General features: G+C 50.2%; 90 protein-coding genes and 27 tRNA genes (1 of these 117 running past the window's edge). 50 read left to right on the forward strand and 67 right to left on the reverse strand.

From position 1 onward, the window contains the following. The 24 genes from EIZ48_RS15170 to lolB form a co-directional block, all read right to left on the reverse strand. Nucleotides 1–85: transfer RNA gene (locus tag EIZ48_RS15170), tRNA-Leu, on the reverse strand. 80 nt (nucleotides 86–165) lie between these two features. Next, nucleotides 166–250: transfer RNA gene (locus EIZ48_RS15175), tRNA-Leu, on the reverse strand. A 34-nt stretch (nucleotides 251–284) separates the two neighbouring features. Then, nucleotides 285–361 (reverse strand) — tRNA-Met (locus EIZ48_RS15180). 45 nt (nucleotides 362–406) lie between these two features. Beyond that, a tRNA-Gln gene (locus tag EIZ48_RS15185) sits at nucleotides 407–481 on the reverse strand. Between the two features lie 49 nt (nucleotides 482–530). Next, nucleotides 531–615 (reverse strand) — tRNA-Leu (locus EIZ48_RS15190). 44 nt (nucleotides 616–659) lie between these two features. Continuing rightward, nucleotides 660–734: transfer RNA gene (locus EIZ48_RS15195), tRNA-Gln, on the reverse strand. Between the two features lie 45 nt (nucleotides 735–779). Next, nucleotides 780–864: transfer RNA gene (locus EIZ48_RS15200), tRNA-Leu, on the reverse strand. A 69-nt stretch (nucleotides 865–933) separates the two neighbouring features. Beyond that, nucleotides 934–1,018 (reverse strand) — tRNA-Leu (locus EIZ48_RS15205). A 45-nt stretch (nucleotides 1,019–1,063) separates the two neighbouring features. Beyond that, nucleotides 1,064–1,150 (reverse strand) — tRNA-Leu (locus EIZ48_RS15210). Nucleotides 1,151–1,179: 29 nt separating this feature from the next. Further along, nucleotides 1,180–1,256, reverse strand: a tRNA-Met gene (locus tag EIZ48_RS15215). Nucleotides 1,257–1,306: 50 nt separating this feature from the next. Next, a tRNA-Gln gene (locus EIZ48_RS15220) sits at nucleotides 1,307–1,381 on the reverse strand. A 68-nt stretch (nucleotides 1,382–1,449) separates the two neighbouring features. Then, nucleotides 1,450–1,534 (reverse strand) — tRNA-Leu (locus EIZ48_RS15225). 36 nt (nucleotides 1,535–1,570) lie between these two features. Then, nucleotides 1,571–1,647: transfer RNA gene (locus EIZ48_RS15230), tRNA-Met, on the reverse strand. 45 nt (nucleotides 1,648–1,692) lie between these two features. After that, nucleotides 1,693–1,767: transfer RNA gene (locus tag EIZ48_RS15235), tRNA-Gln, on the reverse strand. A gap of 49 nt (nucleotides 1,768–1,816) precedes the next feature. Then, nucleotides 1,817–1,901 (reverse strand) — tRNA-Leu (locus EIZ48_RS15240). 35 nt (nucleotides 1,902–1,936) lie between these two features. Beyond that, nucleotides 1,937–2,013 (reverse strand) — tRNA-Met (locus tag EIZ48_RS15245). 46 nt (nucleotides 2,014–2,059) lie between these two features. Next, nucleotides 2,060–2,134 (reverse strand) — tRNA-Gln (locus tag EIZ48_RS15250). 51 nt (nucleotides 2,135–2,185) lie between these two features. Further along, nucleotides 2,186–2,270, reverse strand: a tRNA-Leu gene (locus EIZ48_RS15255). 35 nt (nucleotides 2,271–2,305) lie between these two features. Next, nucleotides 2,306–2,382 (reverse strand) — tRNA-Met (locus EIZ48_RS15260). A 302-nt stretch (nucleotides 2,383–2,684) separates the two neighbouring features. Then, a complete protein-coding gene (gene ychF, locus EIZ48_RS15265) occupies nucleotides 2,685–3,776 on the reverse strand; it encodes a redox-regulated ATPase YchF (protein WP_075763234.1) in 1,092 nt (363 codons plus the stop codon). A gap of 102 nt (nucleotides 3,777–3,878) precedes the next feature. Further along, nucleotides 3,879–4,469, reverse strand: a complete 591-nt coding sequence (gene pth / locus EIZ48_RS15270; RefSeq protein WP_075763233.1) for an aminoacyl-tRNA hydrolase — start codon at nucleotides 4,467–4,469, stop codon at nucleotides 3,879–3,881. Nucleotides 4,470–4,616: 147 nt separating this feature from the next. Beyond that, nucleotides 4,617–5,564: a ribose-phosphate diphosphokinase gene (locus EIZ48_RS15275; RefSeq protein WP_160653071.1), complete on the reverse strand. Its 948-nt coding sequence runs from the start codon at nucleotides 5,562–5,564 to the stop codon at nucleotides 4,617–4,619. Nucleotides 5,565–5,596: 32 nt separating this feature from the next. Next, nucleotides 5,597–6,460: a 4-(cytidine 5'-diphospho)-2-C-methyl-D-erythritol kinase gene (gene ispE, locus EIZ48_RS15280; RefSeq protein ID WP_160653074.1), complete on the reverse strand. Its 864-nt coding sequence runs from the start codon at nucleotides 6,458–6,460 to the stop codon at nucleotides 5,597–5,599. Between the two features lie 14 nt (nucleotides 6,461–6,474). Continuing rightward, nucleotides 6,475–7,068, reverse strand: a complete 594-nt coding sequence (lolB, locus tag EIZ48_RS15285; RefSeq protein ID WP_240152984.1) for a lipoprotein insertase outer membrane protein LolB — start codon at nucleotides 7,066–7,068, stop codon at nucleotides 6,475–6,477. A 276-nt stretch (nucleotides 7,069–7,344) separates the two neighbouring features. Here lolB and hemA point away from each other — a divergent pair, with 276 nt between their 5' ends. The 7 genes from hemA to EIZ48_RS15320 all read left to right on the forward strand — a co-directional run bounded on the left by hemA (nucleotide 7,345) and on the right by EIZ48_RS15320 (nucleotide 14,299). Then, a complete protein-coding gene (gene hemA, locus EIZ48_RS15290) occupies nucleotides 7,345–8,607 on the forward strand; it encodes a glutamyl-tRNA reductase (protein WP_160653079.1) in 1,263 nt (420 codons plus the stop codon). Nucleotides 8,608–8,663: 56 nt separating this feature from the next. Next, nucleotides 8,664–9,752 carry a peptide chain release factor 1 gene (prfA, locus tag EIZ48_RS15295; protein WP_075763229.1) on the forward strand — a complete coding sequence of 363 codons (1,089 nt, stop codon included), beginning with the start codon at nucleotides 8,664–8,666 and terminating at the stop codon, nucleotides 9,750–9,752. Next, the gene (prmC, locus tag EIZ48_RS15300) at nucleotides 9,752–10,600 is read left to right on the forward strand and encodes a peptide chain release factor N(5)-glutamine methyltransferase (protein WP_160653081.1); all 849 of its coding nucleotides are present in this window, start codon (nucleotides 9,752–9,754) and stop codon (nucleotides 10,598–10,600) included. The genes prfA and prmC overlap by 1 nt, the downstream gene beginning before the upstream one ends. A gap of 15 nt (nucleotides 10,601–10,615) precedes the next feature. After that, entirely contained in the window at nucleotides 10,616–10,996 is a 381-nt protein-coding gene (locus tag EIZ48_RS15305) for a SirB2 family protein (protein WP_075763227.1), read from the forward strand. A 2-nt stretch (nucleotides 10,997–10,998) separates the two neighbouring features. Continuing rightward, complete coding sequence (locus EIZ48_RS15310; protein ID WP_160653084.1) at nucleotides 10,999–11,808, forward strand: SirB1 family protein; 810 nt, start codon at nucleotides 10,999–11,001, stop codon at nucleotides 11,806–11,808. An 89-nt stretch (nucleotides 11,809–11,897) separates the two neighbouring features. Continuing rightward, complete coding sequence (gene kdsA / locus EIZ48_RS15315; protein WP_175577505.1) at nucleotides 11,898–12,752, forward strand: 3-deoxy-8-phosphooctulonate synthase; 855 nt, start codon at nucleotides 11,898–11,900, stop codon at nucleotides 12,750–12,752. 290 nt (nucleotides 12,753–13,042) lie between these two features. Further along, entirely contained in the window at nucleotides 13,043–14,299 is a 1,257-nt protein-coding gene (locus EIZ48_RS15320; protein WP_160653087.1) for an aromatic amino acid transport family protein, read from the forward strand. Nucleotides 14,300–14,373: 74 nt separating this feature from the next. Here the strand turns inward: EIZ48_RS15320 and EIZ48_RS15325 are convergent, their stop codons facing one another. Together EIZ48_RS15325 and EIZ48_RS15330 are read right to left on the reverse strand one after the other, a co-directional pair. Next, the gene (locus EIZ48_RS15325; RefSeq protein ID WP_160653090.1) at nucleotides 14,374–16,257 is read right to left on the reverse strand and encodes a methyl-accepting chemotaxis protein; all 1,884 of its coding nucleotides are present in this window, start codon (nucleotides 16,255–16,257) and stop codon (nucleotides 14,374–14,376) included. Between the two features lie 241 nt (nucleotides 16,258–16,498). Next, nucleotides 16,499–18,382, reverse strand: coding sequence for a methyl-accepting chemotaxis protein (locus tag EIZ48_RS15330; protein ID WP_160653093.1), 1,884 nt, complete (start codon nucleotides 18,380–18,382; stop codon nucleotides 16,499–16,501). A 225-nt stretch (nucleotides 18,383–18,607) separates the two neighbouring features. On the opposite strand from EIZ48_RS15330, the gene EIZ48_RS15335 reads away from it, so the two are divergent. From EIZ48_RS15335 to EIZ48_RS15355, 5 genes are all read left to right on the forward strand, one after another. Continuing rightward, the gene (locus EIZ48_RS15335) at nucleotides 18,608–19,969 is read left to right on the forward strand and encodes a Na+/H+ antiporter NhaC family protein (RefSeq protein WP_160653096.1); all 1,362 of its coding nucleotides are present in this window, start codon (nucleotides 18,608–18,610) and stop codon (nucleotides 19,967–19,969) included. Between the two features lie 347 nt (nucleotides 19,970–20,316). Beyond that, nucleotides 20,317–21,990, forward strand: a complete 1,674-nt coding sequence (gene ushA / locus EIZ48_RS15340; RefSeq protein ID WP_160653099.1) for a bifunctional UDP-sugar hydrolase/5'-nucleotidase UshA — start codon at nucleotides 20,317–20,319, stop codon at nucleotides 21,988–21,990. Between the two features lie 125 nt (nucleotides 21,991–22,115). Continuing rightward, complete coding sequence (gene ybaK / locus EIZ48_RS15345) at nucleotides 22,116–22,601, forward strand: Cys-tRNA(Pro) deacylase (RefSeq protein ID WP_160653102.1); 486 nt, start codon at nucleotides 22,116–22,118, stop codon at nucleotides 22,599–22,601. A gap of 22 nt (nucleotides 22,602–22,623) precedes the next feature. Beyond that, nucleotides 22,624–23,544 carry a LysR family transcriptional regulator gene (locus EIZ48_RS15350; protein ID WP_160653105.1) on the forward strand — a complete coding sequence of 307 codons (921 nt, stop codon included), beginning with the start codon at nucleotides 22,624–22,626 and terminating at the stop codon, nucleotides 23,542–23,544. 81 nt (nucleotides 23,545–23,625) lie between these two features. After that, nucleotides 23,626–24,240 carry a LysE family translocator gene (locus tag EIZ48_RS15355; protein ID WP_160653108.1) on the forward strand — a complete coding sequence of 205 codons (615 nt, stop codon included), beginning with the start codon at nucleotides 23,626–23,628 and terminating at the stop codon, nucleotides 24,238–24,240. A 76-nt stretch (nucleotides 24,241–24,316) separates the two neighbouring features. Here the strand turns inward: EIZ48_RS15355 and smrA are convergent, their stop codons facing one another. Beyond that, nucleotides 24,317–24,898, reverse strand: a complete 582-nt coding sequence (smrA, locus tag EIZ48_RS15360; RefSeq protein WP_075763238.1) for a DNA endonuclease SmrA — start codon at nucleotides 24,896–24,898, stop codon at nucleotides 24,317–24,319. A 123-nt stretch (nucleotides 24,899–25,021) separates the two neighbouring features. Continuing rightward, a complete protein-coding gene (locus tag EIZ48_RS15365) occupies nucleotides 25,022–25,162 on the reverse strand; it encodes a DUF3149 domain-containing protein (RefSeq protein WP_039460702.1) in 141 nt (46 codons plus the stop codon). Nucleotides 25,163–25,427: 265 nt separating this feature from the next. Here EIZ48_RS15365 and EIZ48_RS15370 point away from each other — a divergent pair. The 4 genes from EIZ48_RS15370 to EIZ48_RS15385 all read left to right on the forward strand — a co-directional run bounded on the left by EIZ48_RS15370 (nucleotide 25,428) and on the right by EIZ48_RS15385 (nucleotide 26,196). Further along, nucleotides 25,428–25,504 (forward strand) — tRNA-Pro (locus EIZ48_RS15370). Between the two features lie 154 nt (nucleotides 25,505–25,658). Continuing rightward, nucleotides 25,659–25,735 (forward strand) — tRNA-Pro (locus EIZ48_RS15375). A gap of 154 nt (nucleotides 25,736–25,889) precedes the next feature. Then, nucleotides 25,890–25,966, forward strand: a tRNA-Pro gene (locus EIZ48_RS15380). Nucleotides 25,967–26,119: 153 nt separating this feature from the next. After that, nucleotides 26,120–26,196: transfer RNA gene (locus EIZ48_RS15385), tRNA-Pro, on the forward strand. Nucleotides 26,197–26,613: 417 nt separating this feature from the next. Here EIZ48_RS15385 and EIZ48_RS15390 read toward each other — a convergent pair. Next, nucleotides 26,614–27,486, reverse strand: a complete 873-nt coding sequence (locus tag EIZ48_RS15390; RefSeq protein WP_160653111.1) for a TraB/GumN family protein — start codon at nucleotides 27,484–27,486, stop codon at nucleotides 26,614–26,616. Nucleotides 27,487–27,676: 190 nt separating this feature from the next. Beyond that, entirely contained in the window at nucleotides 27,677–30,784 is a 3,108-nt protein-coding gene (locus tag EIZ48_RS15395) for a cation transporter (RefSeq protein WP_160653114.1), read from the reverse strand. Nucleotides 30,785–31,004: 220 nt separating this feature from the next. On the opposite strand from EIZ48_RS15395, the gene cueR reads away from it, so the two are divergent. Further along, nucleotides 31,005–31,400, forward strand: a complete 396-nt coding sequence (gene cueR, locus EIZ48_RS15400) for a Cu(I)-responsive transcriptional regulator (protein WP_160653117.1) — start codon at nucleotides 31,005–31,007, stop codon at nucleotides 31,398–31,400. Between the two features lie 76 nt (nucleotides 31,401–31,476). Here the strand turns inward: cueR and EIZ48_RS15405 are convergent, their stop codons facing one another. From EIZ48_RS15405 to tesA, 4 genes are all read right to left on the reverse strand, one after another. After that, nucleotides 31,477–32,331, reverse strand: a complete 855-nt coding sequence (locus tag EIZ48_RS15405) for a co-chaperone YbbN (RefSeq protein WP_160653119.1) — start codon at nucleotides 32,329–32,331, stop codon at nucleotides 31,477–31,479. A gap of 499 nt (nucleotides 32,332–32,830) precedes the next feature. Further along, nucleotides 32,831–33,658: an SDR family oxidoreductase gene (locus tag EIZ48_RS15410; protein WP_160653122.1), complete on the reverse strand. Its 828-nt coding sequence runs from the start codon at nucleotides 33,656–33,658 to the stop codon at nucleotides 32,831–32,833. A 151-nt stretch (nucleotides 33,659–33,809) separates the two neighbouring features. Beyond that, nucleotides 33,810–34,088, reverse strand: coding sequence for a DUF4189 domain-containing protein (locus EIZ48_RS15415; RefSeq protein WP_160653126.1), 279 nt, complete (start codon nucleotides 34,086–34,088; stop codon nucleotides 33,810–33,812). 80 nt (nucleotides 34,089–34,168) lie between these two features. Beyond that, the gene (tesA, locus tag EIZ48_RS15420; protein ID WP_075763211.1) at nucleotides 34,169–34,771 is read right to left on the reverse strand and encodes a multifunctional acyl-CoA thioesterase I/protease I/lysophospholipase L1; all 603 of its coding nucleotides are present in this window, start codon (nucleotides 34,769–34,771) and stop codon (nucleotides 34,169–34,171) included. Between tesA and EIZ48_RS15425 the strand changes: the two genes are divergently transcribed. Both EIZ48_RS15425 and EIZ48_RS15430 read left to right on the forward strand, forming a co-directional pair. Next, nucleotides 34,770–35,444 carry an ABC transporter ATP-binding protein gene (locus tag EIZ48_RS15425; protein ID WP_160653129.1) on the forward strand — a complete coding sequence of 225 codons (675 nt, stop codon included), beginning with the start codon at nucleotides 34,770–34,772 and terminating at the stop codon, nucleotides 35,442–35,444. The genes tesA and EIZ48_RS15425 overlap by 2 nt on opposite strands. After that, nucleotides 35,441–37,891, forward strand: a complete 2,451-nt coding sequence (locus EIZ48_RS15430; RefSeq protein ID WP_160653131.1) for an ABC transporter permease — start codon at nucleotides 35,441–35,443, stop codon at nucleotides 37,889–37,891. Before EIZ48_RS15425 ends, EIZ48_RS15430 begins: the two co-directional genes overlap by 4 nt. A 68-nt stretch (nucleotides 37,892–37,959) precedes the next feature. On the opposite strand, the gene EIZ48_RS15435 is transcribed toward EIZ48_RS15430, so the two are convergent. Beyond that, nucleotides 37,960–38,853, reverse strand: a complete 894-nt coding sequence (locus EIZ48_RS15435; RefSeq protein WP_075763208.1) for a TIGR01777 family oxidoreductase — start codon at nucleotides 38,851–38,853, stop codon at nucleotides 37,960–37,962. A gap of 307 nt (nucleotides 38,854–39,160) precedes the next feature. Here EIZ48_RS15435 and EIZ48_RS15440 point away from each other — a divergent pair, with 307 nt between their 5' ends. The 6 genes from EIZ48_RS15440 to EIZ48_RS15465 all read left to right on the forward strand — a co-directional run bounded on the left by EIZ48_RS15440 (nucleotide 39,161) and on the right by EIZ48_RS15465 (nucleotide 43,021). Beyond that, entirely contained in the window at nucleotides 39,161–39,895 is a 735-nt protein-coding gene (locus EIZ48_RS15440) for a DUF1538 domain-containing protein (RefSeq protein WP_160653133.1), read from the forward strand. An 11-nt stretch (nucleotides 39,896–39,906) separates the two neighbouring features. Beyond that, nucleotides 39,907–40,692 carry a DUF1538 domain-containing protein gene (locus EIZ48_RS15445; RefSeq protein WP_160653136.1) on the forward strand — a complete coding sequence of 262 codons (786 nt, stop codon included), beginning with the start codon at nucleotides 39,907–39,909 and terminating at the stop codon, nucleotides 40,690–40,692. Next, on the forward strand, nucleotides 40,692–41,042 hold the full coding sequence (locus tag EIZ48_RS15450; RefSeq protein ID WP_160653139.1) for a P-II family nitrogen regulator: 351 nt from the start codon (nucleotides 40,692–40,694) through the stop codon (nucleotides 41,040–41,042). Before EIZ48_RS15445 ends, EIZ48_RS15450 begins: the two co-directional genes overlap by 1 nt. Beyond that, nucleotides 41,039–41,443: a CBS domain-containing protein gene (locus tag EIZ48_RS15455; RefSeq protein ID WP_160653140.1), complete on the forward strand. Its 405-nt coding sequence runs from the start codon at nucleotides 41,039–41,041 to the stop codon at nucleotides 41,441–41,443. Before EIZ48_RS15450 ends, EIZ48_RS15455 begins: the two co-directional genes overlap by 4 nt. 110 nt (nucleotides 41,444–41,553) lie before the next feature. Next, nucleotides 41,554–42,102: a phosphodiesterase gene (gene yfcE / locus EIZ48_RS15460; protein ID WP_160653143.1), complete on the forward strand. Its 549-nt coding sequence runs from the start codon at nucleotides 41,554–41,556 to the stop codon at nucleotides 42,100–42,102. A 196-nt stretch (nucleotides 42,103–42,298) separates the two neighbouring features. Continuing rightward, nucleotides 42,299–43,021, forward strand: a complete 723-nt coding sequence (locus EIZ48_RS15465) for an SIMPL domain-containing protein (protein WP_160653146.1) — start codon at nucleotides 42,299–42,301, stop codon at nucleotides 43,019–43,021. A 13-nt stretch (nucleotides 43,022–43,034) separates the two neighbouring features. Here the strand turns inward: EIZ48_RS15465 and EIZ48_RS15470 are convergent, their stop codons facing one another. Then, nucleotides 43,035–43,796, reverse strand: a complete 762-nt coding sequence (locus tag EIZ48_RS15470) for a sulfite exporter TauE/SafE family protein (RefSeq protein WP_160653149.1) — start codon at nucleotides 43,794–43,796, stop codon at nucleotides 43,035–43,037. A gap of 301 nt (nucleotides 43,797–44,097) precedes the next feature. On the opposite strand from EIZ48_RS15470, the gene focA (EIZ48_RS15475) reads away from it, so the two are divergent. After that, a complete protein-coding gene (gene focA / locus EIZ48_RS15475) occupies nucleotides 44,098–44,943 on the forward strand; it encodes a formate transporter FocA (RefSeq protein WP_160653152.1) in 846 nt (281 codons plus the stop codon). A 113-nt stretch (nucleotides 44,944–45,056) separates the two neighbouring features. On the opposite strand, the gene EIZ48_RS15480 is transcribed toward focA (EIZ48_RS15475), so the two are convergent. After that, complete coding sequence (locus EIZ48_RS15480; protein WP_160653155.1) at nucleotides 45,057–45,920, reverse strand: helix-turn-helix transcriptional regulator; 864 nt, start codon at nucleotides 45,918–45,920, stop codon at nucleotides 45,057–45,059. Nucleotides 45,921–46,096: 176 nt separating this feature from the next. Here EIZ48_RS15480 and EIZ48_RS15485 point away from each other — a divergent pair, with 176 nt between their 5' ends. Then, nucleotides 46,097–46,291 carry a hypothetical protein gene (locus EIZ48_RS15485; protein WP_160653158.1) on the forward strand — a complete coding sequence of 65 codons (195 nt, stop codon included), beginning with the start codon at nucleotides 46,097–46,099 and terminating at the stop codon, nucleotides 46,289–46,291. 792 nt (nucleotides 46,292–47,083) lie between these two features. Beyond that, complete coding sequence (locus tag EIZ48_RS15490) at nucleotides 47,084–47,788, forward strand: hypothetical protein (protein ID WP_160653161.1); 705 nt, start codon at nucleotides 47,084–47,086, stop codon at nucleotides 47,786–47,788. Nucleotides 47,789–47,905: 117 nt separating this feature from the next. Here the strand turns inward: EIZ48_RS15490 and pta are convergent, their stop codons facing one another. Further along, nucleotides 47,906–50,044 carry a phosphate acetyltransferase gene (pta, locus tag EIZ48_RS15495; RefSeq protein WP_160653300.1) on the reverse strand — a complete coding sequence of 713 codons (2,139 nt, stop codon included), beginning with the start codon at nucleotides 50,042–50,044 and terminating at the stop codon, nucleotides 47,906–47,908. 32 nt (nucleotides 50,045–50,076) lie between these two features. Between pta and EIZ48_RS15500 the strand changes: the two genes are divergently transcribed. Next, a complete protein-coding gene (locus EIZ48_RS15500) occupies nucleotides 50,077–50,244 on the forward strand; it encodes a hypothetical protein (protein ID WP_160653164.1) in 168 nt (55 codons plus the stop codon). Here the strand turns inward: EIZ48_RS15500 and EIZ48_RS15505 are convergent. Beyond that, entirely contained in the window at nucleotides 50,241–51,437 is a 1,197-nt protein-coding gene (locus tag EIZ48_RS15505; protein WP_160653167.1) for an acetate kinase, read from the reverse strand. The genes EIZ48_RS15500 and EIZ48_RS15505 overlap by 4 nt on opposite strands. Nucleotides 51,438–51,772: 335 nt before the next feature. Here EIZ48_RS15505 and yfbV point away from each other — a divergent pair, with 335 nt between their 5' ends. Then, nucleotides 51,773–52,225, forward strand: coding sequence for a terminus macrodomain insulation protein YfbV (yfbV, locus tag EIZ48_RS15510; RefSeq protein WP_075763196.1), 453 nt, complete (start codon nucleotides 51,773–51,775; stop codon nucleotides 52,223–52,225). Nucleotides 52,226–52,431: 206 nt separating this feature from the next. Here yfbV and EIZ48_RS15515 read toward each other — a convergent pair whose 3' ends face one another. The 9 genes from EIZ48_RS15515 to EIZ48_RS15555 form a co-directional block, all read right to left on the reverse strand. Continuing rightward, on the reverse strand, nucleotides 52,432–53,226 hold the full coding sequence (locus EIZ48_RS15515) for an ABC transporter ATP-binding protein (RefSeq protein ID WP_075763195.1): 795 nt from the start codon (nucleotides 53,224–53,226) through the stop codon (nucleotides 52,432–52,434). Between the two features lie 22 nt (nucleotides 53,227–53,248). Continuing rightward, a complete protein-coding gene (locus EIZ48_RS15520; RefSeq protein WP_160653170.1) occupies nucleotides 53,249–54,175 on the reverse strand; it encodes an ABC transporter permease in 927 nt (308 codons plus the stop codon). Between the two features lie 100 nt (nucleotides 54,176–54,275). Next, nucleotides 54,276–55,259, reverse strand: a complete 984-nt coding sequence (locus tag EIZ48_RS15525) for an ABC transporter substrate-binding protein (protein WP_192928589.1) — start codon at nucleotides 55,257–55,259, stop codon at nucleotides 54,276–54,278. A gap of 419 nt (nucleotides 55,260–55,678) precedes the next feature. Further along, a complete protein-coding gene (locus EIZ48_RS15530; RefSeq protein ID WP_160653172.1) occupies nucleotides 55,679–56,641 on the reverse strand; it encodes a ChaN family lipoprotein in 963 nt (320 codons plus the stop codon). A gap of 278 nt (nucleotides 56,642–56,919) precedes the next feature. Beyond that, a complete protein-coding gene (rlmA, locus tag EIZ48_RS15535; RefSeq protein WP_160653175.1) occupies nucleotides 56,920–57,735 on the reverse strand; it encodes a 23S rRNA (guanine(745)-N(1))-methyltransferase in 816 nt (271 codons plus the stop codon). 235 nt (nucleotides 57,736–57,970) lie between these two features. After that, nucleotides 57,971–59,248, reverse strand: a complete 1,278-nt coding sequence (locus EIZ48_RS15540) for a sigma-54-dependent transcriptional regulator (protein WP_160653177.1) — start codon at nucleotides 59,246–59,248, stop codon at nucleotides 57,971–57,973. Further along, the gene (locus EIZ48_RS15545) at nucleotides 59,235–61,598 is read right to left on the reverse strand and encodes an ATP-binding protein (protein ID WP_160653180.1); all 2,364 of its coding nucleotides are present in this window, start codon (nucleotides 61,596–61,598) and stop codon (nucleotides 59,235–59,237) included. The genes EIZ48_RS15540 and EIZ48_RS15545 overlap by 14 nt, the downstream gene beginning before the upstream one ends. Further along, the gene (locus tag EIZ48_RS15550) at nucleotides 61,598–62,860 is read right to left on the reverse strand and encodes an ABC transporter substrate-binding protein (protein ID WP_160653183.1); all 1,263 of its coding nucleotides are present in this window, start codon (nucleotides 62,858–62,860) and stop codon (nucleotides 61,598–61,600) included. The genes EIZ48_RS15545 and EIZ48_RS15550 overlap by 1 nt, the downstream gene beginning before the upstream one ends. 359 nt (nucleotides 62,861–63,219) lie before the next feature. Beyond that, nucleotides 63,220–63,720 carry a YfbU family protein gene (locus tag EIZ48_RS15555; RefSeq protein ID WP_075763188.1) on the reverse strand — a complete coding sequence of 167 codons (501 nt, stop codon included), beginning with the start codon at nucleotides 63,718–63,720 and terminating at the stop codon, nucleotides 63,220–63,222. A gap of 243 nt (nucleotides 63,721–63,963) precedes the next feature. On the opposite strand from EIZ48_RS15555, the gene EIZ48_RS15560 reads away from it, so the two are divergent. Beyond that, a complete protein-coding gene (locus EIZ48_RS15560; protein WP_160653186.1) occupies nucleotides 63,964–64,623 on the forward strand; it encodes an energy-coupling factor ABC transporter permease in 660 nt (219 codons plus the stop codon). A gap of 82 nt (nucleotides 64,624–64,705) precedes the next feature. Here the strand turns inward: EIZ48_RS15560 and EIZ48_RS15565 are convergent, their stop codons facing one another. Both EIZ48_RS15565 and focA (EIZ48_RS15570) read right to left on the reverse strand, forming a co-directional pair. Further along, nucleotides 64,706–66,460, reverse strand: a complete 1,755-nt coding sequence (locus tag EIZ48_RS15565) for a formate--tetrahydrofolate ligase (protein ID WP_160653189.1) — start codon at nucleotides 66,458–66,460, stop codon at nucleotides 64,706–64,708. A gap of 215 nt (nucleotides 66,461–66,675) precedes the next feature. Beyond that, entirely contained in the window at nucleotides 66,676–68,148 is a 1,473-nt protein-coding gene (gene focA / locus EIZ48_RS15570; protein ID WP_160653192.1) for a formate transporter FocA, read from the reverse strand. 219 nt (nucleotides 68,149–68,367) lie between these two features. Between focA (EIZ48_RS15570) and EIZ48_RS15575 the strand changes: the two genes are divergently transcribed. Further along, the gene (locus EIZ48_RS15575) at nucleotides 68,368–69,273 is read left to right on the forward strand and encodes a LysR family transcriptional regulator (protein WP_160653195.1); all 906 of its coding nucleotides are present in this window, start codon (nucleotides 68,368–68,370) and stop codon (nucleotides 69,271–69,273) included. A 681-nt stretch (nucleotides 69,274–69,954) separates the two neighbouring features. Continuing rightward, on the forward strand, nucleotides 69,955–70,944 hold the full coding sequence (locus EIZ48_RS15580) for a hypothetical protein (protein WP_160653197.1): 990 nt from the start codon (nucleotides 69,955–69,957) through the stop codon (nucleotides 70,942–70,944). A gap of 114 nt (nucleotides 70,945–71,058) precedes the next feature. On the opposite strand, the gene pflA is transcribed toward EIZ48_RS15580, so the two are convergent. Continuing rightward, the gene (gene pflA, locus EIZ48_RS15585; RefSeq protein WP_160653200.1) at nucleotides 71,059–71,799 is read right to left on the reverse strand and encodes a pyruvate formate lyase 1-activating protein; all 741 of its coding nucleotides are present in this window, start codon (nucleotides 71,797–71,799) and stop codon (nucleotides 71,059–71,061) included. A gap of 436 nt (nucleotides 71,800–72,235) precedes the next feature. Here pflA and EIZ48_RS15590 point away from each other — a divergent pair, with 436 nt between their 5' ends. Further along, nucleotides 72,236–73,855, forward strand: a complete 1,620-nt coding sequence (locus tag EIZ48_RS15590; RefSeq protein ID WP_160653203.1) for a methyl-accepting chemotaxis protein — start codon at nucleotides 72,236–72,238, stop codon at nucleotides 73,853–73,855. Between the two features lie 110 nt (nucleotides 73,856–73,965). On the opposite strand, the gene pflB is transcribed toward EIZ48_RS15590, so the two are convergent. From pflB to EIZ48_RS15605, 3 genes are all read right to left on the reverse strand, one after another. Further along, a complete protein-coding gene (gene pflB, locus EIZ48_RS15595; RefSeq protein WP_160653206.1) occupies nucleotides 73,966–76,242 on the reverse strand; it encodes a formate C-acetyltransferase in 2,277 nt (758 codons plus the stop codon). Nucleotides 76,243–76,456: 214 nt separating this feature from the next. Then, a complete protein-coding gene (locus EIZ48_RS15600) occupies nucleotides 76,457–77,971 on the reverse strand; it encodes a DUF3360 family protein (RefSeq protein ID WP_160653209.1) in 1,515 nt (504 codons plus the stop codon). Between the two features lie 550 nt (nucleotides 77,972–78,521). After that, a complete protein-coding gene (locus EIZ48_RS15605) occupies nucleotides 78,522–80,273 on the reverse strand; it encodes a methyl-accepting chemotaxis protein (RefSeq protein WP_240152985.1) in 1,752 nt (583 codons plus the stop codon). 871 nt (nucleotides 80,274–81,144) lie between these two features. Here EIZ48_RS15605 and EIZ48_RS15610 point away from each other — a divergent pair. The 3 genes from EIZ48_RS15610 (at nucleotide 81,145) to EIZ48_RS15620 (ending at nucleotide 84,474) form a co-directional block, all read left to right on the forward strand. Then, on the forward strand, nucleotides 81,145–82,500 hold the full coding sequence (locus EIZ48_RS15610) for a M20 family metallopeptidase (protein ID WP_160653215.1): 1,356 nt from the start codon (nucleotides 81,145–81,147) through the stop codon (nucleotides 82,498–82,500). Continuing rightward, a complete protein-coding gene (locus tag EIZ48_RS15615) occupies nucleotides 82,497–83,978 on the forward strand; it encodes a YfcC family protein (RefSeq protein WP_160653218.1) in 1,482 nt (493 codons plus the stop codon). The genes EIZ48_RS15610 and EIZ48_RS15615 overlap by 4 nt, the downstream gene beginning before the upstream one ends. A gap of 187 nt (nucleotides 83,979–84,165) precedes the next feature. Beyond that, nucleotides 84,166–84,474 carry an ArsR/SmtB family transcription factor gene (locus EIZ48_RS15620; RefSeq protein ID WP_160653221.1) on the forward strand — a complete coding sequence of 103 codons (309 nt, stop codon included), beginning with the start codon at nucleotides 84,166–84,168 and terminating at the stop codon, nucleotides 84,472–84,474. Between the two features lie 13 nt (nucleotides 84,475–84,487). Here the strand turns inward: EIZ48_RS15620 and EIZ48_RS15625 are convergent, their stop codons facing one another. Next, nucleotides 84,488–86,095: an ABC transporter substrate-binding protein gene (locus EIZ48_RS15625; RefSeq protein WP_240152986.1), complete on the reverse strand. Its 1,608-nt coding sequence runs from the start codon at nucleotides 86,093–86,095 to the stop codon at nucleotides 84,488–84,490. A gap of 404 nt (nucleotides 86,096–86,499) precedes the next feature. Here EIZ48_RS15625 and EIZ48_RS15630 point away from each other — a divergent pair, with 404 nt between their 5' ends. The 4 genes from EIZ48_RS15630 (at nucleotide 86,500) to EIZ48_RS15645 (ending at nucleotide 89,650) form a co-directional block, all read left to right on the forward strand. Then, on the forward strand, nucleotides 86,500–87,270 hold the full coding sequence (locus tag EIZ48_RS15630; RefSeq protein WP_075763174.1) for an ABC transporter ATP-binding protein: 771 nt from the start codon (nucleotides 86,500–86,502) through the stop codon (nucleotides 87,268–87,270). Nucleotides 87,271–87,352: 82 nt separating this feature from the next. Beyond that, a complete protein-coding gene (locus EIZ48_RS15635; RefSeq protein WP_160653227.1) occupies nucleotides 87,353–88,129 on the forward strand; it encodes an ABC transporter substrate-binding protein in 777 nt (258 codons plus the stop codon). A 99-nt stretch (nucleotides 88,130–88,228) separates the two neighbouring features. Beyond that, nucleotides 88,229–88,969, forward strand: a complete 741-nt coding sequence (locus EIZ48_RS15640) for an ABC transporter permease (RefSeq protein WP_075763172.1) — start codon at nucleotides 88,229–88,231, stop codon at nucleotides 88,967–88,969. A 3-nt stretch (nucleotides 88,970–88,972) separates the two neighbouring features. Next, the gene (locus EIZ48_RS15645) at nucleotides 88,973–89,650 is read left to right on the forward strand and encodes an ABC transporter permease (protein ID WP_160653229.1); all 678 of its coding nucleotides are present in this window, start codon (nucleotides 88,973–88,975) and stop codon (nucleotides 89,648–89,650) included. Between the two features lie 93 nt (nucleotides 89,651–89,743). Here EIZ48_RS15645 and xthA read toward each other — a convergent pair whose 3' ends face one another. After that, nucleotides 89,744–90,550, reverse strand: a complete 807-nt coding sequence (xthA, locus tag EIZ48_RS15650) for an exodeoxyribonuclease III (RefSeq protein WP_160653232.1) — start codon at nucleotides 90,548–90,550, stop codon at nucleotides 89,744–89,746. 212 nt (nucleotides 90,551–90,762) lie between these two features. On the opposite strand from xthA, the gene EIZ48_RS15655 reads away from it, so the two are divergent. The 3 genes from EIZ48_RS15655 (at nucleotide 90,763) to EIZ48_RS15665 (ending at nucleotide 94,070) form a co-directional block, all read left to right on the forward strand. Next, on the forward strand, nucleotides 90,763–91,677 hold the full coding sequence (locus EIZ48_RS15655) for a LysR family transcriptional regulator (protein ID WP_160653234.1): 915 nt from the start codon (nucleotides 90,763–90,765) through the stop codon (nucleotides 91,675–91,677). A gap of 227 nt (nucleotides 91,678–91,904) precedes the next feature. Next, the gene (locus EIZ48_RS15660; protein ID WP_160653237.1) at nucleotides 91,905–92,996 is read left to right on the forward strand and encodes a type III PLP-dependent enzyme domain-containing protein; all 1,092 of its coding nucleotides are present in this window, start codon (nucleotides 91,905–91,907) and stop codon (nucleotides 92,994–92,996) included. A 111-nt stretch (nucleotides 92,997–93,107) separates the two neighbouring features. Then, on the forward strand, nucleotides 93,108–94,070 hold the full coding sequence (locus tag EIZ48_RS15665; RefSeq protein ID WP_160653242.1) for a glutathione S-transferase family protein: 963 nt from the start codon (nucleotides 93,108–93,110) through the stop codon (nucleotides 94,068–94,070). 23 nt (nucleotides 94,071–94,093) lie between these two features. Here EIZ48_RS15665 and EIZ48_RS15670 read toward each other — a convergent pair whose 3' ends face one another. The 5 genes from EIZ48_RS15670 to EIZ48_RS15690 all read right to left on the reverse strand — a co-directional run bounded on the left by EIZ48_RS15670 (nucleotide 94,094) and on the right by EIZ48_RS15690 (nucleotide 96,590). Then, nucleotides 94,094–95,824, reverse strand: coding sequence for a response regulator (locus EIZ48_RS15670; RefSeq protein ID WP_160653245.1), 1,731 nt, complete (start codon nucleotides 95,822–95,824; stop codon nucleotides 94,094–94,096). A 176-nt stretch (nucleotides 95,825–96,000) separates the two neighbouring features. Beyond that, nucleotides 96,001–96,085, reverse strand: a tRNA-Tyr gene (locus EIZ48_RS15675). Nucleotides 96,086–96,165: 80 nt separating this feature from the next. After that, nucleotides 96,166–96,250: transfer RNA gene (locus tag EIZ48_RS15680), tRNA-Tyr, on the reverse strand. A 79-nt stretch (nucleotides 96,251–96,329) separates the two neighbouring features. Next, a tRNA-Tyr gene (locus EIZ48_RS15685) sits at nucleotides 96,330–96,414 on the reverse strand. A gap of 91 nt (nucleotides 96,415–96,505) precedes the next feature. Continuing rightward, nucleotides 96,506–96,590 (reverse strand) — tRNA-Tyr (locus EIZ48_RS15690). A gap of 236 nt (nucleotides 96,591–96,826) precedes the next feature. On the opposite strand from EIZ48_RS15690, the gene EIZ48_RS15695 reads away from it, so the two are divergent. The 4 genes from EIZ48_RS15695 to aroC all read left to right on the forward strand — a co-directional run bounded on the left by EIZ48_RS15695 (nucleotide 96,827) and on the right by aroC (nucleotide 103,644). Then, nucleotides 96,827–97,912, forward strand: a complete 1,086-nt coding sequence (locus EIZ48_RS15695; RefSeq protein WP_160653247.1) for an efflux RND transporter periplasmic adaptor subunit — start codon at nucleotides 96,827–96,829, stop codon at nucleotides 97,910–97,912. After that, nucleotides 97,912–101,049 (forward strand): multidrug efflux RND transporter permease subunit, encoded by a 3,138-nt coding sequence (locus EIZ48_RS15700; RefSeq protein ID WP_160653250.1) that lies wholly within the window; start codon nucleotides 97,912–97,914, stop codon nucleotides 101,047–101,049. The genes EIZ48_RS15695 and EIZ48_RS15700 overlap by 1 nt, the downstream gene beginning before the upstream one ends. A gap of 170 nt (nucleotides 101,050–101,219) precedes the next feature. Beyond that, nucleotides 101,220–102,335 (forward strand): 23S rRNA pseudouridine(2604) synthase RluF, encoded by a 1,116-nt coding sequence (gene rluF, locus EIZ48_RS15705; RefSeq protein WP_160653253.1) that lies wholly within the window; start codon nucleotides 101,220–101,222, stop codon nucleotides 102,333–102,335. A 223-nt stretch (nucleotides 102,336–102,558) separates the two neighbouring features. Further along, nucleotides 102,559–103,644, forward strand: coding sequence for a chorismate synthase (gene aroC / locus EIZ48_RS15710; RefSeq protein ID WP_160653256.1), 1,086 nt, complete (start codon nucleotides 102,559–102,561; stop codon nucleotides 103,642–103,644). A gap of 92 nt (nucleotides 103,645–103,736) precedes the next feature. Here the strand turns inward: aroC and EIZ48_RS15715 are convergent, their stop codons facing one another. From EIZ48_RS15715 to EIZ48_RS15735, 5 genes are all read right to left on the reverse strand, one after another. After that, nucleotides 103,737–104,384, reverse strand: a complete 648-nt coding sequence (locus tag EIZ48_RS15715) for a trimeric intracellular cation channel family protein (RefSeq protein ID WP_160653259.1) — start codon at nucleotides 104,382–104,384, stop codon at nucleotides 103,737–103,739. 213 nt (nucleotides 104,385–104,597) lie between these two features. Continuing rightward, on the reverse strand, nucleotides 104,598–105,926 hold the full coding sequence (locus EIZ48_RS15720; RefSeq protein ID WP_160653262.1) for an outer membrane protein transport protein: 1,329 nt from the start codon (nucleotides 105,924–105,926) through the stop codon (nucleotides 104,598–104,600). Between the two features lie 345 nt (nucleotides 105,927–106,271). Further along, entirely contained in the window at nucleotides 106,272–107,552 is a 1,281-nt protein-coding gene (locus EIZ48_RS15725; protein ID WP_160653265.1) for an outer membrane protein transport protein, read from the reverse strand. Between the two features lie 291 nt (nucleotides 107,553–107,843). Beyond that, on the reverse strand, nucleotides 107,844–108,557 hold the full coding sequence (locus EIZ48_RS15730; RefSeq protein WP_160653268.1) for a DUF3379 domain-containing protein: 714 nt from the start codon (nucleotides 108,555–108,557) through the stop codon (nucleotides 107,844–107,846). After that, nucleotides 108,544–109,116 (reverse strand): sigma-70 family RNA polymerase sigma factor, encoded by a 573-nt coding sequence (locus tag EIZ48_RS15735; protein ID WP_075761854.1) that lies wholly within the window; start codon nucleotides 109,114–109,116, stop codon nucleotides 108,544–108,546. Before EIZ48_RS15735 ends, EIZ48_RS15730 begins: the two co-directional genes overlap by 14 nt. Before the next feature lie 567 nt (nucleotides 109,117–109,683). Between EIZ48_RS15735 and fadI the strand changes: the two genes are divergently transcribed. Both fadI and fadJ read left to right on the forward strand, forming a co-directional pair. Further along, entirely contained in the window at nucleotides 109,684–110,994 is a 1,311-nt protein-coding gene (gene fadI, locus EIZ48_RS15740; protein ID WP_075761829.1) for an acetyl-CoA C-acyltransferase FadI, read from the forward strand. Further along, nucleotides 110,994–113,108 carry a fatty acid oxidation complex subunit alpha FadJ gene (fadJ, locus tag EIZ48_RS15745; RefSeq protein ID WP_160653270.1) on the forward strand — a complete coding sequence of 705 codons (2,115 nt, stop codon included), beginning with the start codon at nucleotides 110,994–110,996 and terminating at the stop codon, nucleotides 113,106–113,108. The genes fadI and fadJ overlap by 1 nt, the downstream gene beginning before the upstream one ends. A 72-nt stretch (nucleotides 113,109–113,180) precedes the next feature. On the opposite strand, the gene EIZ48_RS15750 is transcribed toward fadJ, so the two are convergent. After that, nucleotides 113,181–115,343: the 3' portion of an insulinase family protein gene (locus EIZ48_RS15750; RefSeq protein WP_160653272.1), read on the reverse strand. The gene runs 603 nt beyond the window's last position; only the last 2,163 of its 2,766 coding nucleotides appear in the window; its start codon lies beyond the right edge, outside the window; its stop codon occupies nucleotides 113,181–113,183.

Genomic DNA, 115,343 nt, shown 5'->3' on the forward strand with positions numbered 1-115,343 from the left:
TGGTGCGGAAGGAGAGACTTGAACTCTCACACCTTGCGGCGCCAGAACCTAAATCTGGTGCGTCTACCAATTCCGCCACTTCCGCATTTATTCAGCCATGACGAGCTGATGTAACTCTGATTGTATTTTTCAGTTCGGGAATTGGTGTTCCGAACTAAAGAATAATGGTGCGGAAGGAGAGACTTGAACTCTCACACCTTGCGGCGCCAGAACCTAAATCTGGTGCGTCTACCAATTCCGCCACTTCCGCATCTTGTGTTTTACATCATTCCGCGAGGGAAGGATGGTGGCTACGACGGGATTCGAACCTGTGACCCCATCATTATGAGTGATGTGCTCTAACCAACTGAGCTACGTAGCCGCTTTTAAAGTTACTGATAGAATTATTAATCAGTATCTTTGAAAATGGCAGGGCTACCTGGATTCGAACCAGGGAATGACGGGATCAAAACCCGTTGCCTTACCGCTTGGCGATAGCCCTACAGGTGCTTTTCTTCAAAGCTGCTCTTGCTTCGCAGTGAAGAAGAGAATGGTGCGGAAGGAGAGACTTGAACTCTCACACCTTGCGGCGCCAGAACCTAAATCTGGTGCGTCTACCAATTCCGCCACTTCCGCAGTACTTACCGTTGAATCAAACGATTCTAACGTTAAGTGATAGATGGCAGGTCTACCTGGATTCGAACCAGGGAATGACGGGATCAAAACCCGTTGCCTTACCGCTTGGCGATAGACCTGCAGGATGCTCGCTAGAGCACTCTCGAAGAGAGTTAATCAGAGAATGGTGCGGAAGGAGAGACTTGAACTCTCACACCTTGCGGCGCCAGAACCTAAATCTGGTGCGTCTACCAATTCCGCCACTTCCGCATTTATTCAGCCATGACGAGCTGATGTAACTCTGATTGCCGGGAATTGGTGTTCCGAACTGAAGAATAATGGTGCGGAAGGAGAGACTTGAACTCTCACACCTTGCGGCGCCAGAACCTAAATCTGGTGCGTCTACCAATTCCGCCACTTCCGCATTTTTTCTTTTTAATCAACGCCCGTAAGCATTGAGTTTGTAACTTGGTGCGGAGGGAGGGACTTGAACCCTCACGTCCTTGCGGACACTAGCACCTGAAGCTAGCGCGTCTACCAATTCCGCCACCACCGCACATGGTGTCATTTTCTCGTAAAAGAAAATGGTGGCTACGACGGGATTCGAACCTGTGACCCCATCATTATGAGTGATGTGCTCTAACCAACTGAGCTACGTAGCCATTTTTTTACAGGCTGCTGACTATACAGGATAATCAACACCTTGAAAAGGTGGCAGGGCTACCTGGATTCGAACCAGGGGATGACGGGATCAAAACCCGTTGCCTTACCGCTTGGCGATAGCCCTACAATTTGTTGTTCTCACAACAGGCTTTTTCCAAAGCCGCTCTCACTGCCTCAAAGAGGGGGAGAGAATGGTGCGGAAGGAGAGACTTGAACTCTCACACCTTGCGGCGCCAGAACCTAAATCTGGTGCGTCTACCAATTCCGCCACTTCCGCATTCTACTGTTTTACATCATTCCGGTAAAGGAAGGATGGTGGCTACGACGGGATTCGAACCTGTGACCCCATCATTATGAGTGATGTGCTCTAACCAACTGAGCTACGTAGCCTCACAAGGTTGCTGACTATACATGATAATCAACAGCATTGAAAGATGGCAGGTCTACCTGGATTCGAACCAGGGAATGACGGGATCAAAACCCGTTGCCTTACCGCTTGGCGATAGACCTGCAGGTGTTCACTTAAGAACTGCTCTCGTACCTCAAAGAGGGGAGAGAATGGTGCGGAAGGAGAGACTTGAACTCTCACACCTTGCGGCGCCAGAACCTAAATCTGGTGCGTCTACCAATTCCGCCACTTCCGCATCATGTGTTTTACATCATCCCGGTAGAGGGAGGATGGTGGCTACGACGGGATTCGAACCTGTGACCCCATCATTATGAGTGATGTGCTCTAACCAACTGAGCTACGTAGCCAATTTTAAGTTGCTGACCAAACACGTTGCTCAACAGCTTTAAATAGTGGCAGGTCTACCTGGATTCGAACCAGGGAATGACGGGATCAAAACCCGTTGCCTTACCGCTTGGCGATAGACCTGCAGGATGTTCACTTAAGAACTGTCTCTCGCGTCTCTAAGAGAGGAGAGAATGGTGCGGAAGGAGAGACTTGAACTCTCACACCTTGCGGCGCCAGAACCTAAATCTGGTGCGTCTACCAATTCCGCCACTTCCGCAACATGTGTTTTACATCATCCCGGTAGAGGGAGGATGGTGGCTACGACGGGATTCGAACCTGTGACCCCATCATTATGAGTGATGTGCTCTAACCAACTGAGCTACGTAGCCATTTTGTATCCTTTAACAGCCCTCAATTACTGGGCGCTGTCTCGGGAACGGGGCGCATTATGCTCATACCAGGTAAAAGCGTCAACAGTTTTTTTTAATATCTTCCGAAAACCCGTGTGTTCGATGGTTATTTGGACGAAATGGGCGAATGCCACACTGGAATGACGATTTTTAGCCCCTTGCCGCTAGGCTGAAAGGCTTGTCAGAATTTTCCAAAATTGTCAGGGAGATAAAAAATAAGCCAGCAATCGTGCTGGCTTATTTGATCTTGCTGTCATTGCTGCGCGTTATTCGCGCCGGTATTAGACGTTGAAGCGGAAGTGAACCACGTCACCATCTTTTACGATGTAATCTTTACCTTCCAGGCGCCACTTACCTGCTTCTTTTGCTCCGCTTTCGCCGTTGAACTCGATGAAGTGGTCGTAGCCGACAACTTCGGCACGGATAAAGCCTTTTTCGAAGTCGGTGTGGATCTTACCTGCAGCCTGTGGCGCGGTTGCACCCACAGGGATCGTCCAGGCACGGACCTCTTTTACACCGGCGGTGAAGTAGGTTTGCAGTGTCAGTAGCTCGTAGCCAGAGCGGATCACGCGGTTCAGGCCTGGTTCTTCGATACCCATGTCCGCCAGGAACTCTTCGCGATCAGCATCGTCAAGCTCGGCAATTTCAGACTCGATAGCTGCACAAACCGGTACCACAACGGCGTTTTCTTTGCTTGCGTGCTCACGCACCATGTCCAGGAACTCGTTGTCCTCGAAACCGTCTTCGCTCACATTGGCAATATACATCGTCGGTTTCAGGGTCAGGAAGTTCAGGTAGCTAATCGCTGCAGTTTCTTCTTTGGCCAGCTCGACAGAGCGAACCATGCCACCTTCTGTAAGGGTCGGCAGCAGTTTTTCCAGTACTGCGATTTCAAATTTAGCGTCTTTGTCGCCGCCTTTGGCGCGCTTAGCCTGGCGCTGGATAGCACGCTCACAGGTATCCAAATCGGACAGTGCCAGTTCAAGGTTGATCACCTCGATGTCGTCCAGCGGGTTGATTTGGCCGGCAACGTGAACAATGTTGTCGTTTTCGAAGCAGCGTACGACGTGGCCGATCGCATCGGTCTCGCGGATGTTCGCCAGGAACTTGTTACCCAGGCCTTCACCTTTGGACGCACCGGCAACCAGGCCTGCAATATCGACGAATTCCATTGTGGTAGGCAGTACGCGCTCAGGATTAACAATGTTCGCCAGAGCATCCAGACGAAGATCTGGCACAGGTACAACGCCGGTGTTTGGTTCGATAGTACAGAACGGGAAGTTTGCCGCTTCGATACCCGCTTTCGTTAAGGCGTTGAATAGTGTTGACTTACCTACGTTTGGCAGGCCGACGATTCCACATTTAAAACCCATGGTTGGAAACCCTTTTGGTGATTATTCGGTGAAACAGCCCTGCGTATTGCAGTGTCTCGACAACACAATGCGCAAAGCAGGAACAAGTTAGAGCAACTACAGTTATTCGGCTTTGAATGAATGTAGTCGGTTTTGCGCCTTATTCAGGCCGTCTTTCAGCAAGACATCCATGCAGCGGACGGCTTCGTCTACGGCTGCATCAATGTTGCCTTGCTCTTTGGCCGGCGCTTTGCCCAGTACAAAACCGGACACTTTATTTTTGTCGCCAGGGTGGCCGATACCGACACGCAGGCGATAGAAATCTTTGTTATTGCCCATTTTGCTGATGATGTCGCGCAGGCCGTTATGTCCGCCGTGGCCGCCGCCTTTTTTGAACTTGGCCACCCCCGGTGGCAGGTCCAGCTCATCATGAGCAACTAAGATCTCTTCCGGCTTGATCTGATAGAAATTAGCCAGAGCCGCCACGGACTTCCCGGAGAGGTTCATGAACGTGGAAGGGATCAACAAGCGTAGATCATGGCCGTTGGCCTGGATCCGGCCGGTCTGGCCAAAGTATTTCGACTCTTCTCGTAGGCTAATGTTATGGACTCGGGCCAGTTCTTCTACGACCCATGCACCCGCGTTGTGGCGGGTTTTAGCATACTCGGCACCAGGGTTAGCCAGGCCGACTAATAGACGAATATTGTTACTCACGCTAGTCTCTCAAGTCTTAGGGGCTTAAAACGCGCGCTATGTTATACCAAACCGAGCAAGATTGATATGTCCGGACGAAAAACGCCCCGCATGGCGCGGGGCGTTTGGATTTTATCGCTATGCCGAACTGTTCGGTATAGGGAGCGATTAGTGCTCGAACATCGCAGAGATTGACTCTTCGTTGCTGATGCGGCGAATCGCTTCAGCCAGCATGCCAGATAGCGTCAGTACCGATACGCGGCCTGTATCAACCATTGCCTGAGACAGTGGGATAGAGTCAGTAACGATAACTTCGTCGATCACTGATTCACGGATGTTCTGAGGCGCATTGCCAGAGAATACCGGGTGAGTTGCGTAGGCAAAAACGCGCTTGGCACCACGATCTTTCAGCGCTTCGGCAGCTTTACACAGCGTACCGCCAGTATCGATCATGTCATCAACGATGACGCAGTCACGGCCTTCAACTTCGCCGATAAGGTGCATAACCTGAGAAACGTTGGCACGTGGACGACGCTTGTCGATGATCGCAATGTCAGTGTCATCAAGCAGCTTGGCAATCGCACGGGCACGTACAACACCACCGATGTCCGGAGAAACAACCACTGGATCTTCCAGTTTCTTCGCCAGGATGTCTTCTAGCAGAACTGGGCTGCCGAATACGTTATCAACTGGAACATCAAAGAAGCCCTGAATTTGCTCAGCGTGAAGATCAACAGTCAGAACGCGGTCAACGCCGACGTTAGAAAGGAAATCAGCAACCACTTTGGCAGTAATTGGCACACGGGAAGAACGAACGCGGCGGTCTTGGCGAGCATAACCGAAGTAAGGGATTACAGCTGTAATACGACCTGCAGAAGCGCGGCGTAGGGCATCGATCATAACAACCAGTTCCATCAGGTTGTCATTGGTTGGCGCACAAGTAGATTGAATGATAAAAACGTCGCTACCACGAACGTTCTCATTAATCTGAACACAGACTTCACCGTCGGAAAAACGGTTAACTGTTGCGTCTCCTAAAGAGATGTAAAGACGGTCAGCAATGCGTTGGGCTAGTTCTGGTGTAGCGTTACCAGCAAACAGCTTCATATCAGGCACGGTGGAAACCTCAGGTTGCGTCCAAGTTGTAGTTACTGACAATCCGTAGAATGTGCGTTCAAGGCTGTCAAAAGGGGAGATGTGTTGACACCTTTTGCGACGAATCCTTGGAGCCAGTCAGGTAATTTATTCAGTGTTGCAATGGCCTCTTGTTGAGTGCTAAATTCTGCAAACACACAAGCGCCAGTGCCGGTCAGTCTTGACGGCGCGTATTCTAACAGCCACGAAAGCGCCTTATCAACCTCGGGGTGCCGTCTTCTGACGATTTTTTCGCAATCGTTTTCGTAAATCCCCGCCAACAGGGCATCCAACGTCATTTTTTTGCTATCACGAGTAAGTTCCGGATGGGTGAAAATATCAACAGTTGCAATGCTGACATCCGGTTTGGCAACCAAATACCACTTTTCCTGCGGCTCTGCCGGTTGAAGTTTTTCCCCTACGCCCTCGGCAAACGCACTCATTCCGCGGACAAAAACTGGCACGTCCGCACCGAGCTTCAGGCCGAGATCGGCCAGTTCATCCTCGCTGAGCCCGGCTTGCCACAGGTAGTTCAGGGCAACCAAGGTGGTGGCCGCATCGGACGACCCGCCACCCAGGCCTCCGCCCATCGGCAGGATTTTATCGATATGGATCTCGGCCCCGGCCCGGATGCCAGCCGCCTGTCGCAGGGCATCGGCAGCGCGATAGATCAGGTTGTCTTCGGTTGCAACGCCCTCTATGGCCGGCGAAAGGGTGATATCACCAGAGTCGTTCGCGGTAATCGTCAGGGTGTCACTGTGATCCAGAAACTGAAACAGGGTTTGCAGCTCATGGTAACCATCAGGACGGCGACCGGTGATGTAGAGGAACAGGTTTAGCTTGGCTGGCGCGGGCCAGCGAGTGGTACGGGTAATCATAGTGTGGCTCGTGTTCATGGCTGTTGGCTTTCGGTGATTTCCCACTCATTGATAATGAGGGTAATACGGACATCCCCTTGCGACAGAATCATTCGACTCGGCAGGGCCGGGGTCACCGAGTTGTCATATTCGTTGTAGTCGAGCTGCCAAAGTTGCTGGTCTATTTGTTTCGCCAGGTAGGCCACCCGGTTCTCGCTGTTGAGCTGGTAGGTATCGGCAGCCGTTGGCAGGCCTATCAGCCAGTCACGCATTTGCTCGACGGGAAGATTTATATCGGTCAGCTCCTGGATCAGGCGCGAGGCATTGGTTCCCTGATAGGTCTGGCCATCGTGGGAAATCAAGGTGGCACTGACTGGCGTGGCATCGAGCTTGAGCAGGGTTTTGCCGAGGAAGTTGGTCAGCAGCAGGTGATCGGCCTGCGGGACGGTACGCCACAGCAGGTTGGCACCAAAACGTTGCTTGCCTTTATAGCCCAACCGGCCTTTGGCCTCATAATGGTTAAGTTGCTGGAGCGACGCCTGGTGGGTTTCCCAGTCCACTAGAGGGGAAACTGGTGCCTGGCTGGCACAGCCGGATAGCAGGGAAAGAGGCAAAAGGGCGGCGAGCAAGTACCGTTTCGAGTGTAAATACAATCGAACAAATGAAATCGATGGCATAGTTTGTAATTAACTTATGGGTTTAGGCAAACAATAGCGAGAATTGGACCATAATACCAATTGCAACAAGGAATTGCTTAAGGCATCTGGGCCATAAATGGTATTTAAATTTCAACAATTGCTCAGGAATGCCAGATTGATTGCGTTAGTTTTCTTTAATTACGTTGGGGCATCAAGTAAAATCCCGCCCTGGATCTTTTTCACCGGCGAAGTTGGTACACCGTCTCCATGACATTGCTTGCATTAGGAATAAATCATAAAACGGCATCTGTGGACTTACGCGAGCGTGTTGCGTTTTCCCCGGACAAGCTGACCAAGGCATTGCAGCAGTTAGAAGCACACCCGGAGGTAACAAGTGGCGTTATCGTCTCGACTTGTAACCGCACCGAGCTCTATTGTGACGTGACCCAGGCCGGGCCGGGAATCCTGATTGATTGGTTGACCAAGTTTCACCAGCTCACGGCCGAAGAATTGATGCCGAGCCTGTATTTTCACGAAGAGCAGGCTGCTGTGAGGCACCTTATGCGGGTCGCCTGCGGTCTGGACTCATTGGTGCTCGGCGAGCCTCAAATTCTGGGACAGGTCAAGCAGTCATATTCTGACGCCCGCGATTATGAAGCCGTACATGGTATGCTGGAGAAGTTATTCCACAAGTCCTTTACGGTTGCAAAGCGGGTGCGTACCGAAACCGATATTGGTGGTAATGCCGTATCGGTGGCCTTTGCGGCCTGTACCCTGGCCAAGCAAATTTTTGAGTCGCTGTCTGAGGCCACGGTATTATTGATTGGCGCAGGCGAGACAATTGAACTGGTATCGCGCCACCTTGTCGAGCAGGGCTGCAACAAGCTGATTGTGGCTAACCGAACCAAAGAAAGGGCTGATAACCTGGCCAGGGAGTTCGGTGCCGAGGTGATTAGCCTGCCGGACATTCCCGAATATTTGCCGCGCGCCGATATCGTGATCAGCTCGACGGCCAGCCCGCTGCCGATTGTCGGTAAGGGCATGGTCGAGAAAGCCATTAAGGCGCGTCGTCATCAGCCGATGCTGCTGGTGGATATTGCCGTGCCGCGTGATATCGAGCAGGAAGTCGGTGAGTTGAACGACGCCTACCTGTATACGGTCGATGATTTGCACAGTATCGTCGAGAAGAACCGCGAGCAGCGCAAGGTTGCCGCGATCCAGGCCGAAGCTATCGTCAGCGAGGAAAGTGCCGCCTTTATGAGCTGGCTGCGTTCGCTGGAGGCGGTTGACAGTATCCGACAGTATCGTTGTCACGCCGAGGATATCAAGGCCGAGCTGCTGAGCCGAAGCCTGCAGGCTATAGCCAATGGCAGTGAGCCAGAAAAAGTACTGGCAGAACTAAGCAACAAACTGACCAACAAACTGATCCACGCACCAACCCGGGCAATGCAGCAGGCTGCGCATAACGGCGAGCCGGAAAAATTAGCGGTGATCCGCGAGACGCTGGGGTTGGAGTCGTTCAAAAATTAATATGAGGCAGGGCCACCGTGCTCTGCCATGACCGGAACACAATAGTTAAGTCGATTATGAAATCTTCAATTTTAGTGAAATTAGAAACGCTGGTTGAGCGTTACGAAGAAGTCCAGCACCTGCTTGGCGATCCTGACGTGATCGGCGATCAGGATAAATTCCGTGCGCTTTCCCGTGAATATTCTCAGCTGGAAGAAGTGACCAAGTGTTTCCAGGCTTATCAGCAGGCGAAAGAGGATCTTGAAACTGCTGAAGAAATGACGAAAGAAGATGATCCGGAAATGCGCGAAATGGCGCAGGAAGAAGTAAAAGAAGCGAAAGCCGAAATTACTCGTCTTGAAGATGAGCTTCAGGTGCTGCTGATCCCGAAAGATCCGAATGATGAGCGCAACTGCTTTATCGAAATTCGTGCCGGTGCCGGTGGTGACGAGGCCGGTATCTTTGCCGGTGACCTGTTCCGTATGTACAGCAAGTATGCAGAAAGCCGCGGTTGGCGTATCGAAGTGATGAGCGCCAATGATGCCGAGCACGGCGGTTACAAAGAAATGATCGCCAAAGTGAACGGCGAGGGTGTGTATGGTGTGCTGAAGTTTGAATCCGGCGGTCACCGCGTTCAGCGTGTTCCGGCAACGGAATCTCAAGGCCGTGTTCATACTTCGGCGTGTACGGTTGCGGTGCTTCCTGAAATCCCGGAAGCTGAGATCCCTGAAATCAATGCTGGCGATTTGAAAATCGACACCTTCCGTGCCTCGGGCGCTGGTGGTCAGCACGTTAACACCACTGACTCAGCTATCCGTATTACCCACCTGCCAACCGGTATCGTGGTGGAGTGTCAGGATGAGCGTTCACAGCATAAGAATAAGGCCAAGGCAATGTCAGTGCTGGCGGCGCGTATTATTAAAGCTGAAGAAGAGCGACGCCATGAAGCAGAGGCAAGCACCCGACGTAACCTGTTGGGCTCGGGCGATCGCTCGGACCGTATCCGCACCTATAACTACCCGCAGGGCCGAGTGTCTGATCACCGTATCAACCTGACTATCTACCGCCTGAACGAGGTGATGGAAGGGGATATGGATACCCTGATCCAGCCGGTACTGCAGGAACACCAGGCAGATCAGCTGGCTGCCATGGCTGATCAAAGCTAATGCCACTGAGCATCGAAGCGCTGCTGAAGCAGACAGTGCAGCAGCTTGTTGACGCGGGCTCAGACAGCCCGCAGTTGGATGCTGCCGTAATGCTTTGCTTTGTGCTGGACAAGCCGCGCAGCTACTTGCTGACCTGGCCGGAAAAAACGCTAGACAGTGAGCAGTCTGCTGCGTTCGACACTGTGTTGCGCCGCCGTCTGGCGGGCGAGCCAGTCGCCTATATTGTCGGCGAGCGTGAATTTTGGTCGCTGCCGCTGAAAGTGGCACCCCATACCCTGATCCCGCGTCCTGATACGGAGCGACTGGTTGAACTGGCATTGGAGAAAGTGCCGGCGGAGCCTTGCTCGGTGCTGGATCTGGGAACAGGAACCGGCGCGATAGCCCTGGCCATCGCCTCGGAACGGCCTGAGCTGAGTGTCACCGGTATCGACCTGCGCCCGGAAGCGGCCCAGCTGGCGCTGGAAAACAGCCAAAACTTGAAGATCACCAATACCCGCTTCTTGTCCGGAAGCTGGTACAGCCCGCTGACATCTGACGAGCGCTTTGCCGTCGTGGTCAGTAACCCTCCCTACATAGATAAAACTGATCCTCACCTCGAACAGGGCGACGTGCGCTTTGAGCCAAAGAGCGCTTTGGTAGCAGAAGAAAACGGCCTTGCTGATATTCGCATTATCAGCGAGCAGGGCCGCCAATACCTGCAAACCGGCGGCTGGCTGCTGATGGAGCACGGCTTTGAGCAGGGTGAGGCGGTTAGGGCAATTTTATTGGAACTGGGATATAACCAGGTATCAACAGCACAGGATTATGCCGGCCTTGATCGGGTAACCATGGGCTGTTGGCAAGGATAGAAGAGAGAAAACTATATGTACGCTGCGTTTAAACACCTCCACATGCTGGCAATTGCCTTGAGCGTTTTGCTATTTGTCGTTCGTTATTGCCTGCTGATGGCAAACTCCTCGCTGCTCGAGAAAAAGTTCCTCAAGATCACGCCGCATGTCGTTGATACCTTCCTGCTGCTTACCGGTGTCGTGCTGATTTTCATTACCGGCTTTATTCCGTTTACCGAAGCGGGTAACTGGATGACCCAGAAGCTGAGCTGTGTTCTGGCTTACATCGCACTGGGCTTCTTCACTCTGAAATACGGCAAGAACAAAGTCTTTAAGACCTTTGCGTTTCTGGGAGCGCTGGGTTGGGTGGTGGCGGCTGCAAACATTGCAACGACTAAGACATCATTCCTGGGGTAATCATGTTACGTTTTACTGATGAAGAATTAGAGCAGATGGCGCTGGTTGAAGGCGCCCTGGAAATGACAGCGGCAATTGATCCTGCATTTCCTACCGGCTGGGTTCGACTGCAGATTAATAAGCTGGCTCAGGAAGCGGAGCATGCCCTGATGGACGAGCCAAACCCGCACTTGCGACTGGAAGGGTTAATTCGGCTGTTTTACCGCGAGTGGGGGTTCTGTGGTGATCAGCAGCAGTACTTTTCTTCGGAAAATGTTTTTCTCGATAAGGTACTGGAACGCAAGAAAGGCATCCCGGTCAGCCTGGGGGCTATTTTCCTCTACCTTGCCCAACATCTTGACTTACCGGTTAGCAGTGTGGGCTTTCCCACTCAGTTTATCCTCAAGGTTGACTGGTATGACGGTGAGCAGCAGTACATCAACCCGTTTGACGGTGAGTACCTGAGCAAGCGGACAATGGGGGCCTGGTTGAAAGGTCACCGCGGTCCGTTTACCGAGCTGCGCCAGGAGCACCTGGACGAGGCTGACAATGCCGACATCCTGACCCGCTGGCTGACTGTCATGAAAAGTGCGCTGCTTCGGGAAGAGCACTTCGCTGATGCCCTTCGCTGCAGTGACATGGCACTGGAGTTCAGCCCGGGCGATCCGCATGAAATTCGCGATCGCGGCTATATTTACCAGCAGCTGGAGTGCAGCCATGTGGCGGCAATGGACTATGAGTATTTCATCGAGCAATGTCCGGAAGACCCGGCCGCTGAGCTGTTGAAGCTTCAGGTGCAGGCACTCAATGAAGAGCCTCTTACGCTGCATTAAGGTTGGCAGGGTAGAGCGGCAATAATTCGGAGGTAAGCGTCGGGGTACAGTGTGGCGTTTACTTCAACATTCTGAATGAAAGAGAGAATATGATGGAACAGAAAGTTGTTCGAGTTGGTGATATCGATGTTGCCAATGACAAGCCGTTTGTCTTGTTTGGTGGCATGAACGTACTTGAATCTCGCGATATGGCTATGCAGATCTGTGAGAAATACGTGGAAGTGACCGACAAACTCGGTATTCCTTATGTATTTAAGGCGTCTTTTGACAAAGCAAACCGCTCTTCCGTTCACTCTTACCGTGGTCCGGGCATGGAAGAAGGCCTGAAGATCTTCCAGGAGCTGAAAGACACCTTCGGCGTGAAGATCATTACCGATATCCACGAGCAGTATCAGGCTCAGCCTGTAGCTGATGTTGTCGATGTGATCCAGTTACCTGCTTTCCTTGCCCGCCAGACTGATCTGGTTGAGGCGATGGCAAAAACCGGTGCTGTGATCAATGTGAAAAAACCCCAGTTCATGAGCCCGGGCCAGGTGGGGAATATTGTCGAGAAATTTGCCGAGTGCGGCAACGAGAACATTATTCTTTGCGAGCGCGGCGTACTGCATGGTTACGATAACCTGGTGGTTGATATGCTGGGCTTCGATGTGATGAAAAAGGCGTCAAAAGGCAGCCCGATCATCTTTGATGTGACCCATGCCCTGCAGTGCCGTGATCCGCAGGGTGCTGCCTCCGGCGGTCGTCGTGAGCAGACGGTTGATCTGGCGCGTTCTGGTATCGCGACAGGGATCGGTGGTCTGTTTATGGAAGCTCACCCGACCCCGGATCAGGCGCGTTGCGATGGCCCGTCAGCGTTCCCGCTGGACAAGCTAGAGCCGTTCCTGGCACAAATCAAGCAGCTTGATGATCTGATCAAGGGCTTTGAACCGATCGAGATCAAATAACCAAAACTGACTCGAATAATATACGGCCCGGCAGGTTTTCCTGCTGGGCCGTTGTTTTTTTGTACGATTATTGCGTAGATAAAAAAAATATAACCTGTGAAAATTTAGTGAATCCGTCTGGTATATCTCTATCTTGTGGTGATATCAATTATTCATCTTGATAGTGATAGCGAATATCCCTGCCCTTAAGCGGCTATCAGAGCGGGAAGTTTGCCGTTTGCTTTGTGAGACTTTTATTCTGCATCTGTATACTCACTGCCGAGTAAAATTTCGTGGAAGTAGGGTGTTACGTGTCATTATCTCAAGATATACCTCTGAGTCATTCTGAGGAGTCGGTTTCTCACTGGAGCAAACACGATACCAGCTGGATGCTGAGCCTGTTTGGAACTGCTGTGGGGGCCGGTATTTTGTTCTTGCCGATCAATATCGGCGTGGGTGGCTTTTGGTCACTGGTAATTATGGCCCTGATGGCGGGGCCGATGACGTTCCTTGCCCATCGTGGTCTGGCCCGTTTCGTTTTGTCGTCGTCCAAGCCTGATGCTGACTTTACCGATGTGGTGGAAGAGCACTTCGGAGCCAGTGCCGGGCGCCTTATTTCTCTGCTGTATTTTCTTTCTATTTTTCCGATCCTGCTGATTTATGGCGTGGGTCTGACCAATACGGTTGATAGCTTTATCGTTAACCAGCTGGGCATGGAGGCACCGTCACGGGTGCTCCTGTCGGGTGTATTGGTATTCGGCATGATCGCTATTATGATGGCGGGCGAAAAAGTGATGCTGAGAGCGTTTGAGGTGATTGTCTATCCGCTGGCAGCTATCCTGGCGGGCTTGTCATTCTACCTGATCCCGAACTGGCAGATGCCGGATCTCTCCACTTTGCCCGAGTGGGGAAGCTTTTCTGTGACGCTGTGGCTTGCGGTACCGGTGACGGTTTTTGCCTTTAGCCATGCGGCGGCTATTTCCAGTTTTGCCAATGCCCAGCGTCGCCACTATGGTCGCGAGGCGGGTCAAAAGTCCGAACAGATCCTCAAGCGCACCTCGGTGATGCTGATCTCGTTCGTTTTGTTCTTTGTCTTTTCTTGTGTATTGAGCCTGAGCCCGGCGCAGCTGCTGGAAGCCAAGGCGCAAAATGTCTCGGTACTGTCATATCTGGCCAATGTTCACAATAGTCCGTTCATTGTTGCCTTGGGACCGCTGATCGCTTTTATTGCCATCTCTTCGTCGTTTCTTGGTCATTTCATGGGGGCACGTGAAAGCCTGAATGGCATGCTGCAGAAACAGTTCAGCCTGGCACCGGCAAAACTGGATAAGCTAGGGATCGTATTTATGTTCCTGGCAATCTGGTTTGCTGCGGTGATGAACCCGAGCATTCTTGGCATGATGGAAGCCTTGTCCGGCCCGGTGATTGCGATGATCCTGTTTATCATGCCGATGCTGGCTGTGTACAAGGTGGAGAGCCTGAAGTGTTATCGCGGTAGGTTCAGTACCTACTTTATTCTGCTGGTGGGGCTGCTGGCCGTCTCGGCAATTGTGTTTAGCCTGTTCTAGCCAGTACAAAGAATAACAAACAAAAAGGCTTGCCGTTGTGGCAAGCCTTTTTTGTTTCATCACCGTTCTTGCTGTTACAGCTTGAAGCGGTTGATTTCCTGCTGCAGTTCGTGCGACAGGTGAGAAAGCTCAGCAGCCTGCTTGGCAGCTTCGTCGGCTTCTACTGCCAGCTCGTTGGATACGTCGCGGATCCCTTCGGTATTGCGGGTGATTTCGGACGTTACTGACGATTGTTCTTCAGCCGCAGAAGCAATCTGGGTTGCCATGTCACTGATGTTGGTGACGGCGCTGTTGATCTGAGACAGGCTGGCAGAGGCGGCATTGGCGTCATCAACACTGGTCTCGGCCAGACGGCGGCTGTCTTCCATGATACCGACAGCGCGACCTGTCGTCTGCTGCAGGGTTTCGATCATTTGCTGGATTTCCTGCGTCGAGGCGTGAGTACGCTGGCTCAGTACGCGTACCTCGTCGGCAACCACGGCAAATCCGCGGCCCTGTTCACCGGCACGTGCGGCCTCGATGGCTGCATTCAGTGCCAGCAGGTTCGTCTGCTCGGCAATACCCTGAATCGTTGACAAGATGGTGTTGATGCTCTGGGCATGGGTGTTGAGTTCGCCAATCACACCGGTTGCGGTGTCAACTTCACCGGCAAGGCCGGTGATCGACTGTTGGCTCTGGCTGACCTGTACCGAACCGTGCTCCGAGACTTCGACTGTTTCGCTCGAGGTGCGAGCAGTATTATCTGCATTACCGGCAATTTCCTGGGTAGCGGCAGCCATCTCGTTAATAGCCGTTGCCACCATGTTGATTTCGTCTTGCTGGTGCTGAATACGGGTGCTGCGCTCTTCGGCCTGCGAAGCGGTAATGTGGGCTTGCTGGGTCAGCGAGCTGGATACTTCCTGCAGACGCGAGACCATACCGTGCATGTTGCCGACAAAGCGGTTGAAGTTGTGTGCCAGCTGGCCTACTTCATCGTCGCTGCGTGGGTCAAGGCGCTGGGTCAGGTCGCCTTCGCCGGTTGCAATCTCGGCCAGGGCCTGGGAAACACGGCCTAAATCGCGGAACAGGAAGCCGACTAGCCAGGCAACAGCACTGACGACAATCAGGGTAATAATGATTGAGGTGACAATGAGCTGGCGCAGCAGGCTGGTATGGCTGGCTTCTTCTGTCGTACGGTCCATTTCAAGGCCGAGGATCCAGCTGGTGCCGGGTACATTGGCAAAATGCAGCAGCTTTTCCTCGCCGTTGATCGTGACGACTTCAATACGGTTTGACTGAATTGCCGACTCGATGCGGCCCATGTTCAGCTCGTCGCTGTAGCGGTTGATTGGCTGAAGCAGTAGCGATTCATCAGGGTGGGCCAGGAAAGTATTGTCTTGCTTGTTAAGCAGCATCGCGTAGGCGTTCTGGCCGACATCCAGGTTGATCACATCCTTGATAAGCTGGTCGATTAATACGTCGGCACCAACGACCCCCATCATAGTGCCGTTTTTCATCACCGGCTCAGCAATGGTCACCAGCAGCGCGTTGGTAATGGCATCCTGGTAGGCCGTCGTAATGATCTGGGTGCCGGCATTTTGGGCATCACGATACCAAGGACGAGTCCGTGGGTCGTAGTCGGCCCGGTTACGCTCCGGGTGTGAGCGATACATGCCACCTGCTGGCGTACCCAGGAAAATATCATCAAAGCCGCCGGCTTTTCGGGCCTGCTGCAAAAATGGAACAACATTGCTCTCGGTGCTGTAGTCATTGAACGCTTTGGCAATGTCACTACGGATAGAGATCCAGTCTGAAATGCCTTCGGTTGCGGTTTTAGAAAGGCTTTCGGCCCGCGAGTAGATGCCACTGCGGGTTTGCTCAAAAAGCCGATCGGCAGCTAGCCAGGTCAGGGCGGTTGCCATAACAACCACTGCAGACAAGCTGGCTCCTATTAGTTTCTGTTTCAATGATAATTTCATTTTTATTCAGTTTTAAAGGCAAATAGTAGGGGGGATTGGTAGGCCCGAATTTTATAGACATTTCAATCAATATGCACGGAAAAGTGATGTGCGTCATACTATGTGTAACTTGTTGAGTAGTAATGTTTTTTTATTGACGTTAATATGGTATGCGCGTCAAAAAAATGCCGTCATTGCTTGGGGTAATGACGGCATTTTTTCTATCATATAGTCGTGAGTTGTGCGGTTATATGATTATGGGCTAGAGCTTAAAGCGAGTGATTTCCTTGCGTAAACTTGCCGATAGCTCCGAAAGCTGAAGAGCTTGCTCGCTCGCTTCGTTGGCTTCCAGGGCGAGCTGATCGGAGACTTCTCTGACAGCTTCGGTATTGCGGGTGATTTCTGATGTTACCAGCGATTGCTCTTCGGCTGCCGAGGCGATTTGGGTCGCCATATCACTGATCTGGTTGACCGACTGGGTAATATGGCCGAGGCTGGTACTGGCTGAGGCTGCATCGGTGACACTGGTTTCGGCCAGTAGTTTACTGTCACTCATGATGGAGACCGCCTCACTTGTGGTCTGCTGCAGCGTCTCGATAGTTTGCTGGATTTCCTGAGTCGAGGAATGGGTGCGCTGGCTGAGGATCCGTACCTCGTCGGCGACAACGGCAAAGCCTCGGCCCTGCTCTCCGGCACGGGCTGCCTCTATGGCTGCATTCAGTGCCAGCAAGTTGGTTTGCTCGGCAATATCCTGAATAGTGGAAAGAATGCTATTTATATTCTGGGCATGATGATCAAGCGCCTTGATCACCTCGGTAGCACTATCAACTTCATGAGCCAGGTTACTGATTGAATGCTGGCTCTTGTCCACTTCTCCTGCACCAAGCTGGGCGTGGGAGACCGTTTTTTCTGATGTCTGGGCGGTGTTTTCGGCGTTGTTGGCAATTTCCTGGGTGGCTGTGGCCATTTCGGTAATGGCTGTCGCGACCATATTGATTTCATCCTGCTGTTGCTGGATTCGCTGGCTGCGCTGCTGGGCATGGTTGGCCGTATCATGGGCTTGTTCGGCCAGTGAACCTGACATATGGCTCAGGCGGCTGATCATGCCGTGCATGTTATCCAGGAAGCGGTTGAAGTTATTGGCCAGCTGACCTATCTCATCGTTGCTGTGGGGCTGCAGGCGTTGGGTTAAATCGCCTTCCCCGTTGGCGATGTCGGCCAAGGCGACGGAAACCTTGCCTAAATCACGGAACAGGTAATTGACGAGCATGGATACGGCCAACAGGGCAATCAATGTGCCGATAATGCCTGTGGCAATCAGGCTTTTTAGCAACTGGTTATGGCTGGCTTCTTCTGTGGCTCGATCCATTTCAACAGCAAAAATCCAGTCACTGTTATCAACCCCGCCGAAGTAGATCAGTTTTTGCTGATTGTTCTGTTCAAAAATCTGGATGCTTTTCTCGGCCATGGCGGCGTGTATTTGGCTGACCGTCAGTTCGGGAGCAAGCTCGGCGAGTGGCTGAAGTGCGAGCTGACTTTTGTAGTAAGCCAGAATATCGCCCTGGCGAGTGAGCAACATGGCATTGGAGCTCTTTCCGACATCATAGCCGGTGATCGTTTTTTGTAAGTAATCCAGGGTAATATCGGCACCAATCACACCGACTGTTTGGCCATTGAGCCTGACCGGGGCGGAAAAGGTCAGCATCGGCTTACCATTCGCTGTGCCTTTATAGGGCGCGGACGTGCTGACCGATGACGAGTTTATCGCCTGCTGGTACCAGTTGCGGGTGCGAGCATCGAAGTTTTCTAACGCAGTAGTATGGTTGCCCGCGATGAACAGGTTACCTTCCAGATCAGCAAAGAAGACATCGTTGAACTGACCATTCTTTTTGGCTTGATCCATGACAGTGGGAAGTTGCTCCAGGCCGGAGAGTTGGGCGGCTGAAGCGATGATAATTTTGTGCTCCTCCAGCCAGTAGCCGACCGCGTCGGTGGCGATATTGGTCAGGCTGGTGGCGCGGGCATAGATACCGCTCCGGCTTTGGGAGAAGAGTTCATTGGAGGCAAGCCATATCAAGCCCCCGGCAATAAGTATGATGGCTGAGAAAACACATCCGAGTAATTTATGTTTTAGTGTTAGATTCATTGAGGCTGTCTATTTATAGTACGGTAGACTGTATATGATATATTTATGGGGTGAAAACGCCATCCCAATTATTGTGATTGCATACAAATTTTTTGCATATATAAAGGACGAGTAATAGTAATGAGATTATGATTATATCTGGATGTTTAGACGTCTAGATGTTGACACATCCAGAATGACACTCTAGTCTAGGGCAAATTCTAAAATAGATGTCCTGTAGTCATCATGTCGAACACAACACAATCACATAATTCTATAAATACGCCATCGGCACTGGCGTTGTTGCCGCTAGGGGTATTTCTTGCACTGTTTATTGGGGTCGGAAGCTACCTGACCATGCAGGGGGTGGATTTTGCCTTTTACCAGTTGCCTGCACCGGTTGCGGCCCTGCCTGCGGTTATCGTGGCCTTGCTGCTGAGCAAAGAGAAGCTCAACAAGGCGATTGAGCAATTTCTGCGTGGTGTCGGTCATAGCGATATTATCGCGATGTGTATGATCTATTTGCTGGCCGGTGCGTTTGCCTCGGTCGCCAAAGCGACCGGTGGCGTTGACGCGACGGTTAACCTGGGTTTGTCGATGCTGCCTGCCAGCATGATCCTGCCCGGGATCTTTGTTATATCAGCATTCATCGCGACTGCGATGGGTACCTCTATGGGGACCATTGCGGCTGTTGCGCCAGTTGCTCTGGGCATTGCCCAGGCCGCCGGTATGGATGTGGCGTTAACGGCCGGTGTGGTACTGAGCGGTGCGATGTTCGGTGATAACCTGTCGATTATTTCGGATACCACGATTGCTTCAACCCGCTCGCAGGGCTGTCAGATGAAAGACAAGTTCCGTGAGAATATCCGTATTGCACTTCCAGCTGCCATTATTGCCGTTGTGCTATTTATGTTCAGCAGTACGGCAACAGAAGTACCGGCAGCAACCGAGGTTGAGTGGCTGAAGGTACTACCTTATATCACTATCCTGGTACTGGCCGTTTCGGGGATGAATGTCTTTGTGGTCTTGAGTATTGGTATTCTGCTGGCGGGTGGTGTCGGGCTGTTTGCTACGCCAGAGTATAGCCTGTCATCTTATGGCCAGGATATTTATGCCGGCTTTGGCAATATGCAGGAAATTTTCCTGCTTTCGATGCTCATTGGCGGCATTAGTGAACTAATGCGCCAACAGGGGGGCCTGGCCTATCTGACCCAGCTTATCAGCCGTATTATCCGCGTATTTAGCAAAGCGCACACACAGGGGCAGAACCTGCGGGCCAGTGAGTTGGGTATTGCCGGCTTGGTCAGCCTGACGAACTGCTGCACGGCCAACAACACCGTTGCCATTATTGTGTCTGGCGGTGTGGCCAAAGAGCTGGCTGTTGAAAATGGCGTGACACCGCGCCGCTCGGCTAGCTTGCTGGATATCTTCTCTTGCGTGATTCAGGGCGTGCTGCCATATGGCGCACAGGCGCTATTGCTCGGCTCGGTGTTCGGTCTGTCGCCGTTAGAGGTGGTCAGCCATTCGTACTACTGTTTCTTCCTGGCGATTGCCGCTATCGTCGCTGTATTTGTCAAACATCCTGCCCGCCAGCTGGCCAGTGCCTGATTGGCGACTTATCTAATTGACTGAATTATAAAAAGCCCAAAAGTGTATCAAATGCCTCGCAACTGCGAGGCATTTTTTTGCGCGTAATCAGGTGTTAGTGAAAATTTGTTACCTGTATGGTGATCTAGTCAACAGATTTATGAAAACAACAGAAAACTGATCATTGTTTAATTTAAACTTGCGCTTATTGGAACAATATAAACAGCTACTTATACCTTCCCAAGGATGAGTGGTAGCGAGTGGTAATGCCAAGCGAAAGAGTCAATAGGGCCTTTTGAAATTGTCGCAAAAGGACAGCTCCCGCATCGCTTGGCATCATAATAATATTATTGGTTAAGGGGATCCCCATGAAGCAACGCTTATTTGCCAAAACAGCATTAACAGCTGCGGTACTGGCTACATTGTCTGGTTGCGCAAGCCAGGCCGACAGTACGGCTCCGTCTTGGCAGGCTGACGAAACGTATAAACTGACAATTCTTCACACCAATGACCACCACGGTCGCTTCTGGCAGAACAAATACGGCGAATACGGCATGGCTGCTCGTAAGACACTGCTTGACCAGATCCGTACCGAAGTGGCGGCTCAGGGTGGTACAACGTTGCTTCTATCTGGTGGTGATATCAATACCGGTGTTCCTGAGTCTGATCTGCAGGACGCAGAGCCGGATTTCAAAGGTATGAACATGCTGGGTTACGATGCAATGGCATTGGGTAACCATGAGTTTGATAACCCGCTGGAAGTACTGCGCAAGCAGGAAGAGTGGGCAGAGTTCCCGATGCTGTCGGCGAATATCTACGATAAAGAAACGGGCGAGCGCCTGTTCCAGCCGTATCAGATCTTCGAACAGCAAGGCATCAAGATTGCCGTGATCGGCCTGACAACGGAAGATACCGCCAAGATTGGTAACCCAGAGTACATTGGCGACGTTGATTTCCGTGACCCTAAAGCTGAAGCGAAAAAGCTGATTGCTGAGCTGGAAGAGACTGAAAACCCTGATGTTATCATCGCAGCGACACACATGGGTCACTACGAAAACGGTAACCGCGGTGTGAACGCGCCGGGTGATGTTGCGCTGGCTCGTTACCTTGAGGAAGGTGATCTGGACATGATTGTAGGCGGCCACTCGCAAGAGCCTGTCTGCATGGAAGGTCCGAACATGTACAACAAGAACTTCAATCCGGGTGATGAGTGTCAGCCGGATCAGCAGAACGGTACCTGGATTGTTCAGGCACACGAGTGGGGCAAATATGTTGGCCGCGCTGATTTCGAATTCAAGAACGGCGAGCTACAGATGGTCAGCTATGATCTGATCCCTGTGAACCTGAAGAAGAAAGTGAAGCTGGCAGACGGTAGCAAGAAGCGCGTGTTCATTGAAGACGAGATTGCCCAGAACGAAGAAGTGAAAACATTCCTTCAGCCTTACCAGGAGCGCGGTCAGGCTCAGCTGAACATTAAGATTTCTGAGTCAAACGGCAAGCTGGAAGGTGATCGTAACGTTGTTCGCTTCAAGCAGACTAACCTGGGCCGCCTGATTGCTGCTTCTCACATGCAGCGCGCGAAAGCTGACTTTGCGGTAATGAACTCTGGTGGTGTACGTGATTCAATCGCAGCTGGCGATATCACTTATAAAGACGTTCTGACTGTACAGCCGTTTGGCAACATCGTGACCTATACCGACATGAGCGGTAAAGAAATCATGGACTACCTGAATGTCGTTGCGACTAAGCCTGTTGACTCAGGTGCCTACGCACAGTTTTACGGTATCTCTATGACTGTTCAGAACGGTGCTGTGAGCAACGTTAAGATTGGCGGCAAACCTCTGAGCCTGACTGAGACTTACCGTTTCACTATTCCAAGCTTCAATGCTGCTGGTGGTGACGGTTATCCGAAGGTAACTGGCCACCCAGGCCACGTAAACACTGGTTTTGTTGATGCGGAAGTACTGAAAGAGTACCTGCAGGCTAACAGCCCGATTGATGTGAACAAGTACGCGCCTAAAGGTGAGATGGTTTACAAGTAATCCCTCTTGCTAACATGTCTTAGAGATATGTTATGACGCTAAGCCCCGGTCGTGTACCGGGGCTTTTTTATTGTAGATAGGTTGGATATATTGGTCCCCTATGTGTTAACCGTCCAGAGAAAACGATGACGCCAGCAATCAACCTCGCGAAAAAACAAAAAATCAATTACACCGTTCACCAGTATGACCATGATCCGGCCAACACGAACTTTGGCCTGGAGGCGGCAGAGGTGCTCGGTCAGGATCCTAATCGGGTGTTCAAGACGCTGTTATTTTCGCTAAATGGTGATCCGAAGAAGCTGGCGGTCGCGATTGTACCGGTTGCCGGTATGCTGGATTTGAAAGCGGCAGCCAAGGCTGCAGGTGGCAAAAAGGCAGATATGGCCGATCCTCAGATAGCCGAGAAGACGACTGGTTATATTGTCGGAGGCATTAGTCCGCTGGGGCAAAAAAAGCGTCTGCCGACTTTTCTTGATCAATCGGCCGAGCAGTTCGACACTATCTGTGTGAGTGCCGGGCGACGTGGCTTGGAGATTGAGCTGGCACCGGCTGATCTGCTGTCTCTGACCCGGGGAAGCTTTGCACCGATAGCCAAAACCACCAACGGCTAGTCTACTGTAGTCAGGCTTTGTTATGGATAAGCACACGAACCTCAACTTGCTTCGTACTCTTCAGGTCTTGCTCGATGAGTGCCATGTCAGCCGCACAGCTGAACGGCTCTATATTACTCAGTCGGCAGTGAGTCGTCAGCTCAACCAACTGCGGGAGTTATTTAATGACCCCTTGCTGGTGAGAGACGGAAATCGCTTGCTGCCGACCCCCAAGGCCGAGCAGCTTAAGCAAAAGCTGGATGGGGTACTGACCGAGTGCCAGTCGCTGTTTGCCAGCGATGACTTTGATCCGGCACAGTGGCAGGGAAAAGTCGTACTGTCGTCATCAGATTATGTGGCCCAATATATTTTGCCTGATATTGTGGAGCAACTTGAGCTACGGGCACCAAAGCTTTGCCTTGCCTATCAGCTATGGTCGCCGGAGCAGTTCGCCCGGCTGGCTGAGCTGGATATTCAGTTGGTCTCTACGATGTTGTCCGAGATCCCGTCAGGACTGTGCGGCCGATCTATCGGCGCGGACTATCCGGTATGTGTCATGCGCAGTGATCACCCGCTGGCAGCAAAAGCCTCACTGACTGTCGATGAGTTTGTACAATATAACCACCTAAGGGTATCTGGCGGGGGAGACAAGGACAGCTTTGTCGATCACAATCTTGCCGAGCAGGGGCTTACCCGGAATATTCAGTTTTCTGTTCCGTTTTTTGGTTCTGCTTTTCATACGATTTGCCGCACTGACATGCTGATGGTGATCCCCGAGCATATTGCCATTAACATGAAGCGCCTGTTCCCGATCACCTATGTGTCGCTGCCGATTCCTGCTCCCGAGCACAGATACTGGCTGCTGTGGCACCCGAGATTTGATAGCGATCCTGCTCACAGCTGGTTAAGAGAGCAGGTGTTAGGTGTGATGCGCAGTTCGATGTATTCCATTAGTATGACTTAAAATCATAACGGTGATGATTTCTTTTGATTTCAGATAATAGTTCTTGGCTGTTACCTTGAATGTCAGCTTAAGGAGTAAAAGATGACATTCAGTATTTGGCTTTCGTTATTAATGATTTGTATGCTCGGGGCGATGTCGCCGGGGCCGAGTTTGGCCGTGGTCGCTAAGCATAGCCTGGCCGGAGGACGGTTGCATGGCGTGGTAACGTCCTGGTCGCATGCCCTGGGAGTGGGTGTCTATGCATTGCTGACCCTGCTGGGCCTGGCTGTGGTACTCAAGCAGTCACCCACGCTATTTTCGGTGATCACATACGCTGGTGCTGCATACCTTGCGTATTTGGGGGTGAACGCCCTGCGCTCCAAAGGCGGGGTTGCCGCAAAGCTGGCGGCAGGCAAACAGGCTGATCTTAAAACGGCAGCCCGTGACGGATTGATGATTTCGCTGCTCAACCCTAAACTTGCCTTGTTCTTTCTGGCTCTGTTTAGCCAGTTTGTAGCCGTCGGCACCGAGGTAATCAGCCGGGCGGTGATTGTTGCCACACCACTGTTGGTAGATGGACTCTGGTATACCCTGATAGCGTTTGTACTCTCCAATCCCAAGGTGCTGGACAAGCTGCGTTCGAAGGCTCAGTTGATTGACCGGTTGTCAGGCGTAGTGTTGATTTTGCTCGCTGTGCGGGTCGTTGTAATGGCGTAACTCGTTTATGTAATAGCAACTAGCCGAAGAGGAGCCGTTGGCTCCTCTTTTCCGTTGATGCAAGATGTTCTGTCGGCTAGTTCTGCCGCTTTTGGTGTCGTTCACGGTTTTCTAGCTTGCGTTCCGGGCTTTTCTTGAGCATGACGTACAAGGCTCCGTTCCCGCCATGTTGTCGCAGGGCAGAGTGAAAGCACATAACATCGGAAATTTGCTCCAGCCAGGTAGCGACATAGCTTTTCATAAGAGCTGGGGGATTTGAGCGTTCACCTTTACCATGGACGATGATCACCGTGCGGATATCCATGCGCTGGCACTGCTTGAGAAAGTGCAGGATTTCATCACGGGCTTGCTTGAGTGTCTTGCGATGTAAATCCAACCGGGCCTGGAGATCGTACTTACCCAGTCGGAGCTTGCGAAAGACCCCTTCCTGAACGCCATCACGTTTAAATTCAACCATATCATCTGGTTTGAGCATTTTGGCGTAATCGAGCGACAGATATTCGGGATCGCTGTCCGACAGGGTTTGAGCGGCAAGTCGGCGAGCGATATGCGCATCAGTAACCTGATGTTTATGAACAGTTTCTACTTGGTCTTGTTTGATTGGCGAGACATCGGCCATCATCTCACGAAAGAGATCGAGTTCATCGGAATCTGACATGGTGGTACGGAGTTTGACTATGGTTAAACTGATTATAACCATTTCACTCCGGCACAAAAAGAAATCCAGGGTCAAGACCGACACTTTGACCCTGGTGCAAGCAAATTAGTTTGCTAATTGGCTCTAGTGAGGAGAAGGTGCCGATAGTGCTTTGTAGACAAAGTAACCACCGAAAAATAACATTAATCCCAAGGCTCCGAAGATCACGATCATTGAAGACAGTCCGACGGCATTGCCAAATAGGAGATCTAGCCAAAAATCCATGTTAAGTCCTTTAAGTCGTGGGATAGTGGCTACACGATACCTAATGCAACAAAAATGTTATGATGATCTGGATCAATGGTAGGCGCATTGTTTAATAACTGTTCTAAAGATGAGTCTGAGATCACTTAACTGTTAGTTTTTCCTTGGTTTTGATGCTTAGATGAGCAAACGAATTGAGAACGGAAAAAAATCCGGCGTAATACTTGCGTAAATTTAACTTGCGAGTATTATAAGCGGCCTCAGCAATGATACTGCTGATGATTGTCGGTGAATAGCGCAGTTTGGTAGCGCATCTGGTTTGGGACCAGAGGGTCGGGGGTTCGAATCCCTCTTCACCGACCACTCTTCAATCTGTCGGGTATTACCGGGCAGATATCATCGGATACGATGTTAAATATATTGTCGGTGAATAGCGCACCTTGGAAGAGCATCCTGATTTTAGGAATAGCGGACCAGAGGGCGACCCTTGGCGGGGTACACCAAAAGCCAACTTAGTCGGTGAATAGCGCAGTTTGGTAGCGCATCTGGTTTGGGACCAGAGGGTCGGGGGTTCGAATCCCTCTTCACCGACCACTCTTCAATCTGTCGGGTATTACCGGGCAGACATCATCGGATACGATGTTAGATATATTGTCGGTGAATAGCGCACCTTGGAAGAGCATCCTGATTTTAGGAATAGCGGACCAGAGGGCGACCCTCGGCGGGGTACACCAAAAGCCAACTTAGTCGGTGAATAGCGCAGTTTGGTAGCGCATCTGGTTTGGGACCAGAGGGTCGGGGGTTCGAATCCCTCTTCACCGACCACTCTTCAATCTGCTGGGTATTACCGGGCAGAATCATCGGATACGATGTTAAATATATTGTCGGTGAATAGCGCACCTTGGAAGAGCATCCTGATTTTAGGAATAGCGGACCAGAGGGCGACCCTCGGCGGGGTACACCAAAAGCCAATTTAGTCGGTGAATAGCGCAGCTTGGTAGCGCATCTGGTTTGGGACCAGAGGGTCGGGGGTTCGAATCCCTCTTCACCGACCACTCTTCTAAAGCCTCGTCATTTGACGGGGCTTTTTTGCATCTGTTTATTGATGGTGAATAGCGCAGTTTGGCAGCGCATCCCAAGCTCTGTGGAATAGCGGACCAGAGGGTCGGGGGTTCGCTGAGACCTTGAATTGGCTCTTCACCGACCACTCTTCTAAAGCCTCGTCATTTGACCGGGGCGCGTAGCCGGGCTTTTTTGCATCTGTTTATTGATGGAGAATAGCGCAGTTTGGCAGCGCATCCCAAGCTCTTTGGAATAGCGGACCAGAGGGTCGGGGGTTCGCTGAGACCTTGAATTGGCTCTTCACCGACCCTCTTCTAAAGCCTCGTCATTTGACCGGGGCGCGTAGCCGGGCTTTTTTGCATCTGTTTATTGATGGTGAATAGCGCAGTTTGGCAGCGCATCCCAAGCGCTTAACCTCCTAATTCACATTGGGACTCTTCACCCTCTGTCAGCCGCTTGAGGGTAAAGCCCTGCTTTTCCAGTAGCGTTGGTAAGCCTTGTTCACCGAGCATGTGCATCGCCCCGACAACGACAAGGTAGGTCCCCTTTTGGTAGCTTGCCTTGTTGGTCAGCTGGTTGGCCCAGTCACGGTTGCGTTCGAAAATCAGTTTCTCTTCTGTTGCGTCTGAATACTGGCTCTCTTCCAGCAGTGAAAGAAGGTGTTGGAGATCGCCTGCCTTCCATGCTGATACAAGGCAATTGAGCTCCGATTGCATTGCACTCCATTCATGGATTGTGCTGAGCAGGATGTCTTCACCATAGTCAGGTAAATTTTCCATGAGGGCCAGTTGCTGACTGACGCTTTCGAATTCCAGAATGGGGAGCTGCTGCTCCTGTGCCCTTTGAAGAAGAACGACATCAATACCGTGAATCGGATTCAGGCCTGCCTGAGTCGCCATGGCCATTTGCAAGTTCATGGCAGCCAGCCACGGCGGGCTATGAATGAGTGACTGATAAGGTAGCTTTGCCTGTTTGGCGATATCAATCAGCACTTCTTTGTCATTTGTGTCGAGCAGGGTATCTGAGGTCGGAATGTCCCGGTTGATAGTGACATCACTGGCTTTGAGGATGTTTGCCTCGACAACCAGACCATCAGCTTCGGGCCAGTAGGTGAGAAATGCCTGGGGGAGCGGGTAGAAATCTTGTTCCCCGGCATGAATTGAGCCTAGCAGGACAAACTGACGCTGCGAATCCTTGGCCAGCCAGACCAAGGGTTCAGCGACGACACTGGTCGTTACGAAAGGCAGTAAAAGCAGTGCTTTGGATAAGATAGATTTAAGCATGATCACCGTAGCAAAATAAGACAGATAACTGATTGGGTTATATCAGTTATCTGTAATTATGGCTAACAGCAGAGATGGCGGTTGCGGGATAGGCCGATAAAATCCGGTATGCTAGCCCTTGGTGGCAGGGTGCAACCAGAACCACCAGACAATAAACGCGATGGCCGCCAAGCCGATAAGTGCAATCATATTAGCTCTCCTGATGGTCGGGTTTGAACAGCCGTAGCCGGTTAGCATTGCTGACAACAGTGATGGAGGATAATGCCATCGCAGCTCCGGCAATAACCGGACTGAGCAAGGTGCCTGTCAACGGAAACAGTATGCCTGCGGCAACTGGGATCCCCAGGGTGTTGTAGACGAATGCGCCGAACAGGTTCTGCTTCATGTTTTTTAAGGTTGCAGCTGATAGCTGCAGTGCATCGGCGACTCCGTGCAGGGAGTGGCGGATCAGTGTCAACTGGGCACTTTCAATGGCCACGTCGCTACCACTGCCCATCGCAATACCGACTTCGGCTTGCGCCAACGCTGGGGCATCATTGATCCCGTCACCGACCATAGCAACGCGTTTGCCTTGTTGCTGAAGATCGGCAATTTTCGCCGCCTTGCCGTCAGGCAATACGCCGGCGATCACCGTATCTATACCTGCTTGGCGAGCAATTGCCCTGGCGGTGGTTTCCGTATCACCAGTCAACATAACCACATCAAGCTTCATTTTTCTCAGTCGGTTGATGGCAGCGACGGAATCTGCCCTCAGCGGATCGCTGACGCCCAAAATTCCTGCCAGCTGATTGTCGATGGCTACATAGATAGGGGTTGCCCCCTGGCTGGCAATAGCTTCGGCATCAACAGCTGCCAGATCAATTCCTACGTTGTTTTTCGTCATCAACTTTTGGTTACCGAGTGCTAGCTGGTGTCCGTCGACAGTCCCTATAACGCCAAAGCCGGGCATTGCCTTGAATTCGGACTGGGTTGACAGAGGCAGCTTACGAGTTGTGGCAGCATTGACGATCGCCTTGGCAAGCGGGTGCTCGGAGCTCTGCTCCAAACTGGCTGAGAGGGCAAGCAGGCGATCTTCGCTGGTGCCGTAGCTGCGACAGTCGATGACCTGAGGTTTGCCTTCTGTCAATGTACCGGTTTTATCGAGTACCACCGTATCGATACCGGCTGCAACCTGCATCGCTTCGGCATCGCGGATCAGCACACCGTATTCTGCGGCTCTGCCAACCCCGACGGTGACCGACATTGGTGTCGCTAGCCCTAACGCACACGGGCAGGCAATGATCAGCACCGTAGTTGCTGTGACCAGCATATAAATAGAGGATGGAGTCGGACCAAAGTAATACCAAATCATGGCCGTTAAGATGGCGATGATCATCACTGCGGGGACAAAAATCGCCGAGATGGTATCTGCCAGGCGGGCAAGAGCGGGTTTACTGCTCTGGGCCTGACGGACCAGGCTGATAATTCGCGCCAGCATGGTGTCGTTGCCGATTTGCTCGGCACGAAACAGCAGGCTGCCGTCCTGGTTAATGGTACCGGCGTGAAGTTTGTCGCCTTGTTGTTTGTTGGCCGGGAGCGGTTCGCCGGTCAGCATGGATTCGTCGAGATAGCTCTGGCCGCTTTCGATGGTGCCATCGACTGGCACCTTGGCACCGGGGTACAGGCGTAGCAACATGTCGGTTTGTACTTCTGCAAGAGGCACTTCCTGCTCACCTTCTTGGCTCACGACAATGGCTGTCTGAGGCTGCAGATCAATCAGTTGTTCGAGGGCTTTCGAGGTGCGGCTCCGGGCTCTGGCTTCGAGGGCGTGGCCTAGGGTGATGAGGCCGAGGATCATTGCGGATGCCTCGAAATACACATGCCGGGCCTGCATCGGGAAGATATCCGGCATGATGACGACTAGCATCGAATAGAGCCAGGCAGAACCCGTGCCGAGGGCGACGAGGGTGTCCATGGTGGCGCGGTGGTGCTTGAAGGCCTTCCAGCTGTTGATATAGAAATGTCGTCCGATGGTAAACAACAGGAAGAATGTCAGCAGGCCGACGAGTCCCCAGCTGATCTGGCTGGTGGCTGAAGTGATCATCATGCTGCCGCCAAATACTCCCCAGGCCATCATCGGGATACCGGCACCGAGGGCAATAAAGGCATTGCGCAGGTGTCGTCGGAAGGTTTGTTCGTTTTGCTGTTGTTGCCGCAGACGGCGGCTTTGTTCATCCTCGCTCTGCTCTGCACCATAACCGGCATCATTGATCGCTATAATCACGGCTGAAATGACGTTCTCAAACGGTGCCTGCCCCGAAACAAGCGCCGTTCTTTCAGCGAGGTTTACATTGGCCTTGTCGACACCGGGAACGGCGAGAATCGCCTTTTCAACAGAGGCTACGCAACTGGCACAGGTCATGCCTGAAAGCAGCAACTGAGCGGTGTTGCCATCATTGGCCGGAGCATGTGTGTTGTTGGCAACAGGTGCTGTTGTATCTGCTGGCGTCTCTGGTTTTTCACCAGGCTCTGTTCTCAATTTATCGTCAGCCTGGACCAGTGTTGCCGAGAATCCAAGTTCTTGAATAACATCAATGAGTGTCTGTGTATCGGTATAGGTGGTGATCTCAGCCTGTGTTTTGCTTACCTCATACGCAGTGATCTGCGGGTGTGCGTCCAGTGCCTTGTTTACTTTAGCCACACATTTTCCGCAGCTAAGTCCAGACAAGGTGAGTTCGACGACTTGCGCGTCAGGTACGCGGTAACCCGTTTGCTCGATGATAGCAATGGCCGCTTCTCTTGAGAGAGAGCCTGTGAGTTCGGCCTGTGTTTTAGTGACTGAGTAGCTGTCTATCAGGGGATTGTCAGAGAAAGCGGCTTCAAGTTTGGCTACACATTTTCCGCATGAAAGGCCGCTCAGCGGCAGGGTGTGATGCTGGCGCTCAACAACCTGATAGCCGAGTTTTTCGATTACTGCCGTTAGGGCCTGTTCGGTAATGGCTCCGGTAACCCGGGCCTGAGTTTTGCTGACAGAAAAGTCTGCAATGTCAGGATTGGCGGCAAACTCAGATTCGACTTTTTTTACGCATTTGCCACATGACAAGCCGGCTAAAGGCAGCGAGTGCGTGTAACCGGCTTCGTAACCCAGTGCTGTGATCGCACTGATAAGAGGGAGAAGCTCGGTGTCACCGCGAACAATTGCTCGCCGGGTATCAACATCGGCAGATTCAATGCCGGGCAGGGCGATTAAGGATGCCTTGATTTTTCCCGCACAGTTCATGCAACGAACCTTGCCTAGCGGGAGGGTAAATTCAGTCATGTGTTTTTCCTTAGCGGTGAGCAGACGGTAACCACAGACGGTCTATTTCGTCATTTCATTTAATGATGCCCTGAGAATAAACCTTCCATCAAGTAGAATGTCAAAGGCTATTTGACTTTGATGTGGCCCCTTGATTGAGCGACTGTACCAGAGCTTGATTTTGCCTGAGAAATGGCTGAATAATAGAACTATAACCTTCCAGAAACTGTAAGGATGAAATGTGAATATTAGTGATGTTGCCAAACAGACCGGGCTGACCGCCAAAACGATTCGATTCTACGAAGACAAAGGGATCATTACGGCGCCGTCACGGGCAAGTAACGGTTATCGCAGTTATAGCCAGAATAATATCAATGAATTGCAGCTGATCCGCCGCTCCAGACTGGTCGGGTTTACCTTGGACGAGTGTCGTGAGTTACTGGAGTTTTCGCGGGATCCCCAACGGCGAAGTGCAGATGTGAAGGCTAAGGCCGAGCAAAAGCTTACTGAGATTGACGATAAAATCGCCGAGCTGATAGAGATGAAAACCACCCTTGAGGCGTTGACTAAGCAATGCCCTGGCAATGACAGCGCCCGCTGCCCGATCATCGAGGGATTGTGCCAGCACACTAAATAAACGGTAGCTTGGGTAGATATGACAAAGCCGCGATGATTATCGCGGCTTTGTGGTGTGAAGCGTTGTTTCTTTGCGATCAGTACAGTAGCGAATAAAGCTGGCGGCGGTACTGGCTGGCAATGGCATTACCCTGCCCCAGCGCCGACAGGATATCCATCATGCTCTTTTTCGCATTGCCGTCGGCAAAGTTCATGTCCTTACGCAGAATGTTAATCAGCAGCTCCAGAGCATCTTGCGAGCGGTCTACCTGGCTGTACTGGACAGCCAGCTCGTAGGCTATCTGGGTATTTTCCGGAGCGGCAGCAAGCTGCTCTTCAAGATGGCGGATTTCTGGTGAGTCACTGGCTTGTCTGTGTAACTCGAGTTTGGCGATCAGGCTTTTATACTTGGCATCCTGATCCTGCATCGGAATGGTATCCAACAGCGTTTCTGCCTCGTCGTATTGCGAGGTTTCAACCAGGCACTCGGCAATAGCCAGAGAAATAATGCTGTTTTGACCGAAATGGGCTGACAGTTCACGCAGAACAGGCAGGGCCTGGTCGTATTGCTGGCTGTCGACCTGCACCAGTGCTTGTTTTAGCTGAAGCTCCTCCTGGCTTGGCAGGTGTTTGCTCAGCATGGTACGCAGGCTTTCTTCAGTCTGTGGGCCGGCGGCACCGTCTGCCGGCTGACCATTTTTGAACAATGCAACGGTTGGCAAACCGCGAACACCAAATTGAGCTGCAACCATCTGCTGGCTTTCGCAGTCTAACGTCGCAAGGACAAGCTGCCCCTGATATTGCGCTGCGATTTTTTCTAAGATGTTGTTAACTTCTGCGGTTTCAGGCATCGATGGCGCCCAGAAACTGATCACAACCGGCGTCTGCATAGATTGCTCGATAACCTGCTGCAGATTCTGCTCGTTAAGTTCGATCGCTAGTTTTTCATACATGTTGCTGCTCTTTATTTTAGTGGCCTCTGTAGTTATTTATGGGGTTAATGGCTGAAAAATCAAGAGGTATTATCTTTATCGTGGTAGGCAGGCAATAAAAAAGGAGAGCCGCGCTCTCCTTTTTAGGGTTGTAATGTCAACAATAGGGCAAGTGTCACGCAGACACAGAGAATATTAATTTGACGCAAAGTCATGACGTAACCTGGTTATCTATTCTGGTATTTCAAGGCGATGAGTAGGCTCTGCTAGGGCCTCTTTCAACTTACCTGACTAAGATAACGACTCAATATGACACAAATATTACGTTAGTTGTCTTTTCTGGCCAATTTCTTCAATTTAGGGTGCTAAGCAATGTTTTTGCTATTTGAGGTGGCTGAATCGTGGCTTTTTTGATCAGAGATAGATGTGTTTTATTTCATATTCCAAAGCAGGAAAGGATCAAATACCGACATATCGAAGCCGTTTTATCGACGTTGCCGGTATATAGGCTGGTTTTTCTTTAATTACTTTTGCTTAGCAGCTGATCCAGCCAGGAGACAGGCAGGACCCGGCGCAGAAAGCCAAAAATATGGGTTGGCTGGGTGACATAGTAACGAGGCTTGGGGCGTTCGCTGTCTATGATTGCCTGCAGGGGACTCAGAACTGCGTCTGGTGCCAAGGTGAACTTGCTTGATGGCGACGATTTGCCCAGCCTGTCGAGGGTTTGCTGGTAACTGACATGGTGGCGGGAGGCTGCCATATCAATGTGTTGTTCGAACTTGAGTTTGGCATTTTCCCTGAAATGACTTTCGATCGGACCTGGCTCGATCAGGCTGACATGAAGTGGCGTATCCTGTAATTCGAGGCGCAGGGTGTCGGTATAACCCTCGAGGGCAAACTTGCTGGCATTGTAGGCTCCGCGGTACTTCATTGCCACCAATCCGAGCACCGAGCTGTTCTGAACAATCTTCCCGTTGCCTTGTTCGAGCATGAGCGGAATCACTGCCTGGGTAAGCTCGTGCCAGCCGAATAAGTTGGTTTCGAACTGTTGTCGCAGGGCTTGTGTCGGTAGGTCTTCGAGGGCGCCGGGCTGGCCATAGGCGGCATTGTTGAATAACACATCGATGCGCCCTCCCGTTATTGCCAGGCAAGCCTTGATACCTTGATGAATGGATTCGGTATTGTCGAGGTCAAGTTGGATACAGTTCAATCCCTGCTGCCGAAGGGCTGCAACATCATCCGGGTTCCTGCAACTGGCAACAACGGTATAGCCGGCCTTGTGGAGCTGTTCAGCACAGAATCGGCCTATGCCGCTGCTGCAACCGGTGATCAGGATGGTTTCTTTCATTCTTGTTCCTTTAGCGCGTGTCCCGGAAGGTATATTGAGAATAAAGAGTTATAGCCAAAAAAAGAACAGCCAGGGGCTGCTACCTGGCTGTTCTTTTTGGATTTGAGCGCGTGATCATTGTCCACCCCTTAGTTGCCGGGTGCTGAGTGCCTTAGTTCGTGACTGATGAGCCGTTGATATCAACGATATTGCAGTTCTTTCCGCCCAGCTTGACACAGGTCTCGATGGCAAGCTTCTGCGCTTCCTGAATATCTCGGGCTCCCCAGGCCGCACCGGCGATTTTATTGGTGCCAATGGCGTAGGCTTTGTTGTCTGATTGCAAACGGTAGTCTTTATATAGTCCGTAGGTACCCGGATCGGCACTTTGACAACCACTGATGCCAAAAGCAACCGTGATGGCTGCAAAAATTAAGCTATTTCCCTTCAACATATCCACTCACTTACTTTCTTGTTTGTAAACAGTAAGAAGCTTAGTCAATAAAAATGTACAGCAATAAAATTTCAAACTTTTTAATGAAGATACGGAGTAAGCTCAGATGCCACAAACTGGGCTATCCATGGCTGGGCATCCGGCTTGGGATGCAGGCCGTCTTCCATCATCCAATCTTGCTTGAGAATGATTTTTTCGAGGAAAAAAGGCAGTAGCGGCGCATTGTATTGTTTGCTCAACTGGGGGTATATCTTGCTGAAGATCTCGCTGTAGCGCTTGCCGTAGTTGGGCGGCACATGGATTTGCATCAGCAGGGCGGTTGCACCCTCGTCATGGATCCGGGTGATCATTTGGCCGAGGTTATTGCGTATAGTAGAGGGAGAGAAACCGCGCAGGCCATCATTCGCGCCCAGCTCGATAATGACGTAATCTGGATTATGTTGTTGTAATAAATTGGGTAACCGCGCCAGGCCGTTGCCCGTGGTATCACCAGAAATGCTGGCATTTACAACGTTTATCGAGTGTCCCTGCTGCGCCAGAACCGGCTCCATCAGAACCGGCCAGCTCTGTTCAGCACGCATTTGGTACCCGGCACTCAGACTATCGCCGACAACCAGCAAAGTGTTGCTGTAGGCGTTTAGCGAGAAAACAACGAACAATAAAACTGAAAGGAATCGCATCATGTCAACTTCCGTGATTAAGGCTGTATCTGTATCCAAACAGGTGACGACAGCATCATCGTCGCTCACCATATTGCAGGATGTTTCCCTTGAGGTCGAGCAAGGAGAGGCAATTGCTTTAGTTGGCGTCTCCGGTGCAGGTAAATCCACGTTGATGACGCTGCTGGCGGGACTGGATGTACCAACCGATGGTGAGATCGAACTTCTCGGCAGGCCCTTGTCCCGGCTTGACGATGAGGCCAGGGCGGCATTGCGTAGTGATTCGATAGGCTTTGTTTTTCAGAGTTTTTTGCTTATTCCGTCGCTCAGCGCACTGGAAAACGTGATGCTGCCGGCAATCATCAAAGGACAGGACGGTGATGAGCTTCGCGCGGCGGAGCTACTGTCCCAGGTTGGGCTTGAAGGGCGGGAGAGCCACCTGCCGTCACAGCTCTCGGGCGGTGAGCAGCAGCGGGTGGCACTGGCGAGGGCATTTATGACCCGTCCTCAGGTCTTGTTCGCCGATGAGCCGACCGGCAATCTCGATCAGCATACTGCCGCCACGGTGATTGACCTGCTGTTTGCCCTCAACCGTGATCATGGCACCACCCTGGTACTGGTGACCCATGATCCGCAACTGGCGCAACGCTGTGATCGTACCTTACGGATCCAGGGCGGAAGTGTGGAGGCTGCATGAGTGAACTGAGTGAGGCGAATCAGGTGGCGAGGCCACGCAAACAACCTCTGTTGCTGAAATGGAGTTGGCGTGAGCTGTGGCATGGACAACTATGGCCGGTTGCGGTGGCACTAACCCTGATTATTGCCTGTGTCTTTGCGCTGTCGGCGCTGGTGGTGCGGGTTGAGAAAATTATGGTAGATCAGGGGCGAACCATGATTGCTGCCGATCTGGTCTTTCGCTCGGCTAATCCGCTGGAGGCATCACTGCTGGATCAGGCGCGAGAGCTGGGACTGACAGTGTCGCAACAAACTCGCTTTGGCACCATGGCCTTTAGTGAGCAGGAAATGCAGCTGGTTAGCGTGAAATCCGTTGGCAGTGACTTTCCGCTCCGCGGCGAGCTGGTGCTGGAAGGTGCGGATGTTCGTCACCGGGTGCAGCCCGGGGAGCTGTGGCTGGCAGAGCGTTTGTTCTCTTTGCTGGCAGTACAGCGCGGTGATTCGATCACCATCGGGGATGCTGAGCTGACGGTGGCCGGGAAGATCACCCAGGAGCCGGAGCTTTCATTCAATCCGTTCAGCCAGATGCCGGCGGTATTAATTCATAACAGTGATCTGGCCAAAACCGGGGCTGTACAGCCGGGAAGTCGGGTACAGTTTCGAGCTTATTTCAACGGCCCGGACGATAAGCTCAAGTTGTTGCAGCAGAACATTGAGCTCCAGCCCGGTCAGCGCTGGATCAGCGAGACCACGCAGGGACGAACCGGAGATATGATTGAGCGAGCCAGGCAGTATCTGTCTCTGACACTGATCCTGGTGATTTTGATGGCTACAGCGACCCTGGTGCTGACTTGCTGGCATTACACCTCAACCCGCATTGAGGCGGTTGCGATGATGAAAAGCCTCGGGGCGAGCAAGCGATGGTTGTGGCAGTGGTTGGCACGGCAGTTAAGCCTGCTGTTCGCAATTGCCGCCGTTGCCGGGCTTTCCATCGGTTGGCTGCTCGAGTTTTTGCTGCGGCTTCCTCTGTCGGATGTGCTGCCCGATCCGCTGCCGGAGATTGGTTTTACGCCGGTGTTTGTCAGCCTGGCCGTTGCGTTGCTGGTTGCGATCCCCGGTCTGGGGATCTCCCTATTGCGGCTGGTAGACGCGCCGGCTATTTCGGTGATCCAGCAGCAGGTCGACTGGCCGGTTAAACGTCAGGGCTATGCCCTGGTGCTGTTGCCTGTGGTTGCGGCCCTGATATGGTTCGGCAGCAACAAGTTTATGTGGCTGACACTGGGCGGATTAGTCGCCTTGCTGGGGATCCTGGCGCTGTCGGGATTACTGGTGGTTGCTCTGCTTCGCCGGGGAAAATGGGGGGCGGCGATCAAACTGGCGCTGAGCCGGATCAGCCGGAGCCCGTTGGCTACCGGGGCGCAATTGGCCGCCTTGACCAGCTCGCTGATGTTGCTGGCGGTGATTTGGCTGCTGAGAACCGACTTGCTGGCTGACTGGCAACAAACCCTGCCGGCTGATGCCCCCAACGTCTTCGCGTTGAATATTAGCCCCGAGCAGCAACAGGCATACCTGGATGAACTCGACCGCAATCAGGTCGTGCGCTCTGAGGGCTATCCGGTGATCCGCGGTCGTCTGATTGAGATTAACCAACAAGACTTGCTGGCGGGGACGAGTCAGGGCGAAGAGCGGGATGAATCGCTCCGACGAGAGCTTAACTTTACCTGGCGTGACAGCTTACCGGTACATAATACGTTGCTTGAAGGGGAATGGACCGATAGCCGTGGAGTGTCCGTGGAATCGGGGATTGCAGAGCGACTCGGGATCCGTTTGGGCGATGAGCTGACCTTCAATGTCAGCAGCCAGCCGTTTAGCGCCGTGGTGACCAGTATTCGCCAGGTTGAGTGGCGTAATATGCGGCCGAACTTCTATTTTATCTTTACCCCGGATGTCATGGCGGATCTGCCGGCTACCTGGTTGGTCAGCTACAGGATCGACGCTGATCAGAATACGTTGATCAACCAGCTGGGACGAGACTATCCGACAGTGACCCTGCTTGATCTGAGAGCCATGGCTACCCGAATCCAGGCTATCTTGCAGCAGGTCTCTTTGTCGCTTTCAGTATTGGCTGTACTCGGGGTCAGTAGCGGTTTGTTGTTGGTGCTGACCTTGCTAAGGCTCAGCCTGTCGCAGCGCGAGCAGGAAATTAAGCTTTATCGTACCCTGGGGGCAAGCCGGAAACGGATCTCGGCGACAGTGTGGGGCGAGTATGGTCTCATGGCGCTGATTGCCGGGGTGATGGCCGCTGCCGGGGCAGAATCTGTGGTTGCGGCTTTGCTGAAGTGGGGCTTTGAGCTGCCGGTTATTGGACACCCGTGGTTATGGGTGATGCTGCCTCTGTTATCGTTAGGGCTGGTGGTGATCATTATCCGAACGATGATTAAGCGCCTGCTAATGCCGCTGAAAGGCTAGGTCAACACGCCCTAAAACAAGAGCCTGGGTTGATAACCTAGGCTCTATCACTTTCATCGATTGATGTATTAACTCAGTGTCTCTTCTAATGCGTGCTCAAGCTTGGGAAAGCTAAAATGGAACCCTTGCTCTTGCAGGCGGCCCGGTAACGCCCGCTGACTGTCGAGTAGCAGCGTCGAGGACTCGCCCAGTCCCATTTTAAGCAACCATGCCGGCGTTTTGAGAATGTGGGGGCGATGTAATACACGCGCCAGAGTCTGGCTAAACTCTTTATTGGTGACCGGGTTAGGGGCGGTAAAATTGTAGGCCCCGCTGGCTTCGGGATGCTTGAGCAGAAACAAGATCCCCTTGACCATATCTTGCATATGGATCCAGGGAAAATACTGCTCGCCGGAGCCGATAGGTCCGCCTAAGCCTAGCTGATAGGCGGGCAGCATACGCGCCAGTGCACCTCCTTGCTTGGCCAGGACGATTCCTGTTCGGAGCAGACAGACACGGGTCTTTTCCGACTGGGCGGCAAGTGCCTCTTCTTCCCACTTCCTGCAAACCAGGTGGGCAAAATCGGCGTTGTTTACCTCCAGGCTTTCATCAAAACTTGCTGATTTTTGATCGCCGTAGATCCCGACAGCCGATCCGCTGATAAATGTGTGGGGCGGGTTAGTGCTGGCCTTGATTTTTTCGACCAGCTTGCGGGTGATATCCCAGCGGCTCTGGCAGATCACCTCTTTTTGCCTGTCACTCCAGCGTTTGTTGACAATTGGCTCGCCCGCCAAGTTGATGACAACATCAATATCATTAAAGTCTGGCAACTCGTCCAGACAGGTAATGACCTTGATATGGTGTCCGAGTTGCTGGTAGGCACGGTTGGGATTTCGACTGAGTACCACTAAATGTTCATGGTTAAAGTGCGGAAGGAGTGCTTTTCCGATAAATCCAGTACCACCAGTAACTAATATCTTCATTCCATCCATTGTCCTATAACCGAAAAATCAGAGCAAAACACGACCTAGCTGAAAGAATTCAACTCACTACAAGTATAAACGATTTAGGGAATAGTACTTCAATCAATGGCTTGAAAGCGGCTGGCAGAATGGGGAAAAGAGAAATGTCCCATTGTCCGGAGCTTGCTGCGCCCATGATAAATGCAAGGTTTTTTATGATGAATATTCAATACTGTGCCTAGCTTCTCGACTTACGAAATAAAGTTTGTTTCCAAATGTAAATGACCAGTAATGTATTAGTAACAGGGTAAGTGGTACAGGAGGCAGCATGGCATCGATTCTGGCAATGTTTAAGGCACTGCTGTCCAGCCTGCGTGATTTGCTGCCGATCATTGTGGTGATTGGCTTTTTTCAGTTGGTGGTACTTCAGCAGCCTTTACCGGACTGGGGGGCGATTTTGCTTGGCCTGATGCTGGTAGTCGTGGGGCTGACTTTGTTCATCTTCGGGTTGGAAATGGGATTGTTTCCAATCGGGGAGTCGATGGCCCGGTCGTTTGCCAGTAAAGGCAGTGTAGTCTGGTTGCTGATTTTTGCATTCTGTCTTGGCTTTGGCACAACTGTTGCCGAGCCGGCGCTGACAGCGGTTGCCGCCGAGGCCGCTGAAGTGGCTGCCGAAGGGGGACTGATAGCGCAAGATGAAGAAATGATGGATGACTATGCTAACGGCCTGCGGCTTACGGTGGCACTGTCTGTCGGGATTGCCATTATGCTGGGGGTGATCCGTATTCTCAAAGGCTGGCCTATCCATTGGATGATAATCAGTGGCTATGTGCTGGTAATGGTGATGACCTGGTTTGCCCCTCAGAGTATTGTCGGGATTGCCTATGACTCCGGCGGGGTGACAACATCGACCATTACTGTCCCCCTGGTCACGGCTCTGGGGGTTGGACTCGCTTCGTCGATCAAAGGTCGAAACCCGATGGTTGACGGTTTTGGGCTGATTGCCTTTGCCTCCCTGACCCCGATGATTTTTGTTATGGGTTACGGCATGCTGGTGCATTAAGTGAAGGTTGCATGATCGAGCTATCGTCCGTTTTATTTCATTTTTTCGATACACTAAGCTCAACAGTGCGTGATGTGCTGCCGATTGTGATCATCATTTTTGGTTTTCAGCTGGCGGTACTCAGACGCCCGGTCGCCAACTGGAGCCGGGTCGTATTGGGCTTTGTCTATGTGGTGCTCGGGCTGTCATTTTTTCTAATGGGGTTGGAACTGGCGCTATTTCCACTCGGGGAGTCGATGGCTGCCCAGCTGACAGCCCTGGATTTTCTGTTTGATAGCGGTGAAGCCATACCGGAGCAGGTTCCCTGGGAGGAATACTACTGGGTGTACTTATTTTCTGCCGCTATCGGATTCAGTACCACTGTGGCCGAACCGTCTCTGATTGCGGTGGCGATTAAGGCTAATCAGGTATCGGGTGGTACGATTAAGGTTAACGGGCTGCGGATTTCAGTTGCGCTGGGGGTAGCGTTCGGTATTGCTCTGGGTAGCTACCGAATTGTTGTCGGTGATCCACTGCATTACTACATTTTGGTAGGTTATGTCGTGGTGGTTGTACAAACCTATTTTGCCCCCAAAATGATAGTACCGCTTGCTTATGATTCGGGCGGGGTAACCACGTCAACGGTGACTGTGCCGATAGTGGCGGCGCTGGGGCTCGGATTGGCATCTACAGTCCCCGGGCGTAACCCGATGCTCGATGGGTTTGGATTGATAGCATTTGCCAGTTTATTTCCGATGATCACGGTAATGGGCTATGCCCAGCTGTCGGTGTGGAAAGGCCGTAAGGAGTTAGACTAATGCGATTTAAGTTATTAGTGGCTTTTGTTGAAGATACAAAAACGGATGCCGTTCTGGATGCGGCTCGCGAGGCCGGTGCAACCGGCGCTACCGTTATTAACAATGCTCGCGGAGAAGGGCTTCATAAGAAGAAAACCTTTTTGGGGTTGAGCCTGGAAGTTCAGCGTGATGTGCTGTTGCTGGTTGTGGAGGAGCATTTGGCTCGCTCGATCCTTGAGACTATAGAGCAAGTCGGTGAGTTTGATTCCGGTCCCGGGCTGGGGATCGCCGTGCAACTTGATATTGAGGACGCAATAGGCGTGGCTCACCAGGTAGAGACGTTGACCAAGGTTGTGGAGGATAAGCTATGAGCGCTGAAAAGGTGGTCAAAGTGAGAGATGTGATGATGAATACCTATGCGATTGTCGAGGGACTGATCACGGTGGCTGAGGCGGTGCATATTGCCAAGCAGCGTCAGGTAAAGGCATTGATTGTCAACAAGCGGCATGACGATGACGAGTACGGCATTGTGCTGATGAATGACATCGCCAAGAAAGTGCTGGCCATCAACCGCTCGCCGCAGCGAACCAATGTCTACGAGATCATGACCAAGCCAGCACTGTCAGTGAGTGCGACCATGGATGTTCGTTATTGTGCCCGACTGTTTGAGCGCTTCGGTATCAGCCGGGCACCGGTGATTGAGAACGGGCAGGTACTCGGCATGGTGAGCTATAACAATATTGTGCTTAACGGGATGTTACGGGATGACTAGCCGCTCCCGGAAGGAGAGCGGCCTGTGGCCCACTGCTATTAGAAATGTTGAATCGTTCGGTGTAGTATCTCGGCATTCTGTTCTAGTAAGTTTTGGTAAGTGATTTTCTTATGAAACTGTTTTTTGCCTCTGATATCCATGGCTGCGCCGAGAGCACCAAAACCATGCTGGCTGCGTTTGAGCAAAGCGGTGCCGACCATTTGATCCTGCTGGGAGACGTGCTTAATCACGGCCCGAGAAATGCCCTGCCTGCAGGTTATGCGCCGATTGAGGTTGCCGAACTGCTGAACCCGTATGCCGAGCGCATTACTGCTGTCCGGGGTAACTGTGACAGCGAGGTTGATCAGATGCTGCTCGAGTTTCCGATGATGGCTGACTACAACCTGGTATTGCTTGCCGATGGCCGCCGCCTGTTCCTGACTCATGGCCACCTGTATAACGGCGACAAGCATCCACGTCTGCGTGTCGGGGATGTGATTGTCTCCGGTCATACCCATCTGCCGGTTGCCGAGCAGAAAGAAGAACTGTATTTGTTTAATCCGGGATCTGTCACTATTCCGCGTGGCGAGCACCAGGCTAGCTACGGTTTGCTGGAAGACAATACGCTGAAAGTGGTGAGCTTTGATGGGGCGACGATCTGTTCGGTTGGGCTGAGCTAGTTCCTGATTGTCGATGCATAGATACTTGCCAGAGCGCACAACTTGTGCGCTCTTTTATTCCTACTGGTATTTCTTGCAACAACCGCTAACCTTTTGTTGTTCTGACAAAATACTGACACTTTCCCTCTAGTACTCCAGTTTCCCGCCTGCCACACTAAATACAGATAAATATCGGAATGAAAATAAGGTGTTAAGGATGAATAAACAGGTATTGGGCATTGTGCTCGGCGGGGTACTGGTTGCCCTTGGATTAGGAAGCTGTGGCTATTTTATCGGTCAGACAATGTATAACGCCAAAGTGGCGATGAACATTGCCGAGGTGAAGGGCCTGGCGGAGCAGCGGGTTGAATCTGATATCGCCAATTGGCAGCTGCGCTTTTCTATTAGTTCCAAGAATAAGCAAGATATCCCGGCGCTCTACCAGCAGGCTGAAGCCCAACAGCAGGAAATCATTGCGATTCTCAAGGCCAATGGTTTTACCGATGGTGAAATTGAAATCGGGTTGATTGAATACAAGTATTATGAATACCGCAACGATAGCCAGACAGTCGTCGATCAAGATCATGAACTTGAAGGAATGATAAGCCTGGAGACGACGAAAGTCCGTGATGTGGCTACCGTACGCGGTGAAGTGAACAAGCTGGTTGCCAAGGGCTACAACATTACCAACTATGCACCGACCTACCGTTTTACCCAGCTCAATGACATCAAGCCAGAGATGCTCAAAGCCGCCACGACCAATGCGCGTATTGCCGCCAATGAGTTTGCTGCCAACGCGGGTGTCGTGGTGGGGGGGATCCGCTCGGCCCGGCAGGGGAACTTCTCGATCACGGATGCTGGCGAGGAGTATGGTGATCGGCACAAGATAGAAAAAGATATACGTGTCGTGACCCGTATCGAGTTCTATCTGACCGAGTAATGCCGGATCGTCGCTAAAAGCCGACAAGCAGTTTGAAGCCGATGAGAAAGGTTAATATCTCGAAGCTGCGTTTGATCAGGCTATTGCTTTTCTTGGAGGCAAGGTGGGCACCAAGGTAGCCGCCAAGAAACGAACCGAGTAGCAATACCGGGATCCAAGGCCAATAGATATCGGCACCGGCTACATACATGGTGGCAGCGCCTATACCGTTCCAAAACAGGCCGACACTGACCAGGGTGAGGGCAACAGCCTGCTTGTAGTCGAAACCGAACCAGCGGATCAAAAACAAGGTCACGAATAATCCTGTCCCGGCAGTGAGCGAGCCGTTTAATATTCCTATCAGGGCTAGCCCGAGACCGCCGATCACCATCCCCTGCCAGTGGCGGTTGCGAGGCTGGTCGAACTGACCGAGTTCTTTTTTGGTGAGCGAGTATATGCCTAGTCCCAAAATCAATAGTCCCAGCATCGCTTCGGCGGTTCTGCCCGGCACGAACAAGATCACATTGGCGCCCAATATCACGCCCAGCATACCGGCCACAATCACATAGACGGTCAGTGGCCAGTTGAGGCTGCCGGCTCTTATATGCTTGATAGCAGCCCCCAGTCCGAGGGCGACACTGGCGACTTTATGGGTGGCCAGCGCAACGGCAAAGGGAAGGCCAAGAAAGATAAGTAACGGAAACTGGATCAGGCCAGCGCCGCCTCCGGACAAAGAGGCCAGGGTGTTGGACAGCAGTGAGCCGAGAAACAGGCCGAGAGTGTTTAATAGATCCATGATGTGTAGATAATTCCCTTTATCTGCAAGTGACTTGCATCTTATCAACTTCGCAGGCCAGCTGCATCCGGCATCTAAGGGCATTTTTTCACTCGGGTTGTGAGGGCGATTTTGATCGAAATGAGCAATTGGATTACTGAAATGTTGAGTGATGTTTACCAAATATGTTGATTCGGAATATTCGAGTCATGATATCGTTTTTATCGAGTTTTTGTTGGTGTCGAGTCTTGTATTTCACCTGATTTAGGTTCACTATCCGGCATCCATTTTTATGTGTTTCAGTAGGTACAGGTACAAGATTATGAGTCAGGGGCAGTTTGATTCTCTTTTACCGCCGCAGATGGCCGAGAAGGCCGCTGAGGTCGGGGTAGGCAAAGCCACAAAAGATCCGGTGAAATCGCTTTTGCTGGCCATTACTGCTGGGATGCATATCGGCATTGCATTTGTTTTTTATACTACGGTGACTACTGGTTCGGGTGACATGGCGTGGGGAATGGCCCGTTTTGTCGGCGGGCTGGCATTTAGCCTGGGATTGATCCTGGTGGTGATTACCGGTGGTGAGCTGTTTACCAGTTCGGTGCTTACCTTGGTCGCCCGTGCCAGCGGTAAAATCAGCTGGAAAAGCCTGTGCCTGAACTGGGGCGTTGTCTATATCGGCAACCTGATCGGCGCCTTGTTGCTGGTGGGGATTATGCTGGTTAGTAAACAGTACCTGTCAGCTGACGGTGCTTTGGGGATCAACACCATGCAAATTGCCCAGCACAAGCTGCACCATGGATTTTTCCAGGCCGTTGCCCTGGGGATCATGTGTAATGTATTGGTGTGTGTCGCGGTATGGATGACGTTTAGCGGTCGTACCCTGACGGATAAAATCATCGTGATGGTATTGCCTGTTGCAATGTTTGTCTCGGCGGGTTTCGAGCACTGTATTGCCAATATGTTCCAGGTCCCGATGGCCATCGGTATCAAAAACCTGGCTTCCCCGGAGTTCTGGCAGATGAGCGGCATGAACCCGGCCGACTTTGCCGACCTGACCATGGGCAACTTCATCCTTCATAACCTGATTCCGGTGACGATGGGGAATATTATCGGTGGTGGTGTCTTTGTCGGGATGGGATACTGGATTATTTACCTGCGCGGCAAGTAATGATCAGGTGACGTCGAGTATCATTGGCGTAGAGAATTCTTCCTGATTAAAACTGAAAGTAATAATGGTCATAGCAAAAGCTGTGGCCATTTTTTATGGCCGCTGTATACCGGCTAGCTTTGATGCTTCTCTCGATATTCCCTGGGGGTTAGCTGCTTATAGCCTTTAAACTTACGATTGAAATTGGCCTGGTTACGGTATCCTACGGTTTCGGCAATACAGCCTACCCGCAGGTTGGTTGTCTCGAGCAGGCGGGCAGCATGGCTGAGCCGTACCTTTGTTAAGTGCTGGCTAAAACTTTCGCCAAAATGTCGCTGGAAAAGCCGGTGGAGGCTACTTTCACTGATGTAGAGGTGCCGGGATACCTGACTGAGGGTGATATTTTCTGCGTAATTCTTCTCTAGGTAGGCACATAGTCTGTCAATCTTATTTTTATTCTCATCTTGCTGTTTCGCGAGTGTATCTGATGAGATCGGCGCCAGAGTAATTGCCGTTTTATCCTGGCAAAGAATGGCAATAATGTCGATTAAGACGGCAAGCTGTTGAATTGATGAAGATGAATAGTCTAGTTGAGAAAGTCTTTGATGTACCCACCTGGCGGTCTGTGATGAAAACAAAATACCCTTATCTGACTTTTTGAGTAGGTAGTCCATCTTTCTCAGTTCAACACAGCTAAAAATCATATTGGTTATCCACTCTTTCTTGAACCAGATGGAGTGCAATTCAGCTTGTCGGGAAGGTGCCGGGTTCTGGTGATAAACCGCGTGCGGCATGTGTGGTGGAATAAGTATGAGATGATGTTCCTGCAGTTCTCCCTGATACTGCCCCAACTGAATTTGTCCTTGGCAGCGAAGATGTAAGTTAAGTTCAAATTCCTGATGGTAATGGGGCTCTATGATGCCTGCGGGTGCTAGTTGATGCTTATGGCGCCAAGACATTCCCGGCCGTTGAGGCACCTTTTCTAATTTATACCTCATTGAACAGTTATTTCCTTTTGCTGAGATAGTACTTATTTTTAGCTAAATAACACTACTTTCCTAGTCAAATTAAATAGAGTGACAGAAAAGTACCAAATAATTGAAGCTTAGTATTAGTTTTGTGAATATTTCGACCTAAAGTACCTCACATAGAGAAATACGAGAGGGATGATTTCATGGAAAACCTATGTCAATATTTTATGATGTTGAGTGAAAATACACGTCGTGAGTGGATACATACCTTATTCAATACCTATGGCTACAATAATACCCGCTACTGGAAGTTGCTTGGTTATACATCGCAAAAGGAATTCAAGCAAGAGTTGGCTCGGATGAACAGGGAAAGCAAGCAAGGTAAACGGTTTATTTAAATTCTGGGCATTGCCAGTAAAGTATGATTATGGAATATAGCAATATAATGGATGATAAATTATTAAAATGGGCTAAGAGTTTGCGTCAACCTCTAACCTCATTGATTATAGCCGCAACGTTTTCCGGGACAGTTAGTTATATTGCTTTCAGGTATTATCTCTATTTTTTTGTTAGTTATTTTACAGTATATTACTGGGTGAGTAATATACTGAAATTGCTGACATTTCAGTAATTATACCCAAGCTACTTTAAGATACTTGTTTCAGCGAGAGTTACTTGGCAACTAGGCCTAGTATCGATTTGAAGATTTAGTGGCTCTAATTTAATAATCGGTAACAACGCATAGAAGCCCTTATCTACTTAAAGAACTGGAACTTGCCCTATGGGAGTGAGCCACCGCGTTCATTTCTGTATCAAGTAACGTGGACAGGGGCTATCATTTCTGCCGTTACTTTCCTTGAACTGAACATTATTAATTTTTTTAAATTCCTATAGGGTGGTACTTTGTTTTAATTGATGTTGTGTGGGTATATTTCGGTTATAAAAGTTACTTGTTTGATTATTAACTTCCGTAAAAGTGCTAGTTTTATTAGCAAGAAGTATGAAGGATGTTTTTAAGCTGAATGGATGCCTGCGGAATATCGCTTTGACTGGTTTTTTAGTATCGAATAGACTCGAATGTTGCCATTTGGCAGTCAGGTGGGTTTATCTTATTTTATCTAGAGTATCACACCGTCAGATGGTTATTTCTTCAGCGTCAAAAAATAATCAATAAGGGAATAAAGACTACAATGAATATTATTGCAAGGGCCATGTTGGTCGGGTTGATCAGTCTTCTCGGTGTGGGCTGTACAACAATTAAAACCAATGAATTAACACTCGATGAGTCACAAAAACTAAAAAATAGATCCGTCGTGCTTAATAAGTATGACGCGCTTCCTGATTTTCCGGCTCAAACTGCACTTAATGTGCAGTTTGGACTCATTGGTTTTGCCACTGCAGTAAGTAATGGCAATGATATGATCATCAATAACCAGGTTAAAGATCCGGCAAGAGACATAGCGAAAGAACTTGGTAGTGGATTGAGCGAGAATTACAACGTTAAAGTGGTTGAAGCGGAAGAAACGGTTTCAGCTGAAAGTGATGTAGCGGACTTAGTTAAGTCACATGCAGGTTATGACTATATTCTTGATGTCAAAACATTAGGCTGGGGTAGCATCTATTTCTTAGATGATTTCGATAACTATAAAGTGATGTATACCGCTCATGCTCGCCTAATTGATACAGCAACAGAGGTTACGATTGTTGAAGAGCTATGTAGTTATGTACCGGACTATGTTGAAACTAATGATGCACCATCTTATGAGCAACTTGAAGATGGTACCGGGTTGAAACGAGAGTTGAGCAAGTCAGTTGATTATTGTGTCGATCGTATTCGTACCATGGCGAAACTTCATGCCCAAACCAATCAAAAGCCTCAGGTTGCTGTGAATTAAGGCGACTTACTGACAGGCTTTTATCATCGGAAGCGATTAATTTAATTCACTTTTATCCTATAAAAACGCCCCCGCATGGCGGAGGCGTTTAAACTATTTCTTAGTCGTTAATAACGATTAAGCGCTAGCTTCTTCGGCTTGTTTGGCCTGAATCGCAGTCAGTGCCACTGTGTATACGATATCGTCTACCAGTGCGCCACGAGAAAGGTCGTTAACCGGCTTGCGCATGCCCTGAAGCATTGGACCGATAGAAACCAGATCAGCTGAACGCTGTACCGCTTTGTATGTCGTGTTACCAGTGTTTAGGTCTGGGAATACGAATACAGTCGCTTTACCCGCTACTGGCGAGTTAGGCGCTTTAGAAGCAGCAACGTTTTCCATGATCGCAGCATCGTACTGAAGAGGACCGTCGATCACTAGATCTGGGCGCTTCTCTTGAGCAATGCGAGTTGCTTCACGTACTTTATCTACATCTGCACCCTTACCAGACGTACCGGTAGAGTAAGAGATCATTGCAACGCGTGGTTCAATACCGAATGCTTTTGCTGAGTCTGCAGACTGGATAGCGATTTCCGCTAGCTGCTCGGCATTTGGATCTGGGTTGATTGCACAGTCACCGTATACCAGTACCTGATCAGGCAGTAGCATGAAGAATACAGATGATACGATTGACGCATCAGGTGCAGTCTTGATGATCTGGAACGGAGGAACGATAGTGTTCGCCGTTGTGTGAACAGCACCAGAAACCAGGCCGTCTACCTCGTTGTTTTCAAGCATCATTGTGCCTAGGAAAACAGAGTCTTGTAGCTTCTCACGAGCAACAACGTCAGTCATACCTTTCGCGCCACGAAGCTCAACCAGGCGAGCAACGTAGTTCTCACGAACTTCTTCAGAGTTGATGATAGTGACGCCAGAACCTAGGTTAACGCCTTGCTGTTCTGCAACACGCTTGATTTCTTCTGGGTTACCAAGAAGCACACACTCCGCGATGCCGCGCTCAGCACAGATAGCTGCCGCTTTAACGGTACGTGGCTCATCACCTTCAGGAAGTACGATACGCTTAGCTGCCTTACGGGCAAGTTCTGTTAGCTCGTAACGGAATGCCGGTGGGCTCAGGCGACGCTCTTTGCTTGAACCTTCAGTCAGTGATTCAATCCACTGGCCGTCAACATGGCTGGCCATGTATTCGTTAACTAGCTCAACACGCTCTTTATCGTCTGCTGGCACTTCCAGGCTGAAGCTCTGAAGGTTCAGAGACGTCTGCCAAGTGTTGCCTTGTGCAGTCATTACAGGCAGGCCTGTTTCAAATGCGCGCTCACACAGATCCATGACTGGCTTAGGTAGCTCGTAGCCGCCTGTTAGCAGCAGGGCACCGATTTCAACGCCGTTCATTGCTGCCAGACATGCTGCAACAATAACGTCAGGACGGTCGGCAGAAGTTACAAGCAGAGAGCCCGGACGGAAGTGCTCAACCATGTGCGGGATAGAACGTGCACAGAAAGTGATGCTCTTGATACGGCGAGTATCGATATCACCTTCGTTGATGATTTCAGCGTTCAGGTGCTTGGCAATATCGCGTGAACGAGTCGCGATCAGCTCTGAGCTCCAAGGTGCACAGCCAAGTACACGGATTGGGCTTGAGTTGAATACCTGCATTACTTCAACGTGAGAAGGAACGGTTGCTTCTGCATCGTCAAAGATTTCAGATAGGTCCGGACGAGTACGACCTTCAGCATCAACTGGTGCGTTTAGTTTGTTAACGACAACGCCAGAGATTTGCTCGTTCTTGATACCGCCGAAGTTAGAACATGCGACTTCGATACGTTCTTTAAGCTGAGCTGGGTTGTCTGTACCCGGTGCAACAACGAATACGATTTCCGCATCCAGTGTTTTTGCGATCTCATAGTTGATTTGGTTTGCAAACGGGTGCTTGCGAGTTGGTACTAGACCTTCGATTAGCGCCACTTCAGCATCAGCTGTCGCTTCTTTGAAACGGGCAACGATATCTTCAAGCAGTACATCGCTCTTATCATTACGGATAAGCTCTTCGGCACAAGCCATTGAGAAAGGTTCTGCAACTTTCATGTCACTGTTGGCAGTGATGATGTTGGTTGTCAGATCAGGCTGGCCGCCGCCGTGACGTGGCTGGGCGATAGGCTTGAAGAAAGAAACGCGAACACCTTTGCGTTCCATTGCGCGTAGCACACCAAGGCTAACGCTAGTAAGACCAACTCCGGCACCAACCGGAATAAGCATAATAGTACGGGACACTATGGATTCCTCAACTATTGAACAATACAGTGCTGTTCAATAATGATTTGTTAACCGTTATTGAGCAGCACCACAAAAAAAAGGTCACAACTTTCGTCTTCGACGATAAAGCCATGAAAAAATGGCCGGCCAAAGCCAGCCATTATTTGCCGCGCCTGGTGCACAGCAAAGTATCGCCAGATTAGATCTCAGCCAGACGCGCTGTATCTTCTGCGATTACTAGTTCTTCGTTAGTTGAAACAACCATTGCAGGTACACGGCTGTTTTCAGTCGTGATCACACCTTCGCCGCCGAAGCGTGCTTTAAGGTTAGCTTCACCGTCAATTTCAACACCCAGGATAGCAAGACGGTTAAGAACCATCTCACGGATTGGTGCAGAGTTTTCACCGATACCACCAGTAAATACGATAGCATCCAGGCGGCCTTCTAGTGTTGCAGTGTAGCCGGCAACGTACTTAGCCAGGCGGTGGCAGAACACGTCCATTGCACGTGTTGCTTCTTCTTTCTCACCGTAGTTGTCTTCAACGAAACGGCAGTCAGAAGTTACGCCAGTCAGACCTAGTAGGCCAGACTCTTTAGTGAACATAGTGTTGATTTCATCAACGCTCATGCCTAGCTTGTCATGTAGGTGGAACATAACAGCTGGGTCAAGATCACCACAACGAGTACCCATTACCAGGCCTTCAAGAGGAGTCAGACCCATAGAAGTATCTACAGACTGGCCGTTCTTGATAGCACAAACAGAAGCACCGTTACCTAGGTGGCAGTTGATGATGTTTAGTTCGTTTTCAGGCTTACCTAGACGCTCAGCTGTCTCACGAGTGATGAACAGGTGAGAAGTACCGTGTGCGCCGTAGCGACGGATACCGTGATCTTTGTATAGGTTGTATGGTAGAGCGTATAGGTACGCTTCTTCTGGCATTGTTGTGTGGAAAGCAGTATCGAACACAGCAACGTTTTTCAGAGCTGGGAAAGATTTCTGAGCAGCTTTGATACCGATGATATGAGCTGGGTTATGAAGCGGTGCGAAAGTTGCAGCGTCTTCGATACCTTTAAGAACAGCTTCGTCGATTAGTGCAGACTTAGTGAACTGCTCGCCGCCGTGAACAACACGGTGACCGATAGCCGCTAGGTTTTCAGCTAGTTCCGGCTTAGAAGCAAGAATAGTGTCAACCATGAACGCAAGCGCTTCTTCGTGAGCAGCGCCGTTACCTAGTTGTGCTTCGTGCTTACCGTCAAGTTTCCACTTGATACGTGCTTCTGGAAGGTGCAGACATTCTGCAAGACCTGTCAGGTGCTCTTCACCTGATACCGCGTCAACAACAGCGAACTTAAGAGAAGAACTACCGCAGTTAAGAACTAAAACCAGCTTAGACATGAGAGTGACTACCTATAATCTGTCTGAAAGTTGATATTCAACTGATGAAAAATTACCCATAGGATAGACGACTTTTGATTATGCCGATCCAATCTGGGTCAAATTCGTGTTATGTCCGTATAATAGAGAATTGAGAAACCCACAATCCTGGGCCATCCCTGGAGGCTGCCTTAGGTTGCCAGAACGATGATTACAGGCAACAATTACTTTAGGCGCGTCTAGGATAGCGATTGTTAAGCAATATAACAAAAAGATTTTTAGAAAAATTTAATTTGAATCAAGTTTATTATTCCTGGATTTGAATTTTTACTGTTTTTTTTGAAGTTTGGTGCTTTATGAGTCAAAACAAATCGATCTGGCAGTCTTTCAAAAATGGTCAGCAGTACATGGCTACCTGGCCGATGAGGAAAGAGCTGGCAATGATGTTCCCGGAGCCTCGTTACATCAAGGCGACGAAGTTTGCGACCCGAGTGATGCCTGCCGTGGCAGTGATGAGCGTACTGAGTCAGATGGCGTTTAACAACTATGATGCTTTGCCACAGGCAATTGCTGTTGCATTCTTTGCACTGAGCATGCCGTTGCAAGGGCTGTGGTGGTTGGGTAAACGCAGCAGGACAGATTTACCGCCTTCGCTGGCGACCTGGTATCGTGAGATCCATGACAAGATCACCAGCGAGGGGTATGCGCTGCAGCCGATAAAGCCTCGACCGCGTTATCTTGAACTGGCGCAGGTGCTGAACCGGGCGTTCAAGCAGTTGGATAAGACATCGCTGGAGCGGTGGTTTTAATTTATTCCATAACCTTATTAAGAAGAGAGGTAGGGGGGGTGGTTACACTCATCCCCTCCCAGCCTCTCCATTGAACCTCTGCCTTGAATAGGCGGAGGGGCATTCACTGTCATATCAACTTAATGTCCAATTAAAAGCGCCGGAGCTTCCCCTGTCTTGCATAGAAGTTCACCACGGCGCTTTTTTGTAGGCGTTCAAGTCAGGTACTAGCCAAGCAGCAGGCTATCATCCGCCAGCTCTTCACCGCGTACTTTGCTGAACATTTCGAGCAGCTGTTTCACATCCATGTTCTCTCTTTCTTGTCCCTGGACATCCAGCACGATTTCGCCTTGGTGCAGCATCACGGTGCGGTCGCCGTAGGCAAGGGCATCTTTCATTGAGTGGGTAACCATCATGACGGTCAGGTCAAACTCCTCGACCACTTTTTTGGTCAGTGCCAGTACGAAGGCAGCCATGCGCGGATCCAAAGCGGCGGTGTGCTCGTCGAGCAACAAAAGCTTGCTGTCGGCCAATGAGGCCATGACCAGACTGACGGCCTGGCGCTGACCACCGGAAAGGAGGCCGATGTGATCGCCCAGACGGTCTTCGAGGCCGAGGCCAAGAATACTGATACGTTCCTGAAAGAGTTTGCGGCGCTGTGACGACAGGGCCAGTTTCCAGCTTCGTTTGCTGCCGCGTTTGTAGGCGAGTGCCATGTTTTCTTCGATTGTCAGCGAGGCACAGGTGCCCGCCAGCGGATCCTGAAAAACACGGGCGGCATACTGCGCGCGTTCATGGACCGATTTATGGGTCACATCAATGTCGTCGATAAGCACCTGGCCGCCCACCATAGGGGTCTCCCCGCTAACGGCGCCCAGCAGCGTTGACTTGCCCGCGCCGTTGGATCCGATCACGGTGACAAACTGCTTTTCCGGCACGGCAAGCGAAACACCGCGAAGGGCCTGGTTTTCTAATATAGTGCCTTCATTGAAGGTAACGCGGATGTCATTTAATTCAATCATCTATTTTTACCCTCTGAACGGCTCAAGCCAGCTTTTTTGCCGTGCTGGCTTGTTTCTTCTTGCGTTGAATGGTGGTTTTCATTTTTGGCGCAATGAGTGCGACGGCAACCAGCAATGCGGTGATCAGGTTAAGATCCGAGGCTTGCAGGCCAAACATACCGCTGCTTAATGCAAAGGCAACAGCCAGACGGTACAGAACCGAGCCAAGGATAACAGCAACCACGGCCACCCAGATTTTGCGTCCCGGGATCAGGGTCTGACCGAGGATCACGGCTGCCAGTCCGACGACAATGGTTCCGACCCCCGAGGTGACATCGGCAAAGCTATTGGTCTGGGCAAACAAGGCCCCGGAAAAACCGACCAGGCCGTTTGAAAGTGCCAGCCCAAAGTAGGTGTACAACGCAGTATTACCGCCCTGGGCACTGACCATTCGGCTGTTGACACCGGTCGCTCGCAGACCGAGCCCGAAGTCACTGGCGAGCAGACGGGTGATGAACCAGGCACTGAAGATAACAAGCAGCAGGACAACGCCGAGGCGCATGATCCCCGAATCTATGCCGAGATCCATGGCCAGCAACTCAAACGGAGTCAGGATGGTATCTTCGCCCAGCAAGGCCAGGTTTGGCCGTCCCATGATCCGAATGTTGATCGAGAAGGCGGCAATCATGGTCAGGATACTGGCGAGCAGGTGGAGAATACCGCAGCGGATCGCCAGAAAAGCTGTTACCAGCCCGCACAGGCCACCGGCAAAGATTGCCAGCAGGGTGGCAATCCACGGGTTAACACCGGCTACAATGGCGGTGGCGGCAACAGCTGCACCCATCGGGAAACTGCCGTCGACGGTAAGATCAGGAAAGTCCAGAACACGGAAAGTCAGGTAAACACCGAGGGCAACCAGGCCGTAAACCAAACCGATTTCCAGTGTGCCCAGAAAGGCAAAGAAAGACATCTAAAACACTCCTTGTCTTTGGTATAAATCAGAGGCGTAACCTGAGAGACGAGCTTCCGAAACGCTTTTCTCGTCCCTCGAGGCCAACCTTGTCTGGTGCTTATTCGGTGACAGACGTGGCACGATCAAGAACGGATGCCGGGAAAGTGATCCCCAGCTTGGCGGCAGCTTTCTGATTCAGGGCCAAATCAGAGCCTTTGGCAACTTTCACCGGAAGGTCGGCAACCTTCTTGCCTTTTAGCAGTGCATCGACATAGTCTGCTGTCTGAACTCCGACCTGATAGTAATCAAAGCCCAGCGCCGCCAGGGCACCGTTTTCGATGTACGTAGTCGAGGCACCGACAATTGGCTTGTTGGCCTGGTTGGCTGCATTGACCAGGCCGTCAATGGCACTGGCAACAGTGTTATCCGTCGGAGCATAAATGACATCGGCTTTGGAGGCGACAATCTGGGCGGCAGCCTGGACATCGGCACTTTTCAGTGCTGTGCCTTCAACAACATTCAGGCCTCTGGCATTAGCAGCTTCGCGCAGCAGTTCAACCAGGGCAACGGCATTAGCTTCGCCGGGGTTGAAAACGACCCCGATATTTTTCACGTTCGGCAGCAGCTCTTGCATGAGCTCAACATGCTGGGCAACAGGAGACAGGTCGGAAAGGCCGGTAACATTGCGGCCAGGCTTGTCCATGTTTTTAACCAGTTTGGCACCGATAGGATCGGTTACAGCGGTGAATACGACCGGAATGGAGCGTGTCGAGGCTGCCAGTGCCTGGGCAGTAGGGGTCGCAATGCCGACAAGGACATCAGGACGCTCGCCGACGAACTGCTTGGCAATCTGAACGGCAATGGCCGGATTGCCCTGAGCAGTCTGATAGGTAAATTCGAGGTTTTCCCCTTCGACATACCCTTTTTCCTTTAGACCATCCAGCAGTCCCTGTCGAGCCGCATCAAGGGCCGGGTGCTCTACAATTTGCGAGACGGCAACTTTGGCAACATCAGCCAATACGGAAGGGGATGAGATCGCGAGAGAGGCAGCAACGCAGGCTGCGGTAAGCAGTTTATTGTTTTTGATTTTCTTGAATTCCATGTCACAAGCTCCTTGCCAATAGTGATGGTCAGTATGAGGGTGACAAGTCGGCTATTGTTTACCCTCCGGAATAATGTTTTATCGCAACAGAGAAAGAAAGAACATCTATATTTTAACAATAGTGAAACAACTGGCAGGTCGGATATGCTGACTTTCGGTTCTGACATGGATAGTTGGGCTGAATGGAGGGGTGATGGCGGGTTAAATTTCGAGCGGGTAGTTAGTTGCTAGAGTTATATTCTTTATTGGTATTCATTGGTGACAAACCGATAATGCACTCTGAACGTTAGTTTCATAACGGCATGTGTTCAGCCATCAGACAGCTATCAGGCAATATGATGTCCTCTAGGAGATATTAGCTGTATCTCTCCCAAAGAACCCCACAAGCTTGGCCGCCGGTGGGGTTCTGTTCAAATGCCCTACGGGTAACACTTCAACGTCTTGTTCCTTCCGTGTATTTTGATCATGGCTGCCATCATCTTGTCATTGTCGATGTAGCTTTGCGGCAGTGCCATTACCTCTACACGAAAGTCAGGAGCCGATTCAGCCAGCGTCGAGCTGGCAGTTACCGGGGTAACCATCATGATATTCAGATCCGGATTTCGAACACGAATGCGCGACGCGGTACCGAGCCCTTCTGCCACATGAAAGCGACCGGCAACGTGGATGATCTGCCTGTTGGGGTGCAGAGCAAGATAATTCACCATACTTTCAGCCATCGTATCGTCCCAGGTTGTCTGGGCGGCAAACTGGCGCTGGGTTCTTGCCTCATCGCCGTGATGCATCGAAGCTATAAACTTTTGCTGGTAGGCGTCGTTGTCCAAAGTCAGCGATTCGGCTACCCAGCGGCGCTCGGTGGTCGGCAGTTTGTCGAGATATTCAGCCCCGTTTTTACCAATGCAGCGGACAATGGATCTGGGCGCGTTGGCCGCAATGACGTCGAGCTGCTCTTGTTTGGCAAACTCGACCAGTGGGCGGTAGTCACTGGCGTAATTTGGCCAGGCATGACCTTCCTTGATTAATGTCTGTTCTCCAATCTCCCCGGCAAGGTACTGGTTCACAACATTCTGTTTCTCCCGGGTAAACTGTTCCATTGACAGGGCCATATTTGGATTTTGACGATAGAGCTGGGCAAACAGTTGTGCCTGCATCAGATGGGTACCGGGGTGTCCGTGCCACTCGCCGACCAGAACGATATCGGCATTCTGCAAAGCCCGGGCTAGCTCGCTCATGCTTAAGGCCTGGCCTTGCGGAGAGGTGATTGTGTAATCATAGAAAGTTGCCGGAAGTGGGGCGGTATCCGGGTCTGGTTGCGTTGTGGCTGGCTGGGTCGCGCATCCCATTAGCAGGCTGACCAATCCGAGGGAGAGCCAATTTTTCATTCATTCACCACTGTGCTCTGAGAAGTTACAGGTTAAAACCGTATTGATCTGCGAAAAATACCAAGCATGAAGCGTTAGCCACAGAAGCTATTGCTGATAGCCGCTTGAGATAATCACTTGATATAACTGTAGACGGTGCGAAATGATAAGAGAGATGAAATTGGCTGGCAATGAAAATAAGAATTAATTTCAATTGATATTGAGCGTTCTATTTACCCAGTGCTCAACCCGGTCCAGGCCAGAAGCCGAGACCGGACAGATAATGTTATGCGTTGGATCTATTGTCTGCGATACACCCGAACTGAAAAGTCTGCTTCGCAGTTAAATTCGTTGGCCGAACGGAGCCGCTCCCACACTGCCTCGGAGGTTTTCCAGGCAAACGGCGTCATCTGCATCAATGCTGTCGCTTCTTCACCGGAGAGGCTCATGTCGTAATGCAGTTGCTGGTCGGCAACCAACTCGAAGCCTTCGATGCTTTCTGCTGTCATCTCATGCAGGCGTACGTCATCGTAGATGAGGGCTTTTAGCTGGTACAGGTGACGGGCCGCAGGGGTTACCGTTACCAAAATTCCGCCGGCCTTGATGGTACGGTACAGTTCTTCATCCTTGCATGGGGCATAGATCCGTACCACGCCGTCAAGCATACCGTCGGAGAACGGCAACCGGTGGCTGGAGGCGACACAGAAGCGACAGGCTTGATAACGTTTGGCCGCATAACGGACAGCGACTTTGGAGATATCCAGCCCGTGGATGCAAAGCGCCGGGTGGGCCTGTTTCAGCTGAACAAACTCAGAGGTGTAGTAACCCTCACCGCAGCCGATATCGAGCAGGTGCTGTGAATCCGCCGGCAGATATTGATCCAGTTGTTCGACCACCTTTTCACGCAACGGCTGGTAGTGGTCCGTATTGAGAAACAGACGTCGAGCCTGCATCATTTCTTTATTGTCCCCCGGATTTTTCGAGCTTTTGTGGTGGACCGGCATCAGGTTGACATAGCCTTCTTTGGCCTGATCAAACTGGTGGTTGTTTTCGCAGCGCCACGAGTTAGCCTGAAGACTGAGCGGCGAATGACAAAGTGGACATTGGTAGGACATGGTGAAAACCGGATGATATAAGACAGCGGGTATTGTAAACATCCCCTTATACAGCTGCAAGCCAGGGTAACAGGGAGGCTGGTTCTAGAGTGTGAATTGCCTGGCTTCGACCGGGAGTTCGTTGGCTTGCTGTAAATAGATAAAACCGCCCACAACTTGTGAGCGGTTTTTTATTGCTTTCATTTCCCGCCGCTTGAGGGAAAGCAGGTGAAACGGCCACCTGCCTTGTCTGTGGTTAGTGGGGTGTTCTTACCTTGTATTCCGCCTTGTCCAGAGAGTGTTTCTTCATTCTCAGATACAGTTTCTTGCGCGGGATCTGCAGGTAGCTCGAGACTTCGTTGATCCGCCCGGCAAACAGGTAAAGGGCATCCTCGATAACCTGCTTTTCGTAGCTGTCGACCAGATCATCAAGCGGACTGCTCATCTGCTCAAGCGGTTTGGTCCGTTCCTGGCCGGTAAGTTTGACAATGCCGATGGCGTAGAGCTCGGCGACATTTTTCAGCTCGAGCACATTGCCTGGCCATTCGTGGCGGTTAAGGGTGTTGATATACGCCTTGTCCACGGCCGGGACGGTTTTGTTGAGCTTCTGACAGCTTCGCTTCAGGAAATGGCGGAACAGCGGGGTGATATCACAGTTGCGCTGTTTCAGTGGCGGCAGAGTGAAGCGGACCTGGCTGAGGAAGTAGAACAGCTCTGGCAGCAGTTTGTCCTGCTCAACCTTCGCCTCCGGTGCGCCTTCAAGCACTGCCAGCACGCGGACTTCTTTTTTACCCTGGCGCTCTTGTTCCAGCAGGAAGCGACATAGCCATTGCTGGGTTTCTATTGGCATATCTTGCGGGTTGCTCAGGCACAGACTGCCGCCGCGGGCCGAAATCATGCTACGCTGCAGATCCGCAGTACAGCTGATCGCCTGGCCGATAGCATTGGCATAAGGCTGATCGCGCAATTCACTTTCCTGGTGCAGTAGCTTGGCAATGGTATGGCGCCCTGTTCCGTTCTCGCCCTCGATGAGGACGTCCTTGGTGGTGAGGGCGGTTTGGGCGATCTGTTCGCGGATTTTAATGATCAGCGGGCTTTCACCCAGCAACACCTCCGATGCCGAGTAGGTAACATTGGTGCGTTGCTCGATTTTCTGTTTTCTTATCGGTAAGTGTTTTTCCAGCAGCGTGATGAGTTCGGCGGGCTGGAGAGGCTTTTGCAAAAAGTCTAGCGCGCCTTTCTTGACCGCGTCTACGGCCATTGGAATATCCCCGTGGCCGGTGATCATGATAACCGGTAACTCGGGGTCCAGGGCTTTGACTTTGTCCAGCAGCTCCATGCCACTGAGCCCCGGCATGTACATATCGGTCACGACAACGCCAGGCCAGTTTTTATGCAGCATGGAGATTGCAGCAGTGGGATCGGTTAGGGCGTGCGCCTTATAGCCAGATACTTCAAGCAAATGTTGATAGGCATCAAGTACATCTTGGTCATCATCAATGATGACAACTTCGATATCATTATTCATTATCATAGCGGTTTAGCTCCAATACGACCATTGCACCACCTTGAAGGTTCGAGGCAAGAAAGATATCACCATCAAAGCGGGTCATAATTGAACGGCAGATACTTAGCCCGAGGCCAAGCCCGACGTCCTTTGTTGTGGTAAAAGGTGTAAATAGTTTTTCAATAATATCGGCTGCAAATCCGCCTCCGCTGTCAGTGACAGCGATACGGATACGGCTACCTATGCTGTTCAGATCGCAAATAGTTATTTCGCGTCGCTCGCTTCCTGCGACAGCATCACAGCTGTTAACCAGCAGGTTGACCAGCACCTGCTCGAGCTGCACCTGATCGGCAAGGGCATTGAGCGGGCTGTTAAGCTGGCTGGAAATGGTGGTTTTTTGCACCTTGGCCCGGCTTTCGACAATCAGCATGGCCTGATGGAAAGAGGCCTGAATATCAACTGCTGTCAGCGAGCTGTTGGCCGACTGTTTCTTAGAAAAACTGCGCAGGGTCGAGATGATCCGCCCCATGCGAGAAGTCAGGTTGTCGATTTTTTCCAGACTGGCCGGCAACTGGGTGTAGTTTTCCTTGTTGACCGCCATTTTGGTCGCAAAGACATGGGTCGAGATGGCAGACAGAGGCTGGTTGAGCTCATGGGCCAGCGAGGTCATTGTCTGGCCGACGACGGCCATTTTGGCGGCCTGAATCAAATCATCCTGGGTCGCCCGCAGATCCGCCTCGACGCGTTTTCTATCTTCGACTTCGGCTTTCAACTGGCGGTTACGGTTGGTGAGGGACTGGGTTTTTTCCCGGACCATATTTTCCAGCCAGCGGGCAGCGTTTTCCTGTTCGGTGATATCGGTCATCGTGACAATGACCTTGTCGTTGTTCCCCTGTTTGAACAGGCGAAAATCCAGCCGCAGATAGAGCTTGTTATCGCCGCTGTGGCTGTGCATCAGGGTCAGATTACAGGCCCGGTTGCTGAGCAACGGGCTGGTATTGGCAAACAGGGCCTGAAGCCGCTGCTGCATGTTATCGCTAAACAGGGTCCAGATCGTCTGTTTGACCGGTGATGCATCGTAGTTGAACAAGGCCTGAGCGCTGGGGTTGACGGATTCGACTACGCCGTCCAGGTTGCAGGTGATAATGCTGGCCTGGGTATTGTTGATCAGGTTCAGCGCATTGCTCTGCTGCATTTCCTGCATCTGGCGGCAGAAGTAGCGCAGGTTATCGCCCAGCATGCCTATTTCGTCATTGCCGGTGACCTGGATATTGGCATTGAGTCGGTTATTGGCGACAGAATACAAATCTTGCGACAGCAGGTTGAGTCGTTTGACTATACCGCGGCCGACAAGGTAGATAGAGAGGGTCACTGTCAGGAATATAGACAGCAGCACGACGCCGAACAGCACGATGTTACTGATCTTGATCGAGTGGTTTGTCTGCTCGTTGAGCTCTTTGAGGGAGGCATTCTCCTGTTCAACCATGGCCTGGATCAGTTCTTCCTGATATTCCAGCCGCGTCTGGATCTGGCCTTCATACAGCCTGATGGCGTTGTGCAGCTCGACATCAAGTCTCAACTGTTCTTCCAGCATGCCTTTCGGTTCGACGAGGGTGATCAGTTCCTGCAGCAGTTGCCGGTATGAGATGGTTGACGGGTAATGGCTCAGGTTCTGGCTCATTTTACTGATTTCTTCGGTTTTGTAGCCGATAAAGTAAAAGGCGTTGCCGAGATCCCGGTTCTTGCGCTGCTGGATGATCTCCTGCACCAGCTGGTGCAGTTCATTTTCTTTGATAGTGATTGACTGGATAAACGAAAACTCCGCCATCACGTCGGTGATCGCCTCGGTATTGATCGCGTTGGGCAGCATTCGGGTAACCTGCCACTCGACCTCCTGGCGCAGCGGTGTAAGTTCATCGACCAGATCCTGATGGAGCCACTTGATGGCATTTTCTGTCTGGGCCAGCGAGTACATGTGCGTATTGCGTCGGTATAGCAACCCGACATAGGCCGAAATATCTGTCAGTAGGGTTTCATGCTCAGCCTTGATTGCCGGGTAGAATTTCAAGTTCGCCGCTTCTTTGATAGCGGCCGATATCTGTTCTAGTTTGGTGGTGATATTTTGCTTGAGCTCGGCATGTAAAATCGGATCGGTATTATTGCTGAGCATATTGAGAGCAGCCTGAAGCCCAGCCGTATTTCTTTCCAGCTGGTAACTGACCCGCAGGGTCGGCATGTTTTTCTCGATGATGGTGTTAACCTGGGTATTCAGGTTTTCCCAGTTAACAACGGCAATCAGGCTGACACTGATGGTGAGCAGGGCCATAAAGCCGATGGCGGCGACCAGCCGATTACCAATGGTATTTCTCAGCAACATCACTTCACCTCTTTGATCGCGGCGAGGAGCTGCTCGGAGATGAGAATCGATTCCTCCAACTGTTTGCTCATCACCCGGCGCCAGTGCTTGACGCTCTTGGCGGTATGCACATCTGTCTGAGAGTGGATCAGGGCTTGGTTAAAGGCGGTGCTGTTGGCCTGCGCCTCGGTAACGGGTGGCGTTGAGGCCAGCTCGATGGCGCGCTGATATTGCTGTTGCTGTTGCTGGGTGTCGGTTAGCGACGGTTGCCGGGCTAGCTGGTGAATGTGGCGCCATGCCTGGTTGAGCAAATCCAGCTGGTGGTTGATGATTTGGTCAAACAGCAGCTTGATTAAGATGGTGCGATGCTGCATCTGTTCATAATCAATCGACAGCACGGTAAAAGGCTGACTGGGTTTTTGGTGCAGGCCATACTTGTTCAGGGAGCTGGTAGACAGGCTTTGCTGCACGTTGTCAGACAGCAGGAAACCGATGAAATCCAAACTGTGGCGAGCCTGGTGGCGGTTTTTGACCGCCGCGATATAGCTAGGTAGCCGTGGGCTTTGTTCCTGGTAGTGAAACCCGATAAATGGAAACTGTTTTTGATCCTCAAAGGCAAAGCTGTCAATAACAGGGCCAACACCGGTCAAGCCGCGAGATATGGCATCGCTGACGCCAAAACTGCGAGCCGAGACGGAAGCAAGGTTGCCGCCAATTTGGAGTAGTAACTTCCAGCCGTCTGTCCAGCCATACTGCTGCAAGATGTTTTCGACCATCAGGTGCGTGGTGCCGGATCGGCCGGGGCTGCTCATAATCAGGTGCCGGAAATATTGTGGTTCGGCCAGGTTCTCCCAGGTCTGGGGAATATCGAGCCGGTGCTTGATTAGGTAATCCTTATTCCACATTAGCCCGTAGCCTGAATAGCCGAAGACCGCGATAGAGGAGGCCGAACCAGGTAGGAAGGGGTGCCAGTCGTTATCTAGGTTCTGGTTAAGCGAGTCCAGGGGCAGCAGCCGGTTGTTCTCTATGAGCGGCATGAACAGCGTGGGAGACGATGAAATCACAATGTCGATATCATGATCATTCTTGCTCAGTAGACGGAGGCCTGATTCTTCCCGTCGGTGAAGGACTTTGATGACTGCATCCGGATACTGTTGCTGAAACTGCTGGGTGATTGGGGTGATCGATGATTCGGTAAAAGTCGTCAGAATAATCAACTGTTTCGTAGGGGCAGCAATACAGGCTGATGAAAAAGATAGCATTAATATAATAAGTCGAATCATGATCTTTACTATTTACCTTGTATTGAGAGCCCCTGTATACAAGGTTACTTCGCAGGATTGTAGTGAATTAAACGAGGCGATGAATGATTTTCTAAGATGCTATCGATTTTATAGTTATACAGGTTAACTTTCGGTCGATAGTGACTCATCTTGGTGTCAAGATTTGTTGGATGTCACATTTTATTGCTGTTATGGCAAGAGGACAAGCGGCGTTTGTGTGAGCACAGAGTGAACGTTGCTGGCTGTTGAATAGAAAGTCGGAGTTAGGTAATAGTTATGGCGAAAATAAAATTGAATCCGGCTTGGGAAATAAAAAAGCCGGGGTGTTACCCCGGCTTAGTCATTCCTAACGTTAGCGATTAGGCATTTTGAATCTGTTGGATTTCTGTCGCCGACAGGTGGTATTGGCGTGGGCAGTTACGCCATGTCTGAAGCATGCGGTGGTATTTTTCCAGCATCGGCACCTGGCTGTTGAACATGTGCTCAGACTTGTCAAATTGTGGGTACAGGCCTTCTTCGTCGGTCAGGAAACGAACGTAATGGACAAGTTGAGATTCTGTCGCGGCATCAAAGCCCAGGAATTGCAGGCGGCGTTGATCAACCTGGTTCTGGTTGTCTTCGCTGAGCATTTTGAATGATTCCTGCATCGCGTGATACATTTCCATAAAGTCAATTACGTTACGGCAGTCTTCTTCTTCCAGGCAGCCGAAGTCTTTATCCAGCTCACGCATCTGCAGACCATAGCCGCGCTCGACAATCGTTTGCAGGCGACGGTACTTTGCAGCATTCTCCGGGTTCATTTTCGACATCAGGTAATACTGGTTAGATAGAATAAGACGTTGTGCGTTGGTCATTTCCATAATGGTTGGCCTTTAATATTGTATTGAGCTGGCATTGAGATTATCAGGTTGAAGGCAAAAAAAATTGATCTGACTCCGTCTTGCCAATGATTTTTTGTTAAATAAAATTGACTGGCTAAAGCTTGTGCAATCAGGCTTGAGGTCGAGATTTAACAATTTTTTAGCCCTCATTTTTACAAGGTTATTGATAAGCTATCCTGTTGATATAACTTTAGCTTAATTGGCTTAGAAGGTGCTGCAAGGATGACGATGCTACAGTGGATTGGCTATCTGATTTGGCTGCTGATTTTGGTGGTGAGTTTTCCTCGGGAATTCTGGCCCAAGTTGCGAGCAGAGAAAGATTATCAGCACCTGGTACTGGCAACGATAGTGGGCTTGTTTCTGTTATGGAGTCTCAGGGCGGGAATTGCCGAGGGGCTGCAAGTGCATTTTCTCGCCTTGACAGTTTTGGTGTTGTCGCACGGTTGGCAGATTGCCGGGCTGATAGGTTCTGTAGTGACTTTATTGCTGGTCGCTGTGGGAGTGGTCGAGTGGCCCGATGCCGGCTTATATGCGCTAACCGGAGTGATGCTGCCAGCCATATTCAGTTTCGGGGTTTTCCTGTTTAGCTACCGCTATATGGCAAGGCATCTGTTTATCTATATATTCATTGCCGCTTTTTTTAACGGCGCATTGACCATGGTCGCTCATTTGCTGCTGACTAGCGGCTGGATATATTTTGATTATGGCTATTCGTGGGACTATATCGTCGATAATTATTTGGTGCTGCTTCCGTTGCTGCTGTTCCCCGAAGCCCTGATAAACGGTATGGCTATTACGCTGTTGGTTGTCTATAAGCCGGAATGGGTGAGAACTTTTGCTGATCGTGACTATATTTACCCCTCCAATAAGAAAGATAAATAAGTTGTATGGAATAAAAAAACGCCAGACGATGTGCTGGCGTTCTTTTTGCGTTTAACCGTTAGTTTGATAACCGGTGAGCGGCTTAGCTCAATCCGACGATATTGCCGTCGTCATCAATGTCCAATGCCATGTAGGCCGGTTTTTCAGGCAGCCCCGGCATCGTCATAACATTGCCGCACAGCGCATAGACAAAGCCGGCTCCGGCACATAAGCGCAGTTCGCGGATCGGAACAATGAAGTCTGATGGTGCGCCTTTCTGGCTCGGGTCATGGGTGATCGAGAGTGGCGTCTTGGCCATACAGACCGCGAGGTTGTCGTGACCTTGCCGCTTCAGTTCGGCCAGCTGCTGTTTGGCCAGCGGTGACAGTTCGACGCCGCGGCCGCCATAGCCAACCTCGGCAACGGTCATCAGCTTTTCTTCCAGGGTTTGATCTAGTGAATACAGCGGCTTGAACTGTGCCGGCGTCTGGCAGGCATTGACAACGGCTTGCGCCAGTTCGGTAGCCCCTTCGCCGCCTTTGCCGAAGGCTTCGCTGATCGCGACATCGACATAACTTCCGAAATTTTCCTCGCGGATCCAGGTCTTGAGCAAGTTAAGCTCGGCATCGGTGTCTTGCGGGAAGCGGTTTATTGCCACCACCACCGGAATGCCGTATTTCGCTGCATTGCGAATATGCCATTTCAGGTTTTCAAAGCCCCCCAGTAGGGTTTTTTCATCCGGGGAGAAAATTGCCTCTGGCAGTGCCTGGCCTGGTCGTAAATCATAACAGCCGGAGTTGGCTTTCAGGCCTCGTAAGGTGGCGACGACAACCGCACAGTCAGGACCGCGTTCTGCTTGCTGAGCTTTGATGTTACAGGCTTTCTCAAAGCCCATGTCCGAGCCGAAGCCACCCTCGGTGATGGTGTAATCACTGAGTTTTAACGCAATGCGATCGGCAATGATCGACGAGTTGCCGTGGGCGATGTTGGCAAACGGCCCGGCATGGATCAGCGTGGGAACACCTTCCAGTGTCTGCATCAGGGTCGGTTCGATAGCCTCGCACATGGTCACGGCCATTGCGCCTGCAACCTGGAGATCTTCGGCCGTTACCGGCTGGCCGTCGATGTTGTAGGCTAATACCAGTCGACCAAGACGCTGGCGCATGTCAGCCAGATCTTTGGACAGGGCCAAGATAGCCATCAGCTCAGAAGCAGCAGAAATATCGAAGCCGTCGTCACGGGCGATCCCGTTGATGGTTTTGCCCGGCTCGTTGTTGCCGACAGTGATCATCCGCAGGGCACGGTCGTTGTGATCCATCACCCGCTTCCAGCAGATGCGATCGATATCGATTCTAAGCGGGGTCAGGCCGGTCTTTTCGGCAAATGCCTCGTAGCCATGGCGCTCTTCGTGGTATAGCCGGGCATCCAGTGCGGCAGCTGCCAGGTTATGCGCAGCCGTCACGGCGTGGATGTCACCGGTGAGATGCAGGTTGAGTTTTTCCATCGGGGCCACCTGACTGTAGCCGCCGCCGGCAGCGCCGCCCTTGACGCCAAAAACAGGGCCCATCGAGGGTTGGCGAATACAGGCCATCACGCGTTGGTTTATTTGGGCCAGTCCCTGTGCCAGGCCGATGGTAGTGACGGTCTTGCCTTCGCCCAGTGGCGTCGGGGTGATGGCGGTAACCAGTACCAGTTTGCCTTCTTTGTTGTTATTCAGGCGCTTAAGGATCGAGGGTTTTACTTTTGCTTTTAGCGTACCCTGTGGGGTTAGATCATCCGGCAAAATGCCAGCGTGTTGAGCGATGTGATCAATTGGAGTGAGTGTTGTTTCACGGCAAATTTGAATATCACTTTTCATGGGGGCCATAACCTCGCATCGGTAGCAATAAAGATATACTGCATAGAGCTGCATTTGCAGGTCGCGCAATCGTTTGCGTTTGGTTTATACCATAATTTTATCACGTGTATGTAGAAAAAATCCGATATAAGTGTGGTTAATTTGCTGTAGATCAGAGGTGAAATAATGGCTTGGGTATAATAACCTGCCGACCATGTCGGCAGGTTATTATTGGATTATGCTATTTCGGCTTTCTTCTGGTCATCCTTGATTCCAGCAACAGAAACCAGGTTGCCGTAGACCGGGCGAACGGCCTTGATAATGTCGTTTCGGCTGATGATACCGACAAGCTGATCATCCTTGACGACCGGGTAGCAGTGTGGGCGGTTAACAACCATGGTGCGGGCACGTTCATTCAGAGACAAGGTGGTTAGCTGGGTAGCAATGCCGCCGCTGCTGACTGGGTATAGGATATTCTTGTCGATACACATGTACTCGGCCACTTCCAGAATTGAGTTCTCAGGGCTGACAGTCTGGATCTCGTGGCGCATCAGGTCCTGAACTTTGTCTTCGGCTTCCGGCATGTAGTCATTGCACCAAAGGTCTACCAGAGTGTCGTGGATAGAGAAGAAGCCAACCAGACGTTGATCGCTGGAAAGCACCGGTGCACCGGACAGGCCCTCCTTGATCAGGATATCGAGTGCTTCTGCGACAGGCATGCCTGGTAGAAGGGTCGTGGTAGCCGGGCGCATATGGTCGTTTACTAGTAGATTTTCCTGAAGCATGGTGTTGTCCTTAGTTAAAGCGGTCGTATTTGAGAAGTCGGGTTTAATAATGGTTGCTGTGGCATGGTGTTCTTTCGGCGAACTGAAAATTGCCCAGTAGCTCAGGCCGACCAGTACCCCGCCGCCAACGATATTGCCCAGCGTGACGGGAATGAGATTGGCAAAGATAAAGTTATGGATGTTCAGATCGGCATACTGCTCTGGTGATACACCCAGACCAAGCCAGAACGATTCCGGTGCGATGTTCTGGATGGTGATACCCAGAGGCACCATAAACATGTTGGCGACACTGTGCTCAAAGCCGGTACTGACGAACATAGCCACGGGCAGTACCATCATCGCCATCTTGGTCATCATGTTGTTTGAACAAAATGTCATCCAAATAGCCAAACAAACCAGTAAGTTACATAGAATCCCCAGAGCAAAGGCTTCCATCGGCTGATGGTGCAGCTTGTGCTGGGCGATGTTGAGGGCATTGAGTCCCCACTGACCGCCGTCTAGCTGATACAGGCTAGCCATCGACACCAGTGCCAGCAGCATCATCGCGCCGAGGAAGTTGCCGAAGTAAACTTTCAGCCAAGTGGTGAGCATCTTGCCTGAGGTGATGTGTTTGTTGGCTCGGGCGATAGAGGACAGCACGGTACTGGTAAAGAGTTCACCACCGCAAATCACCACAAGGATCAGTCCGAGGCTAAACGCCAGGCCACCAAATAAGCGGTTGATCCCCCAGCTCATATTGCTGCCACCAGTGGTGACGGTGATGTAAAAGACAAACGCCAGTCCGATAAATACGCCCGCCGTAATTGCCAGTGCGATGGTGGTACGGGTTGGCTTGGATGCCTTCCCGACCGCGTATTTTTCTGCCTGCTTCATCATCTCTTTGGGAGTGAAGTTACTGTTGTTGGATGCCATTGCCGTGGCCATTTCAAGCGTCTCCTGTGTGTAGTCCGGTATGCCGGCCGGTTGTTGTGATTACATAGGGGGTAGATAACGTCACATTTCCTCCTGTCGTGACTGGTAACTGGCATTCAGCATACGGTTGGAAAAATGGTTGAGTAAAATTGATAATTTCTTTAACCCTAATCACTAAAGTTGATATTCTTGGCGATAGAAAACAAATTGCATTTATCGGGGAGAGTTTTAATGCGTTATTCACTGAAGCAACTTTCGGTGTTTGAGGAGGTAGCGAGCACACGCAGTGTCAGCAAAGCCGCGGAAAACCTGGCTTTGACGCAGTCTGCAGCGAGCATGGCGTTGTCCCAGCTCGAGAAGCTGCTGGGGCGTCCGTTGTTTGAGCGGCAGGGGAAGCAAATGGCACTGACCTACTGGGGGGCATGGCTCCGCCCCAGAGCCAAGCAGCTATTGTTTGATGCCCAGCAGATAGAACTGGGGTTTTATGATCAGCATCTTGTCAGTGGCGAAATCAGCCTGGCTGCCAGTCAGACGGCGGCTGAACACCTTTTGCCAGAGCTTATCAGTATTATTGATAAAGATTTTCCAGAGTTACGCATTCAGCTTATCGTGAAGAATGCCCAGAAAGTCATCGATAGAGTGAGGAACTACGAGTGCGAGCTGGGGATCATCGAGGGACGTTGTGATGACAGCCGGTTGGATCAGGAAGTATGGTGCCACGACCATCTGGTGATTATTGCTTCCAAGCATCACCCCTACGCCAAACTTGATACGGTGAGCTTTGCGCAGCTAGAGCAGGCTAAGTGGGTCCTTCGCGAGCAGGGAGCCGGTACTCGGCAAAGTTTTGAAAGTGCGCTGCACGGGGTGATTGAAGATTTGGATGTCTGGCGGGAGTATGAACAGATCCCGGTTCTTCGTGCTCTGGTTACCAATGGGCCTTACCTTAGCTGTCTACCTTATCTGGATGTAGTGAAATATATCGATCGCGGTGAGCTGGTGGCCTTGAATGTTCCTGAACTGAATATGAAGCGAACGCTATCTTTTATCTGGCGTGCCGATGCGATAGAAAACCCGCTTCGCGACTGTATTCGCCGCGAAGCCATCCGGATGATAAAAGACCGAAAAATGGAGATGTAAGATATATAAGTGAATTTGATGATGCCAAGAAGCTAAAGTTATAGGTGGTTGAGTGCATATCGGTTTGTCAATTGATTAAAGTGGGTACAATTATTGGTTTTAATTTGGCGTTATTGCTGATTTTTTCGGCTGATTACTACAGTTTAGCTGTTGTGATGCCTCAACAGCAGTATTCGCAGTTAAGGATCTTGTTAGTTTTCATATCAATATTTATGATTATTATGGGCAGTATTTGTTATATGCTATTTGGTGCTTATGTTGATATTGAGGGAATAGATCTTTATTGCATTTGTTTTCATCCTTATGATCTATAAACAAAAAATTGATATCCCAGAGTTGTTTCTCAATTGACTCTCAATAGGGGCTGACAAGATCAGGCTAGATATTGCATGAGTTATTCGTGGCTTTATCATATTCATCTCTCACAAGGCTTGTCATTAGTCTTTCTGATGACAGGCATACCCACTTGAACAATGGCAATTTGAGACAGAATAAGCCAAACCGGCCTCTTGTGCGGCTGTAAAAAGAGGTTGCTCCCAAAGCCTGAAAAAAAGTGAGATACATCTATTTGATTTCATTTAGCGCATCAATAACTGGTTAAATTTTGAGCTGCTAGTCTCTGGACAAGGTGGTGATTATCTTTAAAATCCGGCCTTAGTTGATATTGCTAGGGACGAGAAAATGATCATCAAAGGAAAGCCGGTAAGGGATATGTCCCTTAAGCTTAATACCTTGTTTCGCGGATTAGGCTGCCTGTTGCTTCTGCTTTTTTTAGTTAATTTACATTCACTTACAGATACTATTTCCAACTCGGCCCAGTCGCTTCAAAAGCTGACGGCGGCGATGGGGCCAGGTAGCAAGGTCTCGCCTGTGGCAGAGCCTGCTATATTAGAAACAGCGCTGGCTGATCAAGCACCGGTCGAAGAGAAAGCCGCAACTTTCGAAGACGAAGTAGTCGAGCTGAGACAGGCCGCGCTGGTACGCTTTGCCAACAAGTTTAATTTTCCCAACTCCGTTGAGTTTTATAGTCTGGCCAGCCGTGAAAACTGGATGTTTAGCCCGGCGACAGTAAAGAATAAAGACAACGTCCTTAATTTAACGACATGTGGCTATTATGCGGCGAAAAATGCCATGGGCCTTGCCCGTGAGAGAGAGCCATTCATCATTGACCTGGTTTACGACTTTTTAAATCAGAGATATAGCGTTCATGGTTATTTCAAGGATGACAGAGCCAACTACCATCAATTTAACGGAACCAAAAAGCCGGTTGAACTGAGCCGCAACCGCTTCAAAAATAAGTGGGATGTTACCTGTAAACCGTTAAAGGTCGAGAAGTTTGACGATATTCTTTCGGTTGCTACTCTTGGGCGCTTTGAGCCTGACGCAGAAATGGCATTTAAACGGCAGCTAAATGCGTTTGGCGCTAATGTAAAAAGCGAAATCGAAACTTGTATTACAGATAAAATGCTTATTGCTTCAGTCCCTAAGCTTGCGACGCGTAAGGATCTTTGCCTGGCCAATGCACAATGTACGATCTTAGATGGTGGTGTCGGCGGTAAATGTGACGTTGTGAAGAAGGCGTGTTCAAGTGACGCGGCATCACAGCTTTGCCAGCCAACTGGCGAGGCTATCACGGGCAAGACTACCGACAACGACCAAGCTGCCAGTTAGTTACTGACTAGCGTAATCAGTCACGGGGAGATATCGTTGCAAGATCTTGATTCTAATGCAGGAGCAAGCTAGGGCATTTTGCTCCTGCCATTTGACAAGGTAGGTCGCTGCGGATCAGTACATCACAGTATGGCCGTAGCTGGCGATAATGCTTTTGACTTTCTCCATGACTTCTTTCGATGGCGGCTTAACATCAGTTAGCTGATATTCAAAACCGAGAGCTTCCCATTTATGTTCGCCCAGTTGGTGGTAAGGCAGCAGCTCGACCTTCTCAATATTGTCCATTCCCTGAATAAACTCGCCGAGCAGATGGGCTGAGCGCTCGTCATCGGTGAAGCCCGGTACGATAACGTAGCGGATCCAGGTTTTCTGGCCGCGCTGATGAAGATAGCGGGCAAAGTCCAGCACACGCTTGTTCGGTACGCCGACCAAATTCTGGTGGATGCTGTCATCAAGCTGCTTGAGATCCAACATCACCAGATCAGTACTATCAAGTACTTCATCAACGACATCGGTATGCTTGCGGATATAGCCGTTGGTATCAAGGCAAGTATGAATCCCTTCAGCCTGAGCGGCGCGGAAGAAATCACGGACAAACTCAGGTTGCAGCATGGCTTCACCGCCAGATGCCGTGACACCGCCGCCGGAGGCTTTCATGAAGTGACGGTACGAAAGGGCGTCTTTCATGATCTCGTCAACAGTGATTTCACGCCCGTCGTGGAGATCCCACGTATCACGGTTGTGGCAATACTGACAACGCATTAAGCAGCCTTGCATAAATACGATAAAACGGATGCCGGGTCCATCCACGGTACCGCAGGATTCAAAAGAGTGAATTCGGCCTTTTACTGACATTGCTTTATTTCTCCGCATGGTGCGTGTTTACCTGTCATTTTATTACAAAATGACAGGCTAAAATAGCGAAAAAAGCGTTATACATGTAAGGGTAATACATTTCCTTCTCCGTCCATTTTTTCATTCCTTGCCTCGCTGTTATGACTTAGCCATTGATGTCTGCTTCACTATTGTTTTGTTTCATAGTGATAACCATATTAATGCGAAAAATATGCACACCAACCACGAAATTGTTACATCTGTCGCTTGAAGTGCGGTGAAAATCCCAGCACTATACGCTCCAAAGTGCCTATGCGCTCTTAGCTTAATGAGCTCGTTTCATTTTGCTTAACAATTTATTGTTGCTGAAGGGGACCCAACCAAGATATTCAGAGTGGGAAGGCGGAGGCAGAAAAGAGGCAGCAGTCAGGCAAGATAATAATAAACAAGGAGATTTATGTTCAGTTTAAGCAACTTGACCGTCAGGAAGAAGTTAATCGCCTTTGTCGCTACTGCTATTGGGCTACTCTTGTGTGTCAGCGTTTATAATGCGCTGGAACAACGGCAGGCCGCGTTTCAAGAACGAAAGGCATCGTTGCAAAGCCAGATCGAGCTGGCTATCAGCACGCTTGAATTTTATGCATCGCAGCAGGAGGTATTGGGGGCCGCGAAAGCGCAGCAGCAATCCATTACGATGATAAATGCCCTGCGCTATGGCAAAGGGAATTATTTTTGGGTGACGACTCCTGATCTTGAAATTATTACCCACCCGCTCAAGCCTAAGCTCAACGGAACCAATGCCCGCCAGCTTACCGATGCCGACGGTAAGTTTCACTGGCAAGAGATGGTAACGACCAGTGAGAAGAGCGGTGCCGGCTATCTCGACTATCGCTGGCGCTCTCCCGAGGGCGAAATCAAACCCAAGCTCTCGTTTGTAAAACGCTTTCCTCAATGGAACTGGATTGTAGGCACTGGCGTCCATGTCAAAGATATCGAAGATGAGTTTATGCTGACTTCAATGAAAACAGGCGTGATGGCTGCGGCTGCGATGCTGGTACTGCTTGCGGTCGGTTATTTTATCAGCCACAACATCTCCGATCCGCTTGAGGCGCTGGTGGGTAAGTTTGATGCTATTGCCGACGGTGATCTCAGGGTCGATTGCCACTCTGAACGTCGCGATGAAATTGGCAAGCTGGCGCGTCGCATGGATATCTCGATAAGTGCAATTCGCAATGCCCTCAAGGTTGCGGCCGCCTCCGCCCATCACTCAACAGATATGGCCAGTACGATTGCTTCTGCCAGCGAAGAGAGTGCTCAGAGTATCCAGTCGCAACATATGCAGCTAGAGCAGCTTGCCACGGCCATGAATGAAATGACGGCAACGGTTGCCGATGTGGCGCAAAATGCAGAGCAAACGGCTTCCATGACCAAGGACATGTCCCATAAGGCAACAGCCAGCAGTGAACGGCTGGAGGATACTACCCAGAATATCCAGCAGGTCGCCAGCCAAATCGCTGAGGCCGACAAGCGGGTGGAGGAGCTTAAGCAGGGCGTTCTTCAGATCAGCGAGGTCGCCGAGGTGATCAAGGGTATTTCTGAACAGACTAACCTTCTGGCCCTGAATGCGGCGATTGAAGCGGCACGTGCCGGTGAGCAGGGGCGGGGATTTGCCGTCGTGGCCGACGAAGTGCGTAACCTTGCCCAGCGTACACAGAAATCCACCGAGGAAATCCAGGTGACGGTTGACGGGCTGACGCGCGGAGCGCTGGAGGCGGCGACGGCGATGAAGGCGAGCCATAATAGCAGCCGGAACAGTGTCGAGAATGCTCAGGACAGCCAGCGTGAGCTGAAGCATATGCTTGATGCGTTGTATCAGTCCACGGATCGGGTAGCCCAGATCGCGGCAGCGGCAGATCAGCAGGGTACGGTGTCGGAAGACATCAACGGTAATGTCAGCAGTATTCATTTATCGGCGAATGAAGTGAATGCGGCTGCCCAGCATCTGGCGAGCCAGAGCCAGGCATTGGCCGAGGCCTCGGAAGAGCTTGCTCACCAGCTACAGCATTTTAAGGTTTAGCTCGGTTATTGGAGTGTAATTTTTCGCAGACATAAAAAAAACCGACCCAAAGGTCGGTTTTTATTACTTACCGGCTAGCGAACTAGCCGATGAGTCAGACTGGCTCTCAATTATAGAGATTCAGTGAATGTACGCGCGATAACGTCTTTCTGCTGTTCTGCAGTCAGAGAGTTGAAACGCACAGCGTAGCCCGATACACGGATAGTTAGCTGTGGGTACTTCTCTGGGTGCTTAACTGCGTCTTCTAGAGTTTCGCGGTTAAGAACGTTAACGTTCAGGTGCTGACCGCCTTCGATGCCGGCTTCGTGGTGGAAGTAACCATCCATCAGGCCTGCAAGGTTAGCTTTCTGAGTCTCAGCTTCTTTACCTAGCGCGTTAGGAACGATAGAGAAAGTGTAAGAGATACCATCTTTCGCATCAGCAAACGGCAGTTTACCAACAGAAGTCAGAGATGCTACCGCACCTTTTTCATCACGACCGTGCATTGGGTTTGCACCCGGTGCGAAAGGAGCACCAGCTTTACGGCCGTCAGGTGTAGTACCAGTCTTCTTACCGTATACCACGTTAGATGTGATAGTCAGGATAGACTGAGTTGGGATTGCGTTACGGTAAGTGTTCAGCTTACGGATCTTGTTCATGAACGTTGTAACAAGTTCACAAGCGATGTCATCAACGCGTGCGTCGTTGTTACCGAACTTAGGATAGTCGCCTTCGATTTCGAAATCGATCGCGATACCGTCTTCGTCACGTACAGGTTTAACTGTTGCGTACTTGATTGCAGACAGTGAGTCAGCAGCAACAGACAGACCAGCAATACCACAAGCCATTGTACGGATAACATCACGGTCATGAAGAGCCATTAGTGATGCTTCGTAGCTGTACTTGTCGTGCATGAAGTGGATGCTGTTTAGCGCAGTCACGTACTGCTTAGCTAGCCAGTCCATGAAGTGATCCATGCGCTCCATTAGATCGTCATAGCTCAGCACTTCATCAGTGATCTTGTCCATCTTAGGACCAACCTGGATCTTCAGCTTCTCATCTACACCACCGTTGATGGTGTAAAGCATGGTTTTCGCCAGGTTCGCACGTGCGCCGAAGAACTGCATTTGCTTACCAACAACCATTGGCGAGACACAACAAGCGATCGCGTAGTCATCAGAGTTCATGTCAGGACGCATCAGGTCGTCGTTTTCGTACTGGATAGAAGAAGTATCGATAGATACTTTCGCACAGAAACGCTTAAAGCCGTCAGGTAGCTGCTCAGACCAAAGTACAGTGATGTTTGGCTCTGGAGAAGGACCCATGGTGTATAGGCTGTTTAGGAAACGGAAGTTAGTACGTGTTACCAGCGTACGTCCGTCAAGGCTCATACCACCCATTGACTCTGTTGCCCAGATTGGGTCGCCAGAGAATAGCTCATCGTATTCAGGCGTACGTAGGAAACGAACCATACGTAGCTTCATTACGAAGTGGTCGATCATTTCCTGAGCTTGTTCTTCAGTGATCTTGCCAGCAGCGATATCACGCTCGATGAAGATATCCAGGAACGTAGAAGTACGACCCAGAGACATAGCAGCACCGTTCTGTGACTTAACAGCAGCTAGGTAGCCGAAGTATGTCCACTGGATTGCTTCTTGTGCAGTTGTTGCAGGAGCAGAGATGTCGTAGCCGTATTTCGCTGCCATTTCTTTGATCTGGCCCAGCGCACGGTGCTGCTCAGCGATTTCTTCGCGAAGCTGCATAGTCATCTGTAGGTCTTCGCCGTTCTCGAACTTCTCTTGCAGAGAAGAGAACTGAGCGAACTTGTCCTTCATTAGGAAGTCGATACCGTATAGTGCTACGCGACGGTAGTCACCGATGATACGACCACGGCCGTATGCATCTGGAAGACCAGTCAGAACACCAGACTTACGACATTTCATGATATCCGGCGTGTAGATATCGAAAACGCCCTGGTTGTGCGTCTTACGGTACTCAGAGTAAATCTTAGATACCATTGGATCTAGTTCACGACCGTATACCTTGCACGAACCCTCAACCATACGGATACCACCGTTAGGGATGATAGCGCGCTTAAGTGGAGCGTCAGTCTGAAGACCTACGATAGTCTCTAGATCTTTGTTGATGTAACCTGCGTCGTGAGCAGTGATGGTAGAGATAACAGAAGTATCGAAGTCAACAGGAGCGTGAGTGCTGTTTTCCTGTTTGATACCTTCCATAACCTGATCCCAAAGCTTGTTAGTCGCTTCAGTACCTTCAGATACTAGGAAAGACTCATCACCTTCATACGGTGCGTAGTTTTTCTGGATGAAGTCGCGAACGTTTACTTCGTTCTGCCATTCGCCTGCAGCGAACCCTTCCCAAGCTTTAGCAAATTGCTCTGCCATGACATACCTACCTTTTTAGTAGAAAAAACACGTACTGATTGAATCGCTGTTGAGCTCAACACCACCGGTTGATGGTGAACAGTACACTTTTATTAACAATAATACGGATAATCAAATCGATTAGTGCATCGTGATGATTTCATTATTCGTATTAACGCTAGTTATCAATGCCTAAATTAAGCTGGGGCAGCATAACATACTGCCCCAGATTTCATTATAGTAATGCTGGAATGCCGTATTTGCCTTCAAGCATACCTACTGCCAGCATCGCAATCAGACAGACAACCAATACACCGCCAGGGATGATGATTTTGTCTGCGAAAGATAGCTTCGATGCACGCTCTTTGTCACCGATAAGGCCGTTGTTATCCAGTAGCATAGTCAGTGCCCATGCCAGAACCGGGTTAACAACTGCTGCTGCAAAGATACAGATACCAGCAGATTGTGAATCTTTTGTTTCTTTAACCATCTGCACACCCGCTTCCAGCAGTGGCAGGAATACACCTACAAGTAGTGCTACACGCATTACTGGTGGCCATACAGCCACATCCATTGGGAAGCCCAGGATGGCGATGAACATAACCAGAAGGCCTAGGATAATCGCACCGCCAGGAATAGGACGTTTGGCGATAGCAGCCGGGATCATGTAGGTACCCCAAGACGATGTGATGTTACCGCCACCAAGTGCTGTACCGACCATCTGGCGGATAGAACACATAGTCATAGTGTCATCAACATCCATCAGTACTTTGTCAGTACCGCGTGGGTAGTTAAGTTCCTGGAAAATACGGTGGCCAAGGAAGTCTGGTGACCACATAGCAACAGCCAGGATGGCAAACGGCAGTGATGCAATGAAGTGCTGCATAGTCGGCAGACCTAGCATCCAGCCTTCTTCTGTGCTGCCCCACCAGTACACAGGGTTCAGGTTAGGCAGACCCATTTCAGTTTCAAACTTAAGATCGAAGCCAGCACCCAGAACCAGAGCAACAAGCAGGCCTGTAACAGCACAGGCAGGAATAGCCAGCCAACGCTTGTTGATGCGGGCCAGGTAAGCATAAAGAACAATGTTGACAGCCAGTACAATCAGACCGACATAGCCCATGCTGCCCGCTGCGATATCAGCTGACTGCAGGCCGGTCGCCCAGGTCTGGATTGAGCCGATCTGGCTCATGGTACCGGTAAAGCCAAGGAATATCAGCAGGCCACCGGCGGTACCTTCCGAGGTCAGGTTCACCAGTTTGGAACCGCCTTTGAAGTAACTAAGCAGAAGACCGAATACACCAAGAAGGATAGCAAGAGCAAGAGGGTGGGCACCGGCCAGGGCGATAGCACCGATAAGTGGGATCATCGGACCGTGGTTACCGGCCAGATTGGCGCGGGGGTTGATAAATCCGGATGCTAAGACACAGAAAAGAAGCGCAGGAAGCAGCATCTCTACACGAGCAACTTCGATAGCGAACTCTTTACCTAGGTTGATGTGATCCCAGGCTTGAGTCAGGCCGTCGGCCCAAGACATCATTACCGCAGAGTACATCGCGATAATACCGATAGTACCGGCCAGGGCTGGGACTAAATCTTCTAGCTCAAAACGGAAGTCACGACCCGGCAGGTTCAGGCCGAAGCGGCGTGGCTTCATGATTTTCAGCTCATGATCAAGATAGTCAGAGCGACTTGAGAAGTCAGAGGCAGGGCGGTGCAGCTCCTGATAACTTCTTTCTTCAGATGACATAAGTGCCTCGTTCTACGTTTAAATAATTTTTGTATTTAGTGTATCTAACTTTGAGCGCAACCTGGAAATAACCCCTCAGGTGCAAGCTGTTCTATAGTGTAATTATATTTCACCAAATTTTACTGAAGTGTACCGCTTGGCCCGATAAAGGGAATTGATCTCGATCACTACGCTTAAAAAAATGTAGGAAAAAAACCAAAAAAAATTGAGCGAGAAGTGCGTTTGTTATGAAAAATGAAAGAGATTATATAACTAAAGTAAAACTGTGAACGGGGTCGCAAATAGCTATTTTTGGTTTAAGTTATTGATTATTAATGGATTGATATAAAGCGGCCCATAATCTACGTTCCACAGGGGAGTCTACACCAAAAGAGGCAGTAATGCGTGCATTTTATGACCAGGGTGATTGGGCTGTAAAAATAGTCATAAAAAAAAGCCAGCAACTGAGTTGCTGGCTTTTTTGGCGTCAAAGTTGCAATTTTGTAATAAAATTACTGATTGTTTGCTTTTTTAGTGACCAGCCGTGTTGTGCGATGCCACTGGCAACCCTTTACCGCTGGATGATTTGGAACTCACCCAGTTGGTTTTTCTGATTCTCAGCCAGCTGTGACAGGTGGCTGCTGGCCTCGGCCGTCTGGCTAATACCGGCCACGTTCTGGCTGATGATGTCATTAATCGTGGTGATATTGCGGGTAATATCGTCAATCGCCCGGCTTTGCTCGTCAACTGATGCGGTAACATCGCCGTTGACCTGACTGATATGCTCAAGCGCCTGGGTAATGGATTCAATCTGGTTGCTGGTTTGTTCTGCAATTTCGCTATTGGTTCTGACCTTGCTCAAGCTGTTGTTGACGGCATCGACAACGGCTGAGGATTTGTGCTGCAGCTGTTCGATGATAGTTTGGATCTGCTGGGTTGAGTCCTGTGTCTTGGCGGCAAGCACTCTGACTTCGTCGGCAACCACGGCAAACCCGCGACCGCTTTCGCCAGCTCGGGCGGCTTCGATTGCTGCGTTAAGTGCCAGTAGATTGGTTTGCTCCGAAATTGAATCGATAACAGTGATGACTTCGCTGATCTTGATACTCTGCTCGTTGAGATCGATAACCTGGGTTGACGTTTCATCAAGTTGCGAGGCTAAATCCTCAGTCAGCTGACGGGAGTGCTGGGCAATTTCGGTACTTTCGGCGCCCATCGCCAGTGCCTGCTGGGCACTTTCGTCGGCGGTCTTGGCATAACCGTCTACCTGGGTGGCGGCAGCAGATAGCTCGGTAACCGCAGCAGCAATTTGCTCCACCTGTTGTTGCTGCTCCCGGCCGTTGACCTCACTTTGGGTCATAACTGCAGCCAGCTCGGTCGAGGAGGTCGCAACTTCGTCACTGACACCGCGCAGCGAGCGAATGGTAGCAGCAAGCTGAGAAATGGCATCATCAAGGCTGGTACCTAGCAGGCCAATTTCATTTTTTCCCTTGATGTTTGTCTGGACGTTGAGGTTGCCTTCAGCCAGTGCCTTGACGGCAAGATACAGTGATCCCATTACGCTGCTAATCGCGTTGGACAAGATGATACTGATCGTCAGGGCTAGCACGGTTGCAATCGCTGTTGCCGTTAACTGGCTGGTTGTCACCGAGGCTAATAGCTCAGAGGTCTTGTCCGATAATTCTTCAGTTTTTTGCAGCGAGGCCGTTGCCAGGCCGGTAATGATCTGGGTGTTGTTATTACCCAGCTCAATCATACGATGGGTCGTTGCCTTCTTGTCTTTCTGCAACTGGATAATTTCCAATAACTGGTGTTCCCAAAGCTGGGCATTTTTAATGACTGTTTGTGCTTCAGGCCAGTGCTTAAATTCATCCAGGTATGCATTGAGTTTTATTGTATATTCTAATGTTGTCTGAGTATCTTGCTGACTTTGTCCTTTTACCCCGACAGCAAGATGGTAAAGCATCAAGCCGGCAGTATCCGATATATCGGAGAGGTTCATTGTCCAGCGATCAACGTCTTCCATGCTTCTATTATTGGCGATCAGTGCATCCGCGGCGGTAATGTCCGTGGTGATCCAACTGGTCGCATCATATAGCTTGATGATGTTCTGACGCTGGGCTCTGAGTTGTTCGGACGCCTGGACATATAATTTGTAGTTGCTGACAAAGTTATCCAGCGACAGCTTCGCCTGGTGGGTGAGGGCGCGGTTGTCAGATTGCATCAGGGTGTTGTAGCTGCGCTGTACCTTGGCCAGGTTGTCATTGTTGACTTGTACCATTTCATCAAGGCGGTCATAAAACCCTAGCGCATAAATTGACTTCATGCGGCTGACATCTTGTAAGTCCTGAAATTCTTTCATCGTGCTGTTAAAAGCAATAAAGTCGTTGACTTTATTTGTGTTTGCCTCAACTTCTGATAAAAGATTTTGACTAATAATGATAGTAATAATAAAACATAGAACGGCAAAGGCTGACGATAACGAAAGCAGTATCCGCAAAGGAAGGTTTTTAATTGTATTTAGCATGTTTAATCAACGTCGAAAAGTGGCTTCATATGAAAATGAAACCAGTGATAGTAATTAGAATTATCGTTGCATATTGATATAAGATCGGAGAAAGCAATCGAGTTGCCCTTTATTATATATCCAGTGAGGTTAACTTAATAGGTTTATTATGTTTGTCTGTAAATAGGTCGTCATGAATAATAAAATATCGAATCGTCATTATTTGAAATAATATTTAATATTCTAATATAAAACTTCTTATTTTCATTAAATAATAAAAGTCAAATTTAAATAACTAATTAAGTTCATTACGAAATATAAGAATTAGCCTGCTGGTCATCTCGGTATACCAGCCCAGCTCTTTTGGTTACGTGTTATTCCCTATGGTTTTGCAAGTCTGTTACATGTGTTCCGGCTTGGCATATATAGATGCCGTGCAGGCACTATTTTGCTCTTTTTGAGAGAAAACTCATCAGTGTTGTAAGTTAATGCTGACTTTTTGACCGTCGTCCCATATTGAAACAGCACCAAGTGAAAGTAATCACAGTTATCTCTTGCTCTCTGTAGCAGAATGAATTGGTTAGAGGGGGTAATCTCAAATACTTTCTCTGATAACTAATAATTATTCATTACTTTAGTCCAATATTTCAAAAGTATTCAGACTAAAATAGATGAGAAAATGAGGGATACGATGAAAGCAACAATAGCATCAACTATAAACGCGATGCGTGATGACTATATTGCCGCAGTGAAGCGTTTAGTTGCCATTCCCAGTGTTTACCAGGATGACGATAGCGGTACGCCGTTTGGTCAGCCTATCGATGATTGCCTGACGGAAACCCTGAACCTTTGTCATGAGCTGGGGTTCGCCATTTATAAAGACCATAAAGGCTATTACGGTTACGCTGAAATAGGCGACGGTGAGCAAATGATTGGTGTGCTGGGGCACCTGGATGTTGTGCCTACCGGTGAATTATCAGCCTGGGATTCAGCCCCGTTTGAACCGGAAATTCGTGATGGCAGACTTTATGGCCGCGGGACTCAGGACGACAAAGGTCCGACTTTAGCTGCCATTTTTGCCGTTAAGGCACTGGTTGATAGTGGCGTTAAATTAAATAAACGGATTCGGTTTATTTTTGGCACCGATGAAGAAACCTTGTGGCGTTGTATTGACCGTTATCTGGAAAAAGAAGAAGTGCCGCAGTGCGGCTTTACTCCTGATTCTGCGTTCCCGTTAATTCATGCGGAAAAAATGCTGATCCAGTCCTGGTTGCATGGCCCGGGTGATGAATTATTACAACTTGATTGTGGTGGTGCCCTGAATGCCGTTCCTGAGCTGGCTAAATATGAAGGGCCGCTTTGGGAAGAATTGGCAAGCAAGCTTGATGAGCTTGGCTTTGATTTTACGGCCGAAGATGCCGAGGTAACCGTATTTGGCAAAGCCGCGCACTCTGCGGCAGCTGATATCAAAGGGGTTAATGCCATTGCCCGTTTGTGTATGGCACTGAGTGAGCTTGGTGTGACACATCCTGCGATACGGTTTGTGGCCGAGCAGGTTGGACAGGATGCCAATGCCAAAGAGATTTTTGGACCGGTTGAAGATGTGAGCGGTCGGTTGACCTTTAATGTGGCTCAGCTATGTATTGATTCACAACATAGCAAGCTCGGTATTGATATCCGGGTACCGGTGACGTTTAGCAAAGAGAATTTTGACAGCGACATGACGGCTGTCAGCGAGCAGTATGATCTTCAATATGAAGAGTTTGATGTGTTGCCATCGTTGTATATGCCGGCTGAAAGCCCGGTTATCCAGACCTTGATGACAGCCTATCAGGAAGTAAGCGGTGATCTGGAAAGCCAGCCTATGACCTCTGGGGGAGCAACCTATGCGCGTGCTATCCCTAACTGTGTGGCCTTTGGGGCGATTTTTCCTGGTCGCGACAAAGTTGAGCACATGCCCAACGAGTACCTCATTATTGATGACATGCTTAAAGCGATGAACGTGTATGCAAATGCGATTTATCAATTGCAGGGAGTAGAGCTATGACAACAGCAACAGAGGCTGGCAAAGCGAAGAAATCCTTCAAGATGCCAACGGTTTACACCATTCTCTTTATTATTATTGCTCTGGTGGCATTGCTGACATGGATCATGCCGGCAGGTAAGTATGACTATATCGTCAACGGCACTGATCAGGTGATCCCGGCGGCGGAAGTGCTCGACTATGACGGTGGCGAAAGACTGCTGCCGATCCCGGGCTCCTACCAGGAACTGGAATCTTCGCCACAGGGCTTTATTGACGTGCTGATGGCGCCGATCAAGGGCTTCCACAAAGCCGTAGACGTCGCACTGTTTGTATTGGTAATTGGTGGCTTCCTGGCCGTTACTATGCGAACCGGTGCCATGGACTCCGGGGTGGCGGCGATTGTACGTAAGTTCCATGGTCGCGAGCAGATGATGATCCCGGTATTGATCAGCTTGTTCGCACTCGGTGGATCGACCTACGGCATGGCGGAAGAGACCGTGGCTTTCTGGGCGGTGATCTTGCCTGTAATGGCGGCGGCCGGCTACGACCGCATGGTTGCGGCAGGGATCATTCTGCTTGGCTCGGGGGTGGGCGTACTGGCCTCAACGGTTAACCCGTTTGCTACCGGTATTGCTTCAGGGTTTGCCGGCCTGCCAATTGGTGAGGGTATTGGCTTACGAGTGATTCAGCTGATCATCCTGATTGTTCTGGCATCATGGTTTGTTATGCGCTATGCCTCCAAGGTCAAGGCAGACAAATCCCATTCAGTGCTGGCCGATATTGAGTTTAACGATGAGTTCTCCCACGTAAAAGAAGATACTGGCGAGTTTACCACCAAGCAGAAGCTGACAATGGGCGTGTTCTTCGGCGCCTTCCTGGTCATGATTTACGGTGTGATCCCTTGGGAAGACATGGGCATTACCGCAATTCCGACCCTGTGGTGGTGGTTCGATGAACTGTCGACGCTCTTCCTCGCCTCTGCCATTTTGATCGCAATTATTAACCGCATGTCTGAAGGCGACTTTATCAAGACGTTCCTTGAAGGTGCCAAAGACCTGATTGGCGTAGCGCTGGTGGTTGCGGTCGCTCGTGGTATTTATGTGGTGATGGATAACGGCGTGATCATCGACACCATCCTTAACTGGGCTGAAGGTGTGGTAACCGGTTTGTCCTCGGGCGTGTTTGTGGTCGTGACATACTTTGTTCACATCGTGCTGAGCTTCTTCATTCCTTCAACCTCCGGTCTGGCGACGGTTTCAATGCCATTGATGGCACCGCTGGCTGATTTCTCGGGTATCGGTCGTGACTTGATCATTACGGCTTACCAGTCTGCCAGTGGCTGGATCAATATCTTCGCGCCAACGGCGGGACACCTGGTTGCCGGTTTGGCTCTGGCCAAGATCCCGTACGAGCGTTTCCTTAAATGGGTAATGCCGTTTGTGATTATGGTGCTGGCAGTGACTGTGGTTACGCTATTTGCCGGCGCTGCGATGGCCTAACCCTGCGTTTGACAGGTGGCATACTGGCCTGAGTTAACCTTGGGTTGAGATGTCGAAAGTAGTAATAGAAGGCGAGTCCGATGTTAAGTCGGGCTCGCTTTTTTGCTTTATGGCGGATTGAGACAAACACTAGGGCTGCTTTGTTATTTCTGATAATATCGAAATATAAAATCTGACGGAATTGAATATGGAACTAGAAATTGTTGCCAAGGCCTTGAAAGAGCTAGGCCATCCGACGCGTTTGCGGGTATATAAGCATTTGGTGAAATCAGGTTATAACGGTTTGCCTGTCGGTAAGTTGCAAGAAGAGCTGGATATTCCGGGCTCGACATTATCACACCACATATCAGGGCTGGTGTCGGCCGGGCTGATAGAGCAACAACGCGACGGCAGAACCCTTTATTGCATCCCCCAATATGACATGCTTGATGGGGTGGTGGGCTTTTTGCAAGATGAGTGTTGCAGCAGCCAGCCTGCGGGAGACGAAAAGGAATAAACGTCCAATCGCGTTATGATTTTGGCCGCAGGGCGAGAACATGCAGCAACCTTTCCGGGGTCTGTGGCCAGATAAGCGGGCTGGCAACCGGATTGTTTTCGTTGAACCAACCGGTGAAGCGCTGTGTGTTGTACTGATAAAACTGCACAGTATTGTAGAGTGGCACCGTTACTTGCTGGCCGGCAATAATCTCGTTGAGCTCGCGAATAATGGCCAGCCGCTGGTGGGCGGTAGAGACGGTCGGAAACTGTGCCAGCAAGCTATCGACCCGGGCATTTTTATAGAAATGCATGGCATAGCGCGGGTACTGCGGAGCCTGGTAACGGCTATTGAACGCCGTATCGAAGTACTTGAACGGGGTCGGACCTTGCGGAAAGTTGGTCAGGGCCAAGGTATAGTCGCCATCTGTCAGGCGGTCGACGAAGTGGTTAAAATCGGCCTCGACCAATCGAATTTTCAATCCAACCTGTTCCAGCATTTCCGCCAGCAGCAGGGCAGTGGTATTAAAATCAGACCAGCCTCTTGGCGTCAGAAGCGTTAGCTCCAGCGCGCTGCCGGATGGCAGCTCCCGCCAGCCGTCATCATCCTTATCCTCGATGCCTAACAACGACAGCTGCTCTTTTGCCAGTTCCGGGTTGTATGTCATATAGGGCAGGTATTTCTCTGTCGCAATCGGATCGGCCCAATGTTCAAAGCGCTGACTCATCCCCGAGGCGAATCTTGAGGGTACCCCCTGGCCAAAGGCGGCGATATTGATCAGTTGCTGACGTTGTACCGACATAGATACCGCCCGGCGGAAATCGACTTCCTCAAAGACGGATCTTATTTCCGGCTCCGAGGCCTTGAAGTTAAATAGCAGGCTGATAGGGCTGGATGGCGGTAGCCAGTACTTAAAGTCCGGCGAGTAGGAGGCATACTGACGTTCGATATCAGGAATAAACGATCCAGCCCAGTCGAACTCCCCCTTTGATATCCGCGCGATAAAGTCATCGTTATTGGTGATCTTGGGATAACGGAGGCAGTCGATGTGACGCGCTTTTGCTTGCCAGTAGAACGGGTTGCCGCATTGCAGATAACCTGCTTCGCTAAGTGATTCTATCTGGGTATAGGGGCCGGTACCTACAGGTGTGGTATTGGCATAGGTAACGGGATCGGCAACCTTCTCCCACTGATGCTTGGGAACAATTGGCAATAGCACCAGATTATAGGCGACGAGGGCACTGGGGTTATTAAGCTTGAAATAGACTTCGTGCGGGCCAAGTTTTTTTACACTTTCTACCCATTGATTTATGCCATGTGAATCAAGTTCTGGATATTTTTGTGCTAGAGAAAATGAAAAAACAACATCATCAGCGGTGAATGATTTTCCATCTGACCAGGATATTTTTTCTCTGAGGGTAAAAGTGATCCCTTTCAGATCAGGGTCCAGCTGGTAACCCGTAGCAAGTCGGTATTCCGGCTTATTGTTTTGCAGGGTATTGAAAACAATGAGAGGCTCAAAGATAAACTCATGCGTCGTAGGCATGCTTGCCTTGGAGAAAGGGTTAAAATTGGCAGTAATCTGATCGACGTAGGCCGGGACTACAGTAAGAACACTGCGATTTTCTTGCTCTTGGGCCAATACTCCTGCTTGACAGGAAAGCACTATCAAACCAATGAGTAACAGCCTAATGCTATAGTGAGTTACTTGATTAAAATAGGCTCTATACATATACCAACCCGGCCCGACTTACGTTATGACGATTTTATCGCAATAACCTACCTTAAGTTGGGGCTATTATCAAATCTCCTGATCGGGCTGATAAATGACTAATTATGCACACTATTTAACTGTTGATTCCTGAGGTTTTTAGGTTAACAAAATGTTGCCAATTGTGGTTCGTGGTGATACCTTCGATGAAGTGCTCGGAAAACAGACTATATCTCTATAACTGAATTTATGTGCCAGAAGGCTAAAAAACGGTCAGATGAGAGTCATTAAAGAGCGTAATTTCCCGATTCACGGAGCAACAGGAGTTAGCGCGCATGGCAGATGTAGTGGCGCTTGATGTAAAGGAACTGCATAAGTCTTTTGGTCAGAACGAAGTCCTAAAAGGAATTTCGCTGACGGCTCACCGTGGCGATGTTATTTCAATTATTGGTTCTTCCGGTTCAGGGAAGAGTACATTTCTTCGCTGCATCAATTTATTGGAAACCCCGACTCAGGGTGAAATCTGGGTGAATGGCGAACTGATAAAAATGAAAAATAATCGCCGGGGAGAGTTTTTACCGGTGGACGAAAAACAGGTTCAGCGAATTCGTTCGCGGCTTGCGATGGTTTTTCAGGGCTTCAATCTGTGGTCGCATATGACAGTGCTGGGTAATGTTATCGAGGCGCCTATTCATGTATTGGGGGTTCCCAAGGCCGAAGCTATCGAAAAGGCCGAGGAGTTGCTGAAGAAAGTGGGTCTGTACGAACGACGTAACTATTACCCGGGCCATTTATCTGGCGGTCAGCAGCAACGGGCTGCAATAGCAAGGGCGCTGGCAGTCGATCCGGAAGTCATGCTATTTGATGAGCCGACATCTGCTCTGGATCCGGAGCTGGTGGGCGAAGTGTTGGGTGTCATGCAGGATTTGGCACAAGAGGGCAGAACAATGCTGGTGGTCACCCATGAGATGGCGTTTGCCCGCGATGTGTCCAACCAGGTGATGTTCTTGCATCAGGGATTGGTAGAAGAACAGGGGCATCCCGACAAATTATTTACCAACCCTGAATCAGAAAGGTTACAGCAGTTTATTTCTTCGATTTACTAAACTGAGTATTCGGTTTTTTTATCACTGCGTCGGCTTGTTTGGGGACAGGCCGGTTCAGGTGCAAACACAACAGGAGTAGAAGATGAAAAAATGGATTTTGGCAGCTGCCATGGTATCAGCACTTGGTGCAACATCGGTGCAGGCAAAAGACTGGAAGGTTGTACGTTTTGGTATCGAAGGTGCCTACCCTCCATTTAGCTGGACAGAGCCAAGCGGTGAGCTGAAAGGCTTTGATGTTGATATGGCCAATGCTCTGTGTAAGGAGCTGCAGGCTAAATGTAAGATTGTTGCCCAGGACTGGGACGGCATCATTCCTTCGCTGCTAGCCCGTAAATACGACGCCATTATTGCGGCGATGTCGATTACCGAAGAGCGCAAAAAGAAAGTTGACTTCACTGGCAAATACGCCCTTATTCCAAACAAGTTTGTTGCCAGGAAGGGAACGGATATTGAGTTCACCAAAGAGGGGCTCAAAGGCGTGAAGGTGGGTGTTCAACGTGCAACAACTCACGATAAATATCTGACAGACAATTATGGAGGTTCTGTTTCTATTGTACGTTACGGCTCCTTTGATGATGCTTACCTGGATCTTAAGGCCGGCCGAATTGCCACTATTCTTGGCGATGCCTCAGCGCTTGAAGAAGGCCTGCTGAATAAGAGCGGTGGTGATGGCTATGAGTTCATTGGACCGTCACTGACCGACCCTAAGTGGTTTGGCGATGGCTTCGGTATCGCTGTGCGTAAGCAAGACAAAGATCTCACCAAGCAGCTGGATCAGGCGATTAAGTCTCTGCGTGAAAAAGGCATCTACCAGGAAATTGCAGCGAAATACTTCGCTTACGATGTCTACGGTCAGTAAAGCGTTGTAGGTATGAGTCTCTAGAGGCGAGTTTCGAGCCGGTATGCTCGTTACTCGTCGCTGGTTACTTTTCCCTTTGCAGTATAAAGGAGCAACCTTTTGTTAGATTTAAAAGGATATGAATGGTCGCTGGTCGAAGGGGCATGGATTACCCTGCAGGTAGCTTTGCTATCGTTAGTACTGGCGATGATCTTAGGTATGCTGGGGGCCTTGGCGAAGCTTTCTCCATATCGCTGGGCAAGGGCTATTGCCACCGTCTATACCACGGTGATCCGCGGGATCCCTGATCTGGTGCTGATGATGCTGATTTTCTTCGGCGGTCAGATGCTGCTAAATGACAGTCTGTACAGCATTAACGAATGGCTCAATAATTACTTCTCCTCGTCGGATCCGAACCATGAATGGACGGATTACCTGCCGGATTATGTTGAGATCAGCCCGTTTGTTGCCGGTATCCTGACAATTGGTTTTATCTTCGGCGCCTATATGGCCGAAACCTTCCGTGGGGCAATATTATCGGTCGACAAAGGTGAGCTTGAAGCCGGAAAAGCCTATGGCATGAGTGGTTTCCTTTCTTTCCGCCGTATTTTGTTGCCGCAGATGATCCGCCATGCCTTGCCGGGATTTGGTAACAACTGGCTGGTATTGCTCAAAACAACCGCTCTGGTATCAATTATTGGCCTCGACGACATGGTCCGTAAGGGGGCGCTGGCCGCCGGAACGACCCAGATGCCATTTACCTTCTATATGACGGTTGCTGTTATTTTTCTTATCTTTACCTCTTTTTCCACCACGGCTCTTAAGTGGGTAGAGCGTAAATTTAGTATTCATGCGAGGTAAGTGATGGACTTTAGTATTCTTATTGAGAGCTGGCCACTTTACCTCGAAGGCTTCTATACCACGGTATGGATGGTGTTTGTTGCCCTGATTGTCGGGCTCATCATTGCAATTCCGATTGGGATCGCCAGAAATAGCAAACTGCCTGTCGTGTACGGACCGGCATGGGCGTTTATTTACTTTTTCCGTGGTACACCGTTGCTGATCCAGCTGTATTTGATCTATTACGGATTGAGCCAGTTGATTGTGGTACAGGGTACCCTGTGGCAGGAAGCCTGGTTCTGTGCGCTGGTGGCTTTTGTTCTTAATACGGCTGCCTATACCGCTGAAATCATTCGAGGTGCGATCAATAGTATGCCAAAGGGGGAGATAGAAGCAGCGAAGGCATATGGCATGAGCACGCCACAGGCGTTCCGCCGAGTGATACTACCCAGCTCTTTGCGACGTGCGCTGCCAGCCTACAGTAACGAAGTGATCTTTATGGTTCATGGCTCGGCTGTCGCCGGTATTGTAACCATTGTTGATCTGACCGGGGCTGCTCGTATTGTCAACTCACGCTACTATGCGCCGTTTGAGTCTTTCTTGTTTGCAGGTCTGTGCTATATGGTGCTGACATTTATCATTATCTGGGGCTTCAGGAAGTTGGAAGGTCACTGGATGAAGCATCTGCGCCCGCTGACTTGATGGAGACCGCACTGGTATAGAATAGAGCCAGTTTTGCTGGCAAGAAAAGAAAGCCCAGATTCTCTGGGCTTTTTGCATTGCTCGGACTTGCAGTTACTTGAATGTCGACCAAATTGGCGCATGATCAGACGGCTTTTCGATCCCGCGCAGCTCATAGTCGATCCCTGCCTCGACACAGCGCTCTGCCAGTGACGGGGTCGCCAGTACCACATCAATACGCAGGCCACGGTTATCGACAAACCCTTTTGAGCGGTAGTCAAACCACGAGAACTTGTCGTCAACATCAGGATGAAGCTGGCGGAAGGTATCGACAAAACCCCAGTCCATTAGTGTTTTCAACCACTCGCGTTCAACTGGCTGGAAAGAACATTTTCCTGTTTTCAGCCAGCGCTTGGCGTTGGCTGGCCCGATACCGATATCCAGGTCGATAGGGCTGATATTGATATCACCCATAACAATGACTTCTTCTTCATTGTTGTGGTGATCGTTCAGGTAACCCATCAGGTCGGCATAGAATTTTTCTTTGGCCGGAAACTTAGTCTCGTGGCTGATGTTATCGCCTTGCGGGAAATAGCCATTGAGGACGGTGACTTTTTTGCCGTTGGCCTGCTCGAAGGTTGCCATGATCATACGGCGCTGGGCATCCTCGTCATCGGTCGGGAAGCCTTTTTTCACCACGACAGGCTCTTGTTTGCAAAGCATAGCAACACCGTAGTGCGCCTTTTGGCCGTGGTGGTAGACTTTGTAGCCCATCGCCTCGACATCCTCGAGCGGAAAGGCTTCGTCGTGAACTTTGATTTCCTGAAGGCCGATCACGTCAGGCTGATGTTTGTCGATCAGAGCCTGAAGTTGGTGAAGGCGAGCCCGGAGGCCGTTGATGTTGAATGAGATGACTTTCATTTTAATTATTCCCAAAGGTTATCAGGCTGTTAACTGGCATTCGTTGGATATTACCATACAACCGGGGAGGCGGTGAAAGAACTCTTGTTGGTTACGGGTTTAATATTGGGCAAATAGATGAAACTAAATGTTTTGAGACAAGCAAGTTCTTACTTTTAATATATTTACAGGTGTGATAATTTTCATTCATCTATTTATCAAGCCTAACAATAATGAAACCAATAGATGATATCGATATTCGGTTGCTAAAGCTGTTTTTGGCAATTGCCGATAGTGGTGGTTTTTCTGCAGCTCAATATCAATTAAATATGCACCAATCTAGCATAAGTAAAAAAATGAGTGATTTGGAAACGCGGTTGGGAATGACACTATGCCAACGTGGAAGAGGGGGGTTTAATTTAACGGCAGATGGCTTAAAGGTTTATGAAACCAGTAGGAAACTGTTTGAACATATCAATGATTTTCAATGTGAAATTAATGATATACGCAATATATCGAGTGGAAATATCCAGATAGGTTTAACCGATAACCTGGCCACAAATAACCATTGTCACATTCAGACTGCGATCAGTGAGTTTTGTAAAAGATATTCAAAAGTAAATATCAATACCCATATATTTGATACGGCAATGATCGAAACTAACTTGTTAGACAGTAAGTTTGACGCTGGTATTACATCACCAGAAGTGTTTAAAAGTGGCCTAAAATATATTTATATTTTTAATGAGCAACAGTATTTATATTGTACCCCTTCGCATCCTATCCTGAGTTTGGGGCGGACAGTGACAGCTGATGATATCCTGGCATACCCTGTTGTTGACCGTGGTTTGGCCCACCCGGTAACACCGCTGAATCATATTAAAGAGCAGGCGTATAAATCGAAAACGACGAACATGGAAGCAACAGCACATATGATTCTCTCTGGTCATTTCATTGGTTATCTTCCAGAGCATTATGCTCAAATATGGTTAGAACGTCAGAAAATGGTAAAAATACCGATAACTGCCGAATTGGAATATAAGCCGAATTTTTATTTGACGATAAATGAGCAGCAAGATTTGTCCTGTGCAGCGAAAGCCTTGGTTTCTGCTATCAAAGAGGCTCATGGTGTTAATACCGACAGTTAATTAACATTAGCAGTAACAAGTGTTATTGTTGGCTTAATATTTTGTGGTGATAATATTAAACTGGTTGTATTTTTAATAAGGTATATATAATAGTAATGTCTTGTTTTTGGCCTCTTTCCCTTACTTTATTAAAAAGCCAAGTGAATATAATAAAATAGCTATTTAATCTTGGAGCTAAATAGATATAACTACGCCCTCTTCGATGTGGTTATTTTGAGGCTCCACCTATGCAACACCCTTCTTTATCGTTCGACCTTCGTGTAATTGAAGATAATGCCCGGATATTGGGGCGTCTTTGCTGCGATAAAGGGGTTATTCCTGTTGGAATTTCCAAGTTAATAGCAGGTACGGAGTCGATCGCCCGAGCGATGATACTGGGCGGTATTCAAACGATTGGGGATACACAGCTACAAAACCTGATGAAGATCGCCGATCTTCCTTTGCGAAAAATGCTGCTACGAAGAGTGTTGTTGTCGGATGTTGAGGATGTTGTTGAGTATGCAGATATTTCTTTGCATACCAACGGTGTAGTACTTGAGGCTTTGTCGAGAGCGGCGGTCGCGGCCAACAAGAGTCATGAGGTTATTCTTGTTCATAATTTCGACAGTTTGCCTGATACTCCGGCTAATGGCTTCGGTACGGAAATACTGGTCGAGCAAGTGTTGAGGCTACCGGGCCTGACGTTTGGCGGAATCTGCAGCCAGTTGGCGTGCTATGAAGACTATGAAGGGGGCGCGGCGGGAGCGGGTTACGCAACCGACTATTCGGCTTATTCGATTTGCTCTGCTGACTGTGCAAGCAGTCATAGTGTCGAGAGCTTACCGGGGGCCGACATTGCAGGCGTTGTACTCAGGGTGCCTGAAAAAAATAGCCTGCCCAGCCTGACTCAGTTACGTATGGGGAGTGCTTTAATCATGGGGCTCGGTTTAAAGACGACCTTAATCCCTGATATGCCCCAGTCCGCAATCAGCCTTGAGGCAGAAATCGTTGAGATAAAAGAAAAGTCTTCTGTGTATATGTACTCCATTCATGCAGAGCAGCCCAATCACGAGCTGCCGTTCAACGATCGCGGACTCAGGTTAAGAGCCCTGTGTGCTATCGGGAAGCGAGATGTTGATGTTCGACAGCTAACGCCTGCTGATGATGGCATTATGATTATCGGGGCTACGGATAAGGTGTTGATTCTTGATATCACTGATGCCAATACCTGCTATCAAATAGGTGAGCCCCTGCAATTTCATCTTTCATATTATGGTGTATTGCAATGCATGGCCTCGGAAGCGGTTTCTAAACACTACTGGTGTTTGCTCCGTGGCTAGCCACGACCGTTTATTCAGAAACTTCGAACAATATCATCAAATCCTTGATGCCGATCTTCAGTAAAGAAGCGCTTATACTCAAAGCCAATTAATCGATATGAGGTGGTTGTGATGGGTAAGCTGGTAAACGGAGTGTGGCAGGATGTTTGGTATGACACCAAGTCGAGTGACGGTGAGTTTGTGCGCGAAGATGCAGGCTTTCGCCATTGGCTAACGGCTGATGGTAACAGTGGCCCTGAAGGGCAACAGGGCTTTAAGGCTGAATCCGGACGCTACCACCTTTATGTGTCACTGGCCTGCCCCTGGGCGCACCGAACCTTGATTTTCCGTCATCTTAAAGGATTGGAGCCACATATCGATGTGACGGTGGTGAGTCCTGATATGGGTGAGCAAGGTTGGGTGTTTAGTGAGCCCGAGCCGTTGTATGGTTTTCAATATATGCACCAGCTCTATACCAAAGCCAAGTCGGATTACACTGGCCGGGTAACGGTTCCCGTATTATGGGACAAACAAACCCAGATCATTGTCAGCAATGAGTCGTCAGAAATCATCCGGATGTTTAACTCGGCGTTCAATGGCATTACTGGCAATCATGATGATTATTATCCGCAGGCATTGCAGGCGGATATCAATGAGTGGAATGAATATATCTATCCAGCCATCAACAACGGTGTGTATCGCTGCGGCTTTGCGACCACGCAGGAAGCCTATGAGGCAGCATTTGCAGAACTGTTTGCAGCATTAGATAAGGTTGAAAATCACCTGGCAGGGAGTCGCTACCTTGCCGGTGATACATTGACAGAAGCGGACTGGCGCCTGTTTACAACCTTGGTCAGGTTTGATGCCGTCTATGTTGGCCACTTTAAATGTAACCTCAAGCGGATTGCTGATTACCCGAATATTCAAGGTTATCTCAAAGAGCTATATCAATATTCAGAAGTGGCAGAAACGGTCGATTTTCACCACATCAAGCGTCATTACTATTTCAGTCATACCATGATCAATCCGACTGGCGTTGTTCCGCTAGGACCGGAGTTGGACTTGTTGTCTTCTCACGGTCGTGATCGACTGTAATTTAGTTGTACTCTCGTGCCGGACTAACTGGCAAGTGGCGTCTGGCTACTGGCGGGTAGGTAGTGGCTGACTCTCTTCCTGTAAGTTAGTGCAAGCCGCATCTGGCGAGGGGGTTGTTGCGGTTCACTCATCAGACTCAGCACACTATCGCGCCATTGTGTCAGATCATCCGGTAATGGCATGGCGGAAACGGCTTGCAGGCTTTGCCGAACCTTGTCCTCGTTAAATTGCTTCAGAAGATACAGACACTGCAACCGTCCTATGTGTGCTTCACTGCAGTAGGGGTAATCAATGAGAATGTGTTCGTAGAGAATTAGGGCCTGGTCTGCCTGATGAATATCAAACAGCTGATAGCAATGGGCGAGGGTACTTTCGAGATTTCTCACTGACTGTATCAGTGCTTCATTACTTCTCAGGGCATCAAGGCGGTTTTGGCTATGGCCATCAAACTGATCGCGTAGTTTCAAGGCTCGGTTTATCTCGCCAATCAGCTTTGTTTCGCCAAGGTGAACCAAGGCAGGCAGCACATCGGCCAGAATCACCGAGGGCAGCTTGGTAATAGAGTCGAAGTAGGTCGACAAACCGAGTAGGAGCCGCCGCTTGGCCTTGAGGGGCTGATCTTGAGCCAGGTAGAGCCTGGCAAGCGTAATATGACCAAAGCAATCCAGGAAGGGTTGCTGAATCGGCAGCAGCCTTGAATGGGCACGATGGTGGATCGCTTTCAGTTCCTGTCGAAGAAGCCTGCGGCTTTTACTTGATGATTGAGCAAAGTACAGTTGTTCAAAAATCGCGGTAAATTCGGCAAAGCGAATGATCCAGCCGATATCAATAATAGGTAGCCGTGAGGCAAGTGTCTTTCCTGCAGTAACAAGGTTCTCTGTGTTATTCAGATCTGCGGCCAGTTGGGCAACTCTCAGTGCCCGGTGGCTGATGCTCGGAGTGAAGCTTAAGGCGGTTTCGGCTGTTGTGAGCGCTTCGTAATAGTGTTGGCTCTCTTCCTGATAATGAGACAGGCAGTCGTAGGCATCCATAATAAGCGGCGAACGTTTGATAAGCTGCTCAAGTACCGCAATAGCATCGGCCAGCATGCCCTTATGGTGAAGAAGGCGAGCTTCAATCAGACTTATCTGATGGGTGGGATTTTTTCGTTTTAAAATAGTGGTAATCTGCTCGGCCTGTTCCCATTGCCCGGATTCAATCAGCAAATCCAGTAATAAAGCTTCAATTCGGTGGTTATGTCCCTGTTCTCTCAACTGTTTTTTGCACAGCTCAATGGCTGTATTGAGCCCTTGTTCCTCCAGCGCTTCGTAAATCGGTTTGCGCTCGATGCAGGCTGTACGCACTTCAGCTAGTTTTTTCTTGAGTCCTGACAGGGTAACGGGCTTGGTCATAAAGCTGTCGGGCTCAACCGCCATCGAGGTCAGGATCACCTCGGTAGAGGCATCGCCGGAGATCATTATGATGCCGCAATCAGCCGAGATATATTTACGTTTTCTCAGCAGACAAAGCAGTTCAAAGCCGTTGAGGGTGGCGTCAAGGTGGTAGTCGGTCAGCAGCAGATCGTAATGATGCTTTTTACAGCTTTCGACAGCTTGTTGATGGGTGAGCGATACGTCGATATTGCGGAGGCCAAGGTTGTTCAGCAGGCTTTTTAACATGGCCGCAGCTGTTCGCTGATCATCAATAATCAGTACTCTTAACTTACTGAAGTCAATATCCATTGACTGAGAATTGCTGCTCAGGATCTGGGCCATTACGCACCCCCGCGTTAGCACTAAATATGCACTTGGTTTTACCTTAGCGTGATTTGTGGAATCGGTATAGTCTCAAAAAAGAGATTCTTCTTAAATGGTAGTCTTTTTTTGAGTTAGTAAGAACAAAAAAACAGCACAAAAAAAGCCAGTTGCTTGCGCAACTGGCTTATAAATGATGGTGGAGGGAGATGGATTCGAACCATCGAAGGCGGAGCCGTCAGATTTACAGTCTGATCCCTTTGGCCACTCGGGAACCCCTCCACGGGGTGTTGCTAAATTGTCGGCTTTCAAAGCCAKAAAACTGTCGGCCACTCTAWTGAGSTAAACAATTTTCARAATRATGGTGGAGGGAGATGGATTCGAACCATCGAAGGCGGAGCCGTCAGATTTACAGTCTGATCCCTTTGGCCACTCGGGAACCCCTCCACGGGGTGTTGCTAGTTGTTGGCTTTCAAAGCCAGAAAACTGCCGGCCACTCTAACGAGGTAGACAATTTTCAAAATAATGGTGGAGGGAGATGGATTCGAACCATCGAAGGCGGAGCCGTCAGATTTACAGTCTGATCCCTTTGGCCACTCGGGAACCCCTCCACGGGGTGTTGCTTTGGCAACAAGCCATCAAAGCTTGTTTAGGCCGGAAAGATGTACCTTACAACAAATAAGGAACAGCTTTCAAGAATAATGGTGGAGGGAGATGGATTCGAACCATCGAAGGCAGAGCCGTCAGATTTACAGTCTGATCCCTTTGGCCACTCGGGAACCCCTCCACAAGTGCGGAGCGGATAATATCAAACATTACGTTGCTGTAAACCCTTTTCCTGCGAAATTCTGTCTGCCTGCTGTAATTTTCATCATATTGTTGCTTGTCAGGACATTACCGCCGATTTGTTCGTATCAGGTTCCGGACTAATGAACGTATTATTGCGTAACTTTACATTTCTTTACCCCGTTTGCGCTCTGGTTTCGATATTATTCAACCAGTTTTCTTTAGGCGTTTTTTATCATGAAAAAAATCCTCGTAGCAGCATTGGTTACCGCTGCTCTGTCCGGTGGTGGTTTTTTGTATTTTCAGGGCGAGTCTCATGCGGCAGAGAAAAAAGCCGCCCCGGGGGCGGGCAGGTTTATCCCGGTGACAACCGGGGAGGTATCTTCTCATCCGGTTGCCCAGTCGCTGTCATTGATCGGTAAATTGGAAGCTCAGCGCTCGGTAAATGTTGCTACTCAGGTTGCGGCTAAGGTCGATAGTATTGTGGTTGGTGTCAATAATAAGGTGACCAAGGGCGATTTGCTGGTTCAGCTTGATGATGCCAAGGCGCGGGCGGCTTACGAAGAGGCATTGGCATATTTGAATGATGAAAAGCGTAAATTAAATGAGTTCAAAAGTCTGGTGAAGCGTGGCGCCATTACCCAAACTGAAATCGATGCCCAGCAGGCTAGTGTTAATATTGCCGATGCCAGACTGAAAGCGGCGAAAGCCGAACTTGATGATCATGCCATTCACGCCCCTTTCGCCGGTACCGTCGGACTGATTGATATCAGCCCGGGCCACATGTTGACGGTTGGCAGCGAGCTATTTTCTCTTGATGATCTATCTTCGATGCGTCTCGATATCCAGGTACCCGAGCAGTACCTCTCCTTTATGAGTGAGGGAATGTCAGTCACGGCCACCAGTCAGGCATGGCCCGGACGTGAGTTTATGGGAGAGATCCAAGCTATCGATTCCCGGGTGCAGGCAGACTCGCTCAATATCAAGGTGCGGGTAAATATTGACAATGCTGACAACAAGTTAAAGCCGGGCATGCTGATGGCGGCAAACATTGGTTTCACACCACATGATGCGGCCATTATTCCGGTACAGGCACTGGAGTATTCCGGTACCAAGCGCTTTGTCTACCTGGTGGACGAGCAAAATATCGCCCGCCGCACCGAGGTAACCCTCGGGGCCCGTGTCGAGAACGAGGTTGTGATTGAGTCCGGCATTAATATTGGCGATCGTATTGTTGTCCAGGGGTTGGTTAACATGCGTGACGGCTCCAAGGTCAATGATTTAACCGCAAAGAAGCCGCTTAAATCAGGAGACAGTGCCTAATGTGGTTATCAGATGTCTCGGTTAAGCGTCCGGTTGTCGCTATTGTTTTAAGTTTGTTGCTGTGTGTCTTCGGTATTGTTTCTTTTACCAAGCTATCGGTTCGGGAAATGCCGGATGTTGAAAACCCCGTGGTCAGTATCTCGACGCGCTATGAAGGGGCCTCGGCAACCATTATGGAAAGCCGGATCACCACGGTACTGGAAGATCAGCTGTCGGGGATCAGCGGGATTGACAGTATTACGTCAACGACCCGTAACGGTATCTCGCGGATCAAGATTGAGTTCGAGATGGGCTGGAACCTGACCGAAGGCGTCAGTGATGTTCGTGATGCGGTTTCACGGGCACAGCGAAGTTTGCCGGATGAAGCCGACGATCCTGTGGTATCGAAAGACAATGGTTCCGATGAACCGGCGCTGTATATCAACCTGACCTCTAGCATCATGGATCGGACCCAGCTAACAGACTATGCCGAGCGGGTGCTGATGGACCGCTTTAGCCTCATCAACGGTGTCAGCTCGGTGCAGCTAAGCGGTGCCCTGTATCGGGTTATGTATGTAAAGCTGATGCCGGAGCAGATGGCCGGTCGCGGGGTGACAACCAAAGATATCGTCAGTGCCCTTAATAGCGAGAATGTCGAACTGCCGGGCGGGGAGGTACGTAATGATACGACAACCATGTCGGTACGGACCGCGCGCCTGTACCGGACGCCTGATGACTTTGCCTACCTGGTTGTTCGTACGTCCGATGATGGAACGCCGATTTATCTTAAAGATGTCGCCAAGGTGTCGATTGGTGCCCAGAACGAGAACGCGACGTTCAAAAATAACGGTGTCTCTAACCTCAGTTTAGGCATGGTTACCATGACAGATGCCAACCCGCTGAATGTGGCTGCTGATGTTCATGCCGAAGTTGAGCGGATGCAACGCTTTATCCCCGAAGGGACCTCGCTGTATGTCGATTACGATTCCACGGTGTTTATCGACCGTTCGATCAGCGAAGTTTATAGCACCCTGTTTGTCACCGGTATGTTGGTGGTATTGGTACTCTATATCTTCATCGGGCAGGCAAGGGCGACCTTGATCCCTGCGATCACCGTACCGGTCTCACTGATATCTGCCTTTATGGTGGCCTACTTCTTGGGTTTCTCAATCAACCTGCTGACGCTGATGGCGCTGATCTTGGCTATCGGACTCGTCGTCGATGACGCCATTGTGGTGGTGGAGAACATCTATCACCATATTGAAAAGGGCGAGCCGCCGCTGCTGGCAGCGTACAAAGGAACACGTGAAGTTGGCTTCGCCGTGGTGGCCACAACCGTTGTGTTGGTAATGGTCTTCCTGCCTATTTCCTTTATGGACGGTATGGTCGGCCCGCTGTTTACCGAGTTCTCGGTATTGTTGGCGGTTGCGGTTATCTTCTCGTCTCTGGTTGCCCTGACGCTGAGTCCGGTGCTGGGCAGCAAGCTGCTGAAGGCCAACGTGAAGCCAGGCAAGTTTAACCGTTGGGTCGACGGGATGTTCGGCAGGCTGGAGGCGAGATACCGCCAGGTGGTGACATATTCGGTGCGCTACCGATATATTGCTCCTCTGATTGTATTGGGTTTCATTGGTTTGAGCGCTGTGCTGATGAAGTCGGTGCCTTCTCAGCTGGCACCGCAGGAAGATCGCGGGGTGATTTTTGCCTTTGTCAAAGGGGCAGAAGGGACCAGCTATAACCGTATGGTTGGCAATGTCGAAGAAGTTGAGCGCCGACTGCTGCCGATGGTGGGTGAGGGCGTGATTAAGTCTCTGTCGATCCAGACGCCGGCTTTTGGCGGTAGTGCCGGGGATCAGACCGGCTTTGTGATCATGGCGCTGGAGAACTGGGAAGATCGCAGCGTTTCGGCGACCGAAGCCCTTGGTATGGTGCGCAAGGCATTGCAGGGGATCCCGGATGTGCGTGTGTGGCCTTTCATGCCGGGCTTTCGTGGTGGATCTTCCGAGCCGATCCAGTTTGTCCTTAACGGTGCAGACTATGATGAGCTGTTTCAGTGGGCAAGCCAGCTGATGGATATTGCCGAAGCCAGTCCGATGATGGAGGGGGCCGATCTGGACTATGCCGAAACGACGCCTGAGCTGGTCGTTACCGTGAACCGCCAGCGTGCGGCAGAGCTGGGTATCCCGGTATCTGAGGTTGCCGAGACGCTTGAGATCATGCTGGGCGGTCGTACCGAAACCACCTTTGTTGATCGCGGTGAAGAATACGATGTCTACCTGCGCGGTGATGAAAATAGCTTTAACAATGCAACAGATCTGAGCCAGATTTATGTCCGCGCCCGCTCCGGCCAGTTGATCACTCTGGAGTCTGTTGCTGAGGTTGAAGAAGTGGCATCGGCACAGAAATTGAGCCATAACCAGAAGCAGAAGTCGATCACCCTGAAAGCGAGTCTGGTGCCCGGTTATACCCTGGGCGAGGCGCTGGAATTTCTTGATGCCAAGGCACTGGAAATGCTGCCGAGCGATATCGTGATTGACTATGCCGGAGAATCAAAGGATTTCCGTGAAAACCAGAGCAGCATCCTGCTGGTGTTTGGTCTGGCGTTGCTGGTGGCCTATTTGGTATTGGCTGCCCAGTTCGAAAGCTTTATCAATCCGATGGTGGTGATGCTGACCGTACCGATGGGGATCTTCGGTGGTCTGGCGGGGCTGTTGATCTTAAACCAGAGCCTGAATATTTTCAGCCAGATCGGGATGATTATGCTGATTGGGATGGTGACCAAGAACGGTATCCTGATTGTCGAGTTTGCCAACCAGCTACGTGACAAGGGGGTGGCCTTCGAGCAGGCGATTATTGATGCCTCGGAGCGCCGATTGCGTCCGATCCTGATGACAGCATTTACCACCTTGTTTGGTTCTGTCCCTTTGATCTTATCGACAGGGGCGGGGGCTGAAAGCCGGATTGCCGTGGGTACGGTCGTCTTCTTCGGTATGGCGTTTGCCACCTTTGTGACCCTGTTGGTGATCCCTGCGATGTATCGCTTGATGTCGGAGAAAACTGCATCACCGGGTCATGTTGCCGAACAGCTTGAAAAAGCCCTCCAGCAAGATTATGTCGGTCGCTCGAATCATGGCGAGCTGCCGACAGCAAAAGAGAGCTAATAGCTTTTGGCGCTGTTCTTTGACTGAAACGAAACCGCCCATCCGGGCGGTTTTTTTCGCTATTAAACATAATTTCTTTTCCAGCACCCTGCGGGGTTGGTAGAATTAGGGAGTATAGCCAACTAACTGACCTTGATCGCGTTGTGAAACGCATAGCAAAGAAGAACACCATGTCTCAGAATCAGCCTCAGAATTCAACTGACAATGCCGACCAGAACCAGGCAAAAGCAGTACGTTTAAACAAATTTATCAGTGATACGGGCTTTTGCTCACGCCGTGAGGCGGACAAGCTTATTGATCAAGGCCGAGTGACCATCAATGGCCAAGAGCCGGAAATGGGCATGAAAGTACAACCGGGCGACGAAGTACTGGTCGATGACCGGCCTTTGCGTGCCAAAGAAAAGCCAATTTATATTGCGCTTAACAAGCCGACAGGCATAACCTGTACTACCGAGCGTCATATAAAAGATAATATTGTCGATTTTATTGGCCACCGTAAGCGTATCTTCCCGATTGGTCGCCTCGATAAGCCATCAGACGGTCTGATTTTCCTGACCAACGACGGCGACATCGTCAATAAAATCTTGCGTGCGGGTAACTCGCACGAGAAAGAGTATGTGGTGCGGGTAGACAAGCCGATCACCCAGGAATTTATCGACAAGATGGCCTCGGGTGTCGCAATCCTCGACACTGTCACCTTGCCATGTAAAGTCACCAAGGAAACGACCTATTCGTTCCGAATTGTGCTGACCCAGGGGCTGAACCGCCAGATCCGCCGTATGTGTGAAGCACTGGGTTATGACGTGTTCAAGTTGCGCCGTGTTCGTATTATGAATATCAGCATTGACGGGCTGCCGAATGGGAAATGGCGTTACCTGACAGATGCAGAAATTGCTGAAATCCATAGCCTGATTTCTGATTCCTGCGGTACTGAGGAAGCCTCGCAGGTCGACGGTAAAGGCAAGTCCATCAAAAAAGCGACGGATGCCAAGCTGTTTGACAGTCGTCAGCAAGATGCAGCAGAGCGTAATGGCGGCAAGATCCAGTACAAAACTTACAAGGGCAAAGGCGAGTTTAACCGCAAGCGCCGTTCAGGCGAGCAAGAGGATTCACGCTCAGACGACCGCCGGGGCTCTCGTCCGGGGCGTGGCAACAAGCCTAGCCACAATAAGTCAGGCCAAGGTAAATCAGGCGGCGGCAGACCAAGCCGTGACAACGACTTCTCTCGTGACCGAAATTCTGGCTCGAGCGGCATCAAGAAGTGGAAGTCGAAAAAAGACGTCTAGTCCTGCCTTTCTGTTTGTATAGCGAGAGAGGCTTCTCTCGCTATATTCCCACCTCATTTCCCCTCAATATTTTAATTGCCGGTAAGTAAGCGTATTTCCCCTCTTGCATTCCCTGCGACTAATTTGCACTATGTACTCATTAACAAAGACACAACTATGAACATACCAGCAAGATAAATGTTGCTCGGGTATATCTGAAGCATCGAAAAGAACAGAGGAAGTAATGGCAGGCAATACGATAGGACAACTTTTTCGCGTCACTACCTTTGGTGAAAGCCATGGCCTGGCACTGGGCTGCATTATTGATGGCTGTCCCCCGGGACTGGCACTGACTGAAGCGGATATGCAGCATGATCTGGACCGACGCCGTCCGGGCACTTCCAAGTACACAACCCAGCGTCGCGAACCCGATGAAGTAAAGATTCTGTCTGGCGTCTTTGAAGGTCAGACTACCGGTACCTCGATTGGTTTGCTGATCGAGAACACCGATCAGCGTTCGAAAGATTACTCCAACATCAAGGATAAGTTCCGCCCGGGACACGCCGACTACACATACCACCAGAAGTACGGTGTCCGTGACTACCGTGGCGGTGGTCGCTCATCAGCCCGCGAAACGGCGATGCGTGTAGCCGCTGGCGCTGTGGCCAAGAAGTACCTGAAACAAGTGCATGGTATTGAAGTGCGTGCTTATCTTTCTCAGATGGGTGATGTCACCATTGATAAGGTTGACTGGGATCAGATTGAGCAGAATGCGTTTTTCTGTCCGGATGCCGACAAGGTCGAGGCCTTTGACGAGCTGATCCGCAAACTGAAGAAAGAAGGCGACTCCATCGGCGCCAAGCTGACAGTGGTTGCCTGCAATGTCCCTGTGGGCCTGGGTGAGCCTGTTTTTGATCGCCTTGATGCCGACATTGCCCACTCGCTTATGAGTATCAATGCGGTGAAAGGGGTTGAGATTGGTGATGGTTTTGACGTGGTTGAGCAGCGCGGCAGCGAGCATCGTGATGCGATGACGCCGGAGGGTTTCAAGACCAACCATGCTGGCGGTATTTTGGGTGGTATCTCATCGGGTCAGGATGTGGTCGCGCATATTGCCCTGAAGCCGACATCGAGTATTACTGTGCCGGGTGAAACGATCAATCGCCAGGGCGAAAGTACGGAAGTGATCACCAAAGGCCGCCATGATCCGTGTGTGGGTATCCGCGCGGTACCGATTGCCGAGGCAATGCTGGCGATCACCTTAATGGATCACCTGTTGCGCCATCGCGGTCAGAATGCCGATGTGGTGACAGAAACACCGAAAATCTGATCATTATCGATTTGGAATCAAAAAAGCGAGAGGTGTTGAGCCTCTCGCTTTTTGTTTGCCTGCATATCCGACGGAATGCCTGAACTGGGTTGTCAGGGTTGTGAATCGAGCTCTTTGGGTTCAACCTTGCCGACTTCTTCGAACTTGAATATCGGCAGGCGCCAGCCAAACTGCACGGCAGCAACGCGTACCGTAAAGCCGACAACCAGAGTCGCAATCGTCGTTATTGTTTCCGGTACGGCAAAATACATCATTGCGTAATACATTCCACCTGCCATGAATGCGACAGATGCATACAGCTCTTTATGCAGCACCATGGGGGTACGACGACAGATTAAGTCCCGTAGCAACCCACCGAAAACGCCAGTCACCACGGCGGCCACGATACAGATAAGCGGAGACAGCTCCATATCCATGGCTACCCGGCAGCCGATGATACTAAATACAATCAGCCCCAGAGAATCGAGCAGAACAAATACCTTGTGAAAGCGAACAACCTGAGGGGCCACCATAGTTGTAAACAACCCAGCCAGGCAAGTAATCGCAAGGTATTGGGGATTTGCCACCCAGCCGAGCGGGTAGTGGCCCAGTAAGATATCGCGTACTGTACCGCCGCCGATTGCAGTCGCGCTGGCAACCAGCATGACCCCGAACCAGTCCATATGACGCTTGCCAGCAGCCAGTGCGCCGGTCATTGCCTCGGCAGTTATTCCGATGATGTATAGTGTTGTTAAAAGCATGAGAAAAATTGATGAAATACTAAGAATGCTAAGAAAGATGCGATTCTATGAGGCAATTTTTGTGACGTCGAATGAAATTTCTTTCTTTATGGATTAACTCAGTTCATGCATGAGATGCAAGCAATAAAAAAGAGAGTGCATATCAATACACTCTCCTCATGGACGTAGCTAAGATCTAGTTTCTAGTTTCTAGTTTCTAGTTTCAGCTTGTCATTAAAACTTGTAGTTTGCCTGTACGCCAACTAGCCATACGTTGCCAGAGGTTTCACCGTTGAAGCTTAGGCCTGGAATGTCTTCGATTTCTTCTTTCATTTTCGCATCTTTAGCAAAGATGTAAGTGAAGCCGGCATCAAAGCTTAGGTTCTTCGACCAGCTGTAGCCAGCACCAATACTTAGCCATAGACGATCAGTTTCTGGAATAGTCTGGGTACGGTATTCTTCATCGACAGAAGAGGTATCGTATGCGACACCAGAACGAAGCGCCAGTTTGTTATTTAGTTGGTAAGTTGTACCTACGGCAAGGCGGTAGTTGTCTTTCCAGTTTTCTACTTTAATCGTATCAGGGCTGTCTGGATGGCCTGGAATGACAGCCACCAACTTTTCAAAGCTGCTCCAGTCTGTCCAGTTGAAACTCGCATGCATCGCAAACTTGTCAGTTAGCTGGTGGAAACTGGCAATTTCGGCTGTTGCTGGCAGGGTTAGCTCCATGCTACCAGGGAGTTTGGTGCCTTGTTGGATCCCACTTATACCTGTGTATGACAGACCGGAAGCATCACCTTCAAGGTTGAAATCAACTTCAGAGCGGTAGTTTACACCAATGCGGTGATCCTGGTTGATTTGCCATGCCGCACCTAGCTGCCAGCCCCATGCGGTATCATCACCTTCCATGTACTTAAGATCTTTGCCCTTAAGCTGAGAGGCTAGTTGCGCTAATTGTGGGTTAGACTGCAGAAGTGTTTCAGCTCCTGCTGGTAATGAGCTTGGCAGAGAGGCACCGAAATGACCTTCGCCCATGACATAGCGAACACCACCACCAACACTGAACTGCTCATTAATCTTGTAAGCAAGGTTCGGGTTGATTTCGACAGATTTAATCATCGCTTGGTTGCCAAACAGCGTTCCGTAGAAGTTACCGTTTAACTCTGTTTCCATTCCGTAGTTGGTTGCGATGGCTAAGCCGACAGCCCACTGGTCATTGACTTGATGCGAAAGATAAAAGTTTGGAATAACCGCAGAATGCGCGACATCGCTAGCTTTAGTCTGAACATTTAGTGGACCATATTCAACACTGCCATCGACATCAATGTTTGGATCAACGTAGATTGCACCAACAGAGAGCTGCGTCCCTGCCAGGTAGGTCATCATCGCCGGGTTGCGGAACTGGGCGCTGGCATTGTCTGCCATTGCGGCTTCACCGGCAAATGCACGGCCAAGGCCTGTTGCCGAGTACTCTGCTAGCTGGAAGCCAGCTGCCATTGCATTGGCACTCATGCCTAGAGTTACTGCTGCTGCCAAAGAAAGCGTAATTTTGTTTTTATTCATCAGTCTAAATGTTCGCTGAAATGTAATGGTGCGAATCATACGCTTTAGAGTAAAAGCTTTAAGTTATTCTTTGTTCTTAACAACCATTAAGTTGTTTATGCTGATTTGTTTCTGGATTTTGGTGTTACATCTGGTAAAAAATACCCATCTCATTCTGGTCGGATGAGATTTCAGCGTACACATGTATATGAAACAGAGAGTTTCAGCGACGCCCTGTTCACTCAAATTAGCGAGTAAAAGGTATCTATAGTCATAAAATCTTTTGGTGACAGTGAGTTATAATAGAAATAGAAAAGGGAGCCCAAAGGCTCCCTTTTACAAATTCAAGCAAAATGATTCGCTGAATTAGAATGAACGGCTGTACTGGATGCCGTATAGCAGTGCGTTAGCGTGCGTAGTGGCGCTGATGCTTGTTGCATCAGGGAATACTGGATTTGTATTCGGATCTGGGTTAGGTGTTGATTCAGTAACACTAACATCTTTACCCACAAGGTAAGTCAGGCCAAAGTCGATATTAGACTTGGAATCGATGTGATAAGTGAAACCTGCCGAGAACCACTGACGGTCTGAATCAGGTACCGAGATAGATGTTTTCTGATCCTGTGCGCTGGTGTCATACATGTAACCGGTACGTAGCGTCCAGTCGCTGTTTAGGTAGTAAGTACCACCCAGAGCGTAGTGCCAGCCGTCTTGCCACTCATAGGTATTTAGTACTTTGTTGCCACTTGTCTCTAGTTTGTCGAATGCACTCCAACCAATCCACTGCACACTATAGTGAACAGCAAATTTGTCGTTAAGCTTATGGAAACCAGAGAATTCGGCCATATCTGGCAGAGGCATCTTCAGCTTCTCGTTGCCGATATCACCACCGCCAGGTTGGTAATGCATATCACCTTCGGCTTCTAGTTCCGGGCTGTAACGGTAAGAAAGACCAAAGCGGTTATTGTCATTCAGCTCATAAACAGTACCCACGTTCCAGCCAAAAGCAACACCGTCTGCATCTACATCTAGAAGAGGGCCGTCTCCAGGTAGGGCAGCTTCCAGCGCTTTGTTAGAACGTTGAAGTTTACCTGCACCATAAATCACATCCAGGCCACCACCGACACTCCACTGCTGGTTGATGCGGTAAGAGGCACTCAGGGCAAAGTTGATGCTTTTCACATCGGTCATACCGCCGTATTCATTGGCAGCATAGTTATCACTGAATTCAGTCTTAGTGCCGAAGTTAGAGTAAATACCTGCACCCACAGCCCATTTGTCGTTGATTGGGTGGATATAGTAGATATTTGGAGCGTACGAGGTATCACCAACTTGCTGGTCTGCCAAAGAGGCTGTTACCGGACCTCTTTGAGTCAAGGCTGTGTATTGGGCATCTTTTACATCAATATCACTATCAATAGCATTGATACCCAGTGAGATAGCCGGCGCATCAAACAGCGACATTGCCGCTGCGTTACGAGCCATTGCCGATGCGTTATCAGCGATAACCGCATCACCCGCGAAAGCACGACCAAGGCCGGTTGCAGATTGTGCGTTTAGCTGAAAACCTGCAGCGAGTGCTTGCTGCGATGCCATGGTGATTGCTACCGCAACCACAGATTTTGTAAACAGACGCTTCTTATTCATATTTATTGTTATTCCTAATCATATACTGCATTTATCTGCTATTTTTGCAGATTGCGCACGATTGTAGGTGGGTAGCCTGACGTATCAAATCAGACCAGTTAGTAACTTATTGGTTGTTATTGCAAAGTTAATAACTAGGAAAGGATTCTAGCGAATTTTCATCGAGGAAAGGGATGGTAAAATCAAAAATATGCAATCAAGGTAACAATTTAAATTGCTTTATTTTTCAGGGGAATAGATGCGGTCATTTCCATTATTTCAGGGAATGACCGCAAATATGAGGCAAGTGGGTTAAATTTCCCAGTTAAGATCAGCGCCCAGACTTTCGGCGATAGGGGCGACGTTTTGTCCTTTCTCACCAACCACTATCAAGCTTGCATTTTGAACAGGCATTACCACCCCGTTCAAATTATTGTCACTGAACGATGACATTTGGGGTTGCTGCTCAGGTACGACGAATACAGTCACTTTGCCGTTTTCCGTTGCCATGACCATATGAAGCGCATTTTTATCGCCAAAACCACAATGGTTGACATAGTAGACATGGCCGGGCAAGTTGGTCAGCTCAGAGCCAAAGGGGGTTAGCTTGGCATTAACCTGTTGTAGCGAGACCGACTCATCAATATCTTCGATAAACGGCGCTTCGGTATAGACATGCTCCATGGCAACCTGTGCGATTTCACTGTTGGTTCCGGCCGGTACAATTTGCGAGTTAAATTGACCGACAAACAAACCGAAGACGAAAGCGACTGAGGCGGCTATAGCAAGATGGAATCGCGTTTTCCCTCGATTCTGCTCAGGCTGTCCGGATTGGTGAAACAAGATTCGATCAGCCAGATCATCGGGCACATCGACTTTTAATATACTTTCAAGCTTGGCATCGAGCTGTGATAGTTCATCCGATAACTTTCGGTTCGTTATCGATGAGTTTTTTGCTGCGATCATTTCCTGACTGTTATCGTTAGGATCTGCCAGGATACGACGACGGAATTCAAGATCGTCCATTTTGTTGGCCCCTCCGCTCGGATTGCTTTTCAATTTGCTCTTTTAATTGATTTCTGGCGCGGAACAAGCGTGTCATTACCGTATTGCGGTTAAGGTCGAGGATTTCGGCAATTTCATCACCGCTAAATCCAGCCATAACCTGCAACACTAATGGTTCTCGGTATTCTGGTGCCAGCTTCATGATCTGCTTGTGCAGGATCTGCTGCTCGACATCCATCTCGGAGCCCTGATGCTTGGTATCTGCGATGGCATAGTCATCAATATCGACCAAATCCAGCTGTTTTCGTTCAAAACGACGTGCGTTTTCCCTGCGAAGGATCGTAATCAGCCAGGACTTGGCGGCTTTGTCATCATGTAGGCTGTCGAGAGAGCGCCACGCACGTAGACAGGTTTCCTGCACCAGATCCTCGGCGATATGAGGATCGTGGCATAACCAGTAGGCGTAGCGATATAAGTCCCGATGCCAGGCCCGGACAAGGGCTTCGTACCGTCTTTGCTTATTCATGTCTACAGAGACCGAGGCATCCGTCTTTTTCTTACGAAAAAATTGCTTAATCATAAATTTGCCCATCAAAAAGAAACCGCTGGGTCGTTATTCAGTTCGTTTTATTCAGCGATTGCATGATTCATCGGATTATCAGCACTAAAATTGATCTGGTTCAAATTGTGTCCCCGTGAGGAAGCTATAGTAGTTCACGTCATCTGATGGTAAACATTGAATTCGGTTCTGTGGAACAGGTCTGTTTTTGTATGGTTACTATCTGTTGAGCAAGATGACAACTTCCTTTTGAAGGCTGACTTTACTTTCTCCTATCAGGCTCTGCCTGATTTGCAATTGGCTTTATGTTAATTGACTTATACCTTGCATGGATTTTATCCGTGTAAATTATAACCATACCATATCGGTATGGTTTTTTTTTGCCTTTTTCTCATAGTAAGCAACAAGTTGCTTTTATTTTACTAAGATAGAAAGTACATAATCCCGCCGTAATTTCCAACTCGTGTCTCGCTTCTTGTAAATACTTAAAACATTTGTTTGAAATAAGTAACAAGTTGATTACAATTGATGTGGTCAGACCTCTACCGTGCACATTGAGTGCCCTGCAAATCATAATAAGGAGTAGCGATGACACGTCTCCAGAATCTCACCACCCATCAAGGTGAGCGCATCGCCGTTGTAAGTGGATTACGTACCCCGTTTGCCCGTCAGGCCACGGCCTTTAATGGCGTTCCTGCCCTGGACATGGGGAAAATGGTGGTCAATGAAATGCTGCAGCAGATTGATTTTGATCCCCAACTGATTGATCAGGTGGTATTTGGACAGGTTGTCCAGATGCCGGAAGCTCCGAATATCGCCCGTGAAATTGTTCTTGGTACCGGCATGAACATTGGCACAGATGCCTACAGTGTTACCCGGGCCTGTGCAACGAGTTTCCAGGCGGCGGCCAATGTGGCTGAGAGTATTATTTCGGGTACCGTTGATATCGGTATTGCCGGTGGGGCCGACTCTTCTTCGGTATTGCCGATTGGCGTTTCGAAAAAAATGGCGGCGACCTTGCTGGCACTGAGCAAGGCCAAAACCATGAGCAAGCGTTTAAAACTGCTTAGCAAACTTAGCATGAAGGACCTGATGCCGGTACCGCCGGCGGTGGCCGAATATTCAACCGGCTTGAGTATGGGCCAAACCGCAGAGCAAATGGCGAAAACCCATGGCATCACCCGTGAAGAGCAAGACGCACTGGCACACCGCTCGCATACACTGGCTGCACAGGCGTGGAAAGACGGCCTGATCCAGGGCGAGGTGATCACTGCCTTCCCGGAACCTTACCGACAGTGGATAGATAAAGACAATAACATTCGCGAAGATTCGTCGCTGGAGTCTTATGCCAAGTTGCGCCCGGCGTTTGATCGCAAGTTTGGCTCGGTTACCGCAGCCAATGCGACACCACTGACAGACGGCGCGGCGGCGATCCTGTTGATGCGTGAAGGCAGGGCCAAAGAGCTTGGCCTCAAACCATTGGGTTATATCCGCTCCTATGCCTTCTCGGCGATCGGCGTAGAGAAAGACATGCTGATGGGGCCGTCCTATGCAACACCGATGGCTCTCGACCGTGCCGGTATCAGTCTGTCTGATCTTACCCTGATTGATATGCACGAAGCTTTCGCCGCGCAGACGCTGGCCAACGTGAAGATGTTTGGCTCGAAGAAGTTTGCCGAGGAGAAGCTGGGGCGCAGTCAGGCAATTGGCGAAATTGATATGGACAAGTTCAATGTACTGGGGGGATCTATCGCTTATGGTCACCCGTTTGCCGCAACAGGGGCACGAATGATCACCCAGACACTGCGTGAGCTGCAGCGTCGAGGAGGTGGTTTGGCATTGAATACCGCTTGCGCAGCTGGCGGCTTAGGCGCCGCAATGATCCTGGAGGCAGAATAATGACCCAACAAGAATCCGCATTTTCTTTATCTTACGGTGACAACGGCGTCGCTTGGCTGAAAATCGATGTGCCGGAAGAAAAAATGAATACGCTGCAGTCAGCGTTTGTCGAGCAGGTATCCGATGTACTGGCCGAATTAAAGTCCAAGCAAGATATCAAGGGGCTGGTAGTCCATTCGGGCAAGCCGGACAACTTTATTGCCGGTGCCGATATTCGTATGCTTGCGGCCTGCACCACCGCCGAAGAAGCTCAACAATTAGCAGCAAAAGGCCAGGAGCTGTTTGCCGAACTCGAAGCATTGCCATTCCATGTGGTGGCGGCAATCCATGGCCCGTGTCTGGGCGGTGGTATGGAGTTGGCGCTAGCCTGTCATAGTCGGGTCTGCTCCGATGATGACAAGACCCGTTTAGGTCTGCCTGAAGTGCAGCTGGGTTTGCTGCCGGGCTCGGGTGGTACCCAGCGTTTGCCGCGCCTTATCGGTGTTGCCAATGCCCTGGATATGATCCTGACCGGCAAGCAGTTGCGGGCCAAGAAGGCGAAAAAGCTAGGGGTAGTCGACGAGGCGGTTCCACACAGTATCTTGCTTGATATCGCCGAGAAGCAGGCGCTGAAAGCCAAACCCAAGCGCAAGCACTCGTTCCAGGATTGGGCGATGGGCGGTAATGCTCTGGGGCGCTCTTTGGTGTTCGATCAGGCAGCCAAGAAAACCCATGAAAAAACTCGCGGTAACTATCCGGCGGCTGACGCCATTTTGGAAGTTATCAAGTTCGGCTTGCAGTTTGGTATGGAAAAAGGCCTGAAGCAGGAGGCCAAGCGCTTTGGCGAGTTGGTAATGAGTTCGGAATCCGCCGCGCTGCGCAGCATTTTCTTTGCCACCACAGCAATGAAAAAAGAAACAGGATCGGATGCCAAACCGGGTGACATCAAACGAGTTGGCGTGTTGGGAGGCGGCCTGATGGGCGGTGGTATCAGCCATGTGACCGCATCCAAGGCCAAGTACCCTGTGCGGATCAAAGATATTGCCAATGACGGTATTTTAAATGCCATGGCTTATAACTATAAGCTACTGGATAAAAAGCGTAAGCGCCGGATCATCAGCAAAGCTGAGCTGCAAAAGCAGATGATGAGCATTGCCGGGGGCACTGACTATACCGGTTTTGACTGTGTGGACGTGGTGGTAGAAGCGGTATTTGAAGATCTGAAGCTCAAGCATCAGATGGTGAAAGAAATTGAGGAAAATGCCAAGGCCGAGACCATTTTCGCCACCAATACGTCCTCGTTGCCGATCCACCAGATAGCTGAGGCTGCCGAGCGCCCGGAAAATGTCGTCGGTCTTCACTATTTCAGCCCGGTGGAAAAAATGCCGTTGGTAGAGGTGATCCCTCATACTGGTACCTCTCCGGAAACAGTGGCCACTGTCGTTGCTCTGGCAAAGAAACAGGGTAAAACACCGATCGTTGTCGGCGACAAAGCCGGATTTTACGTCAACCGTATTCTTGCCCCCTACATGAATGAGGCGGCATCGGTACTGCTAAGCGGCGAGCCTATCGAGCACCTTGATGCGGCGTTGCTGGACTTTGGTTTCCCGGTCGGGCCTATTACCTTGCTTGACGAGGTGGGTGTCGATATCGGTGCCAAGATCATGCCGATTATGGTCGAGGAACTGGGTGAGCGCTTCCGCGGCCCGGATGTGTTTGATGTGCTGCTTAATGACGGACGTAAAGGGCGCAAGAGTGGTAAAGGTTTCTATCTGTATAACAGCAAGAAAAAGTCTGTCGATAAGACGGTCTATAAACTGCTGAACATCAAACCGGAGAAAAAGGTGGAAGGGGCGGCACTGGCCATGCGCTGTAGCCTGATGATGCTGAACGAAGCGGCCCGCTGTCTGGATGAAGGGGTTATTCAGTCGGCACGGGACGGTGATATCGGCGCTATCTTCGGTATCGGCTTCCCGCCATTCCTTGGTGGTCCGTTCCGCTATATGGATCAGTTGGGGATCAAGCGAGTGGTCGAGTTGCTCAACGAACATGCCGATAAGTACGGCGAGCGCTTCAAGCCATGTGACAAGCTGATCGCGATGGCAAACGAAGGCCAGAGCTTCTATCAAGCCTGATAAGTGTAACCATTAAAAATGGCCTGCAAATGCAGGCCATTTTTTATTCTCTTTGCTGCTTTTTAGCAGACGTTAGCGCGCTTTTTTCTGAAACTCATCGATTGACTCAAGGGGCAGGCCGATGCTGAGCGGCTCAAGGTTGCTATGGGCATGTCCCTGGCAGTGCATGACCAGCCGGTTTGAAGTGCGTGGCTTGATGATCTCGACAATGAAGCGAATCATATCGGCGCGGCTGAGTGCCTGCAGTTCCTGCACCACTTTCTGGCGCTGGTTGAACTCGGTATCTTTGTTGCCGATGCTGACCCAGAATCGCTGTGCCCGGGCACGCAGGTTCGTATCCGGCTCGGAAATTTGCGCGATCAGTCCTTGCTTGCTGGCCTGCCATTGCGCCTCGGTCAGCTCCAGCAATACCAGGGCAAAGGCATTGGTGAACTCGTCAATGGCCTCGGACAGTTGGGCTGGTGCGGCTACCGGCGACTGGATATATAAAATCAGCCCCGGATGCCGGTTCAGGGGCAGATTTGCGGTGCCGACCATGTAGCCCAATTGCTGGCGGGTACGCAGCTCGTGGAAGAAGGTGGTCGACATCAGATGGTTTGCCAGGGTGTAGACGGCAATTTTTCTGGGGGTCGTTTTCCTCGACTGGTAGTACATCAGGATCGCAGAATCGGCATGGTTGCAGTTGACTTCGTGACGTAGGGTGCCGACTTTGCCCAGACGAACCAGTGGTCTTTGTGATTCGCCATAGAGCTGGTCGGTAACTCGGAAGGCATCCTTGAGAAGCTCTGCCAGAGCCAGCGCATCTTCCTTCAGCCAGTTACCGTAGATAAAGGTGTCGATGTGCAGCTCGGCAAACATCGCCTCGACAAACTCCGGAAGCTCGTCGACCTCAATGGTTTCCAGCGCTTCGATGAGCACCGGGTAAGGCGGGTTATTGGGCTGCAATATCCCGGTCAGCTCGTTGAAAAGCTGAGATATCGGCTTGTCCTCGGCGGCATTGCGCCAGTTACGGAGCATTTGTGCCTTGATGTTCTGGAATCTCTCCGGGCTGAAGGTTCTTCCCTCGAAGCGTTCCAGCAAAAGTTTCATCAAGAGCGGCTGTTTTTCGCTAAAGCCCGATAGCTGCAGGGTAACCCCGCCCTGGTGGGCATAGAGGTTATAAGACATACCGGCGATTTCGGCCGGGTAGGCAGACTCGTTGATGGCTTCCAACAGCATCTCGACACAGAGGCGTGTCTTGACAATATTGCGGGGTGTGTCGACGGCATGCGGGCTATCGATGGCCACATATACCACCCCTTTTGGGACCCGAAATTCATGCTCCTGCTTGTACCACAGGCGGAACCCCGGAAGATCCTGGATTAGCTGGGGAGGAAGCTCGGCTTCGGCGGCCAGCGGGTGCGGATCCAGTTTTTCACAGATATAGGGGTTGACCTCGGGTAGGCTTAGATCGGGCTCATTGTCTACCTGTTGCCAGCGTGCCAGTTGCCCGTCGGTAAAGGTAGAGACGGAGTAGGGAGTATGGTACCACTGGGCGATACGGTCGTACTCCTGTCCCTGGGCAACCAGCACTAGGCGCATGTTGTCCGGGCTGAGGTAGGCAAGCAGCTCTCGCAACAGCGGTTCGTCATACTCGGTCATCATATAGTCACCGTAGATCACGTCTTCCGGTGCATAGTGGAACAGGTTCATGACCAGATAGCTGACAGTATCAAGCGGGCGGCTTTTTTCCTGATAGCGGAAAGCCTGCTCCAGCACAGCCTGTTTCTCTGTATAGCGCCACTCATTCAGGCCCTGTTGACTGATGAGCTGGATATATTGAAAAACAGCCGTCACGATATCATCGATATTATCCAGTCCCTTCGGGGTCAGGTTAAGGCTGATGGTGAATTCGCGAAAATTGCTACCGTTGACGCCGCCCCCTGCGGCGAGCGTATTGATCAGCCCTCGGCTTTTCAGCATCGACATCAGGCTGCCGCAACCTTCATTGCCTAGCAGGTGGGCAATATAGGAGAGGGGCTTTTGGCGATAATGTTGTTCGACAGAAGGCATCGCAAAAGACAGGGTGAGCTTTCGAACTTCTTTAATGGGCTCAATCTTAATGAATTTTGCGGTTTCGTTGGCGGTGACCAACGGTTCGGTGATCGCCGGCTTGGCAATATCCGTATTAGGGATATGGGCAAAGTAGGTGGTGGTAAAGTCTTCCAGCTCGTCCAGCGACTGTGGGCCGAGCAG

Source organism: Photobacterium alginatilyticum (assembly GCF_009910675.1).
GTDB lineage: Bacteria > Pseudomonadota > Gammaproteobacteria > Enterobacterales > Vibrionaceae > Photobacterium > Photobacterium alginatilyticum.

Bases quoted from the DNA above. Each gene is read 5' to 3' on its own strand.
- EIZ48_RS15620 (WP_160653221.1), top strand. From the start codon at position 84,166: ATGGAACTAGAAATTGTTGCCAAGGCCTTGAAAGAGCTAGGCCATCCG.
- ychF (WP_075763234.1), bottom strand. From the start codon at position 3,776: ATGGGTTTTAAATGTGGAATCGTCGGCCTGCCAAACGTAGGTAAGTCA.
- EIZ48_RS15530 (WP_160653172.1), bottom strand. From the start codon at position 56,641: ATGAAAAATTGGCTCTCCCTCGGATTGGTCAGCCTGCTAATGGGATGC.
- EIZ48_RS15390 (WP_160653111.1), bottom strand. From the start codon at position 27,486: ATGCTTAAATCTATCTTATCCAAAGCACTGCTTTTACTGCCTTTCGTA.
- EIZ48_RS15425 (WP_160653129.1), top strand. From the start codon at position 34,770: ATGTCAACTTCCGTGATTAAGGCTGTATCTGTATCCAAACAGGTGACG.
- prmC (WP_160653081.1), top strand. From the start codon at position 9,752: ATGCCACTGAGCATCGAAGCGCTGCTGAAGCAGACAGTGCAGCAGCTT.
- EIZ48_RS15605 (WP_240152985.1), bottom strand. From the start codon at position 80,273: ATGAAGTCAATTTATGCGCTAGGGTTTTATGACCGCCTTGATGAAATG.
- rluF (WP_160653253.1), top strand. From the start codon at position 101,220: ATGTCTCAGAATCAGCCTCAGAATTCAACTGACAATGCCGACCAGAAC.
- EIZ48_RS15350 (WP_160653105.1), top strand. From the start codon at position 22,624: ATGGATAAGCACACGAACCTCAACTTGCTTCGTACTCTTCAGGTCTTG.
- EIZ48_RS15305 (WP_075763227.1), top strand. From the start codon at position 10,616: ATGTACGCTGCGTTTAAACACCTCCACATGCTGGCAATTGCCTTGAGC.
- ispE (WP_160653074.1), bottom strand. From the start codon at position 6,460: ATGATTACCCGTACCACTCGCTGGCCCGCGCCAGCCAAGCTAAACCTG.
- EIZ48_RS15600 (WP_160653209.1), bottom strand. From the start codon at position 77,971: ATGTCATCTGAAGAAAGAAGTTATCAGGAGCTGCACCGCCCTGCCTCT.
- pflA (WP_160653200.1), bottom strand. From the start codon at position 71,799: ATGTCAGTAAAAGGCCGAATTCACTCTTTTGAATCCTGCGGTACCGTG.
- focA (WP_160653152.1), top strand. From the start codon at position 44,098: ATGAGTCAGGGGCAGTTTGATTCTCTTTTACCGCCGCAGATGGCCGAG.
- yfcE (WP_160653143.1), top strand. From the start codon at position 41,554: ATGAAACTGTTTTTTGCCTCTGATATCCATGGCTGCGCCGAGAGCACC.
- EIZ48_RS15580 (WP_160653197.1), top strand. From the start codon at position 69,955: ATGATCATCAAAGGAAAGCCGGTAAGGGATATGTCCCTTAAGCTTAAT.
- EIZ48_RS15590 (WP_160653203.1), top strand. From the start codon at position 72,236: ATGTTCAGTTTAAGCAACTTGACCGTCAGGAAGAAGTTAATCGCCTTT.
- EIZ48_RS15465 (WP_160653146.1), top strand. From the start codon at position 42,299: ATGAATAAACAGGTATTGGGCATTGTGCTCGGCGGGGTACTGGTTGCC.
- EIZ48_RS15655 (WP_160653234.1), top strand. From the start codon at position 90,763: ATGAAACCAATAGATGATATCGATATTCGGTTGCTAAAGCTGTTTTTG.
- EIZ48_RS15395 (WP_160653114.1), bottom strand. From the start codon at position 30,784: ATGACTGAATTTACCCTCCCGCTAGGCAAGGTTCGTTGCATGAACTGT.
- EIZ48_RS15445 (WP_160653136.1), top strand. From the start codon at position 39,907: ATGATCGAGCTATCGTCCGTTTTATTTCATTTTTTCGATACACTAAGC.
- EIZ48_RS15415 (WP_160653126.1), bottom strand. From the start codon at position 34,088: ATGTTGAAGGGAAATAGCTTAATTTTTGCAGCCATCACGGTTGCTTTT.
- EIZ48_RS15540 (WP_160653177.1), bottom strand. From the start codon at position 59,248: ATGATAATGAATAATGATATCGAAGTTGTCATCATTGATGATGACCAA.
- ushA (WP_160653099.1), top strand. From the start codon at position 20,317: ATGAAGCAACGCTTATTTGCCAAAACAGCATTAACAGCTGCGGTACTG.
- EIZ48_RS15565 (WP_160653189.1), bottom strand. From the start codon at position 66,460: ATGAAAAGTGATATTCAAATTTGCCGTGAAACAACACTCACTCCAATT.
- pta (WP_160653300.1), bottom strand. From the start codon at position 50,044: ATGCTTATTCCGGTTGGTGCCGGAGTTGGTCTTACTAGCGTTAGCCTT.
- focA (WP_160653192.1), bottom strand. From the start codon at position 68,148: ATGGCCACGGCAATGGCATCCAACAACAGTAACTTCACTCCCAAAGAG.
- EIZ48_RS15660 (WP_160653237.1), top strand. From the start codon at position 91,905: ATGCAACACCCTTCTTTATCGTTCGACCTTCGTGTAATTGAAGATAAT.
- EIZ48_RS15670 (WP_160653245.1), bottom strand. From the start codon at position 95,824: ATGGCCCAGATCCTGAGCAGCAATTCTCAGTCAATGGATATTGACTTC.
- rlmA (WP_160653175.1), bottom strand. From the start codon at position 57,735: ATGTCCTACCAATGTCCACTTTGTCATTCGCCGCTCAGTCTTCAGGCT.
- EIZ48_RS15560 (WP_160653186.1), top strand. From the start codon at position 63,964: ATGACGATGCTACAGTGGATTGGCTATCTGATTTGGCTGCTGATTTTG.
- EIZ48_RS15325 (WP_160653090.1), bottom strand. From the start codon at position 16,257: ATGAAATTATCATTGAAACAGAAACTAATAGGAGCCAGCTTGTCTGCA.
- EIZ48_RS15440 (WP_160653133.1), top strand. From the start codon at position 39,161: ATGGCATCGATTCTGGCAATGTTTAAGGCACTGCTGTCCAGCCTGCGT.
- aroC (WP_160653256.1), top strand. From the start codon at position 102,559: ATGGCAGGCAATACGATAGGACAACTTTTTCGCGTCACTACCTTTGGT.
- fadJ (WP_160653270.1), top strand. From the start codon at position 110,994: ATGACCCAACAAGAATCCGCATTTTCTTTATCTTACGGTGACAACGGC.
- EIZ48_RS15430 (WP_160653131.1), top strand. From the start codon at position 35,441: ATGAGTGAACTGAGTGAGGCGAATCAGGTGGCGAGGCCACGCAAACAA.
- kdsA (WP_175577505.1), top strand. From the start codon at position 11,898: ATGATGGAACAGAAAGTTGTTCGAGTTGGTGATATCGATGTTGCCAAT.
- EIZ48_RS15490 (WP_160653161.1), top strand. From the start codon at position 47,084: ATGAATATTATTGCAAGGGCCATGTTGGTCGGGTTGATCAGTCTTCTC.
- pflB (WP_160653206.1), bottom strand. From the start codon at position 76,242: ATGGCAGAGCAATTTGCTAAAGCTTGGGAAGGGTTCGCTGCAGGCGAA.
- EIZ48_RS15505 (WP_160653167.1), bottom strand. From the start codon at position 51,437: ATGTCTAAGCTGGTTTTAGTTCTTAACTGCGGTAGTTCTTCTCTTAAG.
- fadI (WP_075761829.1), top strand. From the start codon at position 109,684: ATGACACGTCTCCAGAATCTCACCACCCATCAAGGTGAGCGCATCGCC.
- EIZ48_RS15485 (WP_160653158.1), top strand. From the start codon at position 46,097: ATGGAAAACCTATGTCAATATTTTATGATGTTGAGTGAAAATACACGT.
- EIZ48_RS15730 (WP_160653268.1), bottom strand. From the start codon at position 108,557: ATGGACGATCTTGAATTCCGTCGTCGTATCCTGGCAGATCCTAACGAT.
- EIZ48_RS15715 (WP_160653259.1), bottom strand. From the start codon at position 104,384: ATGCTTTTAACAACACTATACATCATCGGAATAACTGCCGAGGCAATG.
- EIZ48_RS15330 (WP_160653093.1), bottom strand. From the start codon at position 18,382: ATGAATCTAACACTAAAACATAAATTACTCGGATGTGTTTTCTCAGCC.
- EIZ48_RS15480 (WP_160653155.1), bottom strand. From the start codon at position 45,920: ATGAGGTATAAATTAGAAAAGGTGCCTCAACGGCCGGGAATGTCTTGG.
- EIZ48_RS15665 (WP_160653242.1), top strand. From the start codon at position 93,108: ATGGGTAAGCTGGTAAACGGAGTGTGGCAGGATGTTTGGTATGACACC.
- EIZ48_RS15700 (WP_160653250.1), top strand. From the start codon at position 97,912: ATGTGGTTATCAGATGTCTCGGTTAAGCGTCCGGTTGTCGCTATTGTT.
- EIZ48_RS15725 (WP_160653265.1), bottom strand. From the start codon at position 107,552: ATGAATAAGAAGCGTCTGTTTACAAAATCTGTGGTTGCGGTAGCAATC.
- EIZ48_RS15335 (WP_160653096.1), top strand. From the start codon at position 18,608: ATGTCGAACACAACACAATCACATAATTCTATAAATACGCCATCGGCA.
- EIZ48_RS15310 (WP_160653084.1), top strand. From the start codon at position 10,999: ATGTTACGTTTTACTGATGAAGAATTAGAGCAGATGGCGCTGGTTGAA.
- EIZ48_RS15455 (WP_160653140.1), top strand. From the start codon at position 41,039: ATGAGCGCTGAAAAGGTGGTCAAAGTGAGAGATGTGATGATGAATACC.
- EIZ48_RS15610 (WP_160653215.1), top strand. From the start codon at position 81,145: ATGAAAGCAACAATAGCATCAACTATAAACGCGATGCGTGATGACTAT.
- EIZ48_RS15435 (WP_075763208.1), bottom strand. From the start codon at position 38,853: ATGAAGATATTAGTTACTGGTGGTACTGGATTTATCGGAAAAGCACTC.
- EIZ48_RS15615 (WP_160653218.1), top strand. From the start codon at position 82,497: ATGACAACAGCAACAGAGGCTGGCAAAGCGAAGAAATCCTTCAAGATG.
- EIZ48_RS15515 (WP_075763195.1), bottom strand. From the start codon at position 53,226: ATGATTGAATTAAATGACATCCGCGTTACCTTCAATGAAGGCACTATA.
- EIZ48_RS15525 (WP_192928589.1), bottom strand. From the start codon at position 55,259: ATGGAATTCAAGAAAATCAAAAACAATAAACTGCTTACCGCAGCCTGC.
- EIZ48_RS15520 (WP_160653170.1), bottom strand. From the start codon at position 54,175: ATGTCTTTCTTTGCCTTTCTGGGCACACTGGAAATCGGTTTGGTTTAC.
- EIZ48_RS15695 (WP_160653247.1), top strand. From the start codon at position 96,827: ATGAAAAAAATCCTCGTAGCAGCATTGGTTACCGCTGCTCTGTCCGGT.
- prfA (WP_075763229.1), top strand. From the start codon at position 8,664: ATGAAATCTTCAATTTTAGTGAAATTAGAAACGCTGGTTGAGCGTTAC.
- ybaK (WP_160653102.1), top strand. From the start codon at position 22,116: ATGACGCCAGCAATCAACCTCGCGAAAAAACAAAAAATCAATTACACC.
- EIZ48_RS15470 (WP_160653149.1), bottom strand. From the start codon at position 43,796: ATGGATCTATTAAACACTCTCGGCCTGTTTCTCGGCTCACTGCTGTCC.
- EIZ48_RS15545 (WP_160653180.1), bottom strand. From the start codon at position 61,598: ATGTTGCTGAGAAATACCATTGGTAATCGGCTGGTCGCCGCCATCGGC.
- EIZ48_RS15720 (WP_160653262.1), bottom strand. From the start codon at position 105,926: ATGAATAAAAACAAAATTACGCTTTCTTTGGCAGCAGCAGTAACTCTA.
- EIZ48_RS15735 (WP_075761854.1), bottom strand. From the start codon at position 109,116: ATGATTAAGCAATTTTTTCGTAAGAAAAAGACGGATGCCTCGGTCTCT.
- EIZ48_RS15405 (WP_160653119.1), bottom strand. From the start codon at position 32,331: ATGTATGAAAAACTAGCGATCGAACTTAACGAGCAGAATCTGCAGCAG.
- hemA (WP_160653079.1), top strand. From the start codon at position 7,345: ATGACATTGCTTGCATTAGGAATAAATCATAAAACGGCATCTGTGGAC.
- EIZ48_RS15575 (WP_160653195.1), top strand. From the start codon at position 68,368: ATGCGTTATTCACTGAAGCAACTTTCGGTGTTTGAGGAGGTAGCGAGC.
- smrA (WP_075763238.1), bottom strand. From the start codon at position 24,898: ATGTCAGATTCCGATGAACTCGATCTCTTTCGTGAGATGATGGCCGAT.
- EIZ48_RS15450 (WP_160653139.1), top strand. From the start codon at position 40,692: ATGCGATTTAAGTTATTAGTGGCTTTTGTTGAAGATACAAAAACGGAT.
- EIZ48_RS15555 (WP_075763188.1), bottom strand. From the start codon at position 63,720: ATGGAAATGACCAACGCACAACGTCTTATTCTATCTAACCAGTATTAC.
- yfbV (WP_075763196.1), top strand. From the start codon at position 51,773: ATGAGTCAAAACAAATCGATCTGGCAGTCTTTCAAAAATGGTCAGCAG.
- EIZ48_RS15635 (WP_160653227.1), top strand. From the start codon at position 87,353: ATGAAAAAATGGATTTTGGCAGCTGCCATGGTATCAGCACTTGGTGCA.
- EIZ48_RS15630 (WP_075763174.1), top strand. From the start codon at position 86,500: ATGGCAGATGTAGTGGCGCTTGATGTAAAGGAACTGCATAAGTCTTTT.
- EIZ48_RS15365 (WP_039460702.1), bottom strand. From the start codon at position 25,162: ATGGATTTTTGGCTAGATCTCCTATTTGGCAATGCCGTCGGACTGTCT.
- EIZ48_RS15550 (WP_160653183.1), bottom strand. From the start codon at position 62,860: ATGATTCGACTTATTATATTAATGCTATCTTTTTCATCAGCCTGTATT.
- EIZ48_RS15355 (WP_160653108.1), top strand. From the start codon at position 23,626: ATGACATTCAGTATTTGGCTTTCGTTATTAATGATTTGTATGCTCGGG.
- tesA (WP_075763211.1), bottom strand. From the start codon at position 34,771: ATGATGCGATTCCTTTCAGTTTTATTGTTCGTTGTTTTCTCGCTAAAC.
- EIZ48_RS15410 (WP_160653122.1), bottom strand. From the start codon at position 33,658: ATGAAAGAAACCATCCTGATCACCGGTTGCAGCAGCGGCATAGGCCGA.
- EIZ48_RS15645 (WP_160653229.1), top strand. From the start codon at position 88,973: ATGGACTTTAGTATTCTTATTGAGAGCTGGCCACTTTACCTCGAAGGC.
- xthA (WP_160653232.1), bottom strand. From the start codon at position 90,550: ATGAAAGTCATCTCATTCAACATCAACGGCCTCCGGGCTCGCCTTCAC.